The sequence below is a fragment of the Ottowia sp. genome (assembly GCF_047601385.1).
Taxonomy (GTDB): Bacteria; Pseudomonadota; Gammaproteobacteria; order Burkholderiales; family Burkholderiaceae_C; genus Ottowia.
In genome coordinates, this window is record NZ_JASGJP010000001.1 from 3,583,217 (window position 1) to 3,692,380 (window position 109,164).

Annotated in this window: 113 protein-coding genes, 1 tRNA gene, 1 pseudogene and 2 riboswitches (1 of these 117 running past the window's edge); of the genes and pseudogenes, 76 read left to right on the forward strand and 39 right to left on the reverse strand. The window is 70.0% G+C overall.

Annotated features, from left to right (window positions below):
- Window positions 1-17: 17 nt before the first annotated feature.
- The 3 genes from QM772_RS17380 to QM772_RS17390 all read right to left on the reverse strand — a co-directional run bounded on the left by QM772_RS17380 (window position 18) and on the right by QM772_RS17390 (window position 2,725).
- On the reverse strand, window positions 18-1,268 hold the full coding sequence (locus QM772_RS17380; RefSeq protein ID WP_415138692.1) for an MFS transporter: 1,251 nt from the start codon (window positions 1,266-1,268) through the stop codon (window positions 18-20).
- Between the two features lie 127 nt (window positions 1,269-1,395).
- Window positions 1,396-2,325 (reverse strand): bifunctional helix-turn-helix transcriptional regulator/GNAT family N-acetyltransferase, encoded by a 930-nt coding sequence (locus QM772_RS17385; RefSeq protein ID WP_415138694.1) that lies wholly within the window; start codon window positions 2,323-2,325, stop codon window positions 1,396-1,398.
- An 82-nt stretch (window positions 2,326-2,407) separates the two neighbouring features.
- Window positions 2,408-2,725, reverse strand: coding sequence for a pyrimidine/purine nucleoside phosphorylase (locus QM772_RS17390; RefSeq protein WP_415138696.1), 318 nt, complete (start codon window positions 2,723-2,725; stop codon window positions 2,408-2,410).
- Window positions 2,726-2,775: 50 nt separating this feature from the next.
- On the opposite strand from QM772_RS17390, the gene QM772_RS17395 reads away from it, so the two are divergent.
- Both QM772_RS17395 and cysE read left to right on the forward strand, forming a co-directional pair.
- On the forward strand, window positions 2,776-3,576 hold the full coding sequence (locus QM772_RS17395) for an RNA methyltransferase (protein ID WP_415138698.1): 801 nt from the start codon (window positions 2,776-2,778) through the stop codon (window positions 3,574-3,576).
- A gap of 33 nt (window positions 3,577-3,609) precedes the next feature.
- Window positions 3,610-4,380 (forward strand): serine O-acetyltransferase, encoded by a 771-nt coding sequence (gene cysE, locus QM772_RS17400; RefSeq protein ID WP_415138700.1) that lies wholly within the window; start codon window positions 3,610-3,612, stop codon window positions 4,378-4,380.
- Window positions 4,381-4,387: 7 nt separating this feature from the next.
- Here cysE and mog read toward each other — a convergent pair whose 3' ends face one another.
- On the reverse strand, window positions 4,388-4,996 hold the full coding sequence (mog, locus tag QM772_RS17405) for a molybdopterin adenylyltransferase (RefSeq protein ID WP_415138701.1): 609 nt from the start codon (window positions 4,994-4,996) through the stop codon (window positions 4,388-4,390).
- Between the two features lie 59 nt (window positions 4,997-5,055).
- Window positions 5,056-5,685: a ribosome biogenesis factor YjgA gene (yjgA, locus tag QM772_RS17410; protein ID WP_415138703.1), complete on the reverse strand. Its 630-nt coding sequence runs from the start codon at window positions 5,683-5,685 to the stop codon at window positions 5,056-5,058.
- 159 nt (window positions 5,686-5,844) lie between these two features.
- Here yjgA and pmbA point away from each other — a divergent pair, with 159 nt between their 5' ends.
- Window positions 5,845-7,227 (forward strand): metalloprotease PmbA, encoded by a 1,383-nt coding sequence (pmbA, locus tag QM772_RS17415; protein ID WP_415138705.1) that lies wholly within the window; start codon window positions 5,845-5,847, stop codon window positions 7,225-7,227.
- A 64-nt stretch (window positions 7,228-7,291) separates the two neighbouring features.
- On the opposite strand, the gene QM772_RS17420 is transcribed toward pmbA, so the two are convergent.
- The 11 genes and pseudogenes from QM772_RS17420 to QM772_RS17470 form a co-directional block, all read right to left on the reverse strand.
- Entirely contained in the window at window positions 7,292-9,142 is a 1,851-nt protein-coding gene (locus QM772_RS17420; RefSeq protein WP_415138707.1) for a DUF6600 domain-containing protein, read from the reverse strand.
- A gap of 141 nt (window positions 9,143-9,283) precedes the next feature.
- On the reverse strand, window positions 9,284-10,300 hold the full coding sequence (locus tag QM772_RS17425; RefSeq protein WP_415138709.1) for a hypothetical protein: 1,017 nt from the start codon (window positions 10,298-10,300) through the stop codon (window positions 9,284-9,286).
- Window positions 10,301-10,343: 43 nt separating this feature from the next.
- Window positions 10,344-10,790 carry a GatB/YqeY domain-containing protein gene (locus QM772_RS17430; protein WP_415138711.1) on the reverse strand — a complete coding sequence of 149 codons (447 nt, stop codon included), beginning with the start codon at window positions 10,788-10,790 and terminating at the stop codon, window positions 10,344-10,346.
- An 81-nt stretch (window positions 10,791-10,871) separates the two neighbouring features.
- Window positions 10,872-11,084 carry a 30S ribosomal protein S21 gene (gene rpsU, locus QM772_RS17435; protein WP_012346814.1) on the reverse strand — a complete coding sequence of 71 codons (213 nt, stop codon included), beginning with the start codon at window positions 11,082-11,084 and terminating at the stop codon, window positions 10,872-10,874.
- A gap of 206 nt (window positions 11,085-11,290) precedes the next feature.
- On the reverse strand, window positions 11,291-11,428 hold the full coding sequence (locus QM772_RS17440; protein WP_415138715.1) for a hypothetical protein: 138 nt from the start codon (window positions 11,426-11,428) through the stop codon (window positions 11,291-11,293).
- Complete coding sequence (locus QM772_RS17445; RefSeq protein WP_415138717.1) at window positions 11,428-12,687, reverse strand: NAD(P)/FAD-dependent oxidoreductase; 1,260 nt, start codon at window positions 12,685-12,687, stop codon at window positions 11,428-11,430. The genes QM772_RS17440 and QM772_RS17445 overlap by 1 nt, the downstream gene beginning before the upstream one ends.
- A gap of 27 nt (window positions 12,688-12,714) precedes the next feature.
- Entirely contained in the window at window positions 12,715-13,485 is a 771-nt protein-coding gene (gene cobA / locus QM772_RS17450) for a uroporphyrinogen-III C-methyltransferase (protein ID WP_415138719.1), read from the reverse strand.
- A 58-nt stretch (window positions 13,486-13,543) separates the two neighbouring features.
- Window positions 13,544-14,491: a DNA-binding protein YbiB gene (ybiB, locus tag QM772_RS17455; RefSeq protein WP_415138721.1), complete on the reverse strand. Its 948-nt coding sequence runs from the start codon at window positions 14,489-14,491 to the stop codon at window positions 13,544-13,546.
- 71 nt (window positions 14,492-14,562) lie between these two features.
- Window positions 14,563-14,907, reverse strand: a complete 345-nt coding sequence (locus QM772_RS17460) for a thioredoxin family protein (protein ID WP_415138723.1) — start codon at window positions 14,905-14,907, stop codon at window positions 14,563-14,565.
- Between the two features lie 90 nt (window positions 14,908-14,997).
- Window positions 14,998-15,174: a hypothetical protein gene (locus QM772_RS17465; RefSeq protein WP_415139675.1), complete on the reverse strand. Its 177-nt coding sequence runs from the start codon at window positions 15,172-15,174 to the stop codon at window positions 14,998-15,000.
- Between the two features lie 25 nt (window positions 15,175-15,199).
- A pseudogene (locus QM772_RS17470) lies at window positions 15,200-15,711 on the reverse strand (nitrate- and nitrite sensing domain-containing protein); the annotation flags it as partial.
- 121 nt (window positions 15,712-15,832) lie between these two features.
- Window positions 15,833-15,946: riboswitch (TPP riboswitch) on the forward strand.
- On the opposite strand from QM772_RS17470, the gene QM772_RS17475 reads away from it, so the two are divergent.
- On the forward strand, window positions 15,933-17,207 hold the full coding sequence (locus QM772_RS17475) for a purine-cytosine permease family protein (RefSeq protein WP_415138725.1): 1,275 nt from the start codon (window positions 15,933-15,935) through the stop codon (window positions 17,205-17,207). (Overlaps the previous riboswitch by 14 nt.)
- Before the next feature lie 45 nt (window positions 17,208-17,252).
- Here the strand turns inward: QM772_RS17475 and QM772_RS17480 are convergent, their stop codons facing one another.
- Complete coding sequence (locus tag QM772_RS17480; RefSeq protein WP_415138727.1) at window positions 17,253-17,945, reverse strand: substrate-binding domain-containing protein; 693 nt, start codon at window positions 17,943-17,945, stop codon at window positions 17,253-17,255.
- A 166-nt stretch (window positions 17,946-18,111) separates the two neighbouring features.
- Between QM772_RS17480 and QM772_RS17485 the strand changes: the two genes are divergently transcribed.
- On the forward strand, window positions 18,112-18,552 hold the full coding sequence (locus QM772_RS17485) for a CBS domain-containing protein (RefSeq protein ID WP_415138729.1): 441 nt from the start codon (window positions 18,112-18,114) through the stop codon (window positions 18,550-18,552).
- An 8-nt stretch (window positions 18,553-18,560) separates the two neighbouring features.
- Window positions 18,561-19,607 (forward strand): tRNA (adenosine(37)-N6)-threonylcarbamoyltransferase complex transferase subunit TsaD, encoded by a 1,047-nt coding sequence (tsaD, locus tag QM772_RS17490; protein WP_415138731.1) that lies wholly within the window; start codon window positions 18,561-18,563, stop codon window positions 19,605-19,607.
- A gap of 80 nt (window positions 19,608-19,687) precedes the next feature.
- Here tsaD and QM772_RS17495 read toward each other — a convergent pair whose 3' ends face one another.
- Complete coding sequence (locus QM772_RS17495) at window positions 19,688-20,047, reverse strand: Hsp20/alpha crystallin family protein (protein WP_415138733.1); 360 nt, start codon at window positions 20,045-20,047, stop codon at window positions 19,688-19,690.
- A 134-nt stretch (window positions 20,048-20,181) separates the two neighbouring features.
- On the opposite strand from QM772_RS17495, the gene QM772_RS17500 reads away from it, so the two are divergent.
- Window positions 20,182-20,757, forward strand: a complete 576-nt coding sequence (locus QM772_RS17500; protein ID WP_415138735.1) for a DUF2242 domain-containing protein — start codon at window positions 20,182-20,184, stop codon at window positions 20,755-20,757.
- A 57-nt stretch (window positions 20,758-20,814) separates the two neighbouring features.
- Window positions 20,815-22,098 carry a branched-chain amino acid ABC transporter substrate-binding protein gene (locus QM772_RS17505; protein WP_415138737.1) on the forward strand — a complete coding sequence of 428 codons (1,284 nt, stop codon included), beginning with the start codon at window positions 20,815-20,817 and terminating at the stop codon, window positions 22,096-22,098.
- A gap of 58 nt (window positions 22,099-22,156) precedes the next feature.
- On the opposite strand, the gene QM772_RS17510 is transcribed toward QM772_RS17505, so the two are convergent.
- Genes QM772_RS17510 through QM772_RS17535 form a run of 6 tightly spaced genes read right to left on the reverse strand, consistent with a single transcriptional unit; the run spans window position 22,157 to window position 28,247 of the window.
- Window positions 22,157-22,531, reverse strand: a complete 375-nt coding sequence (locus QM772_RS17510) for a monovalent cation/H(+) antiporter subunit G (RefSeq protein WP_415138739.1) — start codon at window positions 22,529-22,531, stop codon at window positions 22,157-22,159.
- Window positions 22,528-22,806 carry a K+/H+ antiporter subunit F gene (locus QM772_RS17515; protein WP_415138741.1) on the reverse strand — a complete coding sequence of 93 codons (279 nt, stop codon included), beginning with the start codon at window positions 22,804-22,806 and terminating at the stop codon, window positions 22,528-22,530. The genes QM772_RS17510 and QM772_RS17515 overlap by 4 nt, the downstream gene beginning before the upstream one ends.
- Entirely contained in the window at window positions 22,803-23,294 is a 492-nt protein-coding gene (locus QM772_RS17520; RefSeq protein WP_415138743.1) for a Na+/H+ antiporter subunit E, read from the reverse strand. The genes QM772_RS17515 and QM772_RS17520 overlap by 4 nt, the downstream gene beginning before the upstream one ends.
- Complete coding sequence (locus tag QM772_RS17525) at window positions 23,291-24,991, reverse strand: monovalent cation/H+ antiporter subunit D (RefSeq protein WP_415138745.1); 1,701 nt, start codon at window positions 24,989-24,991, stop codon at window positions 23,291-23,293. Before QM772_RS17525 ends, QM772_RS17520 begins: the two co-directional genes overlap by 4 nt.
- Window positions 24,988-25,332, reverse strand: a complete 345-nt coding sequence (locus QM772_RS17530) for a Na+/H+ antiporter subunit C (protein ID WP_415138747.1) — start codon at window positions 25,330-25,332, stop codon at window positions 24,988-24,990. The genes QM772_RS17525 and QM772_RS17530 overlap by 4 nt, the downstream gene beginning before the upstream one ends.
- The gene (locus QM772_RS17535; protein ID WP_415138749.1) at window positions 25,332-28,247 is read right to left on the reverse strand and encodes a monovalent cation/H+ antiporter subunit A; all 2,916 of its coding nucleotides are present in this window, start codon (window positions 28,245-28,247) and stop codon (window positions 25,332-25,334) included. The genes QM772_RS17530 and QM772_RS17535 overlap by 1 nt, the downstream gene beginning before the upstream one ends.
- Before the next feature lie 273 nt (window positions 28,248-28,520).
- On the opposite strand from QM772_RS17535, the gene QM772_RS17540 reads away from it, so the two are divergent.
- The 5 genes from QM772_RS17540 (at window position 28,521) to QM772_RS17560 (ending at window position 33,543) form a co-directional block, all read left to right on the forward strand.
- The gene (locus QM772_RS17540; protein WP_415138751.1) at window positions 28,521-29,189 is read left to right on the forward strand and encodes a response regulator; all 669 of its coding nucleotides are present in this window, start codon (window positions 28,521-28,523) and stop codon (window positions 29,187-29,189) included.
- 174 nt (window positions 29,190-29,363) lie between these two features.
- On the forward strand, window positions 29,364-30,728 hold the full coding sequence (locus tag QM772_RS17545; protein ID WP_415138753.1) for an ATP-binding protein: 1,365 nt from the start codon (window positions 29,364-29,366) through the stop codon (window positions 30,726-30,728).
- A 182-nt stretch (window positions 30,729-30,910) separates the two neighbouring features.
- Window positions 30,911-32,512 carry a flavin monoamine oxidase family protein gene (locus QM772_RS17550; RefSeq protein ID WP_415138755.1) on the forward strand — a complete coding sequence of 534 codons (1,602 nt, stop codon included), beginning with the start codon at window positions 30,911-30,913 and terminating at the stop codon, window positions 32,510-32,512.
- Window positions 32,513-32,565: 53 nt separating this feature from the next.
- Window positions 32,566-32,988, forward strand: a complete 423-nt coding sequence (locus QM772_RS17555; protein ID WP_415138757.1) for a c-type cytochrome — start codon at window positions 32,566-32,568, stop codon at window positions 32,986-32,988.
- Between the two features lie 21 nt (window positions 32,989-33,009).
- Window positions 33,010-33,543, forward strand: coding sequence for a RidA family protein (locus tag QM772_RS17560; RefSeq protein WP_415138759.1), 534 nt, complete (start codon window positions 33,010-33,012; stop codon window positions 33,541-33,543).
- A gap of 95 nt (window positions 33,544-33,638) precedes the next feature.
- On the opposite strand, the gene QM772_RS17565 is transcribed toward QM772_RS17560, so the two are convergent.
- The gene (locus QM772_RS17565; protein ID WP_415138761.1) at window positions 33,639-35,324 is read right to left on the reverse strand and encodes a Na+/H+ antiporter; all 1,686 of its coding nucleotides are present in this window, start codon (window positions 35,322-35,324) and stop codon (window positions 33,639-33,641) included.
- Window positions 35,325-35,486: 162 nt separating this feature from the next.
- Entirely contained in the window at window positions 35,487-36,269 is a 783-nt protein-coding gene (locus tag QM772_RS17570) for a helix-turn-helix domain-containing protein (RefSeq protein ID WP_415138763.1), read from the reverse strand.
- 108 nt (window positions 36,270-36,377) lie between these two features.
- On the opposite strand from QM772_RS17570, the gene QM772_RS17575 reads away from it, so the two are divergent.
- The 3 genes from QM772_RS17575 (at window position 36,378) to QM772_RS17585 (ending at window position 39,684) form a co-directional block, all read left to right on the forward strand.
- Window positions 36,378-37,022 carry a hypothetical protein gene (locus tag QM772_RS17575; protein ID WP_415138765.1) on the forward strand — a complete coding sequence of 215 codons (645 nt, stop codon included), beginning with the start codon at window positions 36,378-36,380 and terminating at the stop codon, window positions 37,020-37,022.
- A 178-nt stretch (window positions 37,023-37,200) separates the two neighbouring features.
- The gene (locus QM772_RS17580) at window positions 37,201-38,082 is read left to right on the forward strand and encodes an OmpA family protein (RefSeq protein WP_415138767.1); all 882 of its coding nucleotides are present in this window, start codon (window positions 37,201-37,203) and stop codon (window positions 38,080-38,082) included.
- Between the two features lie 93 nt (window positions 38,083-38,175).
- Window positions 38,176-39,684, forward strand: coding sequence for a Do family serine endopeptidase (locus QM772_RS17585; protein WP_415138769.1), 1,509 nt, complete (start codon window positions 38,176-38,178; stop codon window positions 39,682-39,684).
- Window positions 39,685-39,762: 78 nt separating this feature from the next.
- Here QM772_RS17585 and QM772_RS17590 read toward each other — a convergent pair whose 3' ends face one another.
- On the reverse strand, window positions 39,763-40,020 hold the full coding sequence (locus tag QM772_RS17590; protein ID WP_415138771.1) for a hypothetical protein: 258 nt from the start codon (window positions 40,018-40,020) through the stop codon (window positions 39,763-39,765).
- 88 nt (window positions 40,021-40,108) lie between these two features.
- Here QM772_RS17590 and QM772_RS17595 point away from each other — a divergent pair, with 88 nt between their 5' ends.
- From QM772_RS17595 to QM772_RS17730, 28 genes are all read left to right on the forward strand, one after another.
- On the forward strand, window positions 40,109-41,275 hold the full coding sequence (locus QM772_RS17595; RefSeq protein WP_415138773.1) for a pyridoxal phosphate-dependent aminotransferase: 1,167 nt from the start codon (window positions 40,109-40,111) through the stop codon (window positions 41,273-41,275).
- Window positions 41,275-42,063, forward strand: coding sequence for an AraC family transcriptional regulator (locus QM772_RS17600; RefSeq protein ID WP_415139638.1), 789 nt, complete (start codon window positions 41,275-41,277; stop codon window positions 42,061-42,063). The genes QM772_RS17595 and QM772_RS17600 overlap by 1 nt, the downstream gene beginning before the upstream one ends.
- Before the next feature lie 78 nt (window positions 42,064-42,141).
- Window positions 42,142-43,047, forward strand: a complete 906-nt coding sequence (locus QM772_RS17605; RefSeq protein ID WP_415138775.1) for a DMT family transporter — start codon at window positions 42,142-42,144, stop codon at window positions 43,045-43,047.
- A 94-nt stretch (window positions 43,048-43,141) separates the two neighbouring features.
- On the forward strand, window positions 43,142-44,026 hold the full coding sequence (locus QM772_RS17610) for an intradiol ring-cleavage dioxygenase (RefSeq protein ID WP_415138777.1): 885 nt from the start codon (window positions 43,142-43,144) through the stop codon (window positions 44,024-44,026).
- A 120-nt stretch (window positions 44,027-44,146) separates the two neighbouring features.
- Entirely contained in the window at window positions 44,147-44,413 is a 267-nt protein-coding gene (rpsO, locus tag QM772_RS17615; protein WP_415138779.1) for a 30S ribosomal protein S15, read from the forward strand.
- Between the two features lie 211 nt (window positions 44,414-44,624).
- The gene (gene pnp / locus QM772_RS17620) at window positions 44,625-46,913 is read left to right on the forward strand and encodes a polyribonucleotide nucleotidyltransferase (protein ID WP_415138781.1); all 2,289 of its coding nucleotides are present in this window, start codon (window positions 44,625-44,627) and stop codon (window positions 46,911-46,913) included.
- A 60-nt stretch (window positions 46,914-46,973) separates the two neighbouring features.
- On the forward strand, window positions 46,974-47,993 hold the full coding sequence (locus tag QM772_RS17625; RefSeq protein WP_415139640.1) for an NAD(P)H-quinone oxidoreductase: 1,020 nt from the start codon (window positions 46,974-46,976) through the stop codon (window positions 47,991-47,993).
- Window positions 47,990-48,754 carry a triose-phosphate isomerase gene (gene tpiA / locus QM772_RS17630; protein ID WP_415138783.1) on the forward strand — a complete coding sequence of 255 codons (765 nt, stop codon included), beginning with the start codon at window positions 47,990-47,992 and terminating at the stop codon, window positions 48,752-48,754. The genes QM772_RS17625 and tpiA overlap by 4 nt, the downstream gene beginning before the upstream one ends.
- A gap of 39 nt (window positions 48,755-48,793) precedes the next feature.
- Window positions 48,794-49,210 carry a preprotein translocase subunit SecG gene (gene secG / locus QM772_RS17635; RefSeq protein WP_415138785.1) on the forward strand — a complete coding sequence of 139 codons (417 nt, stop codon included), beginning with the start codon at window positions 48,794-48,796 and terminating at the stop codon, window positions 49,208-49,210.
- 90 nt (window positions 49,211-49,300) lie between these two features.
- Window positions 49,301-49,385 (forward strand) — tRNA-Leu (locus QM772_RS17640).
- 57 nt (window positions 49,386-49,442) lie between these two features.
- The gene (locus QM772_RS17645) at window positions 49,443-49,802 is read left to right on the forward strand and encodes an NADH-quinone oxidoreductase subunit A (RefSeq protein WP_415138787.1); all 360 of its coding nucleotides are present in this window, start codon (window positions 49,443-49,445) and stop codon (window positions 49,800-49,802) included.
- A 42-nt stretch (window positions 49,803-49,844) separates the two neighbouring features.
- Complete coding sequence (locus QM772_RS17650; RefSeq protein WP_415138789.1) at window positions 49,845-50,324, forward strand: NuoB/complex I 20 kDa subunit family protein; 480 nt, start codon at window positions 49,845-49,847, stop codon at window positions 50,322-50,324.
- Window positions 50,325-50,326: 2 nt separating this feature from the next.
- Complete coding sequence (locus tag QM772_RS17655; RefSeq protein WP_415138791.1) at window positions 50,327-50,935, forward strand: NADH-quinone oxidoreductase subunit C; 609 nt, start codon at window positions 50,327-50,329, stop codon at window positions 50,933-50,935.
- The gene (locus tag QM772_RS17660) at window positions 50,935-52,188 is read left to right on the forward strand and encodes an NADH-quinone oxidoreductase subunit D (protein ID WP_415138793.1); all 1,254 of its coding nucleotides are present in this window, start codon (window positions 50,935-50,937) and stop codon (window positions 52,186-52,188) included. The genes QM772_RS17655 and QM772_RS17660 overlap by 1 nt, the downstream gene beginning before the upstream one ends.
- Window positions 52,185-52,703: an NADH-quinone oxidoreductase subunit NuoE gene (nuoE, locus tag QM772_RS17665; protein WP_415138795.1), complete on the forward strand. Its 519-nt coding sequence runs from the start codon at window positions 52,185-52,187 to the stop codon at window positions 52,701-52,703. Before QM772_RS17660 ends, nuoE begins: the two co-directional genes overlap by 4 nt.
- 3 nt (window positions 52,704-52,706) lie before the next feature.
- Window positions 52,707-54,053, forward strand: a complete 1,347-nt coding sequence (gene nuoF / locus QM772_RS17670; RefSeq protein WP_415138797.1) for an NADH-quinone oxidoreductase subunit NuoF — start codon at window positions 52,707-52,709, stop codon at window positions 54,051-54,053.
- Between the two features lie 27 nt (window positions 54,054-54,080).
- Window positions 54,081-56,195, forward strand: a complete 2,115-nt coding sequence (gene nuoG, locus QM772_RS17675) for an NADH-quinone oxidoreductase subunit NuoG (RefSeq protein ID WP_415138802.1) — start codon at window positions 54,081-54,083, stop codon at window positions 56,193-56,195.
- Window positions 56,192-57,268: an NADH-quinone oxidoreductase subunit NuoH gene (nuoH, locus tag QM772_RS17680; protein WP_415138804.1), complete on the forward strand. Its 1,077-nt coding sequence runs from the start codon at window positions 56,192-56,194 to the stop codon at window positions 57,266-57,268. Before nuoG ends, nuoH begins: the two co-directional genes overlap by 4 nt.
- Before the next feature lie 16 nt (window positions 57,269-57,284).
- On the forward strand, window positions 57,285-57,794 hold the full coding sequence (gene nuoI / locus QM772_RS17685) for an NADH-quinone oxidoreductase subunit NuoI (protein WP_415138806.1): 510 nt from the start codon (window positions 57,285-57,287) through the stop codon (window positions 57,792-57,794).
- Window positions 57,795-57,808: 14 nt separating this feature from the next.
- Complete coding sequence (locus QM772_RS17690) at window positions 57,809-58,480, forward strand: NADH-quinone oxidoreductase subunit J (protein ID WP_415138808.1); 672 nt, start codon at window positions 57,809-57,811, stop codon at window positions 58,478-58,480.
- Complete coding sequence (gene nuoK, locus QM772_RS17695) at window positions 58,477-58,785, forward strand: NADH-quinone oxidoreductase subunit NuoK (RefSeq protein ID WP_415138810.1); 309 nt, start codon at window positions 58,477-58,479, stop codon at window positions 58,783-58,785. Before QM772_RS17690 ends, nuoK begins: the two co-directional genes overlap by 4 nt.
- 7 nt (window positions 58,786-58,792) lie before the next feature.
- Complete coding sequence (gene nuoL, locus QM772_RS17700) at window positions 58,793-60,823, forward strand: NADH-quinone oxidoreductase subunit L (RefSeq protein ID WP_415138812.1); 2,031 nt, start codon at window positions 58,793-58,795, stop codon at window positions 60,821-60,823.
- Window positions 60,824-60,842: 19 nt separating this feature from the next.
- Entirely contained in the window at window positions 60,843-62,318 is a 1,476-nt protein-coding gene (locus QM772_RS17705; protein WP_415138814.1) for an NADH-quinone oxidoreductase subunit M, read from the forward strand.
- Window positions 62,319-62,328: 10 nt separating this feature from the next.
- Entirely contained in the window at window positions 62,329-63,819 is a 1,491-nt protein-coding gene (gene nuoN, locus QM772_RS17710; protein WP_415138816.1) for an NADH-quinone oxidoreductase subunit NuoN, read from the forward strand.
- A gap of 313 nt (window positions 63,820-64,132) precedes the next feature.
- Window positions 64,133-65,194, forward strand: coding sequence for an IS630 family transposase (locus QM772_RS17715; protein WP_415133872.1), 1,062 nt, complete (start codon window positions 64,133-64,135; stop codon window positions 65,192-65,194).
- A gap of 4 nt (window positions 65,195-65,198) precedes the next feature.
- Complete coding sequence (locus QM772_RS17720) at window positions 65,199-65,504, forward strand: DUF2818 family protein (protein WP_415138818.1); 306 nt, start codon at window positions 65,199-65,201, stop codon at window positions 65,502-65,504.
- 6 nt (window positions 65,505-65,510) lie between these two features.
- Entirely contained in the window at window positions 65,511-66,101 is a 591-nt protein-coding gene (locus tag QM772_RS17725) for an NUDIX domain-containing protein (RefSeq protein ID WP_415138820.1), read from the forward strand.
- A gap of 4 nt (window positions 66,102-66,105) precedes the next feature.
- The gene (locus QM772_RS17730; protein ID WP_415138822.1) at window positions 66,106-66,573 is read left to right on the forward strand and encodes a DUF1178 family protein; all 468 of its coding nucleotides are present in this window, start codon (window positions 66,106-66,108) and stop codon (window positions 66,571-66,573) included.
- Between the two features lie 69 nt (window positions 66,574-66,642).
- Here the strand turns inward: QM772_RS17730 and fnr are convergent, their stop codons facing one another.
- Entirely contained in the window at window positions 66,643-67,362 is a 720-nt protein-coding gene (fnr, locus tag QM772_RS17735) for a fumarate/nitrate reduction transcriptional regulator Fnr (RefSeq protein WP_415138824.1), read from the reverse strand.
- Between the two features lie 135 nt (window positions 67,363-67,497).
- Between fnr and hemN the strand changes: the two genes are divergently transcribed.
- A complete protein-coding gene (gene hemN / locus QM772_RS17740; RefSeq protein WP_415138826.1) occupies window positions 67,498-68,880 on the forward strand; it encodes an oxygen-independent coproporphyrinogen III oxidase in 1,383 nt (460 codons plus the stop codon).
- Entirely contained in the window at window positions 68,880-69,566 is a 687-nt protein-coding gene (locus QM772_RS17745; protein ID WP_415138828.1) for a sulfite exporter TauE/SafE family protein, read from the forward strand. The genes hemN and QM772_RS17745 overlap by 1 nt, the downstream gene beginning before the upstream one ends.
- 129 nt (window positions 69,567-69,695) lie before the next feature.
- Here the strand turns inward: QM772_RS17745 and QM772_RS17750 are convergent, their stop codons facing one another.
- Window positions 69,696-70,445 carry a hypothetical protein gene (locus QM772_RS17750; RefSeq protein WP_415138830.1) on the reverse strand — a complete coding sequence of 250 codons (750 nt, stop codon included), beginning with the start codon at window positions 70,443-70,445 and terminating at the stop codon, window positions 69,696-69,698.
- Between the two features lie 17 nt (window positions 70,446-70,462).
- Entirely contained in the window at window positions 70,463-71,257 is a 795-nt protein-coding gene (locus QM772_RS17755; RefSeq protein ID WP_415138832.1) for a carboxypeptidase-like regulatory domain-containing protein, read from the reverse strand.
- Window positions 71,258-71,414: 157 nt separating this feature from the next.
- On the opposite strand from QM772_RS17755, the gene QM772_RS17760 reads away from it, so the two are divergent.
- The 3 genes from QM772_RS17760 (at window position 71,415) to QM772_RS17770 (ending at window position 72,840) form a co-directional block, all read left to right on the forward strand.
- Window positions 71,415-71,750, forward strand: coding sequence for a helix-turn-helix domain-containing protein (locus tag QM772_RS17760; RefSeq protein WP_415138834.1), 336 nt, complete (start codon window positions 71,415-71,417; stop codon window positions 71,748-71,750).
- Between the two features lie 218 nt (window positions 71,751-71,968).
- The gene (locus QM772_RS17765) at window positions 71,969-72,334 is read left to right on the forward strand and encodes a UPF0175 family protein (RefSeq protein WP_415138836.1); all 366 of its coding nucleotides are present in this window, start codon (window positions 71,969-71,971) and stop codon (window positions 72,332-72,334) included.
- Complete coding sequence (locus tag QM772_RS17770; protein WP_415138838.1) at window positions 72,331-72,840, forward strand: DUF3368 domain-containing protein; 510 nt, start codon at window positions 72,331-72,333, stop codon at window positions 72,838-72,840. Before QM772_RS17765 ends, QM772_RS17770 begins: the two co-directional genes overlap by 4 nt.
- Before the next feature lie 73 nt (window positions 72,841-72,913).
- Here the strand turns inward: QM772_RS17770 and QM772_RS17775 are convergent, their stop codons facing one another.
- The 3 genes from QM772_RS17775 to QM772_RS17785 all read right to left on the reverse strand — a co-directional run bounded on the left by QM772_RS17775 (window position 72,914) and on the right by QM772_RS17785 (window position 74,543).
- Window positions 72,914-73,735, reverse strand: a complete 822-nt coding sequence (locus QM772_RS17775; RefSeq protein ID WP_415138840.1) for a sulfite exporter TauE/SafE family protein — start codon at window positions 73,733-73,735, stop codon at window positions 72,914-72,916.
- A 236-nt stretch (window positions 73,736-73,971) separates the two neighbouring features.
- On the reverse strand, window positions 73,972-74,301 hold the full coding sequence (locus QM772_RS17780; protein WP_415138842.1) for a cell division protein ZapA: 330 nt from the start codon (window positions 74,299-74,301) through the stop codon (window positions 73,972-73,974).
- Window positions 74,298-74,543: a DUF904 domain-containing protein gene (locus QM772_RS17785; RefSeq protein WP_415138844.1), complete on the reverse strand. Its 246-nt coding sequence runs from the start codon at window positions 74,541-74,543 to the stop codon at window positions 74,298-74,300. Before QM772_RS17785 ends, QM772_RS17780 begins: the two co-directional genes overlap by 4 nt.
- Window positions 74,544-74,951: 408 nt before the next feature.
- Window positions 74,952-75,221: riboswitch (cobalamin riboswitch) on the forward strand.
- An 83-nt stretch (window positions 75,222-75,304) separates the two neighbouring features.
- Between QM772_RS17785 and QM772_RS17790 the strand changes: the two genes are divergently transcribed.
- From QM772_RS17790 to QM772_RS17860, 15 genes are all read left to right on the forward strand, one after another.
- Window positions 75,305-77,125: a TonB-dependent receptor domain-containing protein gene (locus QM772_RS17790; protein ID WP_415138846.1), complete on the forward strand. Its 1,821-nt coding sequence runs from the start codon at window positions 75,305-75,307 to the stop codon at window positions 77,123-77,125.
- Window positions 77,126-77,181: 56 nt separating this feature from the next.
- Window positions 77,182-77,781, forward strand: a complete 600-nt coding sequence (locus tag QM772_RS17795) for a bifunctional adenosylcobinamide kinase/adenosylcobinamide-phosphate guanylyltransferase (protein ID WP_415138848.1) — start codon at window positions 77,182-77,184, stop codon at window positions 77,779-77,781.
- Complete coding sequence (locus QM772_RS17800) at window positions 77,778-78,647, forward strand: ABC transporter substrate-binding protein (protein ID WP_415138850.1); 870 nt, start codon at window positions 77,778-77,780, stop codon at window positions 78,645-78,647. Before QM772_RS17795 ends, QM772_RS17800 begins: the two co-directional genes overlap by 4 nt.
- Window positions 78,644-79,678, forward strand: a complete 1,035-nt coding sequence (locus QM772_RS17805) for a FecCD family ABC transporter permease (protein ID WP_415138852.1) — start codon at window positions 78,644-78,646, stop codon at window positions 79,676-79,678. The genes QM772_RS17800 and QM772_RS17805 overlap by 4 nt, the downstream gene beginning before the upstream one ends.
- 76 nt (window positions 79,679-79,754) lie before the next feature.
- A complete protein-coding gene (locus QM772_RS17810) occupies window positions 79,755-80,534 on the forward strand; it encodes an ABC transporter ATP-binding protein (protein WP_415138854.1) in 780 nt (259 codons plus the stop codon).
- A 209-nt stretch (window positions 80,535-80,743) separates the two neighbouring features.
- Window positions 80,744-83,710 (forward strand): LysM peptidoglycan-binding domain-containing protein, encoded by a 2,967-nt coding sequence (locus QM772_RS17815; RefSeq protein ID WP_415138855.1) that lies wholly within the window; start codon window positions 80,744-80,746, stop codon window positions 83,708-83,710.
- A 125-nt stretch (window positions 83,711-83,835) separates the two neighbouring features.
- Window positions 83,836-84,234: a hypothetical protein gene (locus tag QM772_RS17820; RefSeq protein ID WP_415138857.1), complete on the forward strand. Its 399-nt coding sequence runs from the start codon at window positions 83,836-83,838 to the stop codon at window positions 84,232-84,234.
- A gap of 60 nt (window positions 84,235-84,294) precedes the next feature.
- Window positions 84,295-84,876 (forward strand): cob(I)yrinic acid a,c-diamide adenosyltransferase, encoded by a 582-nt coding sequence (gene cobO / locus QM772_RS17825; RefSeq protein ID WP_415138859.1) that lies wholly within the window; start codon window positions 84,295-84,297, stop codon window positions 84,874-84,876.
- A gap of 1 nt (window position 84,877) precedes the next feature.
- Window positions 84,878-85,006 carry a hypothetical protein gene (locus QM772_RS17830; RefSeq protein ID WP_415138861.1) on the forward strand — a complete coding sequence of 43 codons (129 nt, stop codon included), beginning with the start codon at window positions 84,878-84,880 and terminating at the stop codon, window positions 85,004-85,006.
- Window positions 85,003-85,986, forward strand: a complete 984-nt coding sequence (cbiB, locus tag QM772_RS17835) for an adenosylcobinamide-phosphate synthase CbiB (RefSeq protein ID WP_415138863.1) — start codon at window positions 85,003-85,005, stop codon at window positions 85,984-85,986. Before QM772_RS17830 ends, cbiB begins: the two co-directional genes overlap by 4 nt.
- Window positions 85,987-86,030: 44 nt before the next feature.
- Window positions 86,031-87,053 carry an aminotransferase class I/II-fold pyridoxal phosphate-dependent enzyme gene (locus QM772_RS17840; RefSeq protein ID WP_415138865.1) on the forward strand — a complete coding sequence of 341 codons (1,023 nt, stop codon included), beginning with the start codon at window positions 86,031-86,033 and terminating at the stop codon, window positions 87,051-87,053.
- Window positions 87,050-88,690 (forward strand): cobyric acid synthase, encoded by a 1,641-nt coding sequence (locus QM772_RS17845; RefSeq protein WP_415138867.1) that lies wholly within the window; start codon window positions 87,050-87,052, stop codon window positions 88,688-88,690. Before QM772_RS17840 ends, QM772_RS17845 begins: the two co-directional genes overlap by 4 nt.
- Before the next feature lie 35 nt (window positions 88,691-88,725).
- Window positions 88,726-89,778, forward strand: coding sequence for a nicotinate-nucleotide--dimethylbenzimidazole phosphoribosyltransferase (cobT, locus tag QM772_RS17850; protein ID WP_415138869.1), 1,053 nt, complete (start codon window positions 88,726-88,728; stop codon window positions 89,776-89,778).
- 17 nt (window positions 89,779-89,795) lie between these two features.
- Entirely contained in the window at window positions 89,796-90,590 is a 795-nt protein-coding gene (locus QM772_RS17855) for an adenosylcobinamide-GDP ribazoletransferase (protein ID WP_415138871.1), read from the forward strand.
- Complete coding sequence (locus QM772_RS17860) at window positions 90,587-91,147, forward strand: histidine phosphatase family protein (protein ID WP_415138873.1); 561 nt, start codon at window positions 90,587-90,589, stop codon at window positions 91,145-91,147. Before QM772_RS17855 ends, QM772_RS17860 begins: the two co-directional genes overlap by 4 nt.
- An 80-nt stretch (window positions 91,148-91,227) precedes the next feature.
- Here the strand turns inward: QM772_RS17860 and QM772_RS17865 are convergent, their stop codons facing one another.
- Together QM772_RS17865 and QM772_RS17870 are read right to left on the reverse strand one after the other, a co-directional pair.
- Complete coding sequence (locus tag QM772_RS17865; RefSeq protein ID WP_415138875.1) at window positions 91,228-92,013, reverse strand: siderophore-interacting protein; 786 nt, start codon at window positions 92,011-92,013, stop codon at window positions 91,228-91,230.
- Between the two features lie 100 nt (window positions 92,014-92,113).
- Window positions 92,114-92,920, reverse strand: coding sequence for an alpha/beta hydrolase (locus QM772_RS17870; protein ID WP_415138877.1), 807 nt, complete (start codon window positions 92,918-92,920; stop codon window positions 92,114-92,116).
- 60 nt (window positions 92,921-92,980) lie between these two features.
- Between QM772_RS17870 and QM772_RS17875 the strand changes: the two genes are divergently transcribed.
- Window positions 92,981-93,283, forward strand: coding sequence for a hypothetical protein (locus tag QM772_RS17875; protein WP_415138879.1), 303 nt, complete (start codon window positions 92,981-92,983; stop codon window positions 93,281-93,283).
- Window positions 93,284-93,295: 12 nt separating this feature from the next.
- Here the strand turns inward: QM772_RS17875 and QM772_RS17880 are convergent, their stop codons facing one another.
- The 4 genes from QM772_RS17880 to QM772_RS17895 are packed head-to-tail and all read right to left on the reverse strand — an operon-like array spanning window position 93,296 to window position 99,000.
- Window positions 93,296-94,123 carry a peptidase gene (locus QM772_RS17880; protein WP_415138881.1) on the reverse strand — a complete coding sequence of 276 codons (828 nt, stop codon included), beginning with the start codon at window positions 94,121-94,123 and terminating at the stop codon, window positions 93,296-93,298.
- A gap of 30 nt (window positions 94,124-94,153) precedes the next feature.
- Window positions 94,154-96,766, reverse strand: a complete 2,613-nt coding sequence (gene mutS, locus QM772_RS17885) for a DNA mismatch repair protein MutS (RefSeq protein WP_415138883.1) — start codon at window positions 96,764-96,766, stop codon at window positions 94,154-94,156.
- Window positions 96,767-96,802: 36 nt separating this feature from the next.
- Window positions 96,803-98,389 carry a rhodanese-like domain-containing protein gene (locus QM772_RS17890; RefSeq protein ID WP_415138885.1) on the reverse strand — a complete coding sequence of 529 codons (1,587 nt, stop codon included), beginning with the start codon at window positions 98,387-98,389 and terminating at the stop codon, window positions 96,803-96,805.
- Between the two features lie 20 nt (window positions 98,390-98,409).
- Window positions 98,410-99,000 carry a hypothetical protein gene (locus QM772_RS17895; protein WP_415138887.1) on the reverse strand — a complete coding sequence of 197 codons (591 nt, stop codon included), beginning with the start codon at window positions 98,998-99,000 and terminating at the stop codon, window positions 98,410-98,412.
- 241 nt (window positions 99,001-99,241) lie between these two features.
- Here QM772_RS17895 and QM772_RS17900 point away from each other — a divergent pair, with 241 nt between their 5' ends.
- The 11 genes from QM772_RS17900 to QM772_RS17950 form a co-directional block, all read left to right on the forward strand.
- Entirely contained in the window at window positions 99,242-100,054 is an 813-nt protein-coding gene (locus tag QM772_RS17900; RefSeq protein ID WP_415138889.1) for an enoyl-CoA hydratase/isomerase family protein, read from the forward strand.
- Window positions 100,055-100,080: 26 nt separating this feature from the next.
- Entirely contained in the window at window positions 100,081-100,503 is a 423-nt protein-coding gene (locus tag QM772_RS17905) for a YybH family protein (protein WP_415138891.1), read from the forward strand.
- Between the two features lie 288 nt (window positions 100,504-100,791).
- Window positions 100,792-101,961: an ABC transporter substrate-binding protein gene (locus QM772_RS17910; protein WP_415138893.1), complete on the forward strand. Its 1,170-nt coding sequence runs from the start codon at window positions 100,792-100,794 to the stop codon at window positions 101,959-101,961.
- Window positions 101,962-102,137: 176 nt separating this feature from the next.
- A complete protein-coding gene (locus QM772_RS17915; protein WP_415138895.1) occupies window positions 102,138-103,013 on the forward strand; it encodes a branched-chain amino acid ABC transporter permease in 876 nt (291 codons plus the stop codon).
- Window positions 103,006-103,935, forward strand: coding sequence for a branched-chain amino acid ABC transporter permease (locus tag QM772_RS17920; protein WP_415138897.1), 930 nt, complete (start codon window positions 103,006-103,008; stop codon window positions 103,933-103,935). Before QM772_RS17915 ends, QM772_RS17920 begins: the two co-directional genes overlap by 8 nt.
- A gap of 2 nt (window positions 103,936-103,937) precedes the next feature.
- The gene (locus QM772_RS17925) at window positions 103,938-104,687 is read left to right on the forward strand and encodes an ABC transporter ATP-binding protein (RefSeq protein WP_415138898.1); all 750 of its coding nucleotides are present in this window, start codon (window positions 103,938-103,940) and stop codon (window positions 104,685-104,687) included.
- Window positions 104,677-105,396, forward strand: coding sequence for an ABC transporter ATP-binding protein (locus QM772_RS17930; RefSeq protein ID WP_415138899.1), 720 nt, complete (start codon window positions 104,677-104,679; stop codon window positions 105,394-105,396). Before QM772_RS17925 ends, QM772_RS17930 begins: the two co-directional genes overlap by 11 nt.
- Window positions 105,397-105,590: 194 nt before the next feature.
- A complete protein-coding gene (locus QM772_RS17935) occupies window positions 105,591-106,802 on the forward strand; it encodes an ABC transporter substrate-binding protein (protein ID WP_415138901.1) in 1,212 nt (403 codons plus the stop codon).
- Between the two features lie 14 nt (window positions 106,803-106,816).
- Window positions 106,817-107,569: an ABC transporter ATP-binding protein gene (locus tag QM772_RS17940; protein WP_415138903.1), complete on the forward strand. Its 753-nt coding sequence runs from the start codon at window positions 106,817-106,819 to the stop codon at window positions 107,567-107,569.
- Window positions 107,562-108,284, forward strand: coding sequence for an ABC transporter ATP-binding protein (locus QM772_RS17945; RefSeq protein WP_415138905.1), 723 nt, complete (start codon window positions 107,562-107,564; stop codon window positions 108,282-108,284). Before QM772_RS17940 ends, QM772_RS17945 begins: the two co-directional genes overlap by 8 nt.
- Before the next feature lie 14 nt (window positions 108,285-108,298).
- Window positions 108,299-109,164, forward strand: the start of a protein-coding gene (locus tag QM772_RS17950) for an ABC transporter permease (protein WP_415138907.1). Its footprint extends 997 nt past the window's final position; 866 of the gene's 1,863 nt are visible here — the first part of the coding sequence; its start codon is at window positions 108,299-108,301; the stop codon falls past the right edge of the window.

Here is a 109,164-nt window from a genome sequence, read left to right on the forward strand (position 1 = left end):
CGGACACTGATGCGCGTTCAGCCGACTCTGGCCAGCCGCCCGGCCCTTTCGCGCACGCGCCAGTACAGCCAGCCGGTGATGCTCAGGTTCAGCAGGTTCCAGCCGATGCCGTTGACGAAGGCCGCGCGGTAGCTGCCGGTGACGTCGAAGATCCAGCCGCTCATCCAGCCGCCCAGCGCCATGCCCAGCATGGTGGCCATGATGACGGCGCCCACGCGCGCGCCGGCCTCGCGCGGCGGGAAGTGCTCGCGCACGATGATGGCGTAGGACGGCACGATGCCGCCCTGGAACAGCCCGAACAGCGCCGAGATCAGGTACAGTGGCACCAGCCCGTCGAACGGCAGGAACAGCAGCAGCGCCAGCCCTTGCAGCACCGAGCCCAGCAGCAGCGTGCGGATGCCGCCGATGCGGTCGCAGATCAGGCCCGAGACCAGCCGGCTGACGATGCCGCTGGCCAGCATCAGCGACAGCATCTCGGCGCCGCGCGCGGCGCCGTGGCCCAGGTCGGTGCAGTAGGCGACGATGTGCACCTGCGGCATGGCCATGGCCACGCAGCAGGCCACGCCGGCCACGCACAGCAGCCACTGCGCGTGCGCGGGCGGCAGGCCGAAGGGCCGGTCGCCGCGCACCGCCACGCCAGCCGCCGCCGGGGCGGCCGGCGCCACCGCCGGCGGGCGCTGGCGCATGCGCAGCGCCAGCAGCGCCATGCCGGTGCCGCAGAACAGCCCCAGCGCCAGGTAGGTGGGCCGCCAGCCGTAATGCTCGATGCCCCACTGCGCCAGCGGCGGCCAGACGGCGCCGGCCACGTAGTTGCCGCTGGCGCAGATCGCCACCGCGATGCCGCGCCGCCTGGCCCACCACAGGGTGGTGTCGGCCATCAGCGGCGCGAAGGTGGCCGCGCCGCCCAGGAAACCCAGCAGCGCGTGCGCCGCGCCGAAGGCCCAGATGCTGCCCGAGAAGGCGGCCCACAGGTAGCCGCCGCACACCGCCGCCGCGCCCATCGCCAGCACGCGGGCGATGCCGTGGCGGTCGGCCAGCCGGCCGGTGAGGATGCCGCCCAGACCGAGCCCGACCATCATCAGCGTGTAGGGCACCGACGCCGCGCCGCGGCCGACGCCGAACTCGGCCTGCGCCGCCGGCAGCACCACCGACACCACGTACATGCTGCTGTTGCCCAGCGCCACCAGCCCCAGCGTGGTGGCCAGGCGCCAGGCGGCGGTGCGCGAATCGATCAGGCTGGCGTCGGCGGGCGCCGCGTCTTGGTGCATGGCGGCGAGCGTAGCATGGGCACCAGGGCGGTGCGTGTTGCGCCGCGCGGCCTTGTCTTATAAGTAAAAAGTGCCTCCAGCGCTTGTTGGACAAGCGCCGGCAGCTATTGAATGGATAGCTGACGGCCTACAGCGCCAGTTCCCAGTGCTCGCCCACCAGGTCCTGGCCGTAGCCGTGGTAGGGCTCGCTCCTGACCAGCTGGAAGCCGCGCCGGGCGTAGATGGCGCGCGCCGCCAGCAGGTTGGCGTTGGTCCACAGCACCATGTGGCGGTAGCCCTTGGCGCGGGCGAAGGCGATGCATTCGTCCGTCAGCCGCGCGCCCAGGCCCAGGCCGCGCGCCGCGAAGCCGACCAGCACCAGGCGCAGCTTGGCAACGGTGTCGCTCTCGCGCACCACGAAGGCGCAGCCGACGCGCTCGCCGTCCAGCTCGGCGATGAAGCCGCGCTCCCAGGCGGCGTCGTGCGTGCGGATCATCCGGGCCGCGATCTCGGCCACCAGGGCCTCGAACTCGCTGTTCCAGCCGAACTCCCGCGCATACAGCGCGCCGTGCTGCTGCACCACCCAGCCCATGTCGCCGGGGCGCGGCTCGCGCAGCACGATGGTGCGCTGGGGCGGGGCGGCGGCCGGCTCCAGCAGGCCCTGGGCGGTGCGCAGCGCGGCGACGAGCTGCGCGCGCCGGTCCGGCGCCAGCCCCGCCAGCAGCGCCGCCATCTGCTCGCGCGAGCGCTGCTGCAGCGGCTCGAACGCCGCCCAGCCGGCGGGGGTGAGCGAGAGGCGCTTGCGGCGCGCGTCGCCGTCGGCGGTCTCGCGCGCCAGCCAGCCCTGCTGGGCGAAGCGGCGCAGCACGCGGCTGAGGTAGCCCGGGTCCAGCCCCAGGTCGCGCGCCAGGTCGGCGGCCGAGCAGCCGTCCTGGTGCGCCAGCTCGTACAGGATGCGCACCTCGGTCAGCGGCAGCGGGCTGTCCAGGTACGGCGCCAGCACGCCGATGCGCTGGGTGTACGTGCGGTTGAAGGTGCGCAGCAGCTTGACGTCGGCGGGGTCGATCTCAAGGTTCATGCGACGGCAGCATAGGCCAATTAATTGCCAAAAGCAATCAATTGGTTGCCTTGGCCGTCATGAAGCGGCGCCTGCCGGCCGCTCAGCCGAAGCGGCAGATGTAGTGGTAAGCCTCGGCCACGCGGATGTCGAACGAGGAGTTGGCGGGCACGCTGAACCGCTCGCCGGGGCCGGACCGCTTCCATTCGTCGCTGCCGGCCAGCTTGTATTCGCAGGCGCCGGCCACGCACTCCATGACCTCGGCGGCGCCGGTGTTGAAGGTCAGCGTGGCGGGCAGGATCACGCCCACGCTGGCCTTGCTGCCGTCGGCGGCCTGGAAGCCGTGCGAGACGCACTTGCCGTCGAAATAGACGTTGGCCTGGGTGCTGAGGGTGACGTTGGGGAGTTGGGTGGTGGTCATGCGGCTGTTCCGGGCAAAGCGGGGATGTTAGCCGCGCGACAATCCATGCCATGCCTGTTCCCCGCACCCGCTTCGTCCTGATCGAGACCAGCCACGCCGGCAACGTGGGCGCGGTGGCGCGCGCCATGAAGGTGATGGGCTTCGACGACCTGGTGCTGGTCAACCCCCGCTGGCCCGACGTGCTGACCCGCCCCGAGGCGGTGGAGCGCGCCAGCGGCGCCGACGGCGTGCTGGCGCGCGCCCGCATCGTGCCCACGCTGGACGAGGCGCTGCACGGCATGACTCACTTGTGCGCCACGGCGATGACGCCGCGCGACTTCGGGCCGCCCACGCGGGCGCCGCGCGCGCATTTCGATATGCTATTGAAAAAAGAGCTGCCAGCGGCGGATGGGCGGGCGCTGGAGCCGGTTTTTGCTTTGAACGAACCGCAGGGCGTGGCCTTCCTGTTCGGCTCCGAGCGCTACGGCATGAAGAACGATCATGTCTACCGCTGCCACGTCGCGCTCAGCATCCCGACCAACCCCGCCTATGGCTCGCTCAACCTCGCGGCGGCGGTGCAGCTCGTGGCCTACGACTGGCGGCAGGCGTTGTCGGAGCGGTTCGGCGGCTTCGACGTATTGCCCGCCACCGCGCCGCCGCGCCACGCCGACGCGGCGCAGCTGGCCGGCATGCTGGCGCACTGGGAGCAGGCGCTGGTGGACATCGGCTTTCTCGACCCCGCCGCGCCCAAGAAGCTGATGCCGCGCCTGGCCCAGCTCTTCAACCGCGCGCAGCCGACGCAGGAAGAGGTCCACATCCTGCGCGGCATCGCCAAGGCCATGCAGGCAGCGCGGCAAGGGCCGGGGCGCTAGACTCGGCGGCCCACGAACCCATCACCGGAACCGATGTTCGCCCGCCTGCGCTCCGACATCCAGTGCATTCTCGACCGCGACCCTGCCGCGCGCAGCACGTGGGAGGTGGTGACCTGCTACCCGGGCCTGCACGCGATCTGGCTGCACCGGCCCGCGCACTGGTGCTGGGCGCACGGCTTCAAGTGGCTGGGGCGCTTCATTTCGCATTTCGCGCGCTGGCTCACCGGCATCGAGATCCACCCTGGCGCCAGGATCGGCGAGCGCGTGTTCTTCGACCACGCCATGGGCGTGGTGGTGGGCGAGACGGCCGAGATCGGCGACGGCTGCACCATCTACCAGGGCGTCACGCTCGGCGGCACCTCGCTCTACAAGGGCACCAAGCGGCACCCCACGCTGGGCCGCGACGTGGTGGTGAGCGCCGGCGCCAAGGTGCTGGGTGGCTTCGAGGTGGGCGACGGGGCAAAAATAGGCAGCAACGCCGTGGTCATCAAGCCCGTGCCGGCGGGCGCCACGGCGGTGGGCATTCCGGCGCGCATCATCCTGTCGAAAGAGGGCGAGAGCGCCGACGTGACCGAGCCGCAGCGCAAGTTCTCGGCCTACGGCATCACGCAGGAGGACGACCCGGTCAGCCAGGCCCTGCGCGGCCTGATCGACGGCACCGCCAGCCAGGAGCACCAGATCGCGCTGCTGTGGCAGGCGGTGGAGAAGCTGGCCTGCCGGATCGACCCCGACTGCGTGCCCTGCGACGCGGCCAAGGAAGAGCGCTTCCCGGCCGAGAAGATGAACGAGCTGGTGGGCAAGTAGCCGCCGCTTACCTGACCGGCCGCACCGCCGACTTGGGGCGGAACGCCTTGCACACGGCGTCGTTCGTTTCCAGGTGCGGCCCGCCGATCAGGTCGATGCAGTAGGGCACGGCGGCGAAGATGCCGTGCACCACGGGCTGGCCGTCGGCGTCCTTCAGGCCCTCCAGCGTCTCGGCGATGGACTTGGGCTGGCCGGGCAGGTTGATGATGAGGCTGCGCCCGCGGATCACCGCCACCTGGCGGCTCAGGATGGCGGTGGGCACGAAGCGCAGGCCGATCTGCCGCATCTGCTCGCCGAAGCCCGGCATCACCTTGTCCGCCACGGCCAGCGTGGCCTCGGGCGTGACGTCGCGCGGCGCCGGGCCGGTGCCGCCGGTGGTCAGCACCAGCGCGCAGCCGGCGGCGTCGGCCAGCTCGATCAATGTCTGGCTGATGCGGGCCTGCTCGTCGGGGATCAGGCGCGGCTCGAAGGTGACGGGGTTCTTCAGGGCGCGCGTCAGCCAGTCTCGCAGCGCCGGCAGGCCCTGGTCCTGATACGTGCCGCTGGAGGCGCGGTCGCTGACGGAGACGATGCCGATGCGCACCGGGTCGTGCGCCGAGGGTTGTTCGGAAGACATGAGATTGCTACTGTAAAAATAGCTGCTGGCGCTTATTCGGCGCGGTCTTCATCGGTATTTTATGCCCCATCAGCCTGCGCCAGCGCATCGCGCAGCAGCTGGAACAGCTCGCGGTAGGCGCGGCCGTGGCGCGGCGCCTGGCCGGTGGTCTGGGCGTGGTTGGCCTCGGCGGCGGGCGGCGCGTCCTTGCGCGCCTGGCGCACCAGCGCGCGCAGCTGCTGCAAATCGGTGCCGGGGAACTGCGCGGCCCAGGCGCCGGCGGCGGCGTCATCGGCCAGCAGGCGCTCGCGCCACTGCTCGGCGGCGTGCAGGCGCAGCGTGTCTGCGGCCGAGCCCTTGTGCTGCTCTTCCAGCGCGGCGCGGATGGCGGCGATCTGCGCATCGTTCAGCAGGCGCATCTGCTTGCCGACGAACTGGCTCTGGCGCCGCCGGCCCTCGAAGTTGCTGATGCGCCGCAGCTCATCCAGCGCGTCCACCAGCCGGGCGGGCAGCGCCAAAGGCTCGAACAGGCCGGCGCGCAGCGTCAGCAACTGCTCGCCCAGGTCTTGCAGCTCGGCGCTCTGCGCCTTCAGCTCGGTCTTGCTGGGGCCGCCCTCGCGCTGCTCGCGCTTGAGTTCCTCGTCCAGTTCGCTGCCTTCGGCGACGAACTGGCCGCGCACGAAATAGCCTTTTTTGGGTTTGCGGGACATGGGGTGGTTATCCAGGCACCTGATAAGCAATGAAGGCCGCGGAGCAGGCCATGTCAGCGAACGCCGTGGCCGGGCTTGTACCGGCCACCAGCGTCGTCCCCCCGTGGGGGGAAGGCGCGAAGCGCCTCAGGGGGGCACGTCAGTATGATAGCCGCCACCATGCAAGATGTTTCCAAGCCCCTGGAGGGCTTTTCTTATTCCCGCGCGTTCTTCGAGGACCTGGTGGACAGCGCGCTGGCGCACGCCAAGAAGCTCGGCGCCACCGACGCCGGCGCCGAGGCGTCGGAGGGCTCGGGCCTGTCCGTCGGCGTGCGCCAGGGCGCGCTGGAGACGGTGGAGCGCAACCGCGACAAGTCACTGGGCGTGACCGTGTACATCGGCCAGCGGCGCGGCAACGCCAGCACCTCGGACTTCTCGCGCGCCGCCATCGAGCGCACCGTGCAGGCCGCCTACGACATCGCCCGCTTCACGGCGGCGGACCCGGTGGCCGGCCTGCCGGACGAGGCCGACATCGCCACCCCCGACATCGTGGCCCGGCAGCCCGAGCTCGACCTGTTCCACCCCTGGCCCATCACCAGCGAGCAGGCCGCCGAAATGGCGCTGGCCTGCGAGCGCGCCGCCTTCGCGGTGGACAAGCGCATCACCAACAGCGAGGGCGCCGGCGTGTCGGCGCAGCAGAGCCACTTCTTCAGCGCCCACACGCACGGCTTTCGCGGCGGCTATGCCAGCTCGCGCCACAGCCTCTCGGTGGCGCCCATCGCCGGCAAGGGCGACGGCATGCAGCGCGACTACTGGTACAGCAGCATGCGCGACGCGCGTGCGCTGGCCGGCCCCGAGGCCGTGGGCCGCTACGCCGCCGAGCGCGCGCTCAGCCGCCTCAAGAGCCGCAAGATCAGCACGCGCGAATGCCCGGTGCTGTTCGAATCGCCGCTGGCCGCCGGCCTGCTGGGCGCCTTCGTGCAGGCGGTGAGCGGCGGCGCGCTGTACCGCAAGACCTCGTTCCTGGTCGATTCGCTGGGCAAGCCGGTGTTTCCCGCGCACATCGACGTGCTGGAAGACCCGTTCGTGCGCGGCGGCAAGGGCAGCTCGCCGTTCGACGAGGAGGGCGTGCGCGTGCAGCGCCGCCAGGTGGTGGAGGGCGGGCGCGTGCAGGGCTACTTCCTCAGCACCTACTCGGCGCGCAAGCTGGGCATGCGCACCACCGGCAACGCCGGCGGCTCGCACAACCTCACGCTGGCTTCGCGCCTGACGCGGCCGGGCGACGACCTTCAGGAGATGCTGCGCAAGCTGGGCACCGGCCTGTTCGTGATCGAGCTGATGGGCCAGGGCGTGAACTACGTCACCGGCGACTACTCGCGCGGCGCCAGCGGCTTCTGGGTGGAGAACGGGCGCATCGCCTACCCGGTGCAGGAGATCACCATCGCCGGCAACCTGCGCGACATGCTGATGGGCATCGAGGCCGTGGGCGCGGATGCCTACAACTACGGCGCCAAGACGGTGGGCTCGGTGCTGGTCAACCGCATGAAGGTCGCGGGGAACTGAGTTTCAAGCCAAATCGGCCTCTAGCGCCCGCCAGTCAATCGCGGGAAGCTATAAAAAATATAGCTCAAGGGTTGTCTTCGCGGCGCTGGCCGCGACCGCCGCGCTCGCGCTCGCGTTCACGCTGAGGCGGCGGCGCGTTGGCGCGCTCGCCGCCCATCGGGCGGCGGTCCATCTCCGGCGCGGCGCGCGGTTGCGCCGGCGGCGTCACGCGCTGGGGCGACTGCCGCAGCGGCTGCTGCTCCAGCGGGCGCTGCGGGCGCTCCACGCCGCCGCCGGGCCCGTGGGCGCGTGGCGACGCGGGGGGCTGGGCCTGGGGCGCCGGCAGGCTCTCGGTCTGGCGCTGCGGGCGCGGCGCTGCCGCGGCGTCGCCGCGCGGCAGGCCGCGCCAGTCGTCGGAGCGGGGGCGCTGCGGCATGGCCGGGCGCTCGCCGCCGCTGGGGCCGGGCATGCGGCCGACGGGCGCCGACGGGCGGCCCGCGGCGTCGTCGCCGCGCGGCGTGCCGCCGCCAAGCGTGGGGCGCGGCAAGGGCGTGGGCACGGCGGTGGCCGGCGGCCGCTGGTCGGGGCTGCGCCCGATGTCGGGCCGTGGCCGGGGCGACGCCGGCGGCGCTGGGTTGCCGCGCGCCGGCGGCGGGACGGCGCGCAGGCCCTCCAGCGCGCCGGGCGGCAGTTGGCGGCCGTCGCCGAAGCGCGGCGCGCGCGCGCGCGGGTCGCCACCGCCGAAGCCGCCGGGCGGCGCCACGCTGATGGCCTCCGGCCGCCGGATGTAGCGGTAGCCGCCGGGCGGCGGGCGGTGGCCGCCCCAATTCAGGCGGCCGAGGTAGCGGTCGCTGGCGCGGTAGCCGGGCTGCCAGTATTCGCCCGGGGCCAGCGGGAACCAGGCCGCCGCTGGCAGCCCGCCGCCGACCGCAATGCCCCACTGCGTGCCGCCGCTGCCGCCGCCGACGAAGCCCACCAGCGCCGGCGCATAGACCGGACGGCGCGCCACCGGGCCGGGCACCCAGGCCCAGCGCGGGCCGATCTGTGCCCAGCGGCCGTAGTGCGAGGGCGCGAAGCCCCAGGGCGCGTCGTCCACCCAGGTCCAGCCCCAGGGCTCGACCCAGGCCCAGCGGCCGTAGCGGTAGGGCGCCCAGTCGGCGGCCGTGACGGTGGGGTACCAGACGGCGCCGTAGTCCGCGTCCTGCGCCCACTCGCCGTGGCTGTCGAGCAGCTGGTAGCCGGGCGTGTCGCGCGAGACGTAGCGGGCGGAGATGGACTGGTTCTCCTGCGCGTCGCGCGCGGCGGCCCACTGGTCCAGCCCGTCGCGCGGGCCGGCGGCGCCGCGCTGCGCCATGGCCAGCGCGCGGCCGGCGAAGACGGCCTGCTGGCGGGCGCCGACGGTGGTGGACTGGCCGGCCTCGCCGTACACCGCGGCGGCGCCGGCGTGCACGGTGACGCGCGTGGTGCCTGCGGCCGGATCGACGTCGATGCGGTATTCGCCCGGCTGGCTGGCGACCACGGCCAGCTGCGGCGTGTCGATCTCCACCCGCTCGCCGGGCTGGAGTTCGCGCACGCGCACCGACAGCGCGCCCTCGGTCAGCGCCACCTGGGTGGTGGCGTCGTCCAGCTGGGTGACGTCGAGGCTGGCCTTGCCGGTCAGGCGCAGCACTGTCCAGCCGCCGTGCAGCTCGGTGCGCGAGCCGGGATCGGTGGCGAGGCGGGTGCCGGTGGTCACCGGCCAGTTCAGCGCCGCCTGGGCCCATTCGCCGCCGCCGGGCGAGGCGAGCCAGGCGCCGCCGTCCTGCGCGCTGACGTAGGCCACGCGCGCGGGCGGGTCGGCGTCCTGCTGCTGCGCCCAGCCGATCAGCGGGGTGGTTGCCAGCAGGGCGGTGGCCAGCAGGCGGCGCAACGAAGAAAAAGAGAGGGTGGTATGCATGGGCGGGTGTGGCGCGGGCAGAAGGTGCCCGTGTCCGGCCCATTCAACGCGCCAGTGCGGGCCTCGGTTTGCGCGCCCGGAGGCGCGGAGCGCAAAGCTGGGCCGCCAATTGCAACAATCTGCACGGCGGCGGCGGCGGAATCAGCCGGGGCGCAGGCGCTCCAGATGCGGGCGCAGGCTGCGCAGCGTCACGAAGCTCATCTCGTACATGGCGCTGAGGCTGCTGGCCTGGGCGTCGTCGAGGTCGATGGCGCAGATGACGAAGCGCTCGCGCGGGATGCCCAGCCGCTTGCGCAGGCGCAGCAGCTTGTCCAGGTCGCGGCGGAATTCGCCCGTCTTGCATTCGATGCACAGCGGCGGCTGGTCGCCGGCCAGGGCGAGCACGTCCAGCTCCTGCACGTCCTCGTTGGCGAAGGTCACCCGCGCGCCGCGCGCGACCGACAGCGGCCCGCGCGGCTGGCCGTTGCCCCAGGCATCCAGCACCTCCATCAGGGCATACCACTCCAGCCAGCCGCCCTCGAAGAAGCGGCGCACGGCGGGCGCCGATTGCAGGCCGAGGCGAACGATCTTCTCCACCTTCTGGTAGTGGTAGCGCGAGAAGAACGTGTGGCTGTAGAAGTCGCGGCACAACTGGTTGATGGCCTGCGCATCCTTCTGCGGCAGCCGCGCCAGTTCGAGGTTCAGGCCGGTGTGCACCTTGCGGTAGCTCCAGCAGACGCGGTCGATCAGCTCGCCGAACAGGTCGTGGCGCGCGCCCAGCATGCGGGCCGCGTCGTCGAAGTAGCCGGCCGTGTTGACGTTGGCCACGTCGAACGTCACGTCGATCTGGCGCGCCCGGAACCAGGCCCGCAAGGGCGCGTGCTGGGCCTCGCTGGCGAGGTCGGGGCTGGCGTCGGCGCCCAGGTCGGGCGCGCGCTCCGGCGCCGCCGCCGGTTTGCCGTCCTGCGGGGCTGCGCCGGCATCCTCGGCTTCCGCAGCGCGCAGCGTCTGCAATTCGCGCCAGGCGGCGGCGTAGCGTTCGAGCAGCTTCTCGACGAAGAAGACGGTGGCATACACGGTGACCGGCTTGGCGCAGCGGCCGCAGGGCATGGCCTTGCCCACGGGCGTGACGACTTCCTCGGCGACGTAGCCGCAGGCGTTGCAGCGATACACGGGCATGGCAGGCGCGGACGTTTCTTTTTGTTGCGGCCGAGTGTACGCCTCAGCCCGCCAGCGCCGCCTTCACGGCGGCCGACACCTGGCCCATGTCGGCCTTGCCGGCCAGGCGCTGCTTGACGGCGCCCATCACCTTGCCCATGTCGCCGGGGCCGCTGGCGCCCAGCTCGGCCACGATGGCCTTGACCTCGGCGGCGATCTCCTGCGCCGACAGGCGCGCGGGCAAGTAGGCTTGCAGCACGGTCATCTCGGCGCTTTCCTGGTCCACCAGGTCCTGGCGACCGGCCTTGGCGAAGGCGTCGATGCTGTCCTTGCGCTGCTTGATGAGCTTGTCGAGGATGGCGACGATGGCGGCGTCGTCGAGCGTGACGCGCTCATCGACCTCCTTCTGCTTCATCGCCGCCTGCAGCAGGCGGATGGTGCCCAGGCGCGGCGCGTCCTTGGCGCGCATGGCGGCCTTCATGTCTTCGGTGATCTGGTCCTTCAGGCTCATGTCATGGTCCTTGCAAAAACGAAAAAGGCCCGCTGAGCGTCCCCGGCGAGCCTTCGAGAGCGGCAGGAACTGCCGGCCTGGTCAGTACAGCTTCTTGGGCAGCTGCATGCTGCGCACGCGCTTGTAGTGGCGCTTGACGGCGGCGGCCTTCTTGCGCTTGCGCTCGGCGGTGGGCTTCTCGTAGAACTCGCGGGCGCGCAGTTCGGTCAGCAGGCCCAGCTTCTCGATGGTGCGCTTGAAGCGGCGCAGGGCCACGTCAAACGGCTCGTTCTCTTTTACGCGGATGGTGGTCATTGAAAATGTGTTTCATTGCGGCCAGAGGGTGGGAAGGAAGATCGGGCCTTCTCGCCGTGCGCCGCGGGTGCGCCCCGCCTGTAACTAGTATTTGGCCGGCAGGGCTGTTGCCAGCAAAGCCCAGCATTATAGCGGCTCGGGTGCTGTCGGCAACGTCCTAACTCAGCCACCCGCGCGCGGCGCGGCCATGATGACGGCCGCGGCCGTCAGACACAGGGCAGCCTCCGGCCAGTCGGTGGGGCGGGGCGCACGCCGTCCACGGCCCACAGCCACAGCAGGCAGCCGCCCATGATCCCGGCCAGGTCGGTGAGGGCGAACAGCCCGAATATCCTGAGCAGGTCCATCAGGCGATTGTCGATGCGGCGTGGCGTTCTGCGAGTGCCTCGGCGCAGGCGGCGGCGCTGGCCCAGGCCCACTGGAAGTTGTAGCCGCCCAGCCAGCCGGTCACGTCCACCACCTCGCCGATGAAGTACAGGCCGGGCTGGGCGCGCGCCTCCATGGTCTGCGACGACAGGCCGCGCGTGTCCACGCCGCCGACGGTGACCTCGGCCTTGCGGTAGCCCTCGGTGCCGGTGGGCACCAGCTGCCAGCGCTTCAGCCGCTCGGCCAACTGCGCCAGCGCCTTGTCCGAAGCCTCGTTCACCGGGCGCTGCCAGGCCGGATCGAGCCCGGCCCAGGCTTCGGCCAGGCGCGCGGGCAGCCAGGCGGCCAGTTCGTTGGCGAGGAGCTTGCGCGAACGCGCCTTGGCCGCGCGCAGTTCGGCCGCCAGGTCGATGCCGGGCGCCAGGTCGATGTCGATCGGCGTGCCGGGCCGCCAGTAGCTGGAGATTTGCAGCACCGCCGGGCCGGAGAGGCCGCGGTGGGTGAACAGCAGGTCCTCATGAAAGGTGATGCGATCCTTTTTCTCGCCGGTGCTGATCGCCACCGGCAGCGCCAGCCCGGCCAGTTGCGCATAGAGCGTCCAGGCGGTGCCGTCAAAGGTCAGGGGCACGAGGCCGGGCCGCGTGTCGATGATCTTCAGCCCGAACTGGCGCGCCAGATCGAAGCCCAGACCACTCGCGCCGATCTTGGGGATCGACAGCCCGCCCGTGGCGACCACCAGGCTGCGCGCCCGCGCCGGACCGCGATCAGTATCGATTTGATAGCTGCCAGCGCTTGCTGGATGGGCGCTGGAGGCCAAAAACATTAAATTTTTCACTTGGCAGGGTTGCCAGCGCTCCACGCCGCCGCGTGCGCACTCGGCCAGCAGCAGGGCGATCAGGTCCTCGGCCGAGCGGTCGCAGAAGAGCTGGCCCTTGTGCTTCTCGTGCCAGCCGATGCTGTGGCGCTCCATCAGCGCGATGAAGTCCTGCGGCGTGAAGCGCGCCAGCGCCGAGCGGCAGAAGTGCGGGTTGCCGCCCAGATAGTGCCTGTGCGGCGCGGCCGGGTCGAGGTTGCGGTTGGTGAAGTTGGCGCGCCCGCCGCCCGAGATGCGCACCTTCTCGGCCACGCGCGCGGCGTGGTCGATCAGCAGCACGCGCAGGCCGCGCTGGCCGGCCAGCGCGGCGCACAGCAGGCCGGCCGCGCCGGCACCGAGGATGACAACGTCCCAGTCTTCTTGCACCGGCTCGACTGTAGCCGGCGGCGCAGCTCAGGCCGCCGCCGTGGCGCGGGCGGCCTCGGCCAGCGCGGCGCGCACGCCGCGCACCACGTCGCCCACGACCATGATGGCGGGGCTGCCCAGGCCCTGCGCGCGCAGGCTGTCCAGCAGGCTGCCCAGCGTGGTGATGCACTGGCGCTGGCCGGGCAGGCTGGCGCGCTCGATCACCGCCACCGGCGTGCCCTCGGGCAGGGCCGCCAGCAGGCCGGCCTGTATGCTCGGCGCGCTGCTGATGCCCATGTAGATCACCAGCGTCAGCCGCAGCTCGCCCACCGCCGCGCCCAGGCGCGCCCAGTCCACGCCGGGGCCGTTCTTCTGCGGGTGGCCGGTGGCGAAGACGACGCCGTGCGCGCGGTCGCGGTGCGTCAGCGGCGCGCCCAGCGTGGTCAGCGCCGCCAGGCCGGCGGTGATGCCGTTGACCACCACCGGCTCGATGCCGGCGCGGCGCAGGCTTTCCACCTCCTCGCCGCCGCGGCCGAAGATGAACGGGTCGCCGCCCTTCAGCCGCACCACGTTCTCGCCCGCGCGCACCGCCTCCAGCATGAGCTGCTCGATGGTGGCCTGCGGCGTGCTCTTGCAGCCGCCGCGCTTGCCGACGTAGGTGATGCGCGCGCCGGGCCGCGCGTGCGCCAGCACGCCGTCGCCCACCAGGTCGTCCACCAGGATCACGCTGGCGGCGGCGATGGCCTTCGCGGCCTTCAGCGTCAGCAGCTCCGGGTCGCCCGGGCCGGCGCCGACCAGGGTGACCTGCCCTGGCGTCACTTGACTACCCTCTGTGCTTCGCACCGCGGGATGAGTGCTTGGGCGCGGCCCGGCGCACTCATGCCGACAGCCTTTGCAGGCACGAGGAGTCGCTTTTCGCCTCGATGGCCTTGCACGCGCGCACGATGTGCTCCACCTGCAGCAGGATCGGCTCGGGCGCCGGCAGCACGCCCGCCAGCACGGCGACGATGTACTGTGCCGTGCTGGCGGCGTCAACTTGCGTCGGCAGCGTGGGCAGGCGGGCCAGCGGGCCGGCGCGGCCCTCCTGCACCAGCTGCGCCGCGCCGTTCAGGAACACATCCATGCGCGGCGTGCGGCGCGCGTCGGCCACCGGCTCGCCTTCGGTGCCGCGCAGCAGCATGGCGTGCGCGCCGGTCAGCTCGAAGGTGGCGGTCATCGAGGCCAGGTATTCGGCGTGCGTGTAGCTGCCCACCACCAGCGCCGGACCATCGACCGGGTTCATCAGCTTGACCAGGCTGTGCGCCGAGTTGCGCACGCCGATGGCGCGGCGCACGTCCAGCAGCGCCTGCAGGCCGGGGTGCAGGCTTTCGGTGGCGACGAAGTGCACGTGGCCGCTGGCCAGCGCCTGCGTGGCCGGCTGCGGCTGCACGCCCAGCCGCGCCAGCACGGATGGCGCGGTGACGCGGCCGTTCTCGGTCGGCGTGCCGTGCACCAGCACCGGCAGGCCCTTGCGCGCCAGCATCAGGGCCAGCAGCGGCGTCAGCACCGGCAGCTTGCGGGCGCCGTTGTAGCTGGGCAGCACCACCACCGGGCGGTCGGCGCGCGGCGGCATGGCGAGGCGGGCGTGCAGCGCGTCGAGGAAGCCGGCCAGCTCCTGCGGCGTCTCGCCCTTGACGCGCATGGCGACGCAGAAGGCGCCGATCTCCAGGTCGGTGCAGGCGCCGTCGAGCACCTGGCCCAGCAGGTCCGCCGCCTGCGCGCGGTCCAGCGCGCGGGCGCCCTGCGCGCCGCGGGCGATTTCTTTCAGGTAGGCGCTGATTCCCATGTGGCGATTGTGGGCGCAGGGCGCGGTCGGCGAAATTGACGGCTGTCAAGAATACGGCAGTTGCGCCGCCCTCACAGCCCGAGGGCTTGCAGCAGGCGCGCGATCTGCCCGGGCTGCGGCGGCACCGGCCCGGCGAAGCGCGGCATGCCGTCGGCGCCGCCGATCACCAGGGTGGGGAAGGTTTCGATGTCGAGATCGCCCAGCGCGTGGGCTTCGTCCTCGATGTCGAGCCAGCGGAACACGGCCTGGGGATGGGCGCTCGCCGCGCGCTCGAAGCCGGGCTGGAAGTCGCGGCAGGTGCCGCACCAGGCGGCGCACAGGCAGACCACGGCGGCCGTCGCATCCGCGCGGCCGGCCAGCGTCCGCGCCAGCAGGGCGCGCAGGGCTTCGGGGTGGGTGGCGGGCAGGTCGGCCATGGTGGCAAGCGGGTGCGGCCGATTGTTCCACCAATGCGGCCGCGTGCCGCGCGCCGCGTCGCGCGGACCTGCCTGGCGCTGCGCCCAGCCTCACGCCGCCACCCCGCCCGCCAGCACCGGCGAGAGCAGGATGCGGTTGTGGTCGGGATGCGGCTCGGCGCCGAAGACGATGATCTCGTACAGATCCGGCGCCAGCTTCAGCGGCTCCTCCAGCGTGCGCCCGCCGGCCATGCCGTTGCCGACCATCGCCCGCTTCATCTTCTTCATCGCGGGTGCTCTTCAGGTGGCCTGCTTTTTCCACATGGCTCTGCCGTGTGTAGAGGAAGTCGATCACCGCCTGGCGGCAACGCAGGTAGGTGGGGTCTTCGGCCGGCTGCACGCGGTCGCGTGGGCGTGGCAGGCCCACGCGCAGCAGCTCGCCGATGGTGGCGGCCGGGCCGTTGGTCATCATCACGATGCGGTCGGCCAGCAGCACCGCCTCGCGTCCACGCCGTGGGTGACCATCACCACCGTGCTGCGGGTCTCGTGCACGATGGCGAGCCGTTCGTCTTGCGGCCTGGCTCGCGTCAACGCGTCCAGCGCGCCGAAGGGCTCGTCCATCAGCAGCACCTTGGGCTCCATCGCCAGGGCGCGGGCGAAGCCCAGGCGCACGGCCTGTTCGAGCCGCAGGCATTCGTCCACCTGGGCTTCCCGCTGCGGGCCGAAGCGCGCGCCGCCGGAGGCCAGATACACGTTGGACAGGCCACGCTCGCGTTGCAGCGCGTGCACCAGCCGGCCGATGGCTTCCACCAGCGCGCTGGTGCGGGCCAGACGCTCCAGCTCGCCCACCTCGCAGCGGCGCGCCGCGATCAGGAAGCTGAGGGCGGATTTCATGCGGTCTGCCGGGTGCAAGCGGCGTGCCAGCGGGGCACCCTACAATCCGGGCCTCGCACGCTGGGGGTGCCGCGCGGCCGGTCGCAAGACCGATCGCGCGGCTGAGAAAGTCCCTTCGAACCTGATTGAGATCATCCTCGCGCAGGGAAAGCATGGAAGCCGTACACACCTCTCCTTTCGACACCGCGCACGGCGCGGCCACCCCCGTCGCCGCCGGCGCGCGCGCGTTCGGCCTGCGCGACCACGCGGCGCTCTGGTTCAGCCTGGGCGTCGGCCTGCTGGTGATGCAGGTGGGTGCCTTCCTCGTGCCCGCATTGGGGCCTCAACAAGCACTGCTGGCCATCGTGGCGGGCTCGGTGCTGGGTGCCGGCCTGCTGGCCACGGTGGCCTGGCTGGGCTGCCGGCTGGGGTTATCCAGCGCGGCGCTGATCGGCTGCGCGCTGGGCGGCGCCTTCGCCACGCTGCCGGTGGCGTTGAACGTGCTGCAGCTGCTGGGCTGGACGGCGTTCGAGCTGGTGGTGATGCGCGACGGCGCCGCCGCGCTGCTCGCCCGCATGGGCCTGGGCGCCGCCTGGGCCGCGCCAGTGCTGACGCTGCTGTGGGGCGCGCTGCTGATGGCGCTGGCCGCCGGCTCCATGGTGGGGCTGGTGCGGCGCTTCGTCAGCCGCTTCGGGCTGCCGCTGGTGGTGCTGTCGCTGCTGTGGCTGACGTGGCAGTTCGGCCAGCGCGTGGCCGCCGCCGGCTGGGCCGCGTGGTGGTCGCGCCCCGGCGACGGCGGCATGAGCGCCTTGCAGGCGGTGGACCTGGTGATCGCCATGCCGGTGTCCTGGCTGCCGCTGGTGGCCGACTACGCGCGCTACGGCCGCAGCCCGGGCGGCGCGCTGCGCGGCACCTGGCTGGGCTACGCGCTGGCCAACATCTGGTGCTACGCGCTCGGCGTGCTGGTGGTGGCCACGGCCGAGCCGGGGGCGGACCTGGTGTCGTCGCTGCTGCTGGCGCAGGGCGGGCTGATCGCGCTGGGGCTGATCCTGATCGACGAGGTGGACAACGCCTATGGCGACGTGCATTCGGGCGCGGTGTCGGTGCACTTCCTGGCACGCGGGCGCGGCTCGATCCGCCGCAACGGCATCGCGCTGGCGGCGCTGGCCACCGGCTGCGCGCTGGTGCTGCCGATGCACGGCATCGAGCCCTTCCTGCTGCTGCTCAGCTCGGTGTTCGTGCCGCTGTTCGGCGTGGTGGTGTCGCAATTGCTTTGGGGCGCGCCGCCCGCGCGCGCCGTGCGCTGGGCGCCGGCGCTGCTGTGGATCGCCGGCATCGCGGTGTTCCACCTGGGCGCGCGCTGGTGGCCGCAGTGGGGCTCGGCCCTGCCGGCGCTGGCGTTCACGCTGGTGTTGGGCAGCGCGCTGCGGTTGGGCGTTCGGCGTTGAGCGGAGCTTCCGGGAGCCGGGTGCCTTGGGACACGCTCGACGCCCTCAGGCCGCCGCCATGCCGTGCGCCCGCTTCAATTCCGCCGTGCCCTCCGACGCCATGAACGCCAGCAGCGCCCGCACCTCGCCGGCGCGCCGGGACGCGGCCGCCACGCCGCCGGCGAAGATGGTTTCGATCTGGATCGCCGGCGGCAGCGGGCCCAGCACGTCGATGCCCGGCAGGTGCATCAGCTCGCTCAGCTGCTGAAAGCCCAGCGCCACCTCGCCGCTGGCCACCAGCGTGCCCACCGGCACGCCCGGCGGCGGCGTGACGATGCGCGGCGCGATCTGCTCGGCGATGCCCCAGCGCTCGAACAGCCGCGCCAGCGCCACGCCGCTGGGGCCGGTGGAATAGCCCAGCGTGCGCGCGGCCAGCACGGCCTGTTTCACGCTGTCTTCGCTGCCCAGGTCGGGCCGCGGGCTGCCGGCCTTCACCGCCACCGCCACGCCGGAGCGCACCAGGTCCACCCGGCTGCCGGCCAGCACATGGCCGCCGGCGGCGAGCTTGTCGAGCGCGTCGGCGCCCAGCACCACGCCGTCGAACGGCTCGCCGGCCGCCACGCGCCTGGCGGCATCGACGCCGCCGACGGATGTCAGCCCGATGGCCAGGTCAGCGTGCTGCTGCCGGTAGAGATCGATCAGGTCGGCCAGCACCTGCTGAGTGGCCATCGACGAGATGAGGGTGAGGGCGGTGCGCATGGGTTGACTGGGTTATTGATGAAATCGGCCTCCAGCGCTTGCTGGTCAATCGCTGGCAGCTATCATAATGGTAGTGCCCGGCGGGAGGTGGCGCCAGGGGCCGGGTTCTGGCACGATGTATGTGCAGTCCCCAACGAACCCCCATCCCGCCGCAGGAGTACACCACATGACCACCGTTGCCGACATCCTCTCCAACCGCAAGGGCGCCAAGCTGGCCGCGCTGCCGCCCACCGCCACCGTGCGCGAGGCGCTGCAACTGATGGCCGAGCGCGAGGTCGGCTCGGTGCTGCTGATGCAGGGCGATTCGCTCCTGGGCATCTTCACCGAGCGCGACTACGCCCGCAAGATCGCCCTCAAGGGCCTGTCGTCCATCGACACGCTGCTGGCCGACGTGATGACCTCGCGCCTGTACGTCGTCAGCCCGCGCCAGACGGTGCAGGAGTGCCTGGGGCTGATGACCCAGGGCAAGCTGCGCCACCTGCCCGTCGTCGACGGCGGGCAGGTGCTGGGCCTGGTGTCCATCGGCGACCTGGTCAACGCGCAGCTGGCGGAGCAGCGTTTCCTGATCCAGCAGATGGAAAGCTACATCGCCGGCACCATGAGCTGATCGGCTGCATGCCCACCCTGATCCTCGGCATCGAATCCTCCTGCGACGAGACCGGAGTCGCCCTGGTGCGCGCGCCGGACGGCGCGGGCGTGCCCGGCCTGCTGGCGCACGCGCTGCACACCCAGGCGGCCATGCATGCCGACTACGGCGGCGTGGTGCCCGAGCTGGCCAGCCGCGACCACATCCGCCGCCTGCTTCCATTGACGAATCAGGTGCTGGCGCAGGCGGGGCAAGCGCTGGCAGCTATCGACCTGATAGCGTACACGCGCGGCCCCGGCCTGGCCGGCGCGCTGCTGGTGGGCGCCGGCGTGGCCTGCGCGCTGGGCGCGGCGCTGGGCCGGCCGGTGCTGGGCGTGCACCATCTGGAAGGGCACTTGCTGTCGCCCTTCCTGAGCAGCGACCCGCCCGAGTTCCCGTTCGTCGCGCTGCTGGTGAGCGGCGGCCACACGCAGCTCATGCGCGTGGACGGCGTGGGCCGCTACGCGCTGCTGGGCGAGACCATCGACGACGCGGCGGGCGAGGCCTTCGACAAGTCCGCCAAGCTGCTCGGCCTGGGCTACCCCGGCGGCCCGGCGCTGGCGCGGCTGGCGGGCTTCGGCGATCCCGCGGCGTACAAACTGCCGCGCCCGCTGCTGCACAGCGGCGACCTGGACTTTTCCTTTGCCGGGCTGAAGACGGCGGTGCTCACGCAGGCGCGCAAGTTCGAGGGCGCGCCCTGCGAGCAGCAGCGCGCCGACCTGGCCGCCAGCACGCAGGCGGCCATCGTCGAGGTGCTGGTGAAGAAGTCGCTCAAGGCGCTGGAGGCCACCGGCTTGCAGCGCCTGGTGGTGGCCGGCGGCGTGGGCGCCAACCAGGCGCTGCGCGAGCAGCTCGATGCCGCCTGCGCTCGGCGCGGCGTGCGCGTGCACTACCCCGAGCTGCACCTGTGCACCGACAACGGCGCCATGATCGCCATGGCCGCCGCCATGCGCGTGCAGACCGGCATGGCCGCGCCGCGCCTGGATTACGGCTTCGACGTGCGGCCGCGCTGGCCGCTCGATGCGCTCGCGGCTTGAAACGGCCCCCACGCTCCGCTGCTGCGCTGCCCCCGAGGAGGCTTCTTCATCTTGGGGCGGCCCGGCGATGAAGGAGCCGTTTAGCCGATGCTCAGCTTGGTGGCCCTGCTCTCGGGCAGCAGCTTGGCCAGCGTCAGCGTCAGCACGCCGTTCTCCAGCCTGGCGCTGCTGGCGGCGGCGTCCACCTCCTGCGGAAACTCGTAGCGCTTCTTGTAGGCGCGCGGGGCGCCCTCGACGGTCTCGACCTTGACGGCTTGGCCCTCGATGGCGATGTCGAGCTGCTCGCGGGTGACGCCGGGCACGTCGATGGACAGCGCCCAGTGCTTGTCCTCGTCCTTGAACTGGGTACCGCTCAGGGCCTCGTTCAGGAAGCGGTCCAGCGAGCGCAGCGCGGGCGCGTAGGCGGGGCGGCAGGCGGCGGGGTGGGCAGCGTAGAACATGGTGATCTCCTTTCGTGGCGTTGGGCGGGCACGGCGCCCGCATGCCGGCTCAGTTGTGAACGCCGCGCGGAATTTCAAGGGCGGCCGGCGCGGGGCGTTACCATCGCGGCTGCTTCTGAAAGCGGTTAGTTCGGATGTCATCTGTTTTCTGCCTGCGCCGCGGCCTGCTCGCGGCGGCCACCCTGGCGCTGACGGCCTGTGCCAGCCTGAGGCCCTCCCAGCCGGTGCCGCTGGTCGGCTACCAGCCGGAATCGTTCGATGCCAGCGCCTTCTCGCGCCACTATGCGGCGCAGCCGGCGAGCACCTGCGAGGCGGCTCGGCGCGCGCTGCTGAGCCAGGGCTACGTCGTCACCGCCGCGCTGCCCGACCAGGTGACGGCGCGCAAGTATTTCCAGCCCGACGTGGAGCACCACGTGCAGCTGGAGTTCCGCGTCGTCTGCGCGCCCGAGATCGACGGCAGCGCCAGCGTGGCCTTCGCCAGCGGCCTGAAGGACCAGTACGTGATGCGCAAGGCCAAGGACTCGGCCTCGGTGGGCGTGGGCGGCATCGGCTCGCTGTCGCTGCCGATCGAGGGCGGCATGGATGCGCTGGTCAAGGTGTCGAGCGAGACCGTGACCGATGGCGGGCTCTACGAGCGCTTCTTCGAGCTGGTGGGCCTGCACCTGGCCCGGGCGGCGGAGCCGGCGCCCGAGGCGGCTTCCAAGGAATAATCGATCCGCAACGCCCTGCCGGCGAGCGCCGGCAGCTCTTTTTTTCATAGTGAACGCATGACCCTGTCTTCTCGCCGCACGCTTCTCGCATCTTCCCTGGCGCTGGCGAGCGCCGCCACCTGGCCCGCGCTGGCCCGCGGCGCCGCCAAGGCGCCGCCGATCAAGCTGGCGCTGATCGAATCGCTCAGCGGCCCGTTCGCCAACACCGGCGAGGCGGTGTGGCGCAACCTGCTGTGGGGCGTCGAGCGTGTCAACGCGCGCGGCGGCGTGCGCACCGCGCGCGGACGCCGGCCGCTGCAACTGCTGCGCTTCGACAACAAGGGCCAGGCCGAGGAGTCGCTGTCGATGCTGCGCGCGGCGGTGGACGCCGGCTGCACGGCGGTGATGCAGGGCAACTCGTCGTCGGTGGCGGCGGCGCTGATCGACGCCGTCAACAAGCACAACGACCGCGAGCCGGCGCGGCGCGTGCTGTTCCTGAACTACTCGGCGGTCGATCCGATCCTGACCAACGAGCTGTGCAGCTTCTGGCACTTCCGCTTCGACGCCCACGCCGACATGCGCATGGCGGCGCTGATGGAAGTGATGCGCGAGGACGCGCAACTCAAGCGCATCTACCTGATCGGGCAGGACTACAGCTTCGGCCACGCCGTGCTGCGCGAGGCGCGCCGCCAGCTCGCCGCGCGCCGGCCCGACGTGGCGATCGCCGCCGAGGAGCTGCACCCCATCGGCCGGGTGAAGGACTTCCTGCCCTACGCCAGCAAGATCAAGGCCAGCGGCGCGCAGGCGGTGCTGACGGGCAACTGGGGCAACGACCTGACGCTGCTGGTCAAGGCGGCGCGCGAGGCCGGCTTCGACGGGCGCTTCTACACCTTCTACGGCAACGCGCTGGGCGTGCCGGCGGCCATCGGCGAGGCCGGCGTCGGCAAGGTGGTGGCGGTGGCCGACTGGCTGCCCAACGTGCCCACGCCCGAGAGCGCGGCGTTCTACCGCGCCTTTCGCGCGCGCTTTCCCAAGCCGCAGGAGGACTACGTGCACCTGCGCATGCAGATGATGGTGGAGGCGCTGGCGCAGGCCGTCGAGCGCGCCGGCAGCGCCGACGCGCTGCCGGTGGCGCGCGCGCTGGAGCGCGCCCGCGTCACCCTGGCCGGCCGCACCGGCGCCATGCGCGAGCCCGACCACCAGTTCCAGCAGCCGCTGGTGGTGGGCGTGATGGAGCGCCAGGGCGCGCCCGGCGTGCCGTTCGACGTCGAGGGCTCGGGCTACGGTTTTCGCGTGGTGCGGCAGATCGAGGCGGTCGAGGCGGCGCTGCCCTTCAGTTGCACGATGCGCCGTATTTCATAGCCAAATCGGCTTCCTGGGCTTGCTGGTAAAGCGCGAGCAGCTATGAAAATAGTAGTAATCAGCGCTCGTCTTCCGCCGACTTGGCGCGCAGGCCCAGCGGCGCGGGGATGCCGGGCGCGCCGTGCGCGCGCATGCGGAACAGCGCCGCGCGCGTCAGCAGCACGGTGGTGACCGGCACGGTGACGGTCATGAAGACCGCCACCAGCCAGTAGTAGATGTGCAGGCCGCCGTCCTGCAGCGAGAAGTACAGCACGGCGGCGTTGGTCACGCACCAGACGCCCAGCGTGGCGGTGAGCGCGGGCACGTGCATGCGCGAGAAGAAATCGGACAGCCGCACCAGGCCGACGGCCGAAGCCAGCGCGACGACAGCACTGATCAGCAGCAGCACGGCGATGGTGATCTCGGCCCACGGAGGCATGTCGGCGCCCGTCATTCGATCACCTCGCCGCGCAGCAGGAATTTGGCGAGCGCCGTGGAGCTGACGAAGCCGAGCAGCGCCACCAGCAGCGCGGGCTCGAAGTAGGTGCTGCTGGCGTAGCGGATGCCCACCACCAGCATCAGCATCATGGCCACGATGTTGAGGAAGTCCACCGCCAGTACCCGGTCCTGCGCCGAGGGGCCGCGCAGCGCGCGCCACAGCGCCAGCAGCATGGCGATGCCGTAGCAGACCATGGTGACGTGGATGGTCACGGTCAGGAAGTTACTCATTCGAAAATCTCCATCAGGGGCTTCTCGTAGCGCTCCTTGTAGTCGGCGATGAAGCGCGCCTCGTCCGGCGCGTTCCAGGCGTGGAGGATCACCACCGAGCGGTCGGGCGCCATCTCGCACCACAGCGAGCCGGGGATGAAGGTGGTGATGGTGCACAGCCAGGCCAGGCCGGTGGGGTCGCGCAGGTCCAGCGGCACGTGCACGAAGCGGCGCGCCGGCGGGCGGCGCAGCCCGCGCACCAGGGTGGAGAAGACGTCGAAGTTGGACAGCAGCGCGTCCCAGGCCACCACCCACACCAGCTTGAACACCCGCAGCGGCCGGCGCACGCGCGGCCGCTCGGGCCGCAGCGAGGCGAACACGGCCGGCACCAGCAGGCCGGCCAGCACCGCCAGCAGCACGTTGCCCGGGCTGGCGGAGCGCGCCAGCACCAGCCACAGCGCCGCCAGGGCGACCGACAGCAGGGGGGCGGGCAGCCGCCAGCGCTTCATCGCCGCAGCCCTCCCTGGCCGCTGGCGTTGGGCGAGGGCCGCGGCTGGGTGGACACCACGTGGCCGATGTAGCCGGCCGGCTCGTGCAGCCCGCGCGCCGTGACCTGGGTGTAGCGCAGCACCGCGTCGGCCCGCCACACCAGCACGCCGACCAGCAGCAGCAGCAGGGCGATGGGCGCCGTCTCGATCACCCGCAGCCGCGGCACCGGGCGCCCGCGCGGCGCCCAGAAGGTGCGCACGCCGGCGCGCGACAGCGCGATGGTGGTGAACAGCCCGGCGCCGATCAGCAGCGCCATCAGCGCCCAGATGGAGGTGGCCACCTGCACCGCCTGGCCGCCCACCTCGGCCGCGCCCAGCAGCCCGGTGAGCATGACCACCTTGCCGACGAAGCCCGACAGCGGCGGCAGCCCCGCCAGCGTGATGGCGCAGGCCATGAAGGCCAGGCCCAGGAAAGCCATCGCGGCCGGGATGGCCTGGCCGATCAGCGGCGTCTGCTCGTCGTCCAGGTTCACGTCGGGCGGCGGCAGCAGGTCCACCGGGTAGGCGAAGCCTTCATCCGGCTCGACCTCGCTGACGTAGAACGGCGTCTCGTCGGCCTCGCGCGAGCGGTCGATCAGCTCGACGATGAGGAACAGCGCGCTCACCGCCAGCGTCGAGCCCAGCGCGTAGTACAGCGCGCCGGCAGTGATGTCCGGCCGCCCGAAGCCGATCGCCGCCAGCACGGTGCCGGACGACATCACCGTGCACGCCGCCACCATGCGCCCCAGGTTGTGCGTGGCCGCCACGCCGATGGCGCCAGCCGCCAGCGTCGCCAGGCCCGTCCACACCAGCGCGCTGCCGCCGAACTGGGCCGACACGCCGGCGTCGGGGGCGAACAGCAGCGTCCACATCCGCAGCACGGCGTACACGCCCAGCTTGGTCATGATGGCGAACAGCCCCGCCACCGGCGCCACCGCCGCGCTGTAGGCCGGCGCCAGCCAGAAGTTGAGCGGCCAGGCCCCGGCCTTGACCAGGAAGGCGATGGCGAGGATGGCCGCGCCGGCGTGCAGCAGGCCGCGGTCCTCGGGCGCGATGCTGGGCACCATGATGGCCATGTCGGCCATGTTGAGCGTGCCGGTGACGCCGTAGAGGATGGCCACGCCGATCAGGAACAGCGTGGAGGCCAGCAGGTTCACCGCGATGTAGTGCAGCCCCGCCTTGACCCGCGCCCACCCGCCGCCGTGCAGCAGCAGGCCGTAGGAGGCGGTCAGCATGATCTCGAAGAACACGAACAGGTTGAACAGGTCGCCGGTGAGGAAGGCGCCGTTCAGGCCCATCAGCTGCATCTGGAACAGCGGGTGGAAGTGCACGCCGGCGCGGTCCCAGCGCGCGCTGGCGTAGCTGACGCTCGCCAGGCCCAGCACGCCGGCCAGCAGCAGCATCATGGCCGACAGGTGGTCGGCCACCAGCACGATGCCGTAGGGCACCGGCCAGTTGCCGGGCAGGTACACGCTGACCGCCTGCGTGCCCGACTTGGCGACCCACGCCAGCAGCGCCACCGCCACCGCCAGGTTGAGCGCGCACGCCAGCACGTTCAGCGTGCGCTTGAGCGGGCGCCGCGCGTCGCCCAGCAGCAGCATCAGGGCGGCGGTCGCCATCGGCAGCAGGATGGGCGCGATGACCAGGTGCGGCATCAGCGATTCGATCCAGGTCTTCACAGATCGGACTCCTCGCCATCGACATGGTCAGTGCCCGAGAGGCCGCGCGAGGCCAGCATCACCACCAGGAACAGCGCCGTGGTGGCGAAGCCGATGACGATGGCCGTCAGCACCAGCGCCTGCGGCAGCGGGTCGGTGTAGTTCTCCAGGTTGGGCACCAGGCCGGGCTTGACGATGGGCTCCTTGTCGAGCAGCAGGCTGCCCATCGAGAAGATGAACAAGTTGACGGCGTAGGACAGCAGCGCCAGCCCCATGATGACCTGCGAGGTGCGCGGACGCAGGATCAGCCAGACGCCGCTGCCGCCCAGCACGCCGATGACGATGGCCAGGATGATTTCCATCAGCCGGCCTCCGCCGCTGCCGTGGTGCCCGCATCCGGCGTGGGCCGGCGGCCGCGCACGGCCTGGTGGGCCAGCGCGGTCAGCACCAGCAGGGTCGAGCCCACCACCACGGCGAACACGCCCAGGTCGAAGAACAGCGCGCTGGCCACGTGCACCTCGCCCAGCAGCGGCAGGTGCAGGTGCGCCGTGTGAGTGGTCAGGAAGGGGTAGCCCAGCAGCACCGCTCCCAGGCCGGTGGCGATGGCCAGCAGCAGCCCGGTGCCGATCCAGCGCACCACGGGCAGGCGCAGGTGCGCCTCCACCCAGCGGGTGCCGGCCATCATGTACTGCATGATGAAGCCGATCGCCACCACCAGCCCGGCCACGAAGCCGCCGCCCGGCTCGTTGTGGCCGCGCATGAACAGGTACAGCGCGACCACGCCCGCCACCGGCATCAGCAGCCGCACGATCACCGCCGGCACCAGCAGGTAAGCGGGCGCGGAATCGACGGCGGTGCGCGGGTTGTCGAGGTCGGTCACCAGGTCGGCCGGCACCTGGCGCTGCTGCGGCGGCAGCTGGTCCACCTCCTCGGGCGGGCGGAAGCGCCGCAGCAGCGCGTAGACCGTGAGGCCGACGATGGCCAGCACGCAGATCTCGCCCATGGTGTCGAAGCCGCGGAAGTCCACCAGCATCACGTTGACCACGTTGGCGCCGCCGCCCTCGGGCAGCGCGCGGTCGATGAAGAAGGGCGAGATGCTCTGCGGCGCCGGCCGCGTCATCATGGCGTAGGCCAGCACGGCCATGCCGGTGCCCGCCACCACCGCCACCACCCCGTCGCGTGCGCGCCGCAGGCGGGTGCGCAGCGGCAGCGTGGCCTCGTCCTCGGGGTTGCGCTTGGGCAGCCAGCGCAGGCCCAGCAGCAGCAGGATGGTGGTCACCACTTCCACCGTGAGCTGCGTCAGCGCCAGGTCGGGCGCCGAGAACCACAGGAAGGTCATGGCCACCACCAGGCCCACCACGCCCAGCAGCACGATGGCCGCCAGGCGGTGGAACTTGGCCAGCAGCGCCACCGCCACCGCGCACACCAGGCCCGACACCCACATCAGCGCGAACGCCGGGTCGCCCAGCACGCGCGCGCGGCTGCCCCAGGTGATGCCCCCCTGCCACATGGCGGCCGAGGCCACGCCGATGGCGGCCACCACCATGACGAACATCTGCGCCTGCAGGCGCGCGCTCATGATCCAGCCGCGCACGCGCCGCGCCAGCCGCTCCTGCCCCAGCAGGATGTCGTGGAACACCCGCTGGCCGTCGATGCCGCCGATCAGCGGCGCCTGGCGCAGCCGGCGCGTGCGCTGGCGCGGCGCCAGCCAGGCGTAGAGCAGCATGCCGCCGGCCAGCGCGACGAGGCTCATCATCAGCGGCTTGTTGAAGCCGTGCCACAGCGCCAGGCTGTAGGCCGGCAGCTCGCCGCCGACCACCGGGCGCGCGGCCAGCGCCAGCGCCGGGCCGATGGACCACTGCGGCACGATGCCCACCACCAGGCACAGCACCACCAGGATCTCGATCGGCACGCGCATCCAGCGCACCGGCTCGTGCGGCGCGCGCGGCAGGTCGGTGGCCGGCGGGCCCATGAACACGCCCCACGAGAAGCGCAGCGAATACACCACGCCGAAGACGCCCGCCACCGTCGCCAGCACCGGCAGGCCCCAGTCCAGCCACGGCCGGGGCGCGGCCAGGTCGAGGGTCTCGGCGAAGAACATCTCCTTGGACAGGAAGCCGTTGGCCAGCGGCACGCCCGCCATCGCCGCGCTGGCCACGAAGGCCAGCGTGCCGGTGATCGGCATCGCCTTCATCAGGCCGGTCAGGCGCCGCGTGTCGCGCGTGCCGGTCTCGTGGTCGATGATGCCGGCCGCCATGAACAGCGACGCCTTGAAGGTGGCGTGGTTCATGATGTGGAACACCGCCGCCACCGCCGCCAGCTCGCGGTTCAGGCCCAGCAGCAGGGTGATCAGGCCCAGGTGGCTGATGGTGGAGTAGGCCAGCAGCCCTTTCAGGTCGGTCTGGAACATCGCCAGGTAGGCGCCCAGCACCAGGGTGACGGCGCCGGCGCCGCCCACCAGCCAGAACCATTCGTCGGTGCCCGACAGCGTGGGCCACAGCCGCGCCAGCAGGAACACGCCGGCCTTGACCATCGTCGCCGAGTGCAGGTAGCTGGACACCGGCGTCGGCGCCGCCATGGCGCGCGGCAGCCAGACGTGGAAGGGGAACTGCGCGCTCTTGGTGAGCGCGCCGAGCAGCACCAGCACCAGCATCGGCGTGTACAGCCGGTGGGCGCGCACGCGCTCGCCGGCGGCCAGCACGGCGTCCAGGTCGTAGCTGCCCACCACGTGGCCCAGGATCAGCATGCCCGCCAGCATCGCCAGCCCGCCGGCGCCGGTGATGGTCAGCGCCATGCGGGCGCCGCGGCGCGCGTCCTTGCGGTGGTGCCAGTAGCCGATCAGCAGGAAGCTGAACAGGCTGGTCAGCTCCCAGAAGAACACCAGCTGGATCAGGTTGCCCGACAGCACCACGCCCAGCATGGCCCCCATGAAGGCCAGGAAGAACGAGAAGAAGCGCGGCACCGGGTCGTCCTTGGACATGTAGTAGCGCGCGTACACCGCCACCAGCAGGCCGATGCCCAGCACCAGCAGGGCGAACATCCAGGCCAGTCCGTCCACCCGCAGCACCAGATTGAAGCCGGCCGAGGGGATCCAGGCTACCTCCTGCCGCAGCACCTCGCCGCCTTGCAGGGCCGGATACAGCAGCGCCAGCTTCACCACCCCGCCCAACGCCACCAGCGCGGACAGGCTGGCGGCGGCGTTGCGCGCGTGGGTCGGCAGCAACGCGGCCACCAGGCTGCCGGCGAAGGGCAGCAGCAGGAGCAGCATCAAGGTCATTGGGTTAGTCTATCGGACGTTTCCCAGGTGAACCTAGAAACGGCAGCCGACCGCTTGTCACCTTCAGGAGAGCCGCATGGATATTGAGTTTCGCCGCTGCGATGACACTCGTTTGCTGGGTGACTCCGCTACGCGCCCGCCAGCACCGCGCTCGCCGCGCCACGCGGCGTTGCTCGTCCTTGCAGGCGCGAGCCTGCTGCGCCCTCGCGCCTTGCCTGGCACGCCGATCACGGCACCGAGGGGCGCGTTCAACTGCCGCTTCTAGGTTCGACGATGCGAATCCTGCTGGCCGAGGACGATGCCATGATCGGCGAGGTGGTGCTCGACGCCCTGCGCGCCGAAGGCTGGGCCGTGGACTGGGTGAAGGACGGCGCCATGGCCGCCACCGCGCTGGCCACCGGCGCCTACGACCTGCTGCTGCTCGACCTCGGCCTGCCGCGCCAGGACGGCCTGACCGTGCTGCGCGCCCTGCGCGCCGACGCCGGCAACGCCAACCGCCGCGTGCCGGTGCTGGTGGCCACCGCGCGCGACGCCGTGGCCGAGCGCGTGGCCGGGCTCGACGCCGGCGCCGACGACTACATCGTCAAGCCCTACGACCTGGACGAGCTGCTGGCCCGCGTCCGCGCCCTGCGGCGCCGCGCCGACGGCCGCGCCGAGCCCGAGTACGCCTGGGGCGCCGTGCGCGTGCGGCCGGCCACGCGCGAGGTCACGCTGGCCGGCCGGCCGGTGACGCTGTCGGCGCGCGAATGGGCCGTGCTGGAGCCGCTGATCGCCCGGCCCGGCCGGGTGCTCTCGCGCCAGCAGTTGGAGGAAAAGCTCTACTCCTGGCGCGACGACGTCAGCAGCAACGCCGTCGAGGTGTACATCCACGGCGTGCGCAGGAAGCTCGGCGCCGGGCTGATCGAGAACCAGCGCGGCCTGGGCTACCGCGTGCCGAAATGACCCACCCCCGTTGCTTCACTCGCTTCGCGATGTTGCGGCATCCCCCCTCAAGGGGGCGCGCCCGCTGGCCGGGGGAACCCCGGCCAGGAGCGCACTGGCATGGCCTGCTCCGCGGCCATCGGGCTCTTTGGGCTTCACTGCCGCAGATGGCGTGCGACCCCGAATGCTACTGATATGAGAGCTGCCAGCGCGCGTCCAGCAAGCGCTGGAGGCCAAAAAACCTCTGAACATCCAGCGTCCTCGCTGCGCGGCCGCCTGACGCGCGCGCTGCTGGCCGCCGTGCTGCTGATCGCCTGCGTGCAGGCCGCCGTCACCTACCGCACCGCGCGCGCCGAGGCCGAGGCGCTGTTCGACGCCCAGATGCAGCGCATCGCGCTCTCGCTCACCGGCAGCCTCGGGGCCGGTGCCGAGGGCGGCCCGCTGGCCGACGGCGCCGCCGCGCAGGACATGATCATCCAGGTCTGGCGCGCCGACGGCCTGATGCTCTACCGCAGCCCCACCGACCGCCTGCTGCCTCCGCAGGCCGTGCTGGGCTTCACCGACCTGCGCGTCGAGGGCGATCCCTACCGCGTGTACGCGCTGCGCACCGCCACCCAGGTGGTGCAGGTGGCGCAGCAGACCGAGGCGCGGCGCCAGATGGCCGGCCAGCTCGCCCTGCGCGCCGTGCTGCCGGTGGCGCTGCTGGCGCCGCTGCTGATGCTCATCGTCTGGTGGGTCATCGGCCGCGCGCTGGCGCCGGTCGAGCGCGTGCGCGCCCAGGTGGCCGCGCGCCGCGCCGACGACCTGGCGCCGCTGCCCACCGCCGGCTTGCCGGCCGAGCTGCGGCCGCTGGTGGACGAGATGAACGGCCTGCTCACGCGCCTGGCCGCCGCCTGGGGGGCGCTGACCCACTTCACCGCCGACGCCGCGCACGAACTGCGCTCGCCCCTGGCCGCTCTGCGCCTGCAGGCGCAGAGCCTGGAGCGCGCGCCGGACGACGAGACGCGCCGCATCGCCGCCGGGCGCCTGCTGGCCGGCATCGACCGCGCCACGCGGCTGGTGGAGCAGCTGCTGGCGCTGGCCCGCCAGGAGGGTGTGGCGCGCGAGGCCGCGTTCGCCCCGGTGGACCTGGCGGCACTGGCCCGCGCCGCCGCGGCCGATGCGCGCCCCGAGGCCGAGCGCCGCCGCATCGATTTGGTGCTTCATACCCCCGCATCCGCCGTCGCGCCCGGCCAGGCCGAGGCGCTGGCCATGCTGCTGCGCAACCTGATCGAGAACGCGCTGCGCCACGCGCCGCCAGATGGCCAGGTGCGCGTGAGTGCGCACGTGGCGGGCGAGGGCGCCGAGCTGCTGGTCGAAGACAGCGGCCCCGGCATCGCGCCAGAGGACCGCCCGCGCGTGCTCGACCGCTTCTATCGCGCCCCCGGCGCGCCGGGGCACGGCAGCGGCCTGGGGCTGGCCATCGTGCGCGCCGTCGCCGAACGCCACGGCGCCACCTTGGCGCTGGACGAATCGCCCGCGCTGGGCGGTTTGCGCGTGCGCGTGAGCCTGCGGGGCTGATACCCCCAGCCGCCCTGCCGGCGGGCACGGAGCTTGCAACGCCCGTGAGCGGCTCTGGCCGGTTCGGCATGCGCACGGCGCTCTTCGGCGGCTGCTCGCCGAGCCGCCGCCGCCGCGCCCACGATGGCCCGCGTGCCCGCACGCGAGGCCGGTTCCCATCCCTCCCGAGAGAGGTTTTCCCTATGCAACAAGACGACAACGTGAATCTGCCCAGCCGGCGCGCCCTGCTGGCGATGATCGGGCAGGTGGCCGGCGGCGCCACCATGTACCAAGCCATGAGTTCGATGGGCCACGCGGCCGAGTCGGACTATCACGGTCCCGTCAAGCTCTCCAATGCCAAGCCGGGCAGCACCGTGCTGGTGCTGGGTGCCGGCCTGGCCGGCATGACGGCCGCCTACGAGTTGCGCGCGGCCGGCTACAAGGTGCGCATCCTGGAGTTCAACCGCCGTGCCGGCGGGCGCAACTGGACGCTGCGCGGCGGCGACCGCTACACCGAACTGGGCGGCGCCACGCAGACGGTGAGCTTCGCCAAGGGCAACTACATCAACCCCGGTCCCTGGCGCATTCCCTACCACCACCACGCGGTGCTGGACTACTGCAGGCGGCTGGGCGTGGCGCTGGAGCCTTTCATCCAGGTCAACTACAACGCCTATCTGCACAATACCCAGGCCTTCGGCGGCAAGCCGCAGCGCTTCCGCCACGTGCAGACCGACCTGCAGGGCCACGTGGCCGAGCTGCTGGCCAAGGCCACCAACCAGGGCGGGCTGGACCAGGCCGTCACCAAGGAAGACCGCGAGCGCCTGCTGGAGGGACTGAAGGCCTGGGGCACGCTGGACAAGGAGTACCGCTACGTCGCCAGCAGCGCCACCAGCGACAAGCGGGGCTACGAGATCGACCCCGGCGGCGGCCTGATGCCGCTGGCCAAGCCCTCGCAGCCCCTCGGGCTGAACGACATCCTGAGCTCCGGCATGTGGGCGCAGGTGAACGCGGGCAACCTGTACGAATTCCAAAGCGCCATCTTCGAGCCGGTGGGCGGCATGGACCAGATCGGCAAGGCCTTCGAGCGCGAGCTCAAGCCGCTGATCCAGTACGGTGCCAAAGTCACCAAGATCGAGCAGTCGGCCAGCAAGGTCACCGTCACCTGGGTGGACGCCGACAAGGGCGGCGCGGCGCGCCAGGCCAGCGCCGACTGGTGCGTGTGCACCATACCGCTGTCCATCCTGAGCCAGATCGACGTGCAGGTGGGCGAGCCCATGCGCGACGCCATCGCCGCCGTGCCCTACGGCGCCTCGGTGAAGGTGGGGCTGGAATTCAAGCGCCGCTTCTGGGAGCAGGACGAGCTGATCTACGGCGGCGTGACGCAGACCAACCTGCCCATCCGCAACATCTCCTACCCTTCCACAGGCTTCTTCTCCAAGGGGCCGGGCGTGCTGCTGGGCTGCTATGCCTTCGACAACGTGCACGCCTTCCGCCTCACCGCCATGTCGCCCGAGGAGCGCGTGCAGGCGGCGCTGGAGATGGGCGCGCAGATCCACCCGCAGTACAAGCAGGAGTTCAAGACCGGCGTGTCCGTGGCCTGGAACCGCGTGCCTTTCATCAACGGCTGCTACGGCCGCTGGACCGACGCGCTGCGCGAGCAGCACTACAAGAACCTGTGCGCCATCGACGGCCGCATCGTGCTGGCCGGCGAGCACGCCTCCTACATCCCGGCGTGGATGGAGGGCGCCATCCTGTCCGCGCTCGACGCCATCCAGCGCCTGCACGCCAAGGCGCAGGCGGCCTGACGCCGGCGCGTGCCGCAACGGTCCTCCATCTCTTTTTTCGCACGGAGCACTTCATGTCGAAATTCCTCTTCGCCGGCGCCCTGGCGACCGCCCTGCTGGCCGGCGCGCCATTCGCGCAGGCCCAGTCCGGCCCGCAGGCCGCCGCCTTTTCCGCCAGCAACGCGCGCTTCACCCAGCAAGGCGGCGAAACGCTCTACCGCAGCATCTGCCAGGGCTGCCACATGCCCGGCGGCGAAGGCGCCTACAGCGGCGCCGGGTTCTTCCCCGACCTGCGCAAGAACACCAGGCTGGCCGCCGCTCCCTACGGGGCGCTGGTGGTGCTCAACGGCCTGCACGGGATGCCGCCTTTCGGCGCCTGGCTGGACGACCAGCAGGTGGCCGACGTGGTGAACTACATCCGCACCGCCTTCGGCAATCAGTACAGTGACGCGCTCTCCCCGCAGGCCGTGGCCGGCCTGCGTACACCCACCAAGTAAATATCGAAAGGAACCGAACCGATGACCCCGACTTCCACGCTGCCCACCCGTCTCGCCTTTGCCGCCGCCGCGCTGGCGGCGCTGGCCGGCTGCGCCACCACCGGCGGCCCGGCCGAGGTGGTGCGCCACAAGATCCCCAGCTCCAGCTTCCCCATCGCCGCCGCCATCGAGGTGCCCGCCAGCGCCACGCGCGTGCTGCTGTCGGGCAAGACGCCGCCCACGGTGGACAAGACCAAGGCCCCCACCGACCCGGCCGCCTACGGCGGCGACACCAAGGGCCAGACCATCGGCGTGCTCAAGGCCATCCAGGAGCAGCTGGCGGGCCTGGGCCTGTCGATGAAGGACGTGGTGAAGATGCAGGTGTACCTGGTGGGCGATCCGGCCAAGGGCGGCAAGATGGACTTCGCCGGCTTCATGGAGGGCTACACCCAGTTCTTCGGCGACGCCGCCAAACAGCCCGGCCTGCCGACCCGATCGACGTTCCAGGTGGCCGCGCTGGCCAACCCAGCCTATCTGGTGGAGATCGAGGTGGAGGCGGTGCGCCCGGCCAAGTGAGGCCGAGGCCGCGCCTCCGGCGCTGGACGAATCGCCCGCGCCGGGCGTTCCTGGGGTGCGGTCTGGGTTGCGGCCGAATGCCGCGGCCCATGCGTTCAATGCGCGCGGGTCGCCTTCGGCGGCGACTGCAGCGCCGACTGGTGGCTGCGCACCACGGCCTCGACCAGGTCGATCTCCAGCGTGAGCTGGCGCAAGGTCTCGTCGTTGATGCGGTGGCAGCGGCGCAGGCGGTGCAGTTCGTCGCGCTCGGCCTGCAGCGCGTCCAGCCGCAGGGCGGCTTCCATGTCCAGTTCGCGCGCGGCCTCGCGGCGGGTGGGTACGTCCCTGGCCCCGGCCAGCTGCAGGCGGTGCTGGTAGCCGTGATCGACCCGCTCCAGCACGGCGCCGAACACCCGCGTCCGCGCATCGACGGGCCCGATGCCGGCCAGGGCGCGCCGCGCCGCCTGGGCCGCGCGCCGGCGCGCCCACGAGGCCTCGCGGGCGTGGCGGTCGCACGCGAGCGGGGCGAGGCGCCGCGCCAGCCACGGCACCGCCAGGCTGGTCAGCAGCATCGTCATCACGATCACGGCGGCCGACAGGAAGATCAGCAGCTCGCGCGCCGGAAACGGCGTGCCTTCGGACAGCGTCAGCGGCACGGCCAGCACCACCGCCAGCGTGAAGCCGCCGCGCGTGCCGCCCAGGGCGACGATGGCCGCGGCCAGCCACGGCCGCGCTGCGCCGGATGGGCGCGGCGCGCGGCGCCGGCCCCGCGCGAGCCAGCCGCAGGCCAGCAGGGTGGCGAAGCGCAGCAGCACGAGCGCGAGCGTGATGGCCGCCGCCGTGCCCAGCAGGATCAGCAGCGCCCGCGGCGACCCTTCGTGCGCCCCGTGCAGCGGCTGCGGCAGCCCGCGCAGCAAGGCCGGGAGCTGCAAGCCGACCAGCGTGAAGACCAGCCCGTGGAGCGCGAACAGCAGGGTGGCCCAGGCGCCCTGTGCCTGTAGCCTGAAGGCCCGGAAGCGGCCGGAGCGCACCTGCAGCGCGTTGGCCGCCATGCCCCCCGCCACCACCGCCAGCACGCCCGACAGGCCGAAGTGCTCGGCCACCAGGTAGGGCGCGAACGGGGCCAGCAGCATCAGCAGCACGGCGGGCGAGCCGTCGGCGCCGCCTTCGGGCCACAGGCGGTCGTGCGCCAGCTTCAGGCACAGGCTGCAGGCGACACCCACCGCCACGCCGCCCGCCGCCGTCCAGACGAAGGCGCCCAGCGCCTGCGGCAGCGAGAACGCGCGGGTGACCACCGCCGCGACGGCGAACTTGACCGCGATCAGCGCCGCCGCGTCGTTCATCAGCGACTCGCCCTCCAGGATGTGGCGCAGCTTGGACGGCACCGGATGGCGCTGCAGCAGGGCCGAGACCGCGACCGGGTCGGTCGGCGACAGCACCGCCGCCAGCAGGAAGCAGACCGTTCGCGGCAGGCTGCCGATCAGCAGGTGGATCAGGTTGCCGATGACCCAGACATTGAAGAACACGAACACGGTGGACAGCAGCAGGATGGGCCACCTGTAGGTGCCGAATTCGCGCTGCGGCATCTGCCAGCCGTCGGCGAACAGCATCGGCGGGATGAAGAGCAGCATGAACACCTCCGGGTGGAACCGCACCTGCAGCCCGCCGGCCGGCCAGCCCGCCGCGGCTCCCAGCGCGATCTGCAGCAGCGCCAGCGGAATGCGCGGCAGCGCCTGGGCGAGCCACCCCGAGAGCCCCACCAGCGCCATCACGGCCAGCAGGGAAAGAACGGTCTGTTGCATGAGGAGAGCGCGGCGGGCGAGGGGTGCCGGGAGCGCCGGCGCCGCGCGGTGCGGTTGAGATGCGTTCGCACTGTGTGCCGCGAGCGTGGGGACAGCGGGAACGGCCGGTAAAGCCCGCCCGGGATTTGTCACCGGATGCAACCCGCGGGCTGCGGCTGCGCTTCAGCGCCGTGACTGGCCAGTGGCGCGGTCGAGATACTGGAAGCCTTGGCGCGGCGAATAGCCCGTGATGGCACGGCACTGCCGCGAAAAGTGCGCCAGGTCGGCGAAGCCCGCGTCCATCGCCGCCTGCGCCGCACTGCGCCCCTGCACGATGCCGTGCACGGCGGCGACCATGCCCATCCAGTTCTTGTAGGCGCGGAACGTCATCCCGGTTTCGAGCTTGAAGCGCTTGAGCAGCGCCGTGCGCTCCATCCGCGCCAGCGCCGCCGCCTCGTGCTGGTCCACGCGCTGCATCGGGTCGGCGCGCATGCGCGCGATCACCGCCTCGATCGGCGAGGACAGGCGCACCGGCGGCAGCCGCAGCCGTTCGGCCAGCGCCCGCCCGTCGTCGGCTGCCGTGGCGCGGTAGTAGTCGGCGAAGGCGTGCAGCGCCCGCGTGTCCAGCGGCTGCACGGGCGGGCCGTGGCGCGCCGGGTGGGCCAGGTAGTCGCCCAGCGTCAGCAGATGGAACAGGCCGCCCTCGCCGTCGATGGTGTGCGGCACGCCGGGCGCCACCAGGATGGCCTGCGCCGTGACGCGGCCCTGCGCCCAGCGCACCGTCACCACGCCGCTCCAGGCCACCAGCACGTGGGGCGCGGCCGTGGTGTGCACGCTGGTCTGGCCGCCGGTCAGGCGAAACAGCCGGAACTGGCCGTCGGTGCAGATCGCCGGCCGCTCCGTGTGTTGCGACCACAGGTGCACCAGCGCCGGCTCCCGTGCGTCACGTTCGTTCAAGTCCGCCATGGCGGTGCAGTGTAGGAGTCGGATGGATGGCCGGCGCGCTCGATTCTTCAAGTCAGATGCCGCGGGTTGCCGCACGATGCGGCCCTTTTTGACGGAGGAAGTGCATCCATGCCACACCACAAGACCGCTTTTTCCGCGAACCCGCGCCACCGCGCGCTGGCCGCGCTGTTCCTTGCCGCGGCGCTGGCCGCCTGCGGCGGCGACGGCGGAGACGATCCGGCGCCGACGCCCGCGCCTGCGCCGACACCATCTCCTTCACCCGCGCCGTCGCCATCTCCATCGCCGTCGCCTTCACCCGCGCCCGCGCCCGCGCCCGCACCGGCCCCGCTCGCCAGCGGCGTCGATGCGCTGGTAGGCGACTGGGTCAGCCGCAAGGTCTGCGTCGACCTCGGCGGCGGCCGCTCGGGCCATGCCATGGTGCGGGCGGTCAAGCGCGACGAGCAGACGGTGGACTACCAGTCCGGCACCCTGATGTACGCCGCCGCCAACTGCCAGGGTTCGGGCAGTCCGCTGGTCAGCAGCTTCGGCACCGTGAACTTCCCGCGCGTGGAGGCCGACGCCAGCGTGGCCGCGCACTGGGGCAAGTTCACTGCGATCACCGGCACCACCTCGGCCATGGTGTGGGCCAAGCTGAGCGACACCAAGTTGTGCCTGCTGGGCGACAGCACGCCCTCCGTCCTGCCCACGCTGGCCCAGGTGCGGCAGGGCGCCACCGTGTCGGACCAGCAGAACGCGTGCTACGCCAAGCTCTGAGTTCCGCCTGGGTTTTTCATGTCGAATCGGCCTCCAGCGATTGTGCAGCAAGCGCTGGCAGCTATCGAAAGATGAGTGACCTGCGTCTCGGCCCGGCGCGGGCCGCGCTGCTGCGCGCGCAGGCCCAGGGGCGGTCGCTGCGCTAGGATGCCTGTTCCGAACAAACAGGGGAACGTCCATGTCCGCAGGTCCATCTTCGCGCCAGCCACGTGCCTGGCCGCATCTCGTGTGCGCGCTGGCGCTCGGCGCCGGCACGCTGGCGGCCGGCGCGGCGCTGGCGCAGGACGCCAAGGGCTGCAAGGACCCGGCGATGTTTCCCCAGCGCATCCCCAACTTCAGCATCGCCAGCTGCCGCGTGGCGGCCGACACCGACACCTTTCGCTGGCCCGGCGGCCAGCAGCAGGCCATGGGCCAGCGCACCGAGGTGGTCTACAAGGTGCCCAAGCCGGCCGACGGCGCGGCGCCCAAGTACATCGTCGGCAACTACGCCAACGCCTTCAAGGGCATCGGCGGCGAGCTGCTGCAGGACCCGGCCAAGGGCTCGCTGGGCGACCGGCTGACCGGCCGCGTGAGCGTCGACGGCCGCACGGTGTGGGTGCACGTGACCAGCGACTCCAGCGTGGCGGGCGGCAACTGGTCCAGCTACAAGGTGGTGGTGCTGCAGGAAGACGCCGCCGCCCAGGTGGTGACGGCGCGCAAGATGCTGGACGAGCTGAACAGCGCCGGCTTCATCGCCCTCTACATCAACTTCGATACCGGCAAGTGGGACATCCGCCCCGAGAGCCGGGGAGTGGTGCACGAGATCGCGGCCCTGATGCAGCAGCAGCCGGCGCTGAAGGTCTCCATCGAGGGGCATACCGACAACGTCGGCACGTCCGCCGCCAACAAGACCCTGTCCGAGAACCGCGCCCGCGCCGTGATGCAGGCCGTGGCGGCCCAGGGCATCGCGGCCGAGCGGCTGCGCAGCGCCGGCCACGGGCAGGAGCGCCCGATCGCCGACAACCGCGGCGAAGAGGGCCGCGCCAAGAACCGCCGCGTGGAGCTGGTCAAGCTGCCGTAGCGTGAACAGGCCCTAAGCCCCGTCTAAGCCTTCATCGCCACATTCGCGTCATCCCGCCCGCACGAGGGCGAGCTTGACGAAAGGAACAGGACGATGAATACGCTGGAGCTGAAATCCAGGAAGCTGGTGGCGGCGCTGGTCGCCGCCGGTGCGCTGGGCGGCGCCGGCATGGCGGCGGTGGAGCACCTGCATGCGCCGGTGCACGCGCAGACCGCCACGGCCCCGGCTGCGGCGCCCGCCGCCACCGTGGCCATGCCCAACTTCAGCGCCATCACGGCGCGCTACGGCCCCGCGGTGGTGAACATCACCGTCAGCGGCACGCGCAAGGTGGCGCTGGGCGACGACGACGATGACGACGACGATGCCGGCAGCGCCCCGCAGGGCGGCGTGCCGCCCGAGTTGCAGGACTTCCTGCGCCGCTTCGGCTTTCCGCCCGGCGCGTTCAGTCCGCGCGGCGGCGGGGCGCAGGAGACGCCGGTGCGCGCTGCCGGCTCGGGCTTCATCGTCTCGCCCGACGGGCTGATCCTGACCAATGCCCACGTGGTGCGCGGCGCCGACGAGGTGAGCGTCAAGCTCACCGATCGGCGCGAGTTCAAGGCCAAGGTGCTGGGCCAGGACGACAAGACCGACGTGGCGGTGATCAAGATCGCCGCCCGCGACCTGCCCACGGTGCCGCTGGGCACCTCCAAGGCGCTGGGCGTGGGCGAGTGGGTGCTGGCCATCGGCTCGCCGTTCGGCTTCGAGAACAGCGTGACGGCCGGCGTGGTCAGCGCCAAGGGCCGCTCGCTGCCCGACGAGGGCATGGTGCCCTTCATCCAGACCGACGTGGCGGTGAACCCCGGCAACTCCGGCGGCCCGCTGATGAACACGCGCGGCGAGGTGGTGGGCATCAACTCGCAGATCTACAGCCGCACCGGCGGCTACCAAGGCGTGTCGTTCGCCATCCCGATCGAGCTGGCGCTGCACGTCAAGGACCAGATCGTGGCCCACGGCAAGGTGGACCACGCCAGGCTGGGCGTGGCGGTGCAGGAGGTGAACCAGGCGTTCGCCGACGCCTTCAAGCTTGCGAAACCCGAGGGCGCGCTGGTGTCCACGGTGGAGCCCGGCGGCCCGGCCGACAAGGCGGGCCTGAAGGCGGGCGACGTGATCCAGCGCGCCAACGGGCAGCCCATCGTGGCCTCGGGCGACCTGCCGGCGCTGATCGGCATGGCGCGGCCGGGTGAGCGCGTCACGCTCGACGTGTGGCGCCAGGGCAAGGCCGAGCAGCTCACGGCGCAACTCGGCAACGCCGGTGACAAGGCGGCCAAGGTGGCGGATGCGGGCGGCGCGGCCAAGGGCGGCAAGCTGGGCCTGGCGCTGCGGCCGCTGCAGCCGCAGGAGAAGAGCGAGGCCAGGGTCGACGGCGGCCTGGTGGTCGAGCAGGCCAGCGGCCCGGCGGCGCGCGCCGGCGTGCAGCCGGGCGACGTGATCGTCTCGGTCAACGGCCAGCCGGTGAAGGACGCCGAGCAGGTGCGCGGCATCGTCGCCCGGGCCGACAAGTCGGTGGCGCTGCTGATCCAGCGCGGCGGGCAGCAGCTCTTCGTGCCGGTGCGGGTGGGGTGACGATTTTACAAGCCAAATCGGCCTCCAGCGCTTGTGCAGCAAGCGCTAGCAGCTATCGAAAGATGAGCGACCAGTGCCTTATCGGGTGTAGCCCAGGCAGGCGCCCGCGTTGGGGCGGCCCTTGCACTCGCGCCGCAGGCGGGCTTCTTCCGACCGCTGGCGCTGCGACTCGTTCTGGCCGTTGGCGTAGGTGGTTTTCGGCGCCGCCTTCAGCTTGACGCCGGTGGCCGACTTCCCGGCCTTGGCCGCCAGGGCGGGCGGTGCGGCGAGGGCCAGGCACAACAAGCCCAAGCTGGCGGCGGCGAGGGTACGGCGGGAAGGGTCGAACGGAGTCATGCGGGCATCCTGAGAACGGCGCGGGCGCGCCGGCTTCGCTACGATGCCCGGTTGTCGCATCCCGTCAATCCAAGTTTTCACTGCCCTCATGCGCCAGGCCGTCCTGAACCTCGAAGAATCCAAGATCCGTGAAGTCGCCAACGCCGGCTTCGGACGCAGCGACGTGCTGCCGTTCTGGTTCGGCGAGAGCGACGAGGCCACGCCAGAGGCCATCCGCGCCGCCGGCATCGCCTCCTTGCAGGCGGGCGAGACCTTCTACTCGCACAACCTCGGCCTGCCCGAGCTGCGCCAGGCCGTGGCCGACTACACCAGCCATCTGCATTCCGCGCACGGTCCGCTGGGGCCGGAGCGCATCGGCATCACCTCCGGCGGCGTCAGCGCGCTGATCGTCGCCATGCAGGCGCTGATCGACGCCGGCGACCGCGTGGTCGCCGTCACCCCCGTCTGGCCCAACCTGACGGCGCAGCCGCGCATCCTCGGCGCCGATCTGCACTGTGTGCCCCTGCACGCCGATGCCGACGGCGCCTGGCGGCTGGACCTGCCGGCGCTGCTGGCGGCCATCACGCCGGGCACGCGGCTGCTGGTGGTCAACGCGCCCAACAACCCGACCGGCTGGACGCTGTCCAGGGACGAGCAGTCGGCCATCCTTGACCATTGCCGCCGCACCGGCACCTGGGTGCTGGCCGACGAGGTCTATGAGCGCCTGTACTACGCCGGCGACACCGCGAGCGGCGCCGCGCCCTCGTTCCTGGACGTTGCCCGGCCCGACGACCGGCTGGTGGTGGTGCAGAGCTTCTCCAAGGCTTTCCTGATGACCGGCTGGCGTCTGGGCTACCTCGTCATGCCGGCCGACATGACGCCGCAGGTCGGCAAGCTGCTGGAGTTCAACACCTCTTGCGCGCCGGTGTTCGTGCAGCGCGCCGCGCTGGTGGCGGTGCAGCAGACCGAGGCCATCACGCCGCGCATCGTGGCGCACCTGAAGGGCTGCCGCGACGCCCTGGTGCCGCTGCTGCAAGCGGTGCCCGGCGTGCGCACCAGCGCGGCACCGGGTGGCATGTACGCCTTCCTGCGCATCGATGGCTTCGACGATTCGCTGGGCCTGGCCAAGTGCCTGGTCGCCGAGGCCGCCATCGGCCTGGCGCCCGGTGTCGCCTTCGGCCCCGAGGCCGAGGGCTGGCTGCGCTGGTGCTTCGCCTCGAAGGACGTGGCGCGGCTGGGCGAGGGCGTGGAGCGGCTGCGGCGCTGGTTGAGTTGATGGCGTCCGCGCGGCCCGAATTCGCCGTCCGCCCGTCCGCGCTGGCGGGGCTGACGCTGGTGGCCGCGCACACCCGCCGGCGCTTCGCGCGCCACACGCATGCCGTGTACGGTATTGGCCTGATCGATACCGGCGGCCAGACTTCGGCCAGCGGGCGCGGGCCGGTGGAGGCGGTGCGCGGCGAGGTCATCACCGTCAACCCGGGCGAGGTGCACGATGGCGTGCCGATGCAGGGCGAAAAACGGCGCTGGCGCATGCTGTACCTGGATAGTTCGCTCTGGAATCAAGAGCATTCAACGCCCGAATGGACACTGCCCGTGCTGCGCGACGCGCGCGTGGCGGCGCTGTTCGACGCCGCCTTCGCCTGCGCGGCGCGTGGCGACGATGCGCTGGCGCTGGAGGAGCACCTGGCCGCGCTGCTGCACCACGCCCCCAGCACGGCGGCCCGGCATGCGCCGTGCGCTGCTGCTGGCGCCATCTCCCGCGCGCTGCTGCGGGCGCGCGAGCGGCTGGCCGACGGCATCGCGCCGCCCAGCCTCGCCGAACTGGCGAGCGGCGCGGACATGGACCGCTACACCTTCCTGCGCACCTTCGCCGCCGCGTTCGGCCTGCCGCCGCACGCCTGGGCGCAGCAGCAGCGCCTGGCCCGCGCCGAGGCGCTGCTGGCGCGCGGCGCCGCGCTGGCCGATGCCGCCGCGGCCAGCGGCTTCGCCGACCAGAGCCACATGACGCGCGCGTTCCGGCGCTTCCGCGGCTACACGCCCGGGCAGTACGCGGCGCGGCGCTGAGCGCACGCGCAATACCGTTCAAGACGCCGCCGCGCGGGCGCGGGATGCTCGGCGCGTTCTCCACTCGCATCCCGATCCATGACCCACCAAACACGCCAGCGCTGGCTCGGCATGGCCCTGTGCGCGGCGGCGATGGCCACCGTCGGCAGCACGGTGGTGGCCGGCCGCCTGATCGCCAGCGGCCTGCCGCCCTTCACGGCGACGATGCTGCGCTTCGCCTTGCAGACGCCCGTGCTGTGGCTGCTGATGTGGCTTTTGCACGCCGCCTGGCCGCGCCCCGGCCGGCGCGACGGCATGCTGCTGCTGGTGCAGGCGCTGGCCGGCAGCGTGGGCTACACGGTGCTGCTGATCCTGGGCACGCGCCATGCGCCGGCGGCCGATGCCGGCGTGGTGGCTGGCACGCTGCCCGCCGTGGCCGGGCTGTTCGCCGTGCTGGTGCTGGGCGAGCGGCCGGGCGCGGGGCTGTGGGCCGCCATCGCGCTGGCCACCGCCGGCGTGCTGGCGATCGCGCTGCCGCAGGCGCTGGACGCGGCGCGCGGCGAAGGCGCTGGCGCCGTGCTGGGGCATGCGCTGGTGCTGGGCGCGGTGGCGTGCGAGGCCGCCTTCATCCTGGTCAACAAGCGATTGCGCGTGCCGGTGCCGCCTTTGGCGCTGTCGGCCGCGATGAGCTTGCTCGGCTTCCTGGCCTGCATCGTGCCGGCGCTGCTGGAAGGGGCTTGGCGCCAGCCGGTACCGGCTGCCGCGCTCTGGGCCACGGCGTACTACGCGCTGGTGCCCGGCGTGCTGGGCTTCTGGCTGTGGTTCGCTGGCGCGCAGCGGCTGGCGGGGGCGCAGGCCTCGCTGATGACGGCGGTGATGCCCGTCTCCGCGCTCGCCCTGGCCGCCCTGGTGCTGGGCGAGCGGGTGACGGCCTGGCAGATCGGCGGCTGCGCCCTGGTGCTGCTGGCCGTGGTGGCGGCCGCAGCGGGGCGCGAAGCTGGCTGAGCTTTACGCCGCGGACACGCGGCCGACGCCGTTTCGCCCAGATGCCGTGGCAGGATGGCGGCTTTCATCTGGCTCAAAAGACGGTTTCCCGCCCATGACGAACCCTCCTTCCCCGCGCCGCCGCGTCCTGCTGGGCGGTGGCGCCGCCCTCGGCGGCGCACTGCTGCCCCATGCCCCCACGCGGGCGGCCGAGCCCGCCGCGCCCCCCTTGAAGCTGACCGCCGACACCACCGAAGGCCCGTACTACTTCGACGCCGGCCAGGTGCGGCGCGACATCACCGAAGGCCACGCTGGCGTGCCGGTCACTGTGCGCTTCACGGTGCTCGACCTGCGCGGGCGGCCCTGGCGCGGGGCGCGGGTGGACATCTGGCACTGCAATGCGCAGGGCATCTATTCCGGCTACGCCCGGCAGGGCGATAGTCGCCAGACCTCGGCGCAGGGCCAGACCTTCCTGCGCGGCACCCAGTTCGCCGACGCCGCGGGCGAGGCCGCCTTCGACAGCATCTACCCCGGTTGGTACGAGGGCCGCGCCACGCACATCCACTTCAAGGTGTTCAACGGCGCGCGGGCGGTGCTGACCTCGCAGTTCTTCCTGCCCGACGCGCTGAGCGAGTTCCTCTACACGCAGCTGCCCGCCTACCAGCGCGCCCGCCTGCGCGACACGCTCAACAGCACCGACGGCATCGCCATCGAGGCGGGCGACACCGTGCTCGGCTCGGTGCGCGAGGCGCAGGGCCGCTACCTGATCGCCCTGAACGTGGTGGCCGACCCGTCGGCCCGCCCGGTGGTGGACCGCCCGCCGGCGCCCGGCGAGGGCCCGCCGCCCGGGGCTTCCCGCGCCGGCGCCGGCGGGCCGCCGCAGGGGTGGCGCGGCGGCCCGCCGCCCCGTCCGCAGGCGCTGGAGGGCGACGCGCGGCGCGATGCGCTGCTGCCCACGGCCGAGCGCCGGGCCGCCGCCGGCATGCCGCCGCGCCGCTGAGCGCCCGGGCCGGCGCGGCCGGCTATAATCCACAGGTTTTGCATTTCGCAATACGCACGTGGCATGCAGTTCCGGCGCGCCACGCAAGTCAAACCATTTGGAACGCAAGGTAAGAAGCCCATGATCTCCAAGGAGAACAAGGCCGCCGTCGTCTCGGACAACGCGCGCGCCGCCAACGACACCGGCAGCCCCGAGGTGCAGGTCGCCATCCTCACGGCCCGCATCAACGAGCTGACGCCCCACTTCAAGCAGCACGCCAAGGACCACCACGGCCGCCGCGGCCTGCTGCGCATGGTCAGCCGCCGCCGCAAGCTGCTGGACTACCTCAAGGCCAAGGACGCCGACCGCTACCTGGCCCTGATCGCCAAGCTGGGCCTGCGCAAGTAAGGGCATGGCCGCGACGAACGCCTGACGCCTCTCACCGGGCTCAGGCGTTTTTGTCTTTTCTTCAACCGGAGCCGCGCACGTTCAGAGCGAAGCTGTGTCATTCCATCAGCGTCCATCGCGGGCACTGCCGGAATGGCATCGTGATTCTGAGCAAAATCGGGCTCCAGCGCTTGCCAGTCAAGCGCCGCAAGCTATGTAAAAAGGAGCAAACATGAGTCTCTTCAACAAGGTCACCAAGTCGTTCCAGTGGGGCGACAAGACGGTCGTCATGGAAACCGGCGAGATCGCCCGCCAGGCCAGCGGCGCTGTGGTGGTGGACATCGACGGCACCGTCATCCTCGCCACCGTGGTGGCCAGCAAGTCCGCCAAGCCGGGCCAGGACTTCTTCCCGCTGACGGTGGACTACATCGAGAAGACGTACGCCGCCGGCAAGATCCCCGGCAGCTTCTTCAAGCGCGAGGCCAAGCCGAGCGAGCTGGAGACGCTGACCAGCCGCCTGATCGACCGCCCGATCCGCCCGCTGTTCCCCGAGGGCTTCCTGAACGAGGTGCACGTCGTCATCCACACGCTGTCGCTGAACCCCGAGGTGGACGCCGACATCGCCGCCATGATCGGCGTCAGCGCCGCGCTGACCATCTCCGGCATCCCGTTCAACGGCCCCATCGGCGCCGCGCGCGTGGGCTACGTCAACGGCGAATACGTGCTGAACCCCGGCCCGACGGCGCGCAAGAGCAGCCAGCTCGACCTGGTGGTGGCCGGCACCGAAGCCGCCGTGCTGATGGTCGAATCGGAAGCCTATCAACTGAGCGAGGACGTGATGCTGGGCGCCGTGGTGTTCGGCCACGAGCAGGGCCGGATCGCCATCAACGCCATCCACGAGCTGGCGCGCGAAGCCGGCAAGCCGCTGTGGACCGAGACCGGCGCCTGGGCGCCCGAGGCCAAGGACGAATCCTTCATCGCCAAGGTCGGCACGCTGGCTGAAGCCAAGCTGCGCGCCGCCTACCAGATCCGCAGCAAGCAGGCCCGCACGCAGGCCCTGCGCGAGGCCAATGCCAGCGTGTTCGAGGCGCTGAAGGCCGAAGGCGCCGAGTTCGACGCCGCCAAGGTCAGCGACCTGCTGTTCAACCTGGAGGCCAGCATCGTGCGCGGCCAGATCCTCTCCGGCGAGCCGCGCATCGACGGCCGCGACACGCGCACCGTGCGCCCCATCGAGATCCGCAACAGCGTGCTGCCGCGCACCCACGGCTCGGCGCTGTTCACGCGCGGCGAGACGCAGGCGCTGGTCATCACCACCCTGGGCACCGAGCGCGACGCGCAGCGCATCGACGCGCTGGCCGGCGAGTTCGAGGACCGCTTCCTGTTCCACTACAACATGCCCCCCTTCGCCACCGGCGAAGCCGGTCGCATGGGCAGCACCAAGCGCCGCGAAGTGGGCCACGGCCGCCTGGCCAAGCGCGCGCTGATCCCGCTGCTGCCGGCCAAGGACGAGTTCCCCTACACCATCCGCGTGGTCAGCGAGATCACCGAGTCCAACGGCTCCTCGTCGATGGCCTCCGTCTGCGGCGGCTGCCTGTCGCTGATGGACGCCGGCGTGCCCATGAAGGCGCACGTGGCCGGCATCGCCATGGGCCTCATCAAAGAGGGCAACCGCTTCGCCGTGCTGACCGACATCCTGGGCGACGAGGACCACCTGGGCGACATGGACTTCAAGGTGGCCGGCACCACCGGCGGCATCACCGCGCTGCAAATGGACATCAAGATCCAGGGCATCACCAAGGAGATCATGCAGGTCGCCCTGGCGCAGGCCAAGGAGGCGCGCATGCACATCCTGGGCAAGATGCAGGACGCCATGGGCGCGGCCAAGGCCGAGATCAGCAGCTACGCGCCCAAGCTCTACACGATGAAGATCAACCCCGAGAAGATCCGCGACGTGATCGGCAAGGGCGGCGCCACCATCCGCATGCTGACGGAAGAAACCGGCACCACCATCGACATCGCCGAGGACGGCACCATCACCATCGCCAGCACCGACGCCGCCAAGGCCGACGACGCCAAGCGCCGCATCGAGCAGATCACGGCCGAGGCCGAGGTGGGCAAGGTCTACGAAGGCCCCATCACCAAGCTGCTGGAGTTCGGCGCGCTGGTCAACATCCTGCCCGGCAAGGACGGCCTGCTGCACATCAGCCAGATCGCGCACGAGCGGGTGGAGAAGGTCAGCGACTACCTGCAAGAAGGCCAGGTCGTGAAGGTCAAGGTGCTGGAAACCGACGAGAAGGGCCGCATCAAGCTGTCGATGAAGGCGCTGCTCGACCGCCCCGCGCGCGACGAGCGCGAGCCGCGCGAATACCGCGAGCCCCGTGAACCGCGCGAGCCCCGCGAACCCCGCGCCCCGCGCGAAGACCGTGGCGACCGCCCCCCGCGCGCCGAGCGCGAGGAGCGCCCCGCCGTGCCCGTCGCCGCCGAGGGCGAGCCGTTCCAGCAGCAGCAACAGCAGCAGTGATTGCTATTTAAAGAGGAGCTGCCAGCGCTTGTCCAGCAAGCGCTGGAGCCCGATTTGACCATGAAGTGCATCGAGATCCGCGAATACGGCGCCCCCGCCGTGCTGGTGCCGGCCGAACGGCCGCTGCCGGTGCCCGGCGTGGGCGAGGCGCTGATCCGCGTCGGCGCCTCAGGCGTCAACCGGCCCGACGTGTTGCAGCGCATGGGCCACTACCCGGTGCCGCCCGGCGCGTCCGACCTGCCGGGGCTGGAGGTGGCGGGCGCCATCGAATCCGGCGACGCCGCCGCGCTGGCCGCGGCCGGCCTGGCCGTGGGCGACCGCGTGTGCGCGCTGGTGGCCGGCGGCGGCTACGCCGAGTACTGCGTGGCGCCCGTGCCGCAGTGCCTGCCGGTGCCCGCGGGCCTGAGCGACGTGCAGGCCGCTTCGCTGCCCGAGACCTTCTTCACCGTCTGGAGCAACGTGTTCGACCGCGGCCGCCTGCAAGCCGGCGAAACCCTGCTGGTGCAGGGCGGCACCAGCGGCATCGGCGTGACGGCGATCCAGATGGCCAAGGCCGCCGGCGCGACGGTGATCGTCACCGCCGGCTCCGACGACAAGTGCGCCGAGGCCCGCAAGCTCGGCGCCGACCACGCCATCAACTACCGCACGCAGGACTTCGCCGAGCAGGCCAAGCAGCTCACCGGCGGCAAGGGCGTCGATGTCATCCTGGACATGGTCGCCGGCGACTACGTCCAGCGCGAGGTCGAGTGCCTGGCCGACGACGGCCGCCTGGTCATCATCGCCATCCAGGGCGGCACCAAGTCGGCGCTCAACGCCGGGCTGGTGCTGCGCAAGCGCCTGACCATCACCGGCTCCACGCTGCGCCCGCGCCCGGTCGCTTTCAAGGGCGCCATCGCCCAGGCGCTGCGCCGCACGATCTGGCCGTGGCTGGAGCAGGGGCGCATCAAGCCCGTGGTCCACAGCGTGTTCCCGGCGCTGCAAGGCGAGGGCGGCCTGCCCAGCGGCGCCGCGCGCGCCCACGCGCTGATGGAAAGCGGCCAGCTCGTCGGCAAGGTGGTGCTGGCCTGGAGCGAAGCATGAGCCGCAACCCCCGCAAACTCGTCGCCGGCAACTGGAAGATGAACGGCAGCTTGGCCGCCAACCAGGCGCTGGTGCAGGATCTGCTGGCCGGCATCGGCCAGCCTGAATTCGACATGACGTGCGACGTGGCGGTGTGCCCGCCGGCGCCGTACCTCGCGCAGGTGCGGCAACTGCTGGCCGGCAGCGCCATCGACCTGGGCGCGCAGGACCTGTCGCAGCACGAGAGCGGCGCCTTCACCGGCGACGTGTCGGCCGCCATGCTGAAAGACTTCGGCGTGCGCTACGCCATCGTCGGCCACAGCGAGCGCCGCCAGCACCAGGGCGAGACCGACGTGCACGTGGCCATCAAGGTCAAGCGCGCGCTGGCCGCCGGCATCACCCCCATCGTCTGCGTCGGCGAGACGCTGCGCGAGCGCGAGGAAGGCATGACCGAGTTCATCGTCAAGCGCCAGATGTCGGCGGTGATCCACCTCAACGGCCACTGCATCAGCGAGATCGTGGTGGCCTACGAGCCCGTGTGGGCCATTGGCACCGGCCGCACCGCCACGCCTGAGCAGGCGCAGTCGGTGCACGCCGTGCTGCGCGCGCAGCTGAAGGCGGCCACCGAACACGCCGAGCGCGTGCGCATCCTCTACGGCGGCAGCATGAACGCGGCCAACGCCGCCGAGCTGCTGGCCCAGCCCGACATCGACGGCGGGCTGATCGGCGGCGCCGCCCTCAAGGCCCCGGATTTTTTGAAGATTCTGGCCGCCAGCGCTTGACGGGCGGGCGCCAGCAGCTATTGATTTTGGAGTAATCGCATGAACGTCGTATTGAACCTGGTGCTGGTGGTGCAGATCCTCTCGGCGCTGGCGATGGTGGGCCTGATCCTGGTGCAGCACGGCAAGGGCGCCGACATGGGCGCGGCCTTCGGCAGCGGCGCCTCGGGCAGCCTGTTCGGCGCCAGCGGCAGCGCCAACTTCCTCTCGCGCGCCACCGCCGTGCTGGCCACCGTGTTCCTGGCCAGCACGCTGGCGCTGGCCTATTTCGGCTTCAGCGTGCGCAGCGCGCCGTCCGGCGGCGGCAGCAGCGTGCTGGACCGCCCGGCAGCGGCCGTGCCGGCGCCCGCGGCTTCCGCCACTGGCGCCGCCGCTATTCCGGCGGATGCGGTGGCGGCCAGCGGCGCCGTGCCGGCAGCCGTGCCGGCCTCCGGCGCGGCACAGATCCCGACCAAGTAAATCTGTCCGGATTTCCCCTCTGTAACGGATAGTTTTCCGGGTAAACTCCCGGACGCCTTCAGGGTCGGCAAGACCGTGAAGCAATTGACAGCCGTCGTGGTGAAATTGGTAGACACGCTATCTTGAGGGGGTAGTGGCGAAAGCTGTGCGAGTTCGAGTCTCGCCGACGGCACCAGAACATGAAACCGCCGGGGTCTGACCCCTCGATTCCGGCGGATAACGAAGAAGCCCGATGAATCTTGCCCAGTACCTTCCCGTATTGCTGTTCGTCCTCGTGGGGCTGGCCGTCGGGGCTTTGTGCCTGGGCATGGGCAATTTCCTGAAGCCGCACACGCCGGACGCGGCCAAGAATTCTCCCTACGAATGCGGCTTCGAGGCGTTCGAGGACGCGCGCATGAAGTTCGACGTGCGCTACTACCTGGTCGCCATTCTCTTCATCCTGTTCGACCTGGAGATCGCCTTCCTCTTTCCGTGGGCCGTGGCGCTGCGCGAGGTCGGTGTCGCCGGCTTCGTCGCGGTGCTGATCTTCCTGACCATCCTGGTGGTCGGCTTCGTCTACGAATGGAAGAAAGGCGCGCTCGATTGGGAGTGACGCCGCTCGCCACGCCCTGCGCAGCATTCGGGAAACCCGCACATGAATGATCAGCTCCAGCAAAAAGGCTTTCTGCTCACCGGCGTCGACACGGCGGTGAACTGGGCCAAGACCGGCTCGCTGTGGCCCGTCACCTTCGGCCTGGCGTGCTGCGCCGTCGAGATGATGCACGCCGCCGCCGCGCGCTACGACATCGCGCGCTTCGGCGCCGAGGTGTTCCGCGCCAGTCCGCGCCAGTCCGACCTGATGATCGTCGCCGGCACGCTGTGCAACAAGATGGCGCCGGCGCTGCGCAAGGTCTACGACCAGATGGCCGAGCCGCGCTGGGTGCTCAGCATGGGCTCGTGCGCCAACGGCGGCGGCTACTACCACTACAGCTATTCGGTGGTGCGCGGCTGCGACCGCATCGTGCCGGTGGACGTGTACGTGCCCGGCTGCCCGCCCACGGCGGAAGCGCTGCTGTACGGCATCATCCAGTTGCAGCAGAAGGTGCGCCGCACCAACACCATCGCGCGGGTGTGAGCATGGCCGACTTCGCAATCGCTCCCGAAGCCCTCAAGGACACCCTCGCCGCGGCGCTGGGCGAGATGGCGCAGCACGTCGATCTGGCGCTGGGCGAGGTCACGGTCACCGTGCCGGCCGCGCGCTACCACGAGGCCATGAAGGCGCTGCGCGACGCGCCGGGCTGCCGGTTCGAGCAGTTGATCGACCTCTGCGGCGTTGACTACTCGGCCTACGGCGACGGCCGCTGGGAAGGCCCGCGCTTCGCCGCGGTGAGCCACATGCTCTCGGTCAGCCTCAACCAGCGCGTGCGCGTGCGCGTGTTCTGCCCGGACGACGATTTCCCCGAGCTGCCCACGGTCTGCGACCTGTGGAGCGCCGCCAACTGGTTTGAGCGCGAGGCGTTCGACCTGTACGGCATCATGTTCGACGGCCATACCGACCTGCGCCGCATCCTGACCGACTACGGCTTCATCGGCCATCCGTTCCGCAAGGACTTCCCGCTGTCGGGCCACGTCGAGATGCGCTACGACGCCGACCGCCAGCGCGTGGTCTATGAGCCGGTGTCGATCGAGCCGCGCGAGATCACCCCGCGCGTGATCCGCGAAGACAACTACGGCGGACTCCACTGATGGCCGAAATCAAGAACTACACCCTGAACTTCGGCCCCCAGCACCCGGCCGCGCACGGCGTGCTGCGCCTGGTGCTGGAGCTGGACGGCGAGGTCGTTCAGCGCGCCGACCCGCACATCGGCCTGCTGCACCGCGCCACCGAGAAGCTGGCCGAGCACAAGACCTTCATCCAGTCGCTGCCCTACATGGACCGTCTCGACTACGTGTCCATGATGTGCAACGAGCACGCCTATTGCCTGGCGATCGAGAAGCTGCTGGGCATCGAGGTGCCGATCCGCGCGCAGTACATCCGCGTGATGTTCTCCGAGATCACGCGCCTGCTCAACCACCTGATGTGGCTGGGTTCGCACGGCAACGACTGCGGCAGCTCCACCATCCTGATCTACACCTTCCGCGAGCGCGAGGACCTGTTCGACCTGTACGAGGCGGTGTCGGGCGCGCGTATGCACGCGGCCTACTTCCGTCCCGGCGGTGTGTACCGCGACCTGCCGGACAGCATGCCGCAGTACAAGGCCAGCAAGATCCGCAACGCCAAGGCGATCGAGGCGCTGAACGCCAACCGCCAGGGCTCGATGCTGGACTTCATCGACGACTTCACCCGGCGTTTTCCGAAGCTGGTGGACGAGTACGAGACCCTGCTCACCGACAACCGCATCTGGAAGCAGCGCACGGTGGGCATCGGTGTCGTCACGGCCGAGCGTGCGCTCAACCTGGGCCTGACCGGCCCCATGCTGCGCGGCTCCGGCATCGCCTGGGATCTGCGCAAGAAGCAGCCCTACGACGTGTACGACCGGATGGACTTCGACATTCCGGTGGGCAAGACTGGCGACAGCTACGACCGCTATCTGGTGCGGGTGCAGGAGATGCGCGAGTCCAACCGCATCATCCGGCAGTGCGTGGACTGGCTGCGCGCCAACCCCGGGCCGGTGATCGTCGACAACCACAAGGTGGCGCCGCCCTCGCGCGAGGCCATGAAGGCCAACATGGAAGAGCTGATCCACCACTTCAAGCTCTTCACCGAAGGCATGCACGTGCCCGAGGGCGAGGCCTACGCGGCGGTGGAGCATCCCAAGGGCGAATTCGGCATCTACCTGATCAGCGACGGCGCCAACAAGCCCTACCGCCTGAAGATCCGCCCGCCAGGGTTCGTGCACCTGTCCACCCTGGACGAGTTGGCCAAGGGCCACATGCTGGCCGACGCCGTGGCCATCATCGGCACGCTGGACATCGTGTTTGGAGAGATCGATCGATGAGCGAAGTCCTGGGATCGGTGAAGGAAGCGCCGCTGTCCGAGGCCACGCGCGCGCGTTTCGCGCGCGAGGTGGCCAAGTACCCGGCCGAGCAGCGGCAGTCGGCCGTGATGGCCTGCCTGTCGATCGTCCAGCAGGAGCGCGGCTGGGTCAGCCCCGAAAGCGAGCGGCAGGTGGCCGAATACCTGGGCATGCCGCCGATGGCCGTGCATGAGGTCACCAGCTTCTACAACATGTACAACCAGAAGCCGGTGGGCCGCTTCAAGCTGAACGTGTGCACCAACGCGCCGTGCATGTTCGCCGGCGGCCCGCAGGCCCTGGAGCACCTGTGCCACAAGCTTGGCGTGGAGCCCTACGGCACCACGGCCGACGGCGTGTTCACCGTGCAGCCCAGCGAGTGCCTGGGCGCCTGCGGCGATTCGCCGGTGATGCTGGTCAACGACCGGCACATGTGCAGCTTCATGTCCGACGACAAGCTCGACCAGCTCGTCGGCGGCCTGCGCAACGCGGAGGACTGACCGATGGCACGCGTGCAAGACATCCTCGCGCAGTTCCAGGCCAAGGGCGTGGAAACCTGCTTTCACGGCCGCCACATCGAGCCACAGATCTACGCCGGCCTGAACGGCGCCAACTGGGGCCTGAAGGACTACGAAGCGCGCGGCGGCTACGCGGCGCTGCGCAAGATCGTGGGCCAGGACGGCGGCTCGGGCATGACGCAGGACGAGGTCATCGCCGAGCTCAAGGCTTCCGGCCTGCGCGGGCGCGGTGGCGCGGGCTTCCCGACCGGGCTGAAGTGGAGCTTCATGCCGCGCAACTTCCCCGGGCAGAAGTACCTGGTGTGCAACTCCGACGAGGGCGAGCCGGGCACCTTCAAGGACCGCGACATCCTCATGTACAACCCGCACGCCGTGATCGAAGGCATGGCCATCGCCGGCTACGCCATGGGCGCGAGCGTGGGCTACAACTACATCCACGGCGAGGTCTTCCAGGTCTACGAACGCTTCGAGGCCGCGCTGGAGCAGGCGCGCGAAGCGGGTTACCTCGGTGAGCGGATCATGGGCGGCGCGTTCAGCTTTCAACTCCACGCGCACCACGGCTTCGGCGCCTACATCTGCGGCGAGGAAACCGCGCTGCTCGAATCGCTGGAGGGCAAGAAGGGCCAGCCGCGCTTTAAGCCGCCGTTCCCGGCCAGTTTCGGCCTGTACGGCAAGCCGACCACCATCAACAACACCGAGACCTTCGCCGCCACGCCGTGGATCATCCGCAACGGCGGCCCGGCCTACCTGGCCTGCGGCAAGCCCAACAACGGCGGCACCAAGATCTTCTCCATCCAGGGCGACGTGGAGCGTCCCGGCAACTACGAGATCCCGCTCGGCACGCCGTTCGCCAAGCTGCTGGAGCTGGCCGGCGGTGTGCGCGGCGGCAAGCCGCTGAAGGCGGTGATCCCGGGCGGCTCGTCGTCCCCCGTGCTGCCGGCCGGCATCATCATGGAATGCACGATGGACTACGACTCCATCGCCAAGGCCGGCTCCATGCTGGGCTCGGGCGCCGTGATGGTGATGGACGATTCGCGCGACATGGTGGAGGTGCTGCTGCGCCTGTCGTACTTCTACATGCACGAATCCTGCGGCCAGTGCACGCCGTGCCGCGAGGGCACCGGCTGGTTGTGGCGCATGGTCGACCGCATCCAGCACGGCCAGGGCCGGCCGGAAGACCTGGGCAAGCTCGACGACGTGGCCGAGAACATCATGGGCCGCACCATCTGCGCCCTGGGCGATGCCGCCGCGATGCCGGTGCGCGCCATGCTCAAGCACTTCCGCCACGAGTTCGCGGCCAAGATCGAAGCCGCGCAGAAAGCCGCGGCCTGAGCGCGAACGGAACCGGACGAATAGCCCATGGTTGAAATCGAAATCGACGGCAAGAAGGTTGAGGTGCAGGAGGGCAGCATGGTCATGCATGCGGCCGAGAAAGCCGGCACCTATATCCCCCACTTCTGCTACCACAAGAAGCTGTCCATCGCCGCCAACTGCCGCATGTGCCTGGTGGATGTCGAGAAGGCGCCCAAGCCCATGCCGGCCTGCGCCACGCCCGTCACCCAGGGCATGATCGTGCGCACCCAGACCGACAAGGCGCTGAAGGCGCAGAAGTCGGTGATGGAGTTCCTGCTCATCAACCACCCGCTGGACTGCCCGATCTGCGACCAGGGCGGCGAGTGCCAGTTGCAGGACCTGGCGGTGGGCTACGGCAAATCCGGCTCGCGCTACGAAGAAGAAAAGCGCGTGGTATTCCACAAGGACGTGGGCCCGCTCATCTCGATGGAGGAGATGAGCCGCTGCATCCACTGCACCCGCTGCGTGCGCTTCGGCCAGGAGATCGCCGGCGTCATGGAACTGGGCATGGCCAACCGCGGCGAGCACTCCGAGATCGAGACCTTCGTCGGCGGCTCGGTGGACTCCGAGCTGTCGGGCAACATGATCGACATCTGCCCGGTCGGCGCGCTCACCAGCAAGCCGTTCCGCTACAGCGCCCGCACTTGGGAGCTGTCGCGCCGCAAGAGCGTCAGCCCGCATGATTCGACCGGCGCCAACCTGATCGTGCAGGTCAAGAACAACCAGGTGATGCGCGTCGTGCCGCTGGAGAACGAGGCCGTCAACGAATGCTGGATCGCCGACCGCGACCGCTTCTCCTACGAGGCGTTGAACGGCCCCGAGCGCCTGACCCGGCCGATGCTCAAGCAGGGCGGGGAGTGGCGCGAGGTCGACTGGCAGACCGCGCTGGAATACGTCGCCAACGGCCTGAACCAGGTCAAGGCCGAGCACGGTGCCAACGCCATCGGCGCGCTGGTGAGCCCGCACAGCACCGTCGAGGAACTGTACCTGGCAGGGACATTGATGCGCGGCTTGGGCAGCCCCAACATCGACCACCGCCTGCGCCACCAGGAATTCGCTCCGGCCGAAGGCGTGCGTTGGCTGGGCCTGCCGATCGCGTCGCTGTCGCAGTTGCAAGGCGCGCTGGTCGTCGGCGCCAATCTGCGCAAGGAACATCCGCTGTTTGCACAGCGAATTCGGCAGTCAGCGCGCGCTGGCTGTGCGGTGGCAGCTATCACTTCGAGAGCATTTCTGAAGAACGACACCGCCTGGGCGATGCCGCTGGCCGCCACGCTGGTGGGCGAGCCCGGCGACTGGGCCGCACTGCTGGCCGAGGTGGCCGCGGCGGTGGCGGTGGGCAAGGGCGTGTCCGCACCGGTGGCCGCGCAGGCGGGCGAGGGCGCCAAGGCCGTCGCCGCCGCCCTGCTGGCGGGCGAGCGCAAGGCCATCCTGTTGGGCAACGGCGTCGCGCATCACCCCAATGCTTCCGCGCTGCTGGCGCTGAGCCAGTGGATCGGCGAGCAGACCGGCGCGGCCGTGGGCTATCTCACCGAGGCGGCCAACACGGTGGGCGCGCAACTCGTCGGTGCCCTGCCGGGCAGCGGCGGCCTGAATGCCGCGCAGATGCTCGGCGGCGGCCTGAAGGCGGCGCTGCTGCTGAACTGTGAGCCGGGTCCTGACACCGCAGGCCGCGCGCTCACGGGCTGCGACATGGTGGTCACGCTCAGCCCGTTCAAGGCCAATCTGGACGTGAGCGATGTGCTGCTGCCGATCGCGCCGTTCACCGAAACCTCGGGCACCTTCGTCAACGCCGAAGGGCGGGTGCAGAGTTTCCACGCCGTGGTGCGCCCGTTGGGCGAGGCGCGCCCGGCCTGGAAGGTGCTGCGCGTGCTGGCGGACATGCTGGGCGTCACGCAGGCGCCGTTCGACAGCTCGCAGGAGGTGCTGGCGCAGGCGCTGGGCTCGGCGTCGCTGGCCGGAGTTGCCGCCGACCGGCTGAACAACCACACGTCGGCAGCCATCAGCGTGCCCGCCGGCGCGGCGGACGTGTCCGTGGTGGGCATCTACCAGTTGGACGGCATCGTGCGCCGCGCGCCTTCTTTGCAGATGACCGCCGATGCGCGCGAAGGAGCCCCGGCATGATCGACATGCTCTACAACGGTGGGCTGAACCTGTTCAGCGGCGGCTGGTGGACGGCCATCGCCTGGCCGGTGATCTGGAACCTGGTGAAGATCGTCGTCGTCCTGCTGCCGCTGATGGGCGCGGTCGCCTACCTGACCCTTTGGGAGCGCAAGCTGCTGGGCTTCATGCAGGTGCGCCACGGCCCGAACCGCGTCGGCCCGATGGGGCTGCTGCAACCGATCGCCGATGCGGTCAAGCTGCTCACCAAGGAAATCATCCGCCCGACGGCAGCCAGCAAGGGCCTGTTCTTCCTGGGGCCGCTGCTGGCCATCATGCCGGCGCTGGCGGCCTGGGTTGTGGTGCCCTTCGGCCCCGACCTGGCGCTGGCCAACGTCAATGCCGGTCTGCTGCTGGTGATGGCCATCACCTCGATCGAGGTCTATGGCGTGATCATCGCCGGCTGGGCCTCCAACTCGAAGTACGCCTTCCTGGGCGCGCTGCGCGCCTCGGCCCAGATGGTGAGCTACGAGATTGCCATGGGCTTCTGTTTCCTGGTGGTGCTGATGGTCTCGGGCAGCATGAACCTGACGCAGATCGTGCTGGGCCAGGGCCAGGGCATGGCGGCTGACCGGGGGCTGACCTTCCTGTCCTGGAACTGGCTGCCGCTGCTGCCGATCTTCCTCGTCTACCTGATCTCCGGCGTGGCCGAGACCAACCGCCACCCCTTCGACGTGGTGGAGGGCGAGGCCGAGATCGTGGCCGGCCACATGGTCGAGTACTCGGGCATGGGCTTCGCCATCTTCTTCCTGGCCGAGTACGCCAGCATGTGGCTGGTGTCGATCCTGGCCGTGGTCATGTTCCTGGGCGGCTGGCTGCCGCCGGTGTCGTTCCTCGACTTCATTCCCGGCTGGATCTGGCTGGGCATCAAGACCTTCGTCGTGGTGTCCATGTTCATCTGGATCCGTGCCACCTTCCCGCGCTTCCGCTACGACCAGATCATGCGTCTGGGGTGGAAGATATTCATTCCCGTCACGCTGGTCTGGTTGCTCGTCGTGGGCTTCTGGATGTTCAGCCCGTGGAACATCTGGCATTGAACACGGAGGATGAACCATGGCTTCCGTAGCAGCTTCCCCTTTTTCGATCCGCGACTTCTTCAAGAGCTTCATGCTCGTGGAGTTGTTCAAGGGCATGGCCCTGACCGGGCGCTACGCCTTCGCCCGCAAGGTGACGGTGCAGTTCCCCGAGGAGAAAACCCCGCTGTCGCCGCGCTTCCGCGGCCTGCACGCCCTGCGCCGCTATGAGAACGGCGAGGAGCGCTGCATCGCTTGCAAGCTGTGCGAGGCGGTGTGCCCGGCGCTGGCCATTACCATCGAGGCCGGCCAGCGCGCCGATGGCACGCGCCGCACCACGCGCTACGACATCGACCTGACCAAGTGCATCTTTTGCGGCTTCTGCGAGGAGAGCTGCCCGGTTGATTCGATCGTCGAGACGCACATCCTCGAATACCACGGCGAGAAGCGCGGCGACTTGTACTTCACCAAGGACATGCTGCTGGCCGTGGGCGACCGCTACGAACCCGAGATCGCGGCGGCCAAGGCGGCGGACGCGCCGTACCGCTGAAGGCGCACACCATCATGGACGTCAAGACCGCCTTCTTCTACCTGTTCTCGCTCGTGATGCTGTTCGCGGCATTCCGGGTGATCACCGCGCGCAACCCGGTGCACGCGGTGCTGTTCCTCATGCTCACCTTCTCGCAGGCGGCCGGCATCTGGTTGCTGCTGAAGGCCGAGTTCCTGGCCATCACGCTGGTGTTGGTCTATCTGGGCGCGGTGATGGTGCTGTTCCTGTTCGTCGTGATGATGCTGGACATCAACATCGACAGCCTGCGGCAGGGCTTCTGGCGCCACTTTCCGCTGGCGCTGGGGATCGGCGCCGTGATCTCGCTGGAAATGGCCATGGTGCTGTTCCGCGGCTTTAGCCTGGGCGATGCGCCCGTCGTGCCGGAGACCGTGACCGACGCGGCCGGGCAGGCCGTGCAGTACTCCAACACCAAGGCGCTGGGCGAACTGCTCTACACCAAGTACCTGTACCCGGTCGAGATCGCCGCCGTGATCCTGCTGGTGGCCATGGTCACCGCCATCGCGCTCACGCTGCGCGAGCGCAAGGACAGCAAGAAGATCGATCCGTCCCTCCAGGTTCGCGTGCGCGCGCGCGACCGCTTCGAGATGGTCAGGCTGGCGCCCACACAGGCCCCGCCGCCCGCCGAACCTGTCCCCGGCGCGCCTGCCGAGGAGGTCAAGAAATGACGCTGACACTGGCCCACTACCTGACCCTGGGCGCGATCCTGTTCGCGCTTTCCGTGGTCGGCATCTTCCTGAATCGCAAGAACCTGATCGTGCTGCTGATGGCCATCGAGCTGATGCTGCTGGCGGTCAACCTCAACTTCGTCGCCTTCTCGCACTACCTGGGCGACATGCACGGGCAGGTGTTCGTGTTCTTCATCCTCACCGTCGCGGCGGCCGAGTCGGCCATCGGCCTGGCGATCCTGATGCTGCTGTTCCGCGCCAAGTCCAGCATCAACGTGGACGAGCTCAACTCGCTGAAAGGGTGATCCAGCCATGAGTCAGACCCTTTCCGCCGCCACGCTGCTCGCGGTGCCGCTGGCGCCGCTGGCGGGCTCGCTGATCGCGGGCATCCTGGGCACGGCCTTCGGCGGCAACCGCATTGGCCGCACGGCCTCGCATACGGCCACCATCCTGGGCGTGCTGGCGGCCTTCATCCTGTCGGCCATGACGTTCAAGAGCGTGGTGGCCGACGGCGCGCGCTTCAACCAGACACTCTACGAATGGATGGTGGTCGGTGGCCTGAAGATGGAAGTGGGCTTCCTGATCGACAGCCTGACCGCCACCATGATGTGCGTGGTGACCTTCGTGTCGCTGATGGTGCACGTCTACACCATTGGCTACATGGCGGAGGACGACGGCTACGACCGCTTCTTCTCCTACATCTCGCTGTTCACCTTCTCGATGCTGATGCTCGTCATGAGCAACAACTTCCTCCAGCTGTTCTTCGGCTGGGAGGCGGTGGGCCTGGTGTCGTACCTCCTGATCGGTTTCTGGTTCAACAAGCCTAGCGCCATCTTCGCCAACATGAAGGCATTCCTCGTCAACCGGGTGGGCGACTTCGGCTTCATCCTGGGCATCGGCCTGATCGCCGCCTACGCCGGCACGCTGAACTATGCCGACGCCTTCGCCAAGGCGGGCGAGCTGTCCACGCTGACCTTCCCGGGCACGCAGTGGATGCTGATCACCGTGATCTGCATCTGCCTGTTCATCGGCGCGATGGGCAAGTCGGCGCAGTTCCCGTTGCACGTGTGGCTGCCCGACTCGATGGAAGGCCCGACGCCGATCTCCGCGCTGATCCACGCGGCGACGATGGTGACGGCCGGCATCTTCATGGTGGCGCGCATGTCGCCGCTGTTCGAGCTGTCGGACACGGCACTCAGCTTCGTGCTGGTCATCGGCGCCATCACGGCGCTGTTCATGGGCTTCCTGGGCATCATCCAGAACGACATCAAGCGCGTGGTGGCTTATTCCACCCTGTCGCAGCTCGGCTACATGACGGTGGCGCTGGGCGCCTCGGCCTACTCGGTGGCGGTGTTCCACCTCATGACGCACGCCTTTTTCAAGGCGCTGCTGTTCCTGGCGGCCGGCTCGGTCATCATGGGTCTGCACCACAACCAGGACATCCGCTGGATGGGTGGCGTGCGCAAGTACATGCCCATCACCTGGATCACCTTCCTGCTGGGTTCGCTGGCGCTGATCGGCACGCCGTTCTTCGCCGGCTTCTACTCCAAGGACGCGATCATCGAGGCAGTGCACGCCAGCCATCTGCCCGGCGCCGGCTTCGCCTATTTCGCCGTGCTGGCCGGCGTGTTCGTCACGGCCTTCTATTCGTTCCGCCTCTACTTCCTGGTGTTCCACGGCAAGGAGCGCTACGACCGGAACCCCGACGCGCACCACGACGACCATGGGCACGACCACGGGCACGACCACGGGCACGACCACAAGCCGCATGAATCGCCCTGGGTGGTGTGGCTGCCGCTGGTGTTGCTGGCGATTCCTTCGGTGGTGATCGGCGCCATGGCATTGATGCCGATGCTGTTCGGCGACTTCTTCCAAGGCGTGATCCATGTCGATCACGAGAAACACCACGCGATGGCCGAACTGGCCGAGGAAATCCACGGCTGGGTGCCGATGGCGCTGCATGGGTTCACGGCGCTGCCGTTCTGGCTGGCGCTGGCGGGCGTGGCGTTGTCCTACTACATGTACATGGTCAACCCGGCGCTGCCGGCGGCCATCCAGCGCGCGGTCCAGCCGGTCTACAAACTGCTCGACAACAAGTACTACCTGGACTGGTTCAACGAGAATATCCTCGCCCGCGGCGCCCGCATGCTGGGCACCGGCCTGTGGAAGGGCGGCGATCGCGCACTGATCGACGGCGCCGTGGTCAACGGCTCGTGGAAGCTGGTGGGCTGGTTCTCGGGCGTGGTGCGCTGGCTGCAATCCGGCTACCTCTACCACTACGCGCTGGTGATGATCCTGGGCGTGTTCGTGCTGATGACGTACTTCGTCTGGCTCAACAAATAACGAAGAGCGGGATAACAACATGGGTTGGTTGAGCCTTGCCATCTGGATGCCGATCGTCATCGGCGCCGTGCTGCTGGCGTTGGGCCGTGAGAATCAGGCGCCGCTGGTGCGCTGGATCGCACTCATCGGCTCCCTGGTCAGTTTCCTCGTCACGCTGCCGCTCTACGGCGGCTTCCGGCTGGGCACCGCCGAGATGCAGTTCGTCGAGAAGGCGCCGTGGATTCCGCGCTTCAACGTCAACTACCACCTGGGCGTGGACGGCCTGTCGCTCTGGTTCGTGCTGCTCACGGCCTTCATCACGGTGATCGTCGTCATCGCCGGCTGGGAAGTGATCCAGCGCAAGGTCAATCAGTACATGGCGGCCTTCCTGATCCTCTCGGGCCTGATGATCGGCGTGTTCAGCGCGCTCGACGGCGTGCTGTTCTACGTCTTCTTCGAGGCCACGCTGATCCCGATGTACCTGATCATCGGCATCTGGGGCGGCCCCAACAAGATCTACGCGGCGTTCAAATTCTTCCTCTACACGCTGCTCGGCTCGCTGCTGACGCTGGTGGCCTTCATCTACCTGTACACGCGCTCGGGCGGCAGCTTCGACATTCTCGTCTGGCAGGCCATGCCCATCGGCGACACGGCGCAGACGCTGCTGTTCTTCGCCATGTTCGCGGCCTTCGCGGTCAAGGTGCCGATGTGGCCGGTGCACACCTGGCTGCCGGACGTGCACGTCGAGGCGCCCACGGGCGGCTCTGCCGTGCTGGCGGCCATCATGCTGAAGCTGGGCGCCTATGGCTTCTTGCGCTTCTCGCTGCCGATCCTGCCCGACGCCTCGCGCGAGTGGGCCTGGCTGATGATCGCGCTGTCGCTGATCGCCGTCATCTACGTCGGCCTGGTCGCCCTGGTGCAGCAGGACATGAAGAAGCTGGTGGCCTACTCCTCGGTGGCGCACATGGGTTTCGTCACGCTGGGCTTCTTCGTCTTCAACCCGCTGGGCATCGCCGGCGGGCTGGTGCAGATGATCGCGCACGGCTTCGTCTCGGGCGCCATGTTCCTGTGCATCGGCGTGCTGTACGACCGGGTGCATTCACGCGAGATCGCGGCCTACGGCGGTGTGGTCAACACCATGCCGCGCTTCGCCACCTTCGCGCTGCTGTTCGCCTTCGCCAACTGCGGCATGCCGGGCACGGCGGGCTTCGTGGGCGAGTGGATGGTGATCCTCGGCACCGTGCAGGCCAACTTCTGGCTCGGCCTGCTGGCCGCCACGGCGCTGATCTCGGGCGCCGCCTACACGCTGTGGATGTTCAAGCGTGTGTACCTCGGCCCGGTGGCCAACGACCACGTGCGCGAACTCACCGACATTAACGGGCGCGAGTTCCTGATGCTGGCGCTGCTGGCCGTCGCCGTGCTGTGGATGGGCCTGTTTCCGAAACCCATCACCGACGTCATGGACGCGTCGGTGGCCAACCTGATCAAGCAGGTGGCGGTCTCCAAGCTGAATTGAGGGCGTGGCAATGATGGACAGATTCAGTTGGATGGCCGTCTACCCGGAGATCCTGCTCCTGGTGATGGCCTGCGTGATCGCGCTGGTCGACCTGCTCGACAAGGGCCGCCGCCGGATGGCAGCCTACCTCCTCTCGGTGCTTACGCTCGGGGTGCTGGCCGTGCTGACGGGCTACTACGCGCACAGCGGGCAGACGGTCTACGGCTTCGGCGGCCTCGTGGTCAGCGACCCGATGGCGAATTGGCTCAAGTGCTTCGCCGCGCTGGCGGTGCTGGCGACCTTCGTCTACGCCCGCGGCTACATCCTGGAGCGCGGCATGCTGCGCGGCGGCGAATGGTACGTGCTGAGCCTGCTGTCGCTGCTGGGCATCCACGTCATCATCTCGGCCAACAACTTCCTGCTGGTGTACCTGGGGCTCGAATGCCTGACGCTCGCCAGCTACGCGCTGGTGGCGCTGCGGCGCGACCACGTGGCCTCGGTCGAGGCGGCGATGAAGTACTTCGTGCTGGGCGCCATGGCCTCGGGCTTCCTGCTGTACGGCATGTCCATGCTGTATGGCGCCACCGGCACGCTGGACATCGGCGGCGTCTTCAAGGCCATCGCTTCGGGCCAGATCCGGCAGCAGGTGCTGGTGTTCGGGCTGGTGTTCATCGTGGCCGGGCTGGCGTTCAAGTTCGGCGCCGTGCCGTTCCACATGTGGATCCCCGATGTTTACCAAGGCGCCCCGACGGCCGTCACGCTGATGATCGGCGGCGCGCCCAAGCTGGCGGCGTTCGCCATGGCGATCCGCCTGCTGGTCGAGGGCCTGCTGCCGCTGGCGATCGACTGGCAGCAGATGCTGGCGCTGCTGGCCATCGCCTCGCTGCTGATCGGCAACCTGTCCGCCATCGCCCAGACCAACCTCAAGCGCATGCTGGCGTATTCGACCATCGCGCAGATGGGCTTCGTGCTGCTCGGCCTGATGGCGGGCGTGGTCAACAACAACGCGCTCGGCGCGGCCAATGCGTACAGCTCGGCGATGTTCTACATCGTCACCTACGTGCTGACCACGCTGGCCAGCTTCGGCATCATCCTGCTGCTGTCGCGCGAGGGCTTCGAGCACGAAGAGATCACCGACTTCGCCGGCCTCAACCAGCGCAGCCCGCTGTATGCCGGCATCATGGCGGTCTGCCTGTTCTCGCTGGCCGGCCTGCCGCCGCTGGTGGGCTTCCAGGCCAAGCTGTCGGTGCTGCAAGCGCTGATCAGCACCGGGCAGGCGGCCCACATCGCGCTGGCGGTGTTCGCCGTCATGATGTCGCTGATCGGCGCGTTCTACTACCTGCGCGTCATCAAGGTCATGTACTTCGACGAACCGATGGGCGCCGCCAGCCCGATCAGCGCGCCATGGGACATGCGCGCGCTGCTGTCGCTCAATGGCGCGCTGCTGCTGATCCTGGGCATCGTGCCGGGCGCGCTGATGGCCCTGTGCGCGCGCGCCGTCGTGCAGATGCTGGCGACCTAGGGCCTGCTAACGCCATGGAAGGGGTCACGAAGCTCAGCACAGCCTGCCCATCAAGGCGCGCGACGCCGTGCGTACGCCGGTACGCACAAGGAGCGCAACGCCGAGGGGTGGGCTGTGCTGAGCTTCCCTCCGGGTTGCCTCGCCAAGGGGCCGTCTGCGGCGTTGCCCGCGCTTGCAAGGCGCCAGCCTTGCTGCGCACGGGCGCCTGGCATCCAGCCCCTTGGCGAGGCAACGCGATCCCCTTCCATGGCGTTAGCAGGCCCTAGTCCATTGAAACATTGAAATCGGATGCATTGACCTCAGATGATGAGGCATGCAACGAATCATGCTGACGCCCGACCAACGCGAGGAACTTGAAGCGATGCTGCGCAAGCACAGCGGTGGGGCGGCGCAGGCGCGCCGCGCACGGTGTGTTCTGCTTTGGGCCGATGGCCAGCGGCGGGTAGACATCCGCTCGAAGCTGGCTTGCAACGACGCGTTCGTCACCCGTTGGACGACCGCGTATGGCGAGCAAGGCGCGGCGGGCCTGGTGTCGCTTTATCCGGGCCGCAAGCCGACCAAGCCGGTGGCGCGCCTGGAGGCACGGGTGTTGGACCGTACGCTCAAGCACAAGCCCAAGGATGGGTCCACGCACTGGAGCAGCCGCAAGCTCGCTGCGGAACTCGGCGATATCTCCTTCATGACCGTGCAGCGTATCTGGAGCAAGCACGGGGTGCGGCCTCACCGTTTGGAGCGCCACATGGTGTCCAACGATCCCGACTTCGAGGCCAAGGCGGCCGACGTGATCGGTCTGTACCTGAGTCCGCCGGCACACGCGGTCGTCTTCTGCGTCGATGAGAAGACCGCCATCCAGGCCCTGGACCGCAAGGACCGGATGCTGCCGCTGTCGCCGGGCCGCGCCGAAAGCCATGGGTTCGAGTACAAGCGCAATGGCACCCTGAGCCTGTTCGCCGCGCTGAACACAGCCACGGGCCAGGTGCTGGGCAAGACAGCTGCGCGCCACACCAGCGAACAGTTCGTCGCGTTCCTGCAAGACATCGTCTCCTCGCAATCGCCGCGGCGCGAGATTCACGTCATCTGCGACAACGTCAGCAGCCACAAGACCGAACTGGTCGAGCAGTTCCTGGCCAAGCATCGTCACGTGCAAATCCACTACACCCCCACGTACTCGTCTTGGTTGAACCAGGTCGAGAACTGGTTCGCCCGCATCCAGCGCGACGTGATCACCCGCGGCATCTTCACGTCCACCAAGGACCTCGACAAGAAGCTCATGCGATACATCCGCCAGTACAACCAGCAAGCCAAGCCCATCATGTGGAAGTACTCCGATCCGGGGCGCCGCATCACATCCAGTTCTTCTGTTTCAGTGGACTAGCGGGATGTCGCAGACCGCCGTCATCTGGACGCTGATCCTGCTGGCTCTGGTGGCTGCCAACCTGCCGTTCGCCAACCAGCGCCTGATGGCCGTGGTACCCCTGCGCGGCGGCGCCAAGCCGCTGGCCTGGCGGCTGGTGGAACTGGTGCTGTGCTACTTCATCGTTGGCGGCATCGGGCTGTTGCTGGAGCAGCGCGCGGGGCAAATCTATTCCCAAGGCTGGGAGTTCTACGCCATTACCGCCGCGCTGTTCCTCACGCTGGCGTTTCCCGGCTTCGTGTACCGCTACCTGCTGCGGCGACGCGGCTGAACCGCCGTGGCGCATGACCTGACGGAACACAAGCTGCACGGGCAGGCGTTGCTGCGCGGCGGCTTCCTGCACGCCTTCCGTGACGAGGTGCGGCTGCCCGACGGCGGCACGGCCCAGCGCGAGTACATCGTCCACCCCGGCGCGGTGATGGTCGTGCCGTTGCTGCAAGCGGCCGACGGTGCGCCGCGCCTGGTGCTGGAGCGCCAGTACCGCTACCCGGTGCAGCGCACCATCATCGAGTTCCCGGCCGGCAAGATCGACCCGGGCGAGGACACCCTGGCCTGCGCGCGCCGCGAGTTGCTGGAGGAAACCGGCTACACCGCGCGCGAATGGGCGCGCGCCGGCGTGCTGCACCCGGTGGTGGCGTATTCCACCGAGTTCATCGAGGTCTGGTTCGCGCGCGGCCTGACGCTGGGCGAACGCCGGCTGGACGAGGGCGAGTTCCTCGAAGTCTTCACCGCCACGACTGGCGAGCTGATGCAGTGGTGCCGCGATGGCCAGGTGACCGACGCCAAGACGCTGATCGGCGCGTTCTGGCTTCAGAACGTGCTGGCGGGAACCTGGTCGCTCGACTGGCAGCCCGCATCCGACACCTGACGCCATGAAAGTTCTCGACCTGCACTGCGCCCACGCCCATTCGTTCGAAGGCTGGTTCGCCTCCGAAGACGACTTCCAGGACCAGCTCGCGCGCGGCCTGCTCGAATGCCCGGTGTGCGGCGACAGGTCCATCGCCAAGCTGCCCAGCGCGCCGCGCCTGAACCTGGGTGGCGGCGTCGAACCTGAACAGGGCAAAGCGGTGACGGTGCCGGCCGGCCAGAGCGATGTGGCCGCCCTGCCGCCGGCGGCCATGCAGGCCGCCTGGCTGCACCTGGTGCGCCAGGTGATGGCGCAGACCGAGGACGTGGGTGAGCGCTTCGCCGATGAGGCGCGCCGCATCCACTACGGCGAGGCCGACGAGCGCGCCATCCGCGGCCAGGCCACGCGCGAGCAGACTGAAGAACTGCTCGACGAGGGCATTGCCGTCGTGCCGCTGCCCCTGCCGCCCGGCCTCAAGGGTCCGTTGCAATAAACTACTGATTTGATAGCTGCTCGCGCTTGACTGGCGGGCGCTGGAGGCCGATTTGGCTTTGAGCCAGCCCTAGTGGCAGGCCGGCGAGTTGACGACGTTGCGCAGCGCCTGCGTGTCCACGATGCGCACGTGCCGCTGCTTGACTTCCACCATGCCGTCGTCGGCGAACTTCGAGAAGGTGCGGCTCACCGTCTCCAGCTTCAGGCCCAGGTAGCTGCCGATCTCCTCGCGCGTCATGCGCAGCACCAGCTCCGACTGCGAGAAGCCGCGCGCGTGCAGGCGCTGCACCAGGTTCAGCAGGAAGGCGGCCAGGCGCTCCTCGGCGCGCATGCTGCCCAGCAGCAGCAGCACGCCGTGCTCGCGCACGATCTCGCGGCTCATGATCTTGTGCACGTGGCTTTGCAGCGCCGGCACTTCACGCGACAGCTCCTCGATGCGCTCGTAGGGCATCACGCAGACCTCGGCATCCTCCAGCGCGATGGCGTCGCAGGTGTGGCGGTCGCCCACGATGCCGTCCAGCCCGATGATCTCGCCCGCCATCTGGAACCCGGTGACCTGGTCGCGCCCGTCCTCGGTGGCCACGCTGGTCTTGAAGAAGCCGGTGCGGATGGCGTAGAGCGCGTTGAACGGGTCGCCGTTGGAGAACAGCGGCGTGCCGCGCTTGAGCCGGCGGCGAATCGTCACCAGGCTGTCCAGCTTGCCCAGGTCGCCGTCCGACAGGCCCACGGGCATGCACAGCTCGCGCAGGTTGCAGTTGGAGCAGGCGACTTTGATGGCTTGCAAGGTCATGACGACCCATTCTAGGCCACCGAAGCCGCGCTTTTGACTTGCGGCAAGGCTCGGCGGCCGGGGCCTTGATCCTGGTCAAGTTCGGCGGGGACTGCCCGGGCCACAGTACGGGCTGGGATAGAAGGAACCCCTGCGATGCCAGCCATCACCACCGAACTGCTGACCCGATTCGACGTGCCCGGCCCGCGCTACACCTCGTATCCCACGGCCGACCGCTTCGTGGAGGCGTTCGGCGCCGACGACTACGTGCGTGCATTGGCGCAGCGCCGCACCGGCCTGGCGGCCTCGCCGCTGCCGCTGTCGCTGTACGTGCACGTGCCGTTCTGTGAGTCGCTGTGCTACTACTGCGCCTGCAACAAGATCATCACCAGGCACCACGAGCGCGCCGCGCCCTACCTGCGCTACCTGGGCAAGGAGGTGGATTTGCACGTGCAGCGCATCGGCGCCGGGCAGTCGGTCAGCCAGTTGCACCTGGGCGGCGGCACGCCCACTTTTTTGAGCGACGACGAGCTGGGCGAGCTGATGGCCATGCTGCGCCGCAACTTCGCCCTGGTGCCGGGCGGCGAATACTCGATCGAAGTCGATCCGCGCACCATCGACGAGGCGCGCCTCGGCACCTTGGCGCGCCTGGGCTTCAACCGCCTGTCGTTCGGCGTGCAGGACTTCGACCCCCTCGTGCAGAAGGCCGTGCACCGCGTGCAGCCGGCCGAACAGGTGTTCGCGCTGGTGGCGGCGGCGCGGCGCATCGGCTTCGAGTCGGTCAACGTGGATTTGATCTACGGCCTGCCCAAGCAGACGCCCGAATCCTTCGACCGCACGCTGGCCCAGGTGGCCGATCTGCGGCCCGACCGCATCGCGCTCTACGCGTACGCGCACCTGCCCGAGCGCTTCAAGCCGCAGCGGCGCATCATCGCCATCGATCTGCCCGGCGCGGCCCACAAGGTGAGCATGCTGGCGCGCTCGCTGGCCGCGTTCGACGCCGCCGGCTACGTCTACGTCGGCATGGACCACTTCGCGCTGCCGGGCGACGCGCTGGCCGTCGCCAAGCGCCAGGGCCGGCTGCACCGCAACTTCCAGGGCTACAGCACGCAGCCCGACTGCGATTTGATCGGCCTGGGCGTGTCCGCCATCGGCAAGGTCGGCGCCACCTACAGCCAGAACGCCAAGACCCTGGCCGAATACCAGGACCTGCTGGATCAGGGCCACCTGCCCGTGGTGCGCGGCCTCGCCGTGTCGCGCGACGACCTGCTGCGCCGCGCCGTCATCATGGCGCTGATGTGCCAGGGCGAGCTGGTGTACGAATCCGTCGAGTCGGCGCACCTGATCGACTTCCGCGGCTACTTTGCCGCCGAGCTGGCGCAACTGCGCGCGATGGAAGAACAGGGCCTGGTGCGCCTGACCGACAGCGGCATCCAGGTCACCGCCACCGGCTGGTTCTTCGTGCGCGGCGTGGCGATGGTGTTCGACCGGTACCTGCAAGCCGACCGCAACCGCGCGCGGTTTTCTAAAATCATCTGATGCAGACTTCGCTCGCCGTCACCGCCTTGCTCATGGGGCTGGCGGGCGGCCCGCACTGCATCGCCATGTGCGGCGCGGCCTGCGCCGGCATCGGCCAGGCGGCGGCGCCGCGCGGCACGCAGGCCATCGGCTTCTTCCAGCTCGGCCGGCTCGCCGGCTATTCGGCCCTGGGCGCGCTGGCCGCCGCCAGCATGCAGGGGCTGGGCTGGCTCACCGTGCAGAGCGCCGCGCTGCGGCCCGCGTGGACCATGGTGCACGTCGCCGCCGTGCTGCTGGGCCTGCTGCTGCTGGTGCAGGCGCGCCAGCCCGTGTGGCTGGAGAGCGGCGCGCGCCGCGTCTGGGGCCGCGTGCGCGCCGCCACGCAGTCGATGGGCCTGGCCGCGCCGCTCGGGCTGGGCGTGGCCTGGGCGCTGCTGCCCTGCGGCTTGCTGTATTCGGCGCTGATGGTGGCCGCGCTGGCCGGCAGCGTGGCCGGCGGTGCCGGGGTGATGGCGCTGTTCGCGCTGGGCTCGGGGATCTCGCTGTGGGCCGGGCCGTGGCTGCTGCTGCGCCTGGGCGCCAACGGCCGCGGCGCCTGGGGCATGCGCCTGGCCGGCCTGGCCCTGATAGTCACCGCCGGTTGGGGTCTGTGGATGGGCCTGGTGCACGAGCAGGCGCCTTGGTGCGTGGTGCCTGTCACGCACTGAAAACTACAGATTTGATAGCTTCTAGCGCTTGATTGGTGGGCGCTGGGGGCCTAAGAAAACCTGAAAGCCTCGTGGTTGACCTGGCTTGGATGCAGGTATTCGTATTGCCCCTAAATGACTCTGAAGCCATCACCGGCATTGCCCGGACATCCCTTGGTTGCTCAGTTTCGCCGTGAACATCTTTCCTCGCACGGTGGCGCATGTGAAAGCACGGGAGCGATAGTCCACATTGGCCCGGCTTCCGGGCGAACTGATGGTTTCATTGTGGCCAGGGTCGATGGGGCCTGCCAGCCCATATTGCTCTTGATCGCAGCGGAGTGATCTGGCCCAGGAGTCAGGATCAGGATTGACGTAGCAGAAAGCCACAAAAACACGCTCTTGACACCGATTCATCACCTTCCACACCCCTTTGTAGAGTTCGACAGCGGCGCATTGGCGCACAGCCTCCCTGCCTGACGGTGCGTCATGGCTGACCGATGGCGAGGACGATGAGGGAGAGGCGTTCTGGCCGATGTGCGATGGCGTGCCACTCGATGGAGAAGGGTAGGTATTGGCGGCACTCGGATAAGTGATGGACCCCACTGCGGGAACGACGGCGGGCGGGGGTGGCGTGTATGCATTGGTCGCTGGCTGCTTGGCCGCCGCGTATTGATGGGCCGCCCCGCTCCACATCTGCGTGCTTTGTTCTGCGTCCATGCTTCCGCCCAAGGTGAACACGTCCACGATGGCCCCTATCGCAACACCCATCGTGCCCGTCCAAAGGCCGGTCAGGATGTTCCCTTGCGAGAGTTGATCTCCCGTTTCCTCGATGGCCTTCATCGTCGTGCAGCCCATCAGGGATAGGGTGACAGCAGCCAAGACCGAAAAATATTTCTTCATATCCTTGCTCCCGATCCCTACTTCAACAACCCGGTGACGGCGATGAGTTCGAAGTCGTCATAGTCCCCGCCGGAATTCGCCTGGGAGTTGATCTGCACCTGCACGATGTCGGCAGCCTGGAAAGAAGACAGGGAAAAGCACCGGCTGATCTGGGAATAGGAGCCGTCGCTGCTGGTGACCGGCAGTCCCTCGACGATGTAGGTGCCCGGTTGCCCGTTTTTGGAAAGAGAAATCAGCGATTGCCCACTATCGCCCTCGCCGCGTTCGATGCCCTTGGCGTAGAAATGAATGCAGAGTTGGGAGTATTTGGATTTCTGTTCCGCATCCAGAGTAGCCTTGTCCAGCCAGACGGTGCCTGATGCGCTCGGAAACTGGAACTGGGAATTGCTGGTGCCCGCGTAGTTGGAATCCCCCAGGTGCACGACATTCAGGCTGGCCGGGAACAGCACGTCCGAATCCAGCAAGGCCCGGCTGGTCACGCGGTTGGTGAAAGACAAGCGCTCGTTCTTGTAGGTGAATAGAACCGGCTTCGGCAGGATGCCTTGCTTGGTGGCGATGCCCGAGAAGTAGGTCGGGAAGTTGTAGCTCTTGGGCAGGTCGAGCGTGTAGTTGCCGCTGGCGTCCGTGGTGGTCGAGTAGGTTCTGTCCAGCGTCACGGCGACGGTGACGCCGCCGATGCCCGCACCCGATTCATCGACGATGGTGCCCTTGCTGACCCATTGAGCGCCGTCGATCTCGTCGCCGCCGCCGCAGGCGGTCAGCAAAGCCAGCGCGGTGGCGAGGCATGTCGGCACCAAAACTGAAAATTTCATTCTTGACTCCAATAGTGTTGAAAACACGCCTTCCTCCCTTTGGGCGGCCGCACTGATTCGCTGCTCACGCTTGCCACTCAAGTTGTGTGAAGACGTAACCAATGATGGTTTGGAATTCCAAACGTGTCAAGCGCTCGTTCCCTTACGTTGCGGGCCGATGGCACGCCGCAGCGAACCCGATCCACTCGCCGAGAAGGTTGGCGCGCGTATCCGGGCGCTTCGCGAAGCCACGGGCCTCACGCTGGAGCAACTGGCCTATTCGTGCGATTTCTCCAAGGGCCAGCTTTCAACCATCGAGCGCGGGCTGGCGGTGCCGACGGCATCCACGCTGAACACCCTGGCGGAAGGGCTGGGGGTGCTGCCGCTTGATCTGCTGACGTTCCCGGACGATGGCCCGCGCGAGAGGCTGGTCAATCTGACGCGCTACCTGTCGAAGACGGAGATGGAGGCCGTCTTGGCCTTGCTCCGCCATCGGGCGCCGCAGTCCGCCTGAAATTGCGGTTGCTCTGGTGGGTGGTGCCCGCCGTGCACCGAAAACTACAGGTTTGATAGCTGCCAGCACATGCTGGATGGGCGCTGGAGGCTAAGAAGGCTACGAGCCATTCAGCCCGGCGCCGCTACGCCTCTGGCGTGGACAGAGCCAGACGCGCCCCTGGAAAAGCGCTAGACTGCCAATGTTCCTACGTCATGTAGCTCTTTAGAGGGAACATCATGCAGACCGTCAACATCCGTCAACTCAAGACCAACCCCAGCACGGCGCTGGCCGCCGCGAGGGCCGATGACATGGTGGTGGTGATGAACCGCGACCATCCGCAGGCGCTGCTGGTCGATCTGGAGCAGTTGGGCGTGCCCGATCTGCCCGCCGTGCGGGTGGCGCTGGCGCTGGCGCTGTTCCGGGGCGGCGCGGTGTCGGCGGGCTTCGCCGCGCGGGTGGCGGGCAAGCCGCTGGCGGAGATGCTGGCGCTGCTGGCCAGCCAGGGGCTGGCGCTCACGGGCGAGGGCCGGGCCGCCGCCGATGAGGCCCACGCCGACCTGCGCCGCGGGCGCGACTGGCTGGCTGGCGGGCGTGGGGGGTGAGCCGCCGTGTTGTCATCGCTGATGCCGGGCCGCTGATCGCGCTGGCGCGCATCGATGCGCTGGACTTGTTGCGCGGGCTGTTCGGCCGCGTATGCATTACCGTCGCCGTGCGCGATGAGATCCTGCCCACCGCCGCCTCGTTTCCCGATACCGGCCTGCTGGCGCGCACCCTGCAAGAGGGCTGGATCGAGGTGGTGGACGAGCCGCCGGGCAACTGGAAGCCGCTGAACCCCGGCGTCGATCCGGGCGAGGCCAGCGCCATTCATGCCGCCTGCGTCTGGCGCGACGCGGGTGACGCCGTGCTGCTGGTGATGGACGACCGCACCGGGCGGCTGGAGGCCAAGGCCCACGGCATCGCGCTGATCGGCACGGCGGCGGTGATCGGGTTGGCCCGGACCGAGGGGCTGATCGTGGCGGCGCGCCCCTTGCTGGAGCGGCTGGCGCGCTCGGGCTACTACCTGGGGCAGGCGGTGATCGACGCGGTGCTGGCGGACGCCGGCGAGTGACGGTGCCTGTCAAAAATAATAGCTGCCTGCGCTTGGCTGGCGCGGGCTACCGGCCTAAAAGTCTCCGAACCCTTCAGCCCAGCGCCGCCATGCCCTTGTAGAGCATGTAGGCCGCCAGCACCACCAGCACCACCGCGAACGCGCGCTTGAGCTTCTTCACCGGCAGCGCGTGCGCGGCCCTGGCGCCCACCGGCGCCATCAGCACGCTGCACGAGGCGATGACCACCAGCGCCGGCAGCCACAGGTAGCCGAACGAGTGGGGCGGCAGCCCGGTCAGCCCCTGGCCGGCGATGACGTAGCCCGCCACGTTGGCCAGCGCGATCGGGAAGCCCAGTGCCGCGCTGGTCGCCACCGCGTTGTGGATGGCCACGTTGCACCAGGTCATGAAGGGCACGCTGACGAAGCCGCCGCCCGCGCCCACCAGGCCGGAGAGAAAGCCGATCACGCCGCCCGCGCCCAGCATGCCGGCGGTGCCCGGCAGCTGGCGCGTGGGCGCCGGCTTGCGGTCCAGGTACATCTGCACCGCCGAGAAGGTGACGAAGCCGCCGAACACGAAGTACAGCGCCGCGCCCTTGAGCAGCGCGAACACGCCCAGGCTGGCCACCATCGCCCCCAGCACGATGCCGGGCGCCAGGCGCCAGGCGATGTCCCAGCGCACCGCGCCTTTCTTGTGGTGCGCGCGCACGCTGCTGATGGAGGTGAAGATGATGGTCGCCATCGAGGTGGCGATGGCCATCTTCACCGCCAGCCCCGGCGCCACGCCGCGCGCGCCCAGCATGGCCGAGATGAAGGGCACCATGATCATGCCGCCGCCGATGCCCAGCAGCCCGGCCAGGAAGCCCGTGGCGAGCCCGAGCAGGGCGAGTTCGACGATCAGCAGGGGTTCGAGGGGCAAGGCGCGGGGGAGGGGGCGAGGGGAGGATAAGGTGTCTGCGAATGCCGCCGGGCCGTCATCCTGAACGCAGGGGTTCAGGTGGGCGAGGTCAGACTGGCCTTGGGATCATCTGACGCGAGACGTTCACGCTGACCAGCCGATGTTCCAAGCCCGGGCTCGTACGAGCATTGGTTCAAGGAAATATAAGCCCGGCGCGCACCGCAGACAGGGCGGATTTTACGCCGGGGCGGGCGCGTTCACAGCAGCCGGCCGTCTTCGCCCAGCGCCTGGTCCAGCCGCGTGAGCAGGGCGCCCAGCGTGGCCTGCTCGGCCACGCTCAGGTGCGGCTCCTCGCCGCCCTGCACCGGCGCGGCGGTGGCGGACGTCGGCTGGTCGGCCAGCTCGAAGGCCAGGTTCAGCGCCGCCAGCACGGCGATGCGGTCGCGCGCCTTGATCTTGCCGGCGTCGCGGATGCGGCTCATCGCCGCGTCCACGCGGTGCACCGCCTCGCGCAGGCGCTCCTCGCCGCCCTCGGGGCAGCCCAGCAGGTAGCCCTGGCCCATGATCTTGACTTCGAGCTGCTTCATGGCCGGGGCCGCTCCTTGCCGTCGTCGGCGGGCAGCACGCCAGCGGCGGCGGGCAGGCGGTCGATCAGCGAATCGACGCGGGCGCGCGCCGCCATCAGGCGCGACTTCAGGTTGTCGCGTTCATGCGTCAGCGCCTGCACCTGCTGCGCCAGCAGTTCGTTGGTGCGGCGCAGTTCCTCGTGGCGCACGAGCAGCCGCTCGACGCGCTCGGCGATCTGTTCGATGAGAGGCGGGGTCGTCATGGCGGCGATTCGTTGGGCTGGCCGATTGTAGGCGGTGGCCGCCGCTTACAACACGAGCCGCCGCCCGGCCGCCCGAAGGCGGCGAGCGCCCCCTCGGGGGGCAGCGGACCACGCGAAGCGGGGGAGCGTGGGGGGCATACGATTCGAGCCGCCGCCCGGCCGCCCGAAGGCGGCGAGCGCCCCCTCGGGGGGCAGCGGACCACGCGAAGCGGGGGAGCGTGGGGGGCATACGATTCGAGCCGCCGCCCGGCCGCCCGAAGGCGGCGAGCGCCCCCTCGGGGGGGCAGCGGACCACGCGAAGCGGGGGAGCGTGGGGGCATACGATTCGAGCCGCCGCCCGGCCGCCCGAAGGCGGCGAGCGCCCCCTCGGGGGGGCAGCGGACCACGCGAAGCGGGGGAGCGTGGGGGCATACAATCCGCCGCGTTGGTGCTCGCGCGCCGTGGTTCGCACGGCCGCAGTTCAACGGGAAGCAGGGGGGCCGGCCCGACCCGGAGCCGGCCTAACCTGCGCTGCCCCCGCAACGGTAAGCGGATGGCGCCTCGATCTCGGTCGCGGCGCCGGCTCCTGCCTCACACCGCCACTGGCGGCGCTGGTCACCAGGCGCCGCTGGGAAGGCGAGGCACTCAAGGATGCGACCTCCGCCAGCCCGGATACCGGCCAACGAGGAGGCCGCGCCCACGCCAGCCGCGTGGGCGCGGCCATGTTCACCCCATGCGCCGGCGGGGAAGCCGGCAGGGGTTGCCCACCCGTGCTTCTCGTCATGAAAAAACTCCCGCATCCTCTCCGGCGCGCCGCGCTGCCGCTGACCCTGTCCTGCGCGTTCGCGCCTGTGTTCGCCCAGACGACCGCCGCCGCCGACCTGCCCGACACCGTCGTGACCGCCACGCGCAGCGCGCAGCCGCTGGCCGACGTGCTGGCGGACGTCACCCTGATCGACCGCGCGCAGATCGAGGTGAGCGGCGCCGTCAACATCGCCGACCTGCTGCAACGCCAGGCGGGGCTGGAGCTGTCGCGCAACGGCGGGCCGGGCACCACCACCAGCCTGTTCATGCGCGGGGCGGAGAACCGCTTCACCGCCGTCTACATCGACGGCATTCGCGTGGACACCCAGGCCACCGGCGGCGCGCCGTGGGAGGCCATCGCGCTGGGGCAGGTGGAGCGCGTCGAGATCGTGCGCGGCCCGGCTGCCGCCGTCTACGGCTCCGACGCCATCGCCGGCGTGGTGCAGATCTTCACGCGCAAGGGCGAAGGCCCGTTCATGCCCTACGTGGGCGTGGGGGTGGGCAGCCACCGCACCGGCAAGCTGGAGGCGGGTTTTTCGGGCAGCAATGGCGCCGTGGACTATTCGCTCGGCCTGGAGCGCGACACCAGCCGCGGCTTCAACAGCCGGCAGAACAGCAACCCCGACGACGACGGCTACCGCCAGACGGCGCTGAGCGGCCGCCTCGGCTGGCAGATCAACAAAGCCCACCGGCTGGATCTGACCGGCACGCACACGGACATGAAGTCCCAGTACGACGGCTTCACGGCTGGCCTGAACGACCTGTCCGACAACCGCCTGGCCACCCTGGGCGCGACCTGGAGCGCGCAGTGGACGGCCAACTACAGCACCCGCCTGTCGGTCAGCGAATCGCAGCACCGCTACGAGACCTCGCCCTCGTCCTATCTCAGCAAGACCACGCTGCGCAACGTCCTGCTGCAGAACGAATGGCGCCAGGGCGGCCACCGGGTCACCGCCGCGCTGGAGCGGCGCGAGGACAAGCTGCTGAACGACCCCATCGGCCAGGGCCGCCACCAGAACGCCATCGCCCTGGGCTACGGCTACGGCAGCGGCCCGCACACCGTGCAGGTGAACCTGCGCCACGACCGCGACAGCGAGTTCGGCGGCCAGACCACCGGCGGCGTGGCCTACGGCTACGGCTTCGCGCCCGGCTGGCGCGTGACCGGCGCGGTGGGCACGGCCTTCCGCGTGCCCACGCTCTACCAGCGCTTCTCGGACTACGGCAACCCCGACCTGGTGCCGGAGAAAAGCCGCAACGTCGAGCTGGGTGTGCACTGGGCGCAGGGCGCCAGCCGCTTCGGCGTCACGGCCTACCGCAACCGCGTCACCAACCTCATCACCTTCGGCGCCGCCGGCCCGTGCGGTTCCGTGTACGGCTGCTACGAGAACACCGGCCGCGCCATCCTGCGCGGCGTCACGCTCTCGGGCGCGCACAAGCTGGGCGGCGTGAACCTGCGCGGCTCGCTCGACCTGCAGGATCCGCGCGACGCCGCCACCGGCAATCTGCTGGCGCGCCGCGCCAAGCGCATCCTCAAGCTGGGCGCCGATACGCGCGTGGCCGACTGGACGCTGGGCGCCGAAGTGCAGGCGTCGAGCAGGCGCTACGACAACGCCGCCAACACCACCGTGCTGGGCGGCTACGGCCTGGTCAACCTGTACGCCAGCACCACCCTCGCGCGCGAATGGACGCTGCTGGCGCGCATCGACAACCTCGGCGACAAGAACTACCAGGTGGCGAGCGGCTACAACACGCCCGGCCGCACCTTCTACCTGGGCCTGCGCTGGACGCCGAAGTTTTAAGAAAAAGTGGCTCCAGCGCCCGCCAGGCAAGCGCTGGCAGCTACTAAAATGAAAGCATGGAACCTGTCCTGCCGGCACCGGCGCGCAGCGAGCTGATCCTGGGCGGCCAGAAGAGCGGCAAGTCGCGCCGCGCCGAGAGCCTGGCCGCCGCCTGGCTGGCCGCCGCGCCCGCGCACCGCGCGGTGCTGATCGCCACCGCCGCGCCGCACGACGACGAGATGCGCGCGCGCATCGCCCGCCACCAGCGGGAGCGCGCCGCGCGCGTGCCGGGCCTGGCCACGCGCGAGGCGCCGCATGACCTGCCCGCCGCCATCACCGAAGCTGGCGGCGCCGAGACGCTGCGCGTGGTCGACTGCCTGACGCTGTGGCTCACGCAGCAACTGATGCCCCTGGATGAAGGTTCAAAGGCAAATCGGCCTCCAGCGCCCGCCAGCCAAGCGCTGGCAGCTACGCTTTTGGAAGCAATCGGGTCTTGCCCCGGCCCCATCGTGCTGGTCGGCAACGAGATCGGCCTGGGCGTGATTCCGCTCGGGCGCGAGGTGCGCGCCTTCGTCGATGCATTGGGCGGGCTCAACCAGGCGGTGGCGGCGCGTTGCCAGCGCGTGACGCTGATGGTCGCCGGACTGCCGCTGGTGCTGAAGGAGAGCGCCGCGTGATCCGCCGCCGGCTCGCCGCCGCGCTGACGCTGCTCGCGCTGGCTCCGCTGCCAGCCGTCGCCTACGAGGTGAAGGACGACGCCGGCGTCTCCACCCGCTTCGACGCGCCGCCCGCGCGCATCGTCAGCCTGCTGCCCTCGCTGACCGAGACCGCCTGCGCGCTGCGCGCCTGCGCGCGCCTGGTGGCGGTGGACCGCTATTCCAACTGGCCGCCGGAGGTCGCCAAACTGCCCCAGGTCGGCGGCGGGCTGGACCCGCAGGTCGAGGCCATCGTCGCCCTCAAGCCCGACCTGGTGCTGATGGCCACCTCCTCGCGCGCTGCCGTGCGCCTGCGCGCGCTGGGCCTGAAGGTGGTGCAGCTGGAGCCGCGCACCGGCGCCGACATGCGCCGCGTCGTCGCCAGCCTGGGGCGCGCGCTGCAAGTGGGTGGCGCCGACGCGCTGCTGCGCAATATCGACGAGGGCGTGCAGGCCGCCGCCGCCGCGCTGCCGGCGCCGCTGCGCGGCACGCGCGTGTACTTCGAGGTCACGCCCACGCCGCACGCCGCCGGGCGCGGCAGCTTCATCGGCGAGCTGATGGACGCGCTGGGCCTGGTCAACATCGTCGGGCCCGAGCTGGGGCCGTTCCCGCACATCAGCCCCGAGCTGGTGGTGCGCGCCGCGCCCGACCTCATCATGGCCAGCCGCGCCAGCCTCCAGGACATGGCGCGCCGCCCCGGCTGGCCGGCGCTGAAGGCGCTGCGCGAAGGGCGCACCTGCGCCTTCGACGGCGCCGAGCGCGACATCCTCGTGCGCCCCGGCCCGCGCATGCCCGAGGCGGCGCGGCTGGTGGCGCGCTGCGTGACCGAGCGGATGGGCAAGCAGTGAGTCGTGCCGCCGCGCTCGGCATCGGCCTCGTCGTGCTGGCCGCGCTCGGCACGCTGCTCGGCGCCAGCGTCGGCAGCACCGGGCTCGACAGTGTCTTCGCCGCCCGCCACGACCCCGTGGCCTGGCAGATCGTGTGGGACATCCGCCTGCCGCGCACGCTGGGCGCGTGGCTGGCCGGCGCGCTGCTGGGGCTGGCCGGCGCGGTGGCGCAGGGCCTGTTCCGCAACCCGCTGGCCGACCCGTACCTGCTGGGCAGCGGCTCCGGCGCCGCGCTGGCGATGGCGCTGGCCTTCGCCGGCGTGGGCGCGGCCGGGCTGGTGTCGGGCAGCAGCAGCGGCGCCGCGCTGGCGCAGGCCGCCTCGCCCTGGCTGGCGCGGCTGGGGCTGACGGGCGCGGCCTTCGCCGGCGCGCTGGCCGGCGTGCTGCTGACCCTGCTGCTGGCGCAGGGCGTGCAGCAGACGCTGCGCCTGCTGCTGGCCGGCGTGGTGGTGGGCTACGTGCTGGGCGCGGTGCGCGACCTGGTGCAGCTGGCCGACCCCGACGTGCTGGTGGCCATGCAGGGCTTCACGCTGGGCATCACCGGCTTCGTCGGCTGGGCGGCCTGCGGCGTGATGGCGGCGCTGCTGGCGCCGCTGCTGGCCGCCGCCTGGGCGCTGGCGCGCGTGCTCGACGCGCTGACGCTGGGCGAGGACACCGCCCAGAGCCTGGGCCTGCCGCTGGCGCCCCTGCGCGCGCTGCTGGTCGGCGTACTGGCGCTGGCCACCGGCGCCGCCGTGGCGCAGACCGGGCTGATCGGCTTCGTCGGCCTGGTGGCGCCGCACCTGGTGCGCGGGCTGGCGCGCAGCACGCACGGGCCGCTGGTGCTGCTCTCGGCGCTGGCCGGCGGCGCGCTGCTGATGGCGGCCGACATCGCCGCGCGCGTGCTGATCTCGCCGCAGGAGCTGCCCGTGGGCGTGCTGACGGCGGTGCTGGGCGGCGTGTACCTGCTGTGGCTGATGCACCGGCGCTCGCGCGAGGGGAGGGCGCCGTGAGCGCCGCCTGGCCGCTCCGAGGGCGGCGCCCGGCTCAGGGCTCGCACCCGCGGTCCGCAGGACGGAGGGCGGCTCAATGATTGCTACTGAAAAAATAGCTGTCAGCGCACGGCTGGCGGGCGCCAGCATCGGAAAACACCAGATACTGCATGCCATCGACCTGCATCTGCACGCCGGCCGCTGGGTCGCCGTCGTCGGCCCCAACGGCGCCGGCAAGTCCACCCTGCTGCGCGTGCTGGCCGGGCTGCTGCCGTGCGACGGGCAGGTCATGCTGCAAGGCCGCCCGCTGGCCGATTGGCCCACGCGCGCCCGCGCCGCGCAACTGGCCTGGCTGGGCCAGGCCGAGTCGGGCAGCGACGACCTGACGGCCTGCGACGTGGTCCTGCTCGGCCGCCTGCCGCACCGTCCCTGGCTGGCGCCGCCGGGCGAGGCCGACCACGCCGCCGTGGAACAGGCCCTGCGCGCCACGCAGGCCTGGGCGCTGCGCGAGCGGCGCCTTGGCGAGCTCTCGGGCGGCGAGCGCCAGCGCGTGCTGCTGGCCCGTGCCCTGGCCGTGCGGGCCCCCGTGCTGCTGATGGACGAGCCCCTGGCCCACCTCGACCCGCCGCACCAGGCCGACTGGATCGCGCTGGCGCGCGCGCAGGCCGCCGGCGGCGCGCTGGTGGTGAGCGTGCTGCACGAGCTCGGCGTGGCCTTGCAGGCGGACGAACTGGTCGTCGTGCGCGCCGGCCGCGTCGTTCACCACGGCGCCACCGGCCATGCCGACACGCACCGCGCGCTGCAAGCCGCCTTCGACGACCGCGTGCGCGTGCATCCGGTGGCGGGGCAGTGGGTGGCGCTGCCCCGGATCGGTTGAGATAGGTAGCGTTCCCAATGGGATCGATACCAGCTACCCAGGCGGCCGGGTAGTTCCTAAAGTCGGTGTATCCGCACCCGCGGATGCCAACCGAGACTTTCAGAGATCGCCATGGGTCTTCCCGACGCTTCCGCCTCCCGCGTTCCCGCCGCGCCGCCCCCCCGCCGCCGCCTCCTGCGCCCCCGCCGCGCGAGGAGGTGGATCCGGCGGTGCGCCAGCCAGCGCTGCACGCGGGCAAGACCGACGCGCCGCCGCCCGAGCGCTACGCGCAGCACGAGGTCGAGCGCGGGGAGACCGTGACCGAGGTCGCCAAGCGCTACCAGACCACGGTGCCGATGATCGCCGCCGCCAACCCGCAGGTAGGCGACCTCGATCAGATCGATATCGGCCAGAAGCTCAACGTGCCCATCGGCCAGGGCTACGGCGAGGAGCCCACGCAGGCCGTGGTCGAAAAAGGCCAGACGCTGACCGAGATGGCCAAGAGCTACCAGCTGCCGCTGAACGTGGTCGTCGCCGCCAACCGGCACAGCCTGCCCAATCCCAACCTCATCCACCCGGGCCAGGTGGTGCAGATGCCGCTGGACAAGCCCAACACCGCGCTGGAAGACCGCGTGCGGGCCACCGACCAGGCCATGGCCGACCTCCAGCGCGCCGAGCAGGAGCGCGCCGACGCCTCGCCCAGCACCAGCAGCCAGGTGGACCGGCTCGACCAGCGCGTGGCCGACGCCAAGGAAACGCTCCAGACCGCCACCCAGGCCGAGCTGGGCGAGCGCGCGCGCCTGTCCACCCCGCCCGGCCGCAGCTCTGACGAGGCGGCCTACGCCACCGCCGGCGACGCCATCAAGGCGCGCTACGCCGCCAACCCCGGGGAGACGGCCAGGCTGGACGAGGCGCTGAAGTCGCTCAAGGTCACGCGCGACGCCGATGCCATCGTGCAGGCCGCCAAGCTGGGCGACACGCCGGGCAAGCAGGTCGAATCGCTCAACGCCAGCCTGAAAGATGCGTCGCCTGAAGTGCGCCAGGCCGTGCTGCAAAGCGCCGAGGGCAAGGCCATCATCCAGAACGCGGCCGACTGGGCGATGGAGCCGCTGGAGGGCGGCGATGCCGAGAAGGCGTGGGACCGCGCGCAGAAGGAAGGGGGCTACATGCCCCACTGGTCCGGCGCGCAGGCGATGGACCGGCTGGACCAGGTCACCCAGAACCTCGACCCCGAACTGGCCGCGCAGGTGACCTCGGCGGCCATCCCGACGGTGGAGCGCTATGCCGGCAGCTACCGCGAGAAGTTCGGCGGCGACCCTTTGCTCGGCCCTGGCACCGAGTCGATGCTGAAGGTGCTGGACCGCAGCCTGGATACACCCGCGGGCCGCGGCAACCTGCAGCGCCTGGCGTCGCTGGGGGTCGGTGACTTCCGCGGTATCTACGAGCACATCAGCCAGGGCGGCAATCCAGCCTACGGGGTGGCGCTGGCCCAGAGCGGCAAAGTCAACCAGGACATGCTGCTGGCGAACGTGTATGCCGGCGTGGAGGCCCAGCGGGAGAGGATCGCCGAGACGGCCCAAGCCTACAGCGAGCATTACGAGGAACTCGGCTGGCTGGTCAGCAAGCACGGCGGCTCGATGACGCCCGAGCAGTTGCAGAAGGCGATCGAGGACTACACCAAGGAGAAGGGCCCCGAGTGGGAGCAGAAGGGCAAGGAACTGCAGGACAAGTTGGCTGCCCAAGGCGCCGAGTTGCAGGCCCAACTGACCGAGCTGGGCAAGCTGCCCGCCGACACCTATGGCCGCGACAAGGCCATCGCCGACGCGCTGAACGACCCGGTGGTCGGCCTGGCGCTGAATACCGCGTGGGAGAAGAATCCCGCGCTGCTCCAGGGGGCCAAGGGCGACGGCATGCTGGCCTTCCTGGCCGATCCCACGGTCAAGGGCTCGGCGCGCCTGACCGACATCGGCCGCCGCTTCACCAGCGGCATGGCCATGGCCTGGATGAAGAGCAACACCGGTGCCGCGCTGGCGCAGTTCGACCCCAGCGATCCGGCCAGCGTGCAGGCCGCCCATAAGGCGCTGGACAGCCTGCGCAATGGTCAACTGGTCAAGGTGCTGGGTGTGTCCACCGGCGAGATGGACAAGGCCATCGAGGCCATGAAGAAGGCGATGCCCGGCGCCAGCGACACGACCGAGCAGATCACCGCCAAGCTGGCGAAGCTCGACGACGAGCTGGGCACCATCGGCCAAGCCATCAAGGGGCGCTACGGCTTCGACCCGTCCACCGCCAACGAAGGCCAGGTGGCTTTCAGCCGTGCCACGGTGGCCGGCCAACTGCTGCGTGGGGTGGGCGTGATGCTGGGCGGCGTGGGGCTGCTGGCCTCCACCAAGACCGCGATCGATGATCCGTCGCTGAAGACCTGGATGAAAGTGGCCTCCGACGCGGCTGGCCTCACGCAACGGGGGCTGGAGCTTGGGGTTGGCGTCTTCAAGTGGGATCAGGGCACTTCGCTGGCAGCCAAGGCGGGCACCAAGGCCGGCTCGTTCCTGGCCGGGCGCTTGCTGGGCGCGGCGTCGAGCGTGTTCGACATCTGGTCCGGCGTCGAGGCCTTTCAGAAAGGCGACTACGCCAGCGCGGGGCTTTATGGTGCCGGCGCCGCCGGCACGCTCATGGCGTCGCTCTTTACCGGCCCGGTGGGTTGGGCTGGACTGATCATCATGGGCGTCTCCGCCGCTGGTCTGTGGGCCTGGAACAACGTCAAGGAGGCCAACAAACACGAGCCCGACTCCGACGGCGGCACCTCCATGCGCTTCCTGCAGCATGCCGGCCTGAACGAGGCCACCGCCCGCGCGCTGACCGACCAGAGCGGCGAGGGCTTCAGCACCTTGCCGATGTTCGCGCGCTATGCCCAATTGAAGGGCTACGACCTGCAGAACGCGGACGACCAGAAGGTCTTCGTCGACTGGCTCAACGGCATGCCGCAGGACGAGCTGGGCAGGCTGCGAGACCGCATGCACCGCGAACTGGATTCCCTGGACGGCGACATGAGCAAGTTCGGCGAGTCCACGCAGCCCCACAGGCCCGCCAACCCCCGTGGGGAGATGATGAATCCGTGGTCGCGCCGGCCGCGTTCCATGGAGCAAATGGACAATCTGCTGTCGTACCTCAAGCTGACCGGCCTGCCAGCGCGCTGAGGCAGCTTGGGGAGGCTTCCGCGGGCGACTGACAAAATATTCATACAGAATCAGCTCGCCGGGACTGCGCTGGCGCGATGCCCGCCGCGAGGCAGTGCCGCCAGCCAGTTCAGGAGGGTGTTCGGATGCAAGCCAATCAAGACCTCGCCGCCGCGCCGCCGCTGCGCTTCTGGGCGAACGCGCTGCGCCTGCGCTGTCCGCACTGCGGCCTGCAGGCGCTGCCCGCGTGGCGCAAGATCGCGCTGGGCTGGGACCGCCCGGTCGCCTGCCGCGCCTGCGGCCTGGGCGTGGAGGTCAGCGGCTTCCGCGCCATGCTGGCCACGCTGCCCATCGTGGGCGGGGCGTTCGTCCTGGCGGTCTACGGCGGGCTGGCGCGCGGCCTGCCGGCGCGGCCGGCCGTCGCCGCGCTGGTGCTGATGGCCCTGGTCTCGGTGCTGGCCTACCTGTTCGGCGTGCCCTTGCAGCGCGCCGGCCGCACCGACGCGGAAGCGGTGCGGCGCGCCCGGCGCAGCGCGATGGAGTGAGGCCGGCCGGCGGGCGATTCGTGCTATACCCGGCGCAACTTCGTTCATCAGCCTCCGCACTTGCAGATCGAAACACCGCCCATCGAGCGCAACGCCGCCAAGCCCGAGGGCGAGCGCCGCGGCCTCGTCCTGGTCCACACCGGCGACGGCAAGGGCAAGAGTACGGCCGCCTTCGGCCTGGCGCTGCGCGCCTTCGGGCGCCGGCACGTGCACGGCAGGCAGGTGCGCATCTTCCAGTTCATGAAGGTGCCTACGGCGCGCTTCGGCGAGCACCGCATGTTCGAGCAGATCGGCCTGCCCATCGAAGGGTTGGGCGACGGCTTCAGCTGGAAGAGCAAGGATCTCGATCACTCCGCCCAACTGGCGCGCGACGGCTGGCGGAAGGCCCGCGCCGCCCTCCTGGACGGCGAGCACTTCCTGGTCGTGCTGGACGAGATCACCTACCCGCTGATCTACGGCTGGCTGCCGCTGGACGACGTGCTGCGAACGCTGCGCGAGCGCCCGAAGGACGTGCACGTGTGCCTGACCGGCCGCCGCTGCCCGCCCGAGTTGATCGAGCTGGCCGACACCGTGACCGAGATGACCCTGGTCAAGCACGCCTACAAGGCCGGTGTTCCTGCGCAGCGAGGTATCGAGGACTGACGTGTCCCCACTGCTGCTGCGCCGCTACCCCACGCCCCTGGGCGAGATGTCCGCGCTGCTTGCTCTGCGCGGCCTCGGCCTGCTCGAGTTCGGCACCGCCACGCGATCTTCTCGGCGGCGCGGCGAATGATCTGGCTGCCCTTCGATTCCTTCGGTGCCGAAGGGGTCTTGATCGCCTGCGCCCCCGCGCTGGCCCTGGCCATCGACCGCCTGCTGGGCGAGCCGCCCGCGCGCTGGCACCCCGTGGTGTGGATGGGCCGCTGGCTGGGCTGGGCCGGCGCGCGGCTGGCGCCGGCGGCGGGCGCGCCGCGCGTGCTCTCGGATGCGCGGGTGTTCTGGGTCGCGGCGCTCGCCTGGTGCGCGGCGGCGGCTGCGGTTTTTGCCCTGGCGTGGCTGTTCCAGACCTGGGTGCTGACGCAGCCGGCTTGGCTGGCGGCGCTGGCGCTGGGCCTGTTCCTGAAGCCGCTCATGGCCTGGGCGCTGCTGCATGACGAGGTGCTGGCGGTGGAGCGCGCGCTGGCCCAATCGCTGCCCGCCGGGCGCGCGCAGCTCGCCCGCCTGGTCAGCCGCGACGTGGCCGACCTCTCACCGCACGAGGTGCGCGAAAGCGCCATCGAATCGCTGGCGGAGAACCTGAACGACTCGCTGGTGGCGCCGCTGTTCTGGTTCGTGCTGCTGGGGCTGCCGGGCGCGGCGCTGTTTCGCTTCGCCAACACCGCCGACGCCATGTGGGGCTACCGGGGCGAGCGCACCTTGGCCGGTGTCGCCCGCGACTGGACCTGGACCGGCAAGTGGGCCGCGCGCGCCGACGACGTGCTGGCCTGGCTGCCGGCGCGCCTCACCGCGCTGCTGATCGCGCTGCTGGGCGGGGCAGGGCGCGCACTGGGCCGGCTGCCCGCCGAGGCGCGCCGCACGCCGTCGCCCAACGGCGGCTGGCCGATGGGCGCCATGGCGCTGGCGCTGGGCGTGCACCTGCGCAAGCCGGGCGTCTACACGCTGAACGCGGCGGGCCGCACGCCCGAGCCGGCCGACACCCTGCGCGCCTGCGCCATCGGCTCGCGCACCGCGCTGGCGGCGACGCTGCTGGCCTGCGCTGCGTTGCTGGTTTGAAGCAAAATAGGCCGCCAGCGCCCGCCAGACAAGCGCCACAAGCTATGAATACAGGAGTGCCGTTACACGGTGGCCCCGATGCCGATGGCGTGCCTCTGCACGACCTGTCCACCAACGCCAACGCCTGCGGCCCGTACCCACCGGCGCTGCGCGCCGTGCGGGCGGCCGACGCGCGCCGCTACCCCGACCCGGCCTGCACCGCGCTCACCGTGCAACTGGCCGCGTGGCACGGCGTGGCGCCCGGGCGCATCGTGCCGGCGGCCAGCGGCAGCGAGTTCATCCAGCGCATCAGCACCGCCGTGGCGCTGCTCGCTGGCCCAGGTGCCGCCATGTGGCAGCCCGCGCACGCCTATGGCGACTACGCGCGCGCGGCGCAGGCCGCCGGGCTGGCGCAGGCCGAAGATCCGGCGCGGGCCGCGCTGCTGTGGGCCTGCGACCCGTCCAGCCCGCTCGGCCAGCCGCAGGCAGGGTTGGCCGACCTGGCCGCCGCGCTGCGCCCCGGCCAGGCGCTGGTGCTCGACATGGCCTACGAGCCGCTGCGCCTGGAAGGCGCGCTGGCGCTGGACGCTGCCGCGCTGGACCGCGCGTGGCGCCTCGTCACGCCCAACAAGGCGCTTGGCCTCACCGGCGTGCGCGCGGCCTACGCCATCGCGCCGCAGGGCGCGGATGCCGCGCTGCTGGCGCGCGTGCGCGCGCTGGCGCCCTCGTGGCCGCTGGGCGCGCACGGCGAGGCGCTGCTGCAAAACTGGGCCACCCTGCCCGCCCACGACTGGCTGGCCGGCTGCCGCGCCACGCTGCGCGGCTGGAAGGCGCGGCAGGTCGCCTTGCTGCGCGACGCCGGCTGGCGGGTGGAGCCCAGCGTTGCTAATTTTTTTGTAGCTGCTGGCGCTTGTCCAGAAAGCGCTGGAGGCCGATTTGATATGCAATCGATGTTGATCGAGTGGCGCCGTAGCGGCTTCAAGCTGCGCGACTGCGCCAGCTTCGGACTGCCCGGCCGGGTGCGCATGGCGGTGGTGGCGCCGGAGGTGCAGGATGCGCTGATGGGGACGTTGAGGGAAGCTACATGAGCGCCCGCTGCATCATGGTCCTGGGCACCAGCAGCGGTGCCGGCAAGAGCTGGGTTGCCACCGCGCTGTGCCGCTGGTACAGCAACCAGGGCTTCAAGGTGGCGCCGTTCAAAGCGCAAAACATGAGCAACAACGCGCGCGTGGTCATGGCCCCCACGCTCCCTGCTTCGCATGGTTCGCTGCCCCCCGAGGGGGCGCTCGCCGCCTTGGGGCGGCCCGGCGGCGGCTCGGGGGCCGGCCTCGACGGGGAGCTGGGGGAAATCGGCAGCGCGCAGTACTTCCAGGCCCTGGCCGCGCGCGCCGAGCCCCACGTGCGCATGAACCCGCTGCTGCTCAAGCCCGAGGCCGACACGCGCAGCCAGGTGGTGCTGATGGGCCGCGTGGACCGCGAGCTGAGCGACCTGCCCTGGCGCGGCCGCAGCGAGCGCGTGTGGCCTCACATCGCCGCCGCGCTCGACGAGCTGCGCGCGGACAACGACATCGTGGTGATCGAAGGCGCCGGCTCGCCGGCCGAGATCAACCTGATGGCCAGCGACGTGGTGAACCTGCGCGTGGCGCGCCACGCCGACGCCGCCTGCCTGCTGGTGGCCGACATCGACCGCGGCGGCGCCTTCGCGCACCTCTACGGCACCTGGGCGCTGCTGCCCGAGGCCGATCGCGCGCGCCTGCGCGGCTTCGTGCTCAACAAGTTCCGCGGCGACGCGGCGCTGCTGGCCCCCGCGCCCGAGATGCTGCGCCAGAAAACCGGCGTGCCGGTGGTCGCCACCATTCCCATGCAGTGGAACCACGGGCTGCCGGAAGAAGACGGTGTGTTCGATATGGCCCCCACGCTCGGCACTGTCGTGTCCTCGCTGCCCCCCGAGGGGCCCCTCGCGGCTAGGGGCGGCCCGTCGCCGCTCGACCGCGCCAGCGCGGCAGCGGGTGTCGCGCGCACGCGCATCGCCGTGGTGGCCTACCCGCGCATCAGCAACCTCGACGAGTTCCAGCCGCTGAAGAACGTGCCCGGCGTGCAGCTGCGCTGGGCGCGCGGCCCGGCCGACCTGGCCGGCGCCGACTGGATCGTGCTGCCCGGCAGCAAGGCCACCGCCGCCGACCTGGCCTGGCTGCGCGCGCAGGGGCTGGACGCGGCCATCGCCGCGCACGCCGCGCGCGGCGGCCGCGTGCTGGGCATCTGCGGCGGCCTGCAGATGCTGGGCGAGGCGCTGATCGACGTGCATGGCGTGGAAAGCAACGGCAATTCGCCGGGCTTGGGGCTGCTGCCCCTGGTCACCAGCTTCGAGCCGCGCAAGACCGTGCGCCGCACGCACACGCTGTTCGGCGTGCTGCGCGGCGCGTGGGCGCCGCTGTCGGGCGTGGCGGCCAGCGGCTACGAAATCCGCCACGGCCAGACCGCCCGGCACCCGGCCATGGCCGCCCAGGGCGACGTGGCGCGCGAGGCCATCCCTGGCCTGGCGTGGCAGAACGCGGCCGGCAACGTGCTGGGCGTGTACCTGCACGGCCTGTTCGAGGACGCCGCCGTGCTGCACGCGCTGTTCGGCGCCCGCGCGCCGACGCTGGACGAGGTCTTCGACCGCCTGGCGGGCACGCTGGCGGCCGCGGCCGCGCCCGGCTTCCTCGACGCGCTGGCCGCGCCCTGACATCCCTGCCCCCGACCTCCGACCACCGGCCGATCATGCCCCCCCTGCAACTGCCCGACATTCCCGATCTGGCCGATTCCGCGCTCGCCGCCGCCCTGCGGCAGCGCATCGACCGCAAGACCGTCCCACGCGGCGCGCTCGGCCGGCTGGCCGCGCTGGCGCTGCGGCTGGGCGCCATCCTGGGCACGGCCGAGCCGCGGTTTTCCGAGCCGCAGCTCGTGGTGTTCGCCGCCGACCACGGCATCGCCGCGCGCGGCGTGTCGGCCTACCCGAGCGACGTGACCTGGCAGATGGTGGGCAACTTCCTGGCCGGCGGCGCGGCGGTGAGCGTGCTGGCGCGCCAGCACGGCATCGCGCAGACGGTGGTGGACTGCGGCGTGCGGCATGCGTTCGATCCGGCGCCAGGTCTGTTGATTCGCAACATCGCGCCGGGCACGCAGGACTCGTCCATCGGCCCGGCGATGAGCGCCGCGCAGTGCGCGCAGGCCGTGCGCAACGGCATCGAACTGGTCGATGGGCTACCCGGGAACGCGCTCCTGCTGGGCGAGATGGGCATCGGCAACACCAGCGCCGCGTCGCTGCTCGTGGCGCGGTTGGGCGGCCTGGACGTGGCCGAGGTGACCGGCGCGGGCACCGGGCTCGATGCCGGCGGCATCGCGCGCAAGACGGCCGTGCTGCGCCAGGCGCTGGCGGCCAACGCCGGCGCGGCGGCGCCGCTCGACGCGCTGGCGGCGCTGGGCGGCTTCGAGATCGCCACCATGACCGGCGCGGTCTTGCAGGCGGCCCGCCAGCGGCGCGTGATCGTGGTCGATGGCTTCATCGCCAGCGCGGCCGTGCTGGTGGCCAGCCGCCTCGCGCCGCCGGTGCTGCAGCGCTGCGTGTTCGCCCACCGCTCGGACGAGCGCGGCCACGCGCGCCTGCTGCAACTGCTGGGCGCCGAGCCCTTGCTCGACCTGGGCCTGCGCGTGGGCGAGGGCAGCGGCGCCGCGCTGGCCTGGCCGCTGCTGGAATCGGCCTGCCGCATCCTGAACGAGATGGCCAGCTTCGAGTCGGCCGGCGTGTCCGACCGGACCGCCGCCAATGACTGAACCCGGAGCCTGGCCGCGTGCAAGCCCTGCGCCACTTCCTGCTCGCGCTGCAGTTCTTCACCCGTATCCCGGTCACCGGCCGGCTGGCCGAGTGGGTGGGCTACAGCCCGGCCATGCTGAACGCGAGCGCCGCCTACTTCCCGGCCGTCGGCTGGGTGGTGGGCGCGGTGGCGGCGGGGGTGATGGCGCTGGCGCTGGCGTTGCTGCCGGCCGGGCCGCTGGGCGCGCTGGCGGCGGCGGGGCTGGCCACGGCCGCCACCGTGTGGCTCACCGGCGGCTTTCACGAGGACGGGTTGGCCGACACCGCCGACGGCCTGGGCGGCGGCGCCAGCCGCGAGCGCGCGCTGGCCATCATGAAGGACTCGCGCATCGGCAGCTACGGCGCGCTGGCGCTGGTGTTGGCGCTCGGGCTGAAGGCGGCGCTGCTGGCGCTGATCGCCCAGCGCGGCGCCGGGAGCGCGGCGGCCGCGCTGCTGGCCGCGCACGCGCTCTCGCGCCTGGCGCCGCTGGTGGTGATGCGCACGCTGCCCTACGCGGGCGACGAAGACCGGGCCAAGGCCAAGCCGCTGGCGCAGGCCGTTCCGGGTGCTGGCTTCACCATCGGATTTTTGTGGTCGATGCCGGCGTTGGCGCTGATGTGGCAAGCGCGGGGTGCTATTTATTTGATATCGGCGTTGCTGCTCTGGGCATGTGCGCTGGCGGCCATGCTGCACCTGCTGCGGCGGCGCCTGCAAGGCTTCACCGGCGACACGCTGGGCGCCACGCAGCAGGTGTGCGAGCTGGCCCTCTACCTGGGGCTGGCGCTGGCATGACGCTGTGGCTGGTGCGCCATGCGCCCGTGCTGGCCGCGCCGGGCCTGTGCTACGGCGCGAGCGACCTGTCTGCCGAGCCCGAAGCCACCCGCGCCGCCGCCGAACGCCTGGCCGTTGCGCTGCCCGAGGGCCTGGCGGTACACGCCTCGCCGCTACAACGTTGCGAGCAGCTCGCGCGCGTCCTGCAAGCGTTGCGGCCCGATTTGACCTTGAAAACCGATGCGCGCCTGCGCGAGATGGACTTCGGCGGCTGGGAAGGCGTGCCCTGGGCGGACATCCCGCGCGCCGACTTCGACGCCTGGCTGGCCGGCTTCGCCGACGCGCGCCCCGCCGGCGACGGCGAAACCGTGCGCGAGCTGATGGCGCGCGTGGCCGCCGCCTGGGACGCGCACCGCGCGCGCGGCGAGCCCGCGGTGTGGATCACCCACGCCGGCGTGATGCGCGCCGTGCTGCTGCTGGCGCGCGGCGTACGGCTGCCCGAGCGCGCCACTGACTGGCCGGCCGAACCGTTGCCCTTCGGCCGTGCGCTGCGCGTTCAGCCCAGCCGTTCGCGCTGAGCCTGTCGAAGCGCTGCGCGAGGCTTCGACAGGCTCAGCCCGAACGGCTCCTGTTGAACCAACGCGCATCCATGCGCGTATCAGCCTTCCGCCAGTTCCTCGTGGTGATCGGCCACGCCGCGCTTCCAGTACGCCGACAGGCGCATGCGCTTCGGGTCCGCGCCCTGGGCCAGCAGCGGCGCGCGCAGCGCGGACATGAGCGCGTTCTCGCCCGCGCCCCAGACGAAGCCGGCGCCCGCCGGCAGCGCCAGCGCCTCCAGCGCTTGCGCCAGTGAGGGCACGAAGGCGCAGTCCAGCGCCGCGCGGCTGGTCCAGGCGCGCGCGTCGGCCGGGTCGGCGAGCTGCACGCGCACGATGGCGCGCGTGCCCGCGGGCAGCTCGGCCAGGCGGCGCTCGATGGCGGGCATGGCGGTCTCGTCGCCCAGCAGCAGGTGCCAGTCCAGCGCGGCGGGCACCACCATGCTGCCGCGCGGGCCGGCCAGGCCCACCCACTGGCCGAGCGGCGCGTTCAGCGCCCAGGCCTCGGCCGGGCCGCCGCCGTGCACGGCGAAGTCCAGTTGCAGCGTGCAAGCCTCGGCGTCGAAACGCAGCGGCGTGTAGTCGCGCATGGTGGGGCGCGCGCCATCGACCTGCGGGCGGCCATCGACGATGCGGGGCAGGTTGGGCTTGTCCTGCCCCTCCTGCGGCAGGATGAACTTGACGTGGTCGTCGAAGCCCGCGCTGGCGAAGCCTGCCAGCTCGGGCCCGTCCAGCGTCACGCGCACGAAGCCGGGGCTGAGCTTTTCGCGCGCCCGCAGTTGCGCGTGGCGCGCGGCGAAGGGGTGGCGCACGCGCTGGATCAGGGGTTCGGGCAGGGGTGGGCTCATGTCAGCGCGGGTGCCGGCGGATCGCCGGATGCTCCTGTATAGATAGCTGCCGGCGCTTGCCAGACAAGCGCTGGAGGCCGATTTGGTTCATAAAGCGGCATCAGCCCATCGCCCGCAGGCTGGCCTCCACCGCGGCGGCGGTGGCCAGGGGCTTTTCCATCGGGAACAGGTGCGTGCCGTCGAGCATCGTCACGCGGCCCCTGGCGATGCGGCGCGTGCCCTCGATGCCGCCCACCTGGCGCAGCTCGGCCGATTGCAGGCCGCCGACGAAGGCCAGCGGGCACTTCAGCGGGTGGCGCCGCAGCAGGTCTTCGATGTGGTGCGGCAGCGTGTCGTAGATGCGCGATTCGACCTCGCGGTCGAAGGCCAGGCGCCAGCGGCCGTCGGTGTCCACGATGCCGTGGTCCACGTAGTCGTGCAGCACCTGCGGGTCCCAGGCGGCGAACAGCTTCTTGCCGCGGAAGTGCTCGAACACCGCCTCGCGGTCGGCCCACTCGTTGCGGCGCCGGCGGCTGACCTGGCTGGGCGAGAAGCGCTGCACCAGCGCCGGCGCCAGCTTGGCCAGGCCCAGGCCGCGCGCGCGCCAGCCGCTGACCACGGGCGAGTCGAGCAGCACCACGCCGCGCGCCAGCTCGGGGTGCTGCGCGGCGCACATCAGGCTGAGGATGCCGCCCAGCGAGTGGCCCACCAGCCAGGGCGGCGGGCCGCCGGCGGGCGTGCGCGCGCGGGCGAAGTCGGCCAGCTGGCGCACCAGGTGCGGCCAGTTGTCGGTGACGGGGTAGGCCGGGTCGTGGCCGTATTTCTCGACCGCGTGCACCTCGAAGCCGCGCGCCCGCAGGCTGTCCTGCATCACGCGGTAGGTACTGGCCGGAAAGCTGTTGCCGTGGGAGAAGATCAGGGTGGGCATGGTGGCGCGATTGTGCCGCCGGCTGGCTCCAGGCCGCGCGCCGCAGTAGCATGGCGCTCCATGGCTACCCCACCCGAATCCCTGCCGCCCGAGGTGGCCGCCGCGTTCCAGCGGGGCGAGCCGGTCGAGGCGATCAAGCTGCTGCTGAAACTGCGGGCCGGCGCGCCGGGCAGACCGGCGCCTGGCCGCAAGCCGGCCGCGCCCGCCGCGCCGAAGCCGCGCAAGGCGGCGCCCCCGCCCAAGCTGGGCGCGTTCCGCGAGGGGCTGTCGCCCGGCGAGGTGCCGCGCTCGGCGTCGGCCGTCACGGGCTGGGCGATCGTGGCGCTGCTGGCCTACCTGGCCTACCGCCTACTGGCGGGCTGAGGCGGCGGGGGGTCAGATCAGGCGCTCGTGCGCGGTGCTGATCTTCTTGAGCGGCGGGTGGCGCGGCGAAGCCACGCGCAACGGGATGTCGGTCTGGCCCCCGTTCCACTGCGGATCCTCGATGCTGTCGAACACCTGGCGCAGGCGCTGGCCCCAGCTGTCGTGCAGCATGCGGAAGTAGGGGTTGTCGTTGTCGATGCAGACCACGCGGTCGGATTGCAGGGCGCCGGCCTCGTACACCACCAGGTCCAGCGGCAGGCCGACGGACAGGTTGGACTTGATGGTGGAGTCCATCGACACCAGCGCGCACTTGGCGGCTTCCTGAAGCGGCGTCTCGGGGGTGATGACGCGGTCGAGCACGGGTTTGCCGTATTTCGACTCGCCGATCTGGAAGTAGGGCGTCTCGGCCGTGGCCTCGATGAAGTTGCCGGCCGAGTACACCAGGAACAGCCGCATGCCCTCGCCGGCCACCTGGCCGCCGAAGATCAGCGAGACGTTGAACTCCAGGCCCGACTGGCGCAGCGCGTCGCCGTCGCGGTGGTTCACGTGGCGCACCGCGGCGCCCAGCACCTGCGCGGCGTCGAACATGCTGCGCGCGTTCCAGATGGTGACGGGGTCGCCCGTCTCGGGGTCGCGGATGGATTCGGTCTGCAAAATCTCGCGCACCGACTGCGAGATCGACAGGTTCCCGGCCGAGAGCATGACCATGAAGCGGTCGCCCGGGCGCTCGTAGACGAGCATCTTGCGGAAGGTGCTGATCGAATCGACGCCGGCGTTGGTGCGGGAGTCGGACAGGAACACCATGCCGGCGTTGGTCTTGATGGCGCAGCAGTAGGTCATCGGAAGGCTTGGCAGGGGGCGCGCGGGCGGTCAGCGGGCCAGGAGTTTCTTCAGTTGGTAGAGCGCGTCCAGCGCCTCGCGTGGACTCAGGGCATCGGGGTCGATGCCCGACAGCGCCGATTCTACGGGGGAGGGCACCTGGGCCGCCGCCGGTTCGGCGGGCGGCGCGGTGAACAGATCGACCTGCGCCTGGGCCTGGCTGGCGCCGCGCTCCAGTTGCGCCAGCGCGTGGCGCGCGTGGTTCACCACCGCCTGCGGCACGCCGGCCAGCCGCGCCACCTGGATGCCGTAGCTGCGGCTGGCGGGGCCGGGTTGCAGCTCGTGCAGAAAGACGATGTCGTGGCCGCCCGAGCCGCTGGTTTCTGCCGCGCTGACGTGCGCGTTGACGGCCGCGTGGTGCGTGGCCGGGAACTCGGTCAGCTCGAAGTAGTGGGTGGCGAACAGGGTGAAGGCGCCTACCTTGTCGTGCAGGTGCGCGGCGATGCCGCTGGCCAGCGCCAGGCCGTCGAAGGTGCTGGTGCCGCGGCCGATCTCGTCCATCAGCACCAGCGATTCGCGCGTGGCGCCGTGCAGAATCTGCGCCGCCTCGGTCATCTCCAGCATGAAGGTGGACTGCGCGTTGGCCAGGTCGTCGGCGGCGCCGATGCGGGTGTGGATGGCGTCGATCGGCCCCAGCCGGCAGCTCTGCGCCGGCACGTGGCTGCCCATGCCGGCCAGCAGCGCGATCAGCGCCACCTGGCGCATGTAGGTGCTCTTGCCGCCCATGTTGGGGCCGGTGATGACCTGCATGCGGGCCTTGGGGCCCAGCACCGTGTCGTTGGCGATGAAGGGCGCGCCGCTGGTCTCGGCCAGGCGCGCCTCCACCACCGGGTGGCGGCCGCCGCGGATCTCGATGCAGGGCTCGCGCGCGAACTGCGGGGCGCACCAGTTCAGCGTCAGCGAGCGCTCGGCCAGGGCGGCCAGCGCGTCCAGCGAGGCCAGCGCGCGGGCGAAGCGGGTGAGGGCGGGCACGTGCGGCTGCAGCGCGGCCAGCAGGCGGTCGTACAGCCACTTCTCGCGCGCCAGCGCGCGCTCCTGCGCGGAGAGGGCCTTGTCCTCGAAGGCTTTCAGCTCGGGCGTGATGAAGCGCTCGGCGTTCTTCAGCGTCTGCCGGCGGCGGTAGTCGTCGGGCACCTTGCTGGCCTGGCCCTGCGTGACCTCGATGTAGAAGCCGTGCACCTTGTTGAACTGCACGCGCAGGTTGGCGATGCCGGTGCGCTGGCGCTCGCGCGCCTCCAGCTCGATCAGGAAGGCGTCGCAGTTCTCGGCGATGGCGCGCAGCTCGTCCAGCTCGGCGTCCAGGCCGGGGGCGATCACGCCGCCGTCGCGGATCATCGCGGCGGGCTCCTCCAGCAGCGCGGCTTGCAGCAGGCCCTGCGCTTCGGCGGGCGGTGCCAGGTCTTCGGAAATACGAGCCAAAAGTGCCTCCGGCGCTTGCAGGACGAGCGCCAGAAGCTCATTTTTTTGTAGCGCATGGCGCAGCGCCACCAGCTCGCGCGGGCGCACCTGGGCCAGCGCCAGGCGGGCGGTGATGCGCTCGACGTCGCTGGTGCCTTTCAACAGCGCGCGCAGTTTCTGCCACAGCCCGTCCTGGCGCAGGCGGCCGATGGCCTCCAAGCGCGCGCTGGCGACGGCGCGGTCGCGCGGCGGCGCCAGCAGCCAGCTGCGCAGCAGGCGGCTGCCCATGCCGGTCTGGCAGGTGTCGAGCAGCGACAGCAGCGTGGGCGCATCCTCGCCGCGCAGCGTCTGCACCAGCTCCAGGTTGCGGCGCGTGCTGGCGGGCAGCTCGATCAGCTCGCCCGGCCGTTCCACGCTGAGCCCGCTCAGGTGCGTGAGCGCGCGGCCCTGCGTGTGTTCGGCGTAGGCCAGCAGCGCGGCGGCGGCGGCGTGGGCCTGGGGGCAGTCCTCGGCGCTCCAGGCCGCCAGGCTGGCCGCGCCCAGGGCTTCCAGCAGCTTGCGCCGGCCCAGCGCCGCGTCGAACTGGAAAGCGGGCCGGCGGGTGAGCGCGGGCGCGCGGCCGGTGGCGGGCTTGAAGCGGGCCAGGCGCTGCTCGAAGGCGGGGGTGGCTTCGGCGGGCAGCAGCAGTTCGCTCGCGCCGATGCGCTCCAGCCAGCCGGGCAGGTCGCCCTCGGCGCATTCGGCCAGGTGCACCTGGCCTTGCGTCACCGCCAGCCAGGCCAGGCCGCAGCGCGCGCGCGCGCCGGGCTGCACGGTCAGCAGGATGGATTCGGTCTTCTCGGACAGCAGCTCGCTGTCGGTCAGCGTGCCGGGCGTCACCACGCGCACCACCTTGCGCTCCACCGGCCCCTTGGCGGTGGCCACGTTGCCCACCTGCTCGGCGATCGCCACCGATTCGCCCAGCTTGATGAGCCGGCCCAGGTAGTTCTCCAGCGCGTGGAAGGGCACGCCCGCCATCACCACCGGCTGCCCGGCCGACTGGCCGCGCTGCGTCAGCGTGATGTCCAGCAGCCGCGCGGCCTTCTCGGCATCGGCATAGAACAGCTCGTAGAAGTCGCCCATGCGGTACAGCAGCAGCGTGTCGGGGTACTCGGCCTTGAGCGCCATGTACTGCGCCATGACGGGCGTATGGGTTGCGTTCTCCATAGGTTGGTCAGGATGAGGGCCGGGCGGTGCAGGCCCTCAGGCGCCAGCGGTGGGCAGGCGGAAAGACGCCAGCTCCTGGGCGTCGAGCTGGCCGACCAGGCCCGTTTCCCAGGCCAGGTAGCGCCGCGCGGCTTCCTTGTTGCCGTCGTGCCGGTCGTGCACGAAAAACAGGTGGTCGATGCATGCCGCATCGCTGGGCGTATCGGGCGTGGCCACCACACCCAGCCCGGCAGCGCGCCAGGCGGCCATGCCGCCTTCCAGCAGCAGCGGCGGCTGGGCGGGCTGGCATTCGGTCATGGCCCAGGCGGCCAGCGCGGGTTCGTCGGCGACCAGCGCGATCTGGCGCGTCTCGCCGGCGAGGTCGGCCGTGAGCCGGGGCCGGATGGACCAGCGGGCGCCGTCGATGTGCCCGGCGCGGTAGGCCATGCCGGGGCGCAGGTCGACGACGGCGATGTCGCCCCGCGCCAGGCGCGTCGCCAGCGCCTGAACGGAGAGTGTGGGCAGCGCGGGCGGCACGGGCGTGCTGGGGGCCGGCAGCGAGAGCCCGCTGGAGAGCCCGCCCTTGAGCACGCAGGCGTCATGCCCCATCTGGCGCAGCCAGCTGGCGACCGTGGGCGCGCGCACGCCATCGTCGTCGAACAGCACCAGCCGGGCGCCGCGCACGCCGATGTATTGGTCGAACGCCTGCATCAGCTGCCCGCCCGGCGTGTGCTGCGCACCGGGCAGGCTGCCCTGGGCGAATTCCTCCGGCGTGCGCACGTCGCACAGGAACAGCGTGCGGCCGGCGTCCGCGGCCCAGGCCCGCACGGCCTGGGCGTTCACCGTCGGCACGCCGAAGCGCCCGGCCAGCCGGTGCGCCGCCTCGCGCAGGGCCGGGCTGCCGGAGCCGTCGGGGTAGCGCCGGGTGCCGCCATGTTCCAGCGCCTGATCGGCCAGGAACCAGCCCTGGGTGCCGTTTTCCAGCGCATAGACGGGGTTGGGGATGCCGAGGTTGATGAGCGTCTGCGCGCCGATGATCGAGCGCGTGCGGCCGGCGCAGTTGATCACGATCGGCGTGGTGTCGTCGGGCACCAGGGCGCGCACGCGGTAGGCCAGCTCGCCGTTGGGACAGCAGGTGGCCGTGGGGATGTTCATCTTGCGGAACTCGGAGGCCGGGCGGCCGTCCAGCACCACCACCGGCGTGGGGCCGGCGATCATGGCCGCCAGCTGCGGTGCCGACACCCGGGGGGTGTGGTAGGTCTTCTCGGCCAGTTCGCCGAAGGTCTTGGAGGGCAGGTTGACGCCCGCGAACAGCACGTAGCCGGCGGCCCGCCAGCCCCGGGTGCCGCCTGCCAGCACGCCGACGCGGCGATAGCCCAGGGCCGACAGCCGCGCCGCCGCGCGCTGGGCGACGCCGCCTTCTTCATCGTCCCCGGTACCGTCGTCGTACACCACGGTGCGCACATCGAGTCGCGGCACCAGGCGCTGCACCTCCAGCTCCAGCCGACTGTAGGGGAGGGGGGTCGCATGGAAGAGGTGGGCCTCGCCGTACTGGCCGTGCTCCCGCACGTCGAGCACGGCGATCTCCTCGCCATCGTGCAGCCAGGTCTTGAGCAGGGCGGGGACAATGCGTTCGATCGTCATGTGAAGAGGCGGGGGCGTGGTCAGCGGCGCGTCTGCACGCCAATACTCATGGTCTGGCAGGTGCCTTGATCCAGGTCGTAGGCGGTGCGCTGGTTCAGGGTCTCCAGCGCGCGGCCGTACATGTGCAGGTGGCGGATGACCTGCTCCCCTTCGATCTGCACCGAATGGATGTCTTCGGGCATCAGGGCGATGCCGTGGCCGGGCTCCACCAGGATGCGGCCTGTTTCCCGCAGCGTGCCGACGCCGGGCACGGTGCCGTCATCGGTGCGCTCGTACACGCGGTTGACCTCGGTGCCCTCCACCGCTGCGATGCAGGCCCAGGTGGTGTGGTTGTGCGGCACGATCTTCTTGCCCGGGCGCATCACGTTCAGGTAGAGCGCGTAGCTCTGGTCCGCGTCTTCCGCGATCATGTAGCGGGCCTGGTGTTCGCCGGCCTCGGGCGGGGGAAAGTTCGCCGCCTGCCACAGCTCGGGCCGGGCGGCGATCGCCTCCAGGCAGGCCAGGACGGTGGCGAGGGAGGCGCGCGTGGGTTCGGCCTCGCCGATGGCGCGTTTCATCTGCGCGATGGCCGCGCTGACGGCCTGCTTGCGTTGTTCACTGACGGTAGTCACCGGGGTCTCCTTGTGTTCGGCGCCGATGCCGCTGCTGCCGGTTCTCCGATCAGCCAGGGAATAGCCGGATCGACAAGCCGGCGAGCATTCCCGTGAAGAGCGGGCGCACTCGGCAATGCTAACCGCTGGAGGGTGATGGGCGCGCACCTCATCCGAAGTACGGAACATATGCGCGGCGGCTGTTGCGCCTGTCGCGGCCGGATGGCTGAATGGCCGCAAGACTTTCTGCACCGAGACCGCTATGCGCTACGAAGACTTCCAATTCCTTCTGTTCGACCGCCAGCCCGACGGCGTGCTGCTGATCACGCTCAACCGGCCCGAGGTGATGAACGCCACCAACGACCGCATGCACTGGGAGCTGACCCAGGTCTGGGGCGTGGTGCACGACGACCCCGGCGTCAAGGTCGCCGTGGTCACGGGCGCCGGCGAGCGCGCGTTCTCCGCCGGCGGCGACCTGTCGGTGGTGGAGGCCATGTCGAACAGCCAGGAGGCGACCCTGCGGGTGATGAAGGAAGCCTCGGACATCGTCTACAACATGCTGGCCTGCGACAAGCCCATCGTCTCGGCCATCAACGGCACGGCCGTGGGCGCGGGCCTGGCGGTGGCGCTGCTGGCCGACGTCAGCGTGATGGCCGAGGACGCGCGCCTCACCGACGGGCACACGCGCCTGGGCGTTTCGGCCGGCGACCACGCCGCCATCGTCTGGCCGCTGCTGTGCGGCATGACCAAGGCCAAGTACTACCTGATGACGGCCGAGATGATCGACGGGCGCGAGGCCGAGCGCATCGGCCTGGTCACCTTCTGCGCGCCGCGCGCCGAGGTGCTGCCCAAGGCGCTGGCGATCGCGGCCAACCTGGCGCGCGGCAGCCAGACCGCCATCCGCGCCACCAAGAAATCGCTCAACAACTGGATGCGCCTGGCGGGGCCGGTGTTCGACAACTCGCTGGCGCTGGAGATGCTGTGCTTCCTGGGCCCCGACGTGAAGGAAGGCCTGGCGGCGCTGCGCGAGAAGCGCGCGCCCCGGTTCCCGTCGGCGCAACTGCCCGGGGCCTGAAGCGGCGCCCGCCGGAGGCTATGAGCATGCAGGATTCAGCGGACTTCGCATCTTCGGCGCTGGCCCAGGTCGTGGCCGACTGGAACCGCGCGGGCGCCACGTGGGACGCGGCGGCCTTGTCCGCCGTCTATGCCGAGGACGGCCTGCTGTTCGGCGGCCGGCCGGGGCATGCCGTGGGCCGCGCAGCCATCCGGGGCTACTTCGCGTCGTACGACGGTGTGATCCTCGCGGGCGCCATGAGGATGTCCGGCACCGAACTGCGCGTGCTGCCCGGCGGCTGCGTGCTGGCGCAAGGGATGGTGCACTTCGCGTTCACGCTGGCGGGAGGCGAGCAGACGCGCTCCACGCTGCGCGCCACGCTGGTGCTGCGGCAGGAAGGCGACGGCTGGCGCATCCTCGACCACCACTTCTCCACCGTGCCTGAGGCGCCGCCGCTGGGCCAGGATTGATGCGGGGCGCGCAGGGCGCGCGCGCTCCCGAATCTCCGGCTGGTGTCGATGCGCCGCAGTACCCGATCGTTTGCACATGCTCCATAAATAGGAGCTGCCGGTGCTTGATGCACAAGGCCTGGAAGACTTTTTATTCAAGAGAGTGGGCCTGGGAAATCGAGTATGCCAATGTACGGAACATATGAGCGAGAGCCGTTGACGCACCCGGGCACGGACTCGTCCAATGCAGTCATGGTCAGGGTGATGCAGCCCTTGCCAGCCTGTCTATCCCAACCTCAAGGAGACATCATGAAAAACACGTTCCACCTGTCGGCACTGGCCAAGGTCGTCGGTGCGGCATCGCTTCTGGCGGTGACCCACCTGGCGGCGGCCGACACCATCAAGCTGGGCATGTCCGTCCCGCTGTCGGGCTCGGGCGCGAACTGGGGCAAGGGCGCCGAAGTGATGTGCGCCAAGGCCGCCGAAGAGGTCAAGTCGCAGGGTGGTGTCAAGGTCAAGGGCAAGACCTATGACTTCGAGTGCGTGGGCTACGACAACAAGTACAACGCCGCTGAAGGCGCCAAGGTGGCGCAGGCGCTGGTGGAGCGCGACGGGGTGAAGTTCGTGGCCGGCAGCATCGGCACGGCGCCGGTGCGGGCACTGCAGTCGCTGACCGAGCGCCGTAAGGTTCTGATGTTCACGTCCGGCTGGGGCAGCAGCATCAAGGGGCCGAAGTTCCCGCTGACCTTCACGCAGATGAACACGCCCAACGAGATCGTTGCGCCGCTGATCGCCAGCATCAAGAAGCTGAATCCCGCCATCAAGACGGTGGTCATGCTCAACCCCAACGACGCCACCGGACAGGAGACCGAGAAAGTCGCCAAGGTGGCATGGGAGAAGAATGGCGTGAAGGTGCTGGTGAGCGACTGGTACGAGCGCGGCACCAGCGAGTTCCAGCCGATTGCCGCCAAGCTCGCCGCGGCCAAGCCCGACGTGGTCGACCTGGGCACCATGCCCCCGGCTGATGCTGGGCTGGTCTTCAAGGAGCTGAAAGCTCTGGGCTGGAACGGTGTGAAGGTGGTCGAGGTGGGCACCGGCGCCGACGGCCTGCTGGCCACCGGCAAGGATGCCGTAGAGGGCGCCTACCTGGGCGCCGCCGTCGACGCATCCAGCATGACGCCGCACCAGAAATCGCTGGACGACAGCGTGCGCAAGGCCACCGGCGAGGGCGTGAACGCCATCCAGATCGGTTTCTATGACGCGGTGTGGGCCCTCAAGGCCGCCATGGAGAAGGCGCAGAGCATCGATCCCGAAGAGGTCGGCAAAGCCATGTTCACCGTGAAGTTCAAGGGGTTCTTCGGCGACACGGGCTTCGGCGGCAAGGCCGTCTACGGCAGCGACCAGCAGATGCTCATCCCGGTCATCATCACCCAGCTGGTGGGCAACGCGCTGAAGGAGGTGGATCGGGTGCAGAAGTGAGCCGGCGCCGAGTCGCAGACTCCTGAAATATGAGCTGCGGGCGCTTGCCTACAAAATATTTCAGATGATCTTTATCTGAAATCAAGTAGCAGCAAGCGCAAGCAGCTCTCTAACTGATAGCGAACCTTCTTCCACACGGGGTATGCCCGTCGCCGGGCGTGCCGGGAGCCATGCCCATGCAGGACATCCTCCAGTTGCTGTTCACGGCGCTGCAGATCAGCTCGGTCTACATCCTTTTCTCGCTCGGGCTCACCATCATCTTCGGCGTGCTGAAGGTGGTGAACTTCGCGCACGGGCAGTTCTTCACCTTCGGTGCGCTGGTGCTGTCGCTGGCGCTGGGGGCGCTGGCACCCAGCCTGGGGCACGGCTGGGCCGCCTACCTGCTGGCAGGGCTGGCGGGGCTGGCGGCCTGCATGGTGGCCGGGCTGGTGGTCTACCAGTTCGGCTTCAAGCGGCTGGAGCGCGACATGATCGGCTCCTTCATCCTGTCGGCCGGGCTGGTGCTGCTGTTCGAGGGCATCATGCTGGAGGTCTTCGGCGGCGCAGTGCGGCCCGTGCCGGCGCTGCTGGAGGGCAACGTGCACTTCCTGGGCTTGACGGTGTCCAGCCAGCGGCTGGTGCTGCTGGTGTTCGCGGCGCTGCTGACGGCGGCCATCATCGTGCTGCTGCAACGCACGCGCTTCGGCAAGGCGCTGCGCGCCGTTGCCATCGACCACGAGGCGGCCATGCTGCAGGGCATCGCCTACCGGCAGATCGCGCTGTACGGTTTTCTGCTGGCCACTGCCGTGGCCGCCATCGCCGGCATGCTGATCGCGCCGTCGGCCGCCGTCACGCCCACGCTGGGCGACTCGTACCTCGTCAAGGGCTTCATCGCCGTGGTGGTGGGCGGCATGGGCAGCATCGTCGGCGCCATCGTGGGCAGCGTGCTGATCGCGCTGCTGGAGTCGTTCGTGGGCTTCTACTTCGACCCGTCGCTGGCCAACCTGGCGATCTTCGTGATCGTCATGGTCGTGCTGCTGGTCCGGCCGAAAGGATTCTTCGGAAATGACTGAGCACAAGGACTCGATCGGCATCGCGCTCATCGGTTGCGTGCTGCTGGCCTGCGTGGCCTTCGGCGGTAGCTACACCGGCAGCCTGATGGTCTGGATGGCGCTGGCGGCGGCACTGGCGTCCAGCCTGCGCTTTGTGCTGCTGATCGGCGAGCTGAACTTCGCCTCGGCCGCGTTCTATGGCATCGGCGCCTACTGCACCGGCACCATCGCCAACACGGTGGATTGGCCCTTCTTCGTCACGCTGGTGCTCAGCAGCCTGCTGGCGCTGGGGGTGAGCATCGTCTTCGGCGGCATCACGCTGAAAGTGAAGGGGCCGTACTTCCTGCTGATCGGCTTCGCCTTCACCGAGGCGATGCGCCTGCTCTACACCCGCACCGACGCGCTGGGCGGCAATTCGGGCCTGGTGGGTATCTTCCCGCCGATGTGGCTCGACCCGTACTACAAATACTTCGCCACCGCGCTGTGCTTCGCGCTCATCCTGGGCATGCTGGCCATCGAGCGCTCGCACCTGGGCAAGATCTTCATCGCCATCCGCGACAACGAGAACGTGGTGCGCAGCGTGGGCAATCGCGTGTTCCTCACCAAGGTGGTGTGCTTCGCCATCGCCTCGGCGGTGGCGGGGCTGATCGGCTCGCTGCACGCTTACGCCAACAACGTCATCAGCCCGCTGGACTTCGGCTTCATGCTCTCGACCTTCGCGCTGGCCTACCTGAAGGTGGGCGGCGAGGACAGCCCGCTCGGCCCCGTCATCGGCGCGGTACTGCTGGTGGGCGTAGCCAGCTGGGCGCAGAGCATGGGCGGCAGCGAGCACATCCTGTACGGGGCGGCCATCGTGCTGTCGGTGCTGTTCATGCCCAAAGGGCTGATGGGCGCCTTGAGTAGCTTGCGCGGGCAGCTGCGCGACGGCAAGGGAGGGCGCTGAGCATGGCAGGCACCAACACCCTCCTGACGGGCCGCAACCTGTCCAAGCAGTTCAAGGGGCTGCTGGCCGTCTCGGGCGTGGACATCGACATCCGCGCGGGCGAGATCGTCGGCCTCATCGGCCCCAACGGCGCGGGCAAGAGCACCACGTTCAACCTGCTCAGCGGCTTTCTTCAACCCACCACGGGCCAGCTCACCATCGCCGGCGCTGACATGACCGGCGCCACACCTGAGCGCATCAGCCGCCAGGGTCTGGTGCGCACTTTCCAGCATGGCAGCTACCTGCCCACGATGATGGTGCGCGACAACGTACTCATCGGCGCGCTGGGCGGCACGCGCAACGGCCGCGTGCGCCATGCCGAGCAGGAGCGGGTGATCGAAGAAGCGCTCGCGCTGTTCGGCCTGTCCGACCAGTCGAACGCGGTGGCCAAGAACCTGCCGCACGGCTTGCAGCGGTTGCTGAGCATGGCCATCGCCTTCGCCGCGCGGCCGCAACTGATCTGCTACGACGAGCCGCTCACCGGCCTGAACCAGACCGAGGTGGCCGAAACCCTGAAGGTCTATCGCCGACTGAAATCGGAGTACGGCATGTCCATGCTGCTGGTAGAGCACAACATGCGCGCCGTCATGGCCATCTGCGACCGCATCTACGTGCTGCACCACGGCGAGATCATCTTCACTGGCACACCCGACGAGGTGAAGAGCAGCGATGTGGTGCTCAAGGCCTACCTGGGGGAAGCGCATGACCTCTGAACACACCCTGGCCGTGCGCGAACTGTGCGTCAACTACGGCGCCGTGCCGGCCGTCACCGGCGTGAACATGGAAGTGAAGGGCGGCAGCATCGTCGGCCTGATCGGTGCCAACGGCGCGGGCAAGTCCACGCTCATTAAGGCCATCACCGGCCTGGTGAAGGTGCGCTCGGGCGAGGTCACGCTGGGCGGCAAGCCGCTGACCAACCGTGCGCCCAATGTCATCCTCGACCACGGTATTGCCCTGGTACCCGAGGGCCGGCGCCTGTTCGGCAGCATGACGGTGCGCGAGAACCTGGAGATGGGCGTCTACCGCATCCGTGACATGGCCAGGCGCGCCGAGTTGTTCGACACCTGCCTGCACTACTTCCCTGATCTCAAGGTCAAACTGCCGAGCGATGCCAGCTCCCTCTCTGGCGGCCAGCAGCAGATGGTGGCGGTGGCGCGTGCCTTGATGAGCGCGCCCAGCGTCCTGCTGCTCGACGAGCCCACCATCGGCCTGGCGCCCGCGTTCGTCAATGTCATCAGCGCGGTGGTGCGCGACATCAACAAGCAGGGCGTGACCGTGCTGCTGGTGGAGCAGAACGCCGAGGTGGCGCTGCGCGTGAGCCACTATGCCTATGTGCTGGAATCGGGCGCGGTGGTCAAGCACGGGCCTTCGGACGTGTTCCTGAACGATCCGGACATCAAGAAGGCCTATCTGGGGCTATGAGCATCGCATTCCCCGGGACGTGGAAATCCGGGTCGATGCATGAACGGAACGCCTACCGATCACCATCAAGGTGGCTCATGACATGCGCTGAACCGCTATTCCAATGCACGGAACATTGTGAATGCTTGCGTTGCTTTCAGTGTGTAGCCAGACTAACTTCGAGACTTGTACTAAACCATCAAAGGAGACAAAGCATGCGGAAATCCATCGTAGCGGTCGCACTGGCCGGATTGGCGGCACTGGCTGGTTTTCAGGCCAGCGCACAAACTTCAAGTGAGCCCGTCAAGATCGGCGTGCTGACCGATATGTCTGGCGTCTATTCCGATGTGGCTGGGGCGGGATCGGTGGTCGCGGCCAAGATGGCGATCGAGGATTTCGGCGGCAAGGTTCTTGGTCGTCAGATCGAACTAGTATCCGGAGACCATCAGAATAAACCCAGCGTTGCGGCATCCCTGGCGCGTGAGTGGTACGAAAACAAAGGCGTCGACGTCATCGTCGATCTGGCGAGCTCGGGCGCTGCCCTGGCGGTCCAGAATATCGCTAAGGACCTGGGTCGCATTTCTCTTATCTCGTCAGGATCGGCCGACGTGGCCACGAACAAGGCCTGTTCACCCACAGGCGCGATGTGGACCTACGACTCCTATTCATCTGGCAAGGTCCTGGTGTCCGAGGCCAAGCCCGGTTCGACCTGGTTCTTTCTCACGCTTGATAACGAAGGCGGTACCTTCCTGCAGAACTCATCCGAGTCCTTCATCAAGGAGGCGGGCGGCAAGGTCGTCGGGGCGGTGCGGATCCCGATCGACACCACGGACATGTCCTCGTTCCTGCTGCAGGCTCAAGCGTCCAAGGCGCAGTACATCGTGATGGCTGCTGCGGGTGACTTCACGGTCAAGGTCGTGCATCAAGCGCACGAGTTCGGCATCGCCGACGGCGGACAGAAGATCGTGGGGACTGTCGTTTTTCTGACCGATCTGAAGTCGATGGGGTTGAACAACGCTCAGGGCCTCCTCTTTACGACAGGCTTCTTTCCCGAGGCAAGCCCCAAGGCGCTCGAATGGTCCAAGCGCTTTCAGGCCAAGCATGGCGGCAAGATGCCCAACGACACCCAGGCGGGGGTCTATTCGACGGTCTCGCACTACCTGAAGGCCGTGCAGGCCGCTAATACCAAGGATTCCAAGACGGTCATGGCCAAGATGCGTGAGATGCCCGTCAACGACATGTTCGCCAAGAACGGCAAGCTGCGCGAGGACGGACGCATGGTGCATGACATGTACCTCGTGCAGGCGAAGAAACCGTCCGAGTCCAAGGATCCGTGGGATCTGGTGAAGCTCGTGCGAGTCGTGCCGGGCGACGAGGCCTTCCGGCCTCTGTCCAAGAGCGAGTGTCCCCTGGTCAAGAAGAACTAGGAGTGGGTCAAGCCGTGGATCAGGCCATACTTGAATGCCGTGATCTCACGAAAACCTTCTCGGGTTTTCATGCGGTCAATGGAGTCAGTCTGAAGGTGCGCCGAGGGACGATTCATGCCTTGATCGGCCCCAACGGTGCGGGCAAGACGACGTTGTTCAACCTGTTGACGAAATTCCTGGTGCCGACGGCAGGGCAGATTCTGTTCAACGACCAGGACATCACAGCCATGGCGCCGGCCGACGTCGCACGGCTCGGCCTGGTGCGCTCGTTCCAGATATCGGCGGTGTTTCCCCATCTATCGGTGCTTCAGAACGTGCGTCTGGCACTTCAGCGGGCACGCGGAAACTCCTTCGACTTCTTTCGCTCGCGCAAGGTGCTGAATGTGTTCGATGCGCGGGCCATGGAACTGCTGGCGGACGTAGGCCTGACCGAATACGCCAATGAAGCCGCGGTGTCGCTCTCCTATGGCCGCAAGCGCGCACTCGAGCTTGCTACCACACTGGCTCTGGAGCCCGAGATGATGTTGCTGGATGAGCCGACGGCCGGTATGGGTCACGAAGAAATCGACCGCATCGTGGAACTCGTGCGGCGTGCTGGCAAGGGTCGCACGGTCCTGATGGTCGAACACAACCTCTCGGTGGTTTCCTCGCTGTGCGACCGGATCACGGTGCTCACGCGGGGCCAGGTGCTGACCGAAGGGGACTACGCCGCCGTCTCTTCCAACGCCGAGGTGCAACAGGCCTACTTGGGAACGAGCCATGGCTGAACAGATAAATGCTCAACCGATGCTCGAAGTGCGTGGACTGCAGGCATGGTATGGCGAGAGTCACGTCCTGCATGGCGTGGACATGGAGATCCGCAAGGGCGAGGTGGTCACACTGCTGGGGCGTAATGGCGCTGGTAAGAGCACCACGCTCAAATCCATCATGGGGTTGGTCGCCAAGCGATCCGGATCCGTGCGCAAGGACGGCGCCGAAACCATCGACCTGGTGCCCGAGCGCATCGCGCACCTGGGGGTCGCGCTGTGTCCGGAGGAGCGGGGCATCTACTCCAGCCTGTCGGTTCGGGAGAACCTGTTGCTGCCGCCGGTATTGCGGCCGGGGGGCGTCGACGTCGAATCGATCTTGGAGCTCTTTCCCAATCTGCGGGAACGCCTGGACACAGGGCAAGGAACCAAACTGTCCGGCGGAGAGCAGCAGATGCTGGCTATCGGCCGGATCATGCGTACCGGCGCAGATCTGCTATTGCTGGACGAACTGACCGAAGGTCTGGCGCCGCTGATCATCCACCAGATAGGTCGCACCATACACAAGCTCAAGGATCTGGGGTTCACGCTGTTGCTGGTCGAGCAGAACTTCCGATTTGCCGCCACGGTCGCCGACAGGTTCTACGTGATGGAGCACGGTCGCATCATCGACGGCTTCAGTGCGGATGAGTTGGAGAACAACATGGACAAACTGCACGTTTATCTGGGCGTCTGAGGAGGCAGTTCGCGATGCTCGAAGCTTTTGGGATTTCCCTTCAGGCCCTTTCAGGGCAATTGTTGCTTGGCCTGATCAACGGTGCGTTTTATGCGCTGTTGAGCCTTGGCCTCGCCGTCATCTTCGGCATGCTCGGCATCGTCAATTTTGCGCATGGCGCCTTGTACATGATGGGCGCCTTCGTGTCGTGGCTGCTGCTGACCTATCTGGGTATCGGCTATTGGTGGTCACTGTTGCTGGCGCCGCTGATCGTCGGCGTCTTCGGTGTCATCATAGAACGCACGCTGCTCAAACGAATCTATCACCTGGATCATTTCTACGGCCTGCTGCTCACATTCGGGCTGGCCCTCATCATCCAATCCGTGTTCCGCGTGCAGTTCGGTACGACGGGCCAGTCTTACGCCACGCCCGAACTGTTGAGCGGTGGCATCCGGCTGCCGTTCATGTTCCTGCCTTACTACCGCGCCTGGGTGATCGCCTTCTCGCTGGTCGTGTGCGTGCTCATCTTGCTGCTGATCGAGCACACGAAGATCGGCAGCTATCTTCGCGCCTCGACGGAGAACGCCCCGCTGATGCGGTCCTTCGGCGTCAATGTGCCGAGGGTGATTACTTTGACCTTCGCGGGCGGCGCGGCCCTCGCAGCGCTTGCCGGCGTGCTGGCCGCGCCCCTGTACAAGCCGTCGTCCATGATGGGCGACAACCTGCTCATCGTGGTCTTTGCCGTGGTTGTGATCGGCGGCATGGGTTCGCTCAAAGGCTCGATCATCACGGGTTTTGCGCTCGGCGTCATCGAGGGGCTGACGAAGTATTTCTATCCGCAGCTCTCGACGACCGTTGTCTTCCTGGTCATGATCCTCGTGATCCTCGTTCGGCCCCAGGG

Bases quoted from the DNA above. Each gene is read 5' to 3' on its own strand.
- tsaD (WP_415138731.1), top strand. From the start codon at position 18,561: ATGCCCACCCTGATCCTCGGCATCGAATCCTCCTGCGACGAGACCGGA.
- nuoG (WP_415138802.1), top strand. From the start codon at position 54,081: ATGGTTGAAATCGAAATCGACGGCAAGAAGGTTGAGGTGCAGGAGGGC.
- tpiA (WP_415138783.1), top strand. From the start codon at position 47,990: ATGAGCCGCAACCCCCGCAAACTCGTCGCCGGCAACTGGAAGATGAAC.
- QM772_RS17585 (WP_415138769.1), top strand. From the start codon at position 38,176: ATGAATACGCTGGAGCTGAAATCCAGGAAGCTGGTGGCGGCGCTGGTC.
- QM772_RS17860 (WP_415138873.1), top strand. From the start codon at position 90,587: ATGACGCTGTGGCTGGTGCGCCATGCGCCCGTGCTGGCCGCGCCGGGC.
- QM772_RS17765 (WP_415138836.1), top strand. From the start codon at position 71,969: ATGCAGACCGTCAACATCCGTCAACTCAAGACCAACCCCAGCACGGCG.
- QM772_RS17550 (WP_415138755.1), top strand. From the start codon at position 30,911: ATGCAACAAGACGACAACGTGAATCTGCCCAGCCGGCGCGCCCTGCTG.
- QM772_RS17720 (WP_415138818.1), top strand. From the start codon at position 65,199: ATGTCGCAGACCGCCGTCATCTGGACGCTGATCCTGCTGGCTCTGGTG.
- QM772_RS17600 (WP_415139638.1), top strand. From the start codon at position 41,275: ATGGCGTCCGCGCGGCCCGAATTCGCCGTCCGCCCGTCCGCGCTGGCG.
- QM772_RS17510 (WP_415138739.1), bottom strand. From the start codon at position 22,531: ATGACGGGCGCCGACATGCCTCCGTGGGCCGAGATCACCATCGCCGTG.
- cobT (WP_415138869.1), top strand. From the start codon at position 88,726: ATGCCCCCCCTGCAACTGCCCGACATTCCCGATCTGGCCGATTCCGCG.
- QM772_RS17535 (WP_415138749.1), bottom strand. From the start codon at position 28,247: ATGACCTTGATGCTGCTCCTGCTGCTGCCCTTCGCCGGCAGCCTGGTG.
- QM772_RS17575 (WP_415138765.1), top strand. From the start codon at position 36,378: ATGCCACACCACAAGACCGCTTTTTCCGCGAACCCGCGCCACCGCGCG.
- QM772_RS17730 (WP_415138822.1), top strand. From the start codon at position 66,106: ATGAAAGTTCTCGACCTGCACTGCGCCCACGCCCATTCGTTCGAAGGC.
- QM772_RS17755 (WP_415138832.1), bottom strand. From the start codon at position 71,257: ATGAAATTTTCAGTTTTGGTGCCGACATGCCTCGCCACCGCGCTGGCT.
- QM772_RS17845 (WP_415138867.1), top strand. From the start codon at position 87,050: ATGAGCGCCCGCTGCATCATGGTCCTGGGCACCAGCAGCGGTGCCGGC.
- QM772_RS17560 (WP_415138759.1), top strand. From the start codon at position 33,010: ATGACCCCGACTTCCACGCTGCCCACCCGTCTCGCCTTTGCCGCCGCC.
- hemN (WP_415138826.1), top strand. From the start codon at position 67,498: ATGCCAGCCATCACCACCGAACTGCTGACCCGATTCGACGTGCCCGGC.
- QM772_RS17420 (WP_415138707.1), bottom strand. From the start codon at position 9,142: ATGCATACCACCCTCTCTTTTTCTTCGTTGCGCCGCCTGCTGGCCACC.
- QM772_RS17565 (WP_415138761.1), bottom strand. From the start codon at position 35,324: ATGCAACAGACCGTTCTTTCCCTGCTGGCCGTGATGGCGCTGGTGGGG.
- QM772_RS17865 (WP_415138875.1), bottom strand. From the start codon at position 92,013: ATGAGCCCACCCCTGCCCGAACCCCTGATCCAGCGCGTGCGCCACCCC.
- QM772_RS17385 (WP_415138694.1), bottom strand. From the start codon at position 2,325: ATGAACCTTGAGATCGACCCCGCCGACGTCAAGCTGCTGCGCACCTTC.
- QM772_RS17590 (WP_415138771.1), bottom strand. From the start codon at position 40,020: ATGACTCCGTTCGACCCTTCCCGCCGTACCCTCGCCGCCGCCAGCTTG.
- cbiB (WP_415138863.1), top strand. From the start codon at position 85,003: ATGATCTGGCTGCCCTTCGATTCCTTCGGTGCCGAAGGGGTCTTGATC.
- QM772_RS17430 (WP_415138711.1), bottom strand. From the start codon at position 10,790: ATGAGCCTGAAGGACCAGATCACCGAAGACATGAAGGCCGCCATGCGC.
- QM772_RS17935 (WP_415138901.1), top strand. From the start codon at position 105,591: ATGCGGAAATCCATCGTAGCGGTCGCACTGGCCGGATTGGCGGCACTG.
- QM772_RS17650 (WP_415138789.1), top strand. From the start codon at position 49,845: ATGAATGATCAGCTCCAGCAAAAAGGCTTTCTGCTCACCGGCGTCGAC.
- QM772_RS17790 (WP_415138846.1), top strand. From the start codon at position 75,305: ATGAAAAAACTCCCGCATCCTCTCCGGCGCGCCGCGCTGCCGCTGACC.
- QM772_RS17945 (WP_415138905.1), top strand. From the start codon at position 107,562: ATGGCTGAACAGATAAATGCTCAACCGATGCTCGAAGTGCGTGGACTG.
- nuoH (WP_415138804.1), top strand. From the start codon at position 56,192: ATGATCGACATGCTCTACAACGGTGGGCTGAACCTGTTCAGCGGCGGC.
- QM772_RS17425 (WP_415138709.1), bottom strand. From the start codon at position 10,300: ATGCCCGTGTATCGCTGCAACGCCTGCGGCTACGTCGCCGAGGAAGTC.
- QM772_RS17500 (WP_415138735.1), top strand. From the start codon at position 20,182: ATGTCATCTGTTTTCTGCCTGCGCCGCGGCCTGCTCGCGGCGGCCACC.
- QM772_RS17485 (WP_415138729.1), top strand. From the start codon at position 18,112: ATGACCACCGTTGCCGACATCCTCTCCAACCGCAAGGGCGCCAAGCTG.
- QM772_RS17390 (WP_415138696.1), bottom strand. From the start codon at position 2,725: ATGACCACCACCCAACTCCCCAACGTCACCCTCAGCACCCAGGCCAAC.
- QM772_RS17840 (WP_415138865.1), top strand. From the start codon at position 86,031: ATGAATACAGGAGTGCCGTTACACGGTGGCCCCGATGCCGATGGCGTG.
- QM772_RS17610 (WP_415138777.1), top strand. From the start codon at position 43,142: ATGACGAACCCTCCTTCCCCGCGCCGCCGCGTCCTGCTGGGCGGTGGC.
- QM772_RS17745 (WP_415138828.1), top strand. From the start codon at position 68,880: ATGCAGACTTCGCTCGCCGTCACCGCCTTGCTCATGGGGCTGGCGGGC.
- QM772_RS17440 (WP_415138715.1), bottom strand. From the start codon at position 11,428: ATGGACCTGCTCAGGATATTCGGGCTGTTCGCCCTCACCGACCTGGCC.
- cysE (WP_415138700.1), top strand. From the start codon at position 3,610: ATGTTCGCCCGCCTGCGCTCCGACATCCAGTGCATTCTCGACCGCGAC.
- QM772_RS17570 (WP_415138763.1), bottom strand. From the start codon at position 36,269: ATGGCGGACTTGAACGAACGTGACGCACGGGAGCCGGCGCTGGTGCAC.
- pmbA (WP_415138705.1), top strand. From the start codon at position 5,845: ATGCAAGATGTTTCCAAGCCCCTGGAGGGCTTTTCTTATTCCCGCGCG.
- QM772_RS17890 (WP_415138885.1), bottom strand. From the start codon at position 98,389: ATGACGATCGAACGCATTGTCCCCGCCCTGCTCAAGACCTGGCTGCAC.
- QM772_RS17690 (WP_415138808.1), top strand. From the start codon at position 57,809: ATGGACGTCAAGACCGCCTTCTTCTACCTGTTCTCGCTCGTGATGCTG.
- QM772_RS17655 (WP_415138791.1), top strand. From the start codon at position 50,327: ATGGCCGACTTCGCAATCGCTCCCGAAGCCCTCAAGGACACCCTCGCC.
- QM772_RS17705 (WP_415138814.1), top strand. From the start codon at position 60,843: ATGGGTTGGTTGAGCCTTGCCATCTGGATGCCGATCGTCATCGGCGCC.
- QM772_RS17915 (WP_415138895.1), top strand. From the start codon at position 102,138: ATGCAGGACATCCTCCAGTTGCTGTTCACGGCGCTGCAGATCAGCTCG.
- QM772_RS17760 (WP_415138834.1), top strand. From the start codon at position 71,415: ATGGCACGCCGCAGCGAACCCGATCCACTCGCCGAGAAGGTTGGCGCG.
- QM772_RS17530 (WP_415138747.1), bottom strand. From the start codon at position 25,332: ATGGAAATCATCCTGGCCATCGTCATCGGCGTGCTGGGCGGCAGCGGC.
- nuoE (WP_415138795.1), top strand. From the start codon at position 52,185: ATGAGCGAAGTCCTGGGATCGGTGAAGGAAGCGCCGCTGTCCGAGGCC.
- QM772_RS17540 (WP_415138751.1), top strand. From the start codon at position 28,521: ATGCGAATCCTGCTGGCCGAGGACGATGCCATGATCGGCGAGGTGGTG.
- QM772_RS17930 (WP_415138899.1), top strand. From the start codon at position 104,677: ATGACCTCTGAACACACCCTGGCCGTGCGCGAACTGTGCGTCAACTAC.
- QM772_RS17380 (WP_415138692.1), bottom strand. From the start codon at position 1,268: ATGCACCAAGACGCGGCGCCCGCCGACGCCAGCCTGATCGATTCGCGC.
- pnp (WP_415138781.1), top strand. From the start codon at position 44,625: ATGAGTCTCTTCAACAAGGTCACCAAGTCGTTCCAGTGGGGCGACAAG.
- ybiB (WP_415138721.1), bottom strand. From the start codon at position 14,491: ATGGGAATCAGCGCCTACCTGAAAGAAATCGCCCGCGGCGCGCAGGGC.
- fnr (WP_415138824.1), bottom strand. From the start codon at position 67,362: ATGACCTTGCAAGCCATCAAAGTCGCCTGCTCCAACTGCAACCTGCGC.
- QM772_RS17520 (WP_415138743.1), bottom strand. From the start codon at position 23,294: ATGAAGCGCTGGCGGCTGCCCGCCCCCCTGCTGTCGGTCGCCCTGGCG.
- rpsU (WP_012346814.1), bottom strand. From the start codon at position 11,084: ATGACCACCATCCGCGTAAAAGAGAACGAGCCGTTTGACGTGGCCCTG.
- QM772_RS17880 (WP_415138881.1), bottom strand. From the start codon at position 94,123: ATGACCTACTGCTGCGCCATCAAGACCAACGCCGGCATGGTGTTCCTG.
- rpsO (WP_415138779.1), top strand. From the start codon at position 44,147: ATGATCTCCAAGGAGAACAAGGCCGCCGTCGTCTCGGACAACGCGCGC.
- QM772_RS17920 (WP_415138897.1), top strand. From the start codon at position 103,006: ATGACTGAGCACAAGGACTCGATCGGCATCGCGCTCATCGGTTGCGTG.
- nuoL (WP_415138812.1), top strand. From the start codon at position 58,793: ATGAGTCAGACCCTTTCCGCCGCCACGCTGCTCGCGGTGCCGCTGGCG.
- QM772_RS17785 (WP_415138844.1), bottom strand. From the start codon at position 74,543: ATGACGACCCCGCCTCTCATCGAACAGATCGCCGAGCGCGTCGAGCGG.
- QM772_RS17495 (WP_415138733.1), bottom strand. From the start codon at position 20,047: ATGTTCTACGCTGCCCACCCCGCCGCCTGCCGCCCCGCCTACGCGCCC.
- QM772_RS17910 (WP_415138893.1), top strand. From the start codon at position 100,792: ATGAAAAACACGTTCCACCTGTCGGCACTGGCCAAGGTCGTCGGTGCG.
- QM772_RS17395 (WP_415138698.1), top strand. From the start codon at position 2,776: ATGCCTGTTCCCCGCACCCGCTTCGTCCTGATCGAGACCAGCCACGCC.
- QM772_RS17605 (WP_415138775.1), top strand. From the start codon at position 42,142: ATGACCCACCAAACACGCCAGCGCTGGCTCGGCATGGCCCTGTGCGCG.
- QM772_RS17625 (WP_415139640.1), top strand. From the start codon at position 46,974: ATGAAGTGCATCGAGATCCGCGAATACGGCGCCCCCGCCGTGCTGGTG.
- nuoK (WP_415138810.1), top strand. From the start codon at position 58,477: ATGACGCTGACACTGGCCCACTACCTGACCCTGGGCGCGATCCTGTTC.
- yjgA (WP_415138703.1), bottom strand. From the start codon at position 5,685: ATGTCCCGCAAACCCAAAAAAGGCTATTTCGTGCGCGGCCAGTTCGTC.
- QM772_RS17875 (WP_415138879.1), top strand. From the start codon at position 92,981: ATGGCTACCCCACCCGAATCCCTGCCGCCCGAGGTGGCCGCCGCGTTC.
- QM772_RS17810 (WP_415138854.1), top strand. From the start codon at position 79,755: ATGATTGCTACTGAAAAAATAGCTGTCAGCGCACGGCTGGCGGGCGCC.
- QM772_RS17780 (WP_415138842.1), bottom strand. From the start codon at position 74,301: ATGAAGCAGCTCGAAGTCAAGATCATGGGCCAGGGCTACCTGCTGGGC.
- QM772_RS17905 (WP_415138891.1), top strand. From the start codon at position 100,081: ATGCAGGATTCAGCGGACTTCGCATCTTCGGCGCTGGCCCAGGTCGTG.
- secG (WP_415138785.1), top strand. From the start codon at position 48,794: ATGAACGTCGTATTGAACCTGGTGCTGGTGGTGCAGATCCTCTCGGCG.
- QM772_RS17900 (WP_415138889.1), top strand. From the start codon at position 99,242: ATGCGCTACGAAGACTTCCAATTCCTTCTGTTCGACCGCCAGCCCGAC.
- QM772_RS17480 (WP_415138727.1), bottom strand. From the start codon at position 17,945: ATGCGCACCGCCCTCACCCTCATCTCGTCGATGGCCACTCAGCAGGTG.
- QM772_RS17595 (WP_415138773.1), top strand. From the start codon at position 40,109: ATGCGCCAGGCCGTCCTGAACCTCGAAGAATCCAAGATCCGTGAAGTC.
- QM772_RS17505 (WP_415138737.1), top strand. From the start codon at position 20,815: ATGACCCTGTCTTCTCGCCGCACGCTTCTCGCATCTTCCCTGGCGCTG.
- nuoN (WP_415138816.1), top strand. From the start codon at position 62,329: ATGATGGACAGATTCAGTTGGATGGCCGTCTACCCGGAGATCCTGCTC.
- QM772_RS17580 (WP_415138767.1), top strand. From the start codon at position 37,201: ATGTCCGCAGGTCCATCTTCGCGCCAGCCACGTGCCTGGCCGCATCTC.
- QM772_RS17460 (WP_415138723.1), bottom strand. From the start codon at position 14,907: ATGGCCGACCTGCCCGCCACCCACCCCGAAGCCCTGCGCGCCCTGCTG.
- QM772_RS17475 (WP_415138725.1), top strand. From the start codon at position 15,933: ATGGAAGCCGTACACACCTCTCCTTTCGACACCGCGCACGGCGCGGCC.
- QM772_RS17645 (WP_415138787.1), top strand. From the start codon at position 49,443: ATGAATCTTGCCCAGTACCTTCCCGTATTGCTGTTCGTCCTCGTGGGG.
- mutS (WP_415138883.1), bottom strand. From the start codon at position 96,766: ATGGAGAACGCAACCCATACGCCCGTCATGGCGCAGTACATGGCGCTC.
- QM772_RS17925 (WP_415138898.1), top strand. From the start codon at position 103,938: ATGGCAGGCACCAACACCCTCCTGACGGGCCGCAACCTGTCCAAGCAG.
- QM772_RS17545 (WP_415138753.1), top strand. From the start codon at position 29,364: ATGAGAGCTGCCAGCGCGCGTCCAGCAAGCGCTGGAGGCCAAAAAACC.
- nuoF (WP_415138797.1), top strand. From the start codon at position 52,707: ATGGCACGCGTGCAAGACATCCTCGCGCAGTTCCAGGCCAAGGGCGTG.
- mog (WP_415138701.1), bottom strand. From the start codon at position 4,996: ATGTCTTCCGAACAACCCTCGGCGCACGACCCGGTGCGCATCGGCATC.
- QM772_RS17660 (WP_415138793.1), top strand. From the start codon at position 50,935: ATGGCCGAAATCAAGAACTACACCCTGAACTTCGGCCCCCAGCACCCG.
- QM772_RS17715 (WP_415133872.1), top strand. From the start codon at position 64,133: ATGCAACGAATCATGCTGACGCCCGACCAACGCGAGGAACTTGAAGCG.
- QM772_RS17515 (WP_415138741.1), bottom strand. From the start codon at position 22,806: ATGAGTAACTTCCTGACCGTGACCATCCACGTCACCATGGTCTGCTAC.
- QM772_RS17795 (WP_415138848.1), top strand. From the start codon at position 77,182: ATGGAACCTGTCCTGCCGGCACCGGCGCGCAGCGAGCTGATCCTGGGC.
- nuoI (WP_415138806.1), top strand. From the start codon at position 57,285: ATGGCTTCCGTAGCAGCTTCCCCTTTTTCGATCCGCGACTTCTTCAAG.
- QM772_RS17465 (WP_415139675.1), bottom strand. From the start codon at position 15,174: ATGAAGAAGATGAAGCGGGCGATGGTCGGCAACGGCATGGCCGGCGGG.
- QM772_RS17870 (WP_415138877.1), bottom strand. From the start codon at position 92,920: ATGCCCACCCTGATCTTCTCCCACGGCAACAGCTTTCCGGCCAGTACC.
- QM772_RS17820 (WP_415138857.1), top strand. From the start codon at position 83,836: ATGCAAGCCAATCAAGACCTCGCCGCCGCGCCGCCGCTGCGCTTCTGG.
- QM772_RS17750 (WP_415138830.1), bottom strand. From the start codon at position 70,445: ATGAAGAAATATTTTTCGGTCTTGGCTGCTGTCACCCTATCCCTGATG.
- QM772_RS17555 (WP_415138757.1), top strand. From the start codon at position 32,566: ATGTCGAAATTCCTCTTCGCCGGCGCCCTGGCGACCGCCCTGCTGGCC.